95 protein-coding genes and 4 tRNA genes (1 of these 99 cut by a window edge) are annotated in these 115,343 nt (G+C 59.8%); 44 read left to right on the forward strand and 55 right to left on the reverse strand.

From position 1 onward, the window contains the following. The 7 genes from pstC to D1820_RS03895 all read right to left on the reverse strand — a co-directional run. On the reverse strand, positions 1–433 hold the 5' portion of the coding sequence (gene pstC, locus D1820_RS03865) for a phosphate ABC transporter permease subunit PstC (protein ID WP_102896977.1). Its footprint begins 1,046 nt before the window's first position; only the first 433 of its 1,479 coding nucleotides appear in the window; it begins with the start codon at positions 431–433; the stop codon falls past the left edge of the window. Positions 434–577: 144 nt separating this feature from the next. Beyond that, positions 578–1,633 (reverse strand): substrate-binding domain-containing protein, encoded by a 1,056-nt coding sequence (locus D1820_RS03870; RefSeq protein ID WP_118067936.1) that lies wholly within the window; start codon positions 1,631–1,633, stop codon positions 578–580. A gap of 242 nt (positions 1,634–1,875) precedes the next feature. Next, positions 1,876–2,916, reverse strand: coding sequence for a cell wall metabolism sensor histidine kinase WalK (locus tag D1820_RS03875; protein WP_118067937.1), 1,041 nt, complete (start codon positions 2,914–2,916; stop codon positions 1,876–1,878). Positions 2,917–2,965: 49 nt separating this feature from the next. Beyond that, positions 2,966–4,123, reverse strand: a complete 1,158-nt coding sequence (locus D1820_RS03880; RefSeq protein WP_118067938.1) for a PLP-dependent aspartate aminotransferase family protein — start codon at positions 4,121–4,123, stop codon at positions 2,966–2,968. 27 nt (positions 4,124–4,150) lie between these two features. After that, on the reverse strand, positions 4,151–4,672 hold the full coding sequence (locus D1820_RS03885; RefSeq protein ID WP_118067939.1) for a gamma carbonic anhydrase family protein: 522 nt from the start codon (positions 4,670–4,672) through the stop codon (positions 4,151–4,153). Beyond that, positions 4,669–5,310, reverse strand: a complete 642-nt coding sequence (gene gmk, locus D1820_RS03890; RefSeq protein ID WP_014880014.1) for a guanylate kinase — start codon at positions 5,308–5,310, stop codon at positions 4,669–4,671. The genes D1820_RS03885 and gmk overlap by 4 nt, the downstream gene beginning before the upstream one ends. A 41-nt stretch (positions 5,311–5,351) precedes the next feature. After that, positions 5,352–6,248: a YicC/YloC family endoribonuclease gene (locus D1820_RS03895; RefSeq protein ID WP_118067940.1), complete on the reverse strand. Its 897-nt coding sequence runs from the start codon at positions 6,246–6,248 to the stop codon at positions 5,352–5,354. 245 nt (positions 6,249–6,493) lie between these two features. On the opposite strand from D1820_RS03895, the gene D1820_RS03900 reads away from it, so the two are divergent. Then, positions 6,494–7,351 (forward strand): PAS domain-containing protein, encoded by an 858-nt coding sequence (locus D1820_RS03900; protein ID WP_096871313.1) that lies wholly within the window; start codon positions 6,494–6,496, stop codon positions 7,349–7,351. Between the two features lie 277 nt (positions 7,352–7,628). Here the strand turns inward: D1820_RS03900 and D1820_RS03905 are convergent, their stop codons facing one another. Then, the gene (locus D1820_RS03905; RefSeq protein ID WP_040169138.1) at positions 7,629–8,999 is read right to left on the reverse strand and encodes a class II 3-deoxy-7-phosphoheptulonate synthase; all 1,371 of its coding nucleotides are present in this window, start codon (positions 8,997–8,999) and stop codon (positions 7,629–7,631) included. A gap of 180 nt (positions 9,000–9,179) precedes the next feature. On the opposite strand from D1820_RS03905, the gene D1820_RS03910 reads away from it, so the two are divergent. Continuing rightward, positions 9,180–10,184: a GlxA family transcriptional regulator gene (locus tag D1820_RS03910; RefSeq protein WP_040169140.1), complete on the forward strand. Its 1,005-nt coding sequence runs from the start codon at positions 9,180–9,182 to the stop codon at positions 10,182–10,184. Positions 10,185–10,215: 31 nt separating this feature from the next. Here the strand turns inward: D1820_RS03910 and D1820_RS03915 are convergent, their stop codons facing one another. Then, positions 10,216–11,319, reverse strand: a complete 1,104-nt coding sequence (locus D1820_RS03915; RefSeq protein ID WP_118067941.1) for a PQQ-dependent sugar dehydrogenase — start codon at positions 11,317–11,319, stop codon at positions 10,216–10,218. 481 nt (positions 11,320–11,800) lie between these two features. On the opposite strand from D1820_RS03915, the gene D1820_RS03920 reads away from it, so the two are divergent. From D1820_RS03920 to D1820_RS03945, 6 genes are all read left to right on the forward strand, one after another. Next, positions 11,801–12,994, forward strand: a complete 1,194-nt coding sequence (locus tag D1820_RS03920; protein WP_014874697.1) for an ABC transporter substrate-binding protein — start codon at positions 11,801–11,803, stop codon at positions 12,992–12,994. A 99-nt stretch (positions 12,995–13,093) separates the two neighbouring features. Then, positions 13,094–13,882 (forward strand): ABC transporter ATP-binding protein, encoded by a 789-nt coding sequence (locus tag D1820_RS03925; protein WP_118067942.1) that lies wholly within the window; start codon positions 13,094–13,096, stop codon positions 13,880–13,882. Next, complete coding sequence (locus tag D1820_RS03930; RefSeq protein ID WP_096706622.1) at positions 13,879–14,709, forward strand: ABC transporter ATP-binding protein; 831 nt, start codon at positions 13,879–13,881, stop codon at positions 14,707–14,709. The genes D1820_RS03925 and D1820_RS03930 overlap by 4 nt, the downstream gene beginning before the upstream one ends. 6 nt (positions 14,710–14,715) lie before the next feature. Continuing rightward, the gene (locus tag D1820_RS19060; RefSeq protein ID WP_162894067.1) at positions 14,716–15,198 is read left to right on the forward strand and encodes a hypothetical protein; all 483 of its coding nucleotides are present in this window, start codon (positions 14,716–14,718) and stop codon (positions 15,196–15,198) included. Then, a complete protein-coding gene (locus tag D1820_RS03940) occupies positions 15,198–16,208 on the forward strand; it encodes a branched-chain amino acid ABC transporter permease (protein ID WP_096706621.1) in 1,011 nt (336 codons plus the stop codon). The genes D1820_RS19060 and D1820_RS03940 overlap by 1 nt, the downstream gene beginning before the upstream one ends. Continuing rightward, the gene (locus tag D1820_RS03945) at positions 16,205–17,527 is read left to right on the forward strand and encodes a branched-chain amino acid ABC transporter permease (protein WP_118067944.1); all 1,323 of its coding nucleotides are present in this window, start codon (positions 16,205–16,207) and stop codon (positions 17,525–17,527) included. Before D1820_RS03940 ends, D1820_RS03945 begins: the two co-directional genes overlap by 4 nt. A 97-nt stretch (positions 17,528–17,624) precedes the next feature. Here D1820_RS03945 and D1820_RS03950 read toward each other — a convergent pair whose 3' ends face one another. Next, entirely contained in the window at positions 17,625–19,169 is a 1,545-nt protein-coding gene (locus tag D1820_RS03950; RefSeq protein WP_118070012.1) for a helicase HerA-like domain-containing protein, read from the reverse strand. Positions 19,170–19,712: 543 nt separating this feature from the next. On the opposite strand from D1820_RS03950, the gene D1820_RS03955 reads away from it, so the two are divergent. Beyond that, a complete protein-coding gene (locus tag D1820_RS03955) occupies positions 19,713–20,354 on the forward strand; it encodes an invasion associated locus B family protein (protein ID WP_118067945.1) in 642 nt (213 codons plus the stop codon). A gap of 97 nt (positions 20,355–20,451) precedes the next feature. Here the strand turns inward: D1820_RS03955 and D1820_RS03960 are convergent, their stop codons facing one another. From D1820_RS03960 to D1820_RS03975, 4 genes are read right to left on the reverse strand one after another with little or no spacing between them, the layout of a single operon-like run. After that, positions 20,452–21,660 (reverse strand): beta-ketoacyl synthase, encoded by a 1,209-nt coding sequence (locus D1820_RS03960; RefSeq protein ID WP_118067946.1) that lies wholly within the window; start codon positions 21,658–21,660, stop codon positions 20,452–20,454. Between the two features lie 28 nt (positions 21,661–21,688). Next, complete coding sequence (locus D1820_RS03965; protein WP_024097235.1) at positions 21,689–21,943, reverse strand: acyl carrier protein; 255 nt, start codon at positions 21,941–21,943, stop codon at positions 21,689–21,691. 48 nt (positions 21,944–21,991) lie between these two features. Then, positions 21,992–23,065: a UDP-3-O-(3-hydroxymyristoyl)glucosamine N-acyltransferase gene (gene lpxD / locus D1820_RS03970; RefSeq protein WP_118067947.1), complete on the reverse strand. Its 1,074-nt coding sequence runs from the start codon at positions 23,063–23,065 to the stop codon at positions 21,992–21,994. Positions 23,066–23,103: 38 nt separating this feature from the next. Further along, positions 23,104–24,738 (reverse strand): murein L,D-transpeptidase, encoded by a 1,635-nt coding sequence (locus D1820_RS03975; RefSeq protein ID WP_118067948.1) that lies wholly within the window; start codon positions 24,736–24,738, stop codon positions 23,104–23,106. 374 nt (positions 24,739–25,112) lie between these two features. Here D1820_RS03975 and D1820_RS03980 point away from each other — a divergent pair, with 374 nt between their 5' ends. Further along, the gene (locus D1820_RS03980; protein WP_096871322.1) at positions 25,113–25,682 is read left to right on the forward strand and encodes a DUF882 domain-containing protein; all 570 of its coding nucleotides are present in this window, start codon (positions 25,113–25,115) and stop codon (positions 25,680–25,682) included. 240 nt (positions 25,683–25,922) lie between these two features. Then, positions 25,923–25,999: transfer RNA gene (locus D1820_RS03985), tRNA-Arg, on the forward strand. 337 nt (positions 26,000–26,336) lie between these two features. On the opposite strand, the gene D1820_RS03990 is transcribed toward D1820_RS03985, so the two are convergent. The 3 genes from D1820_RS03990 to D1820_RS04000 are packed head-to-tail and all read right to left on the reverse strand — an operon-like array spanning position 26,337 to position 28,657. Then, positions 26,337–27,398 carry a methyltetrahydrofolate cobalamin methyltransferase gene (locus D1820_RS03990; protein WP_118067949.1) on the reverse strand — a complete coding sequence of 354 codons (1,062 nt, stop codon included), beginning with the start codon at positions 27,396–27,398 and terminating at the stop codon, positions 26,337–26,339. A 3-nt stretch (positions 27,399–27,401) separates the two neighbouring features. Continuing rightward, positions 27,402–28,334, reverse strand: a complete 933-nt coding sequence (locus D1820_RS03995) for a methylenetetrahydrofolate reductase (RefSeq protein ID WP_118070014.1) — start codon at positions 28,332–28,334, stop codon at positions 27,402–27,404. A gap of 26 nt (positions 28,335–28,360) precedes the next feature. Next, the gene (locus tag D1820_RS04000; RefSeq protein WP_061049542.1) at positions 28,361–28,657 is read right to left on the reverse strand and encodes a virulence factor; all 297 of its coding nucleotides are present in this window, start codon (positions 28,655–28,657) and stop codon (positions 28,361–28,363) included. Positions 28,658–28,981: 324 nt separating this feature from the next. On the opposite strand from D1820_RS04000, the gene D1820_RS04005 reads away from it, so the two are divergent. Continuing rightward, positions 28,982–30,094 (forward strand): Ppx/GppA phosphatase family protein, encoded by a 1,113-nt coding sequence (locus D1820_RS04005; RefSeq protein ID WP_014874712.1) that lies wholly within the window; start codon positions 28,982–28,984, stop codon positions 30,092–30,094. 68 nt (positions 30,095–30,162) lie between these two features. Beyond that, positions 30,163–30,918: an RlmE family RNA methyltransferase gene (locus D1820_RS04010; RefSeq protein ID WP_096868797.1), complete on the forward strand. Its 756-nt coding sequence runs from the start codon at positions 30,163–30,165 to the stop codon at positions 30,916–30,918. Positions 30,919–31,328: 410 nt separating this feature from the next. On the opposite strand, the gene D1820_RS04020 is transcribed toward D1820_RS04010, so the two are convergent. Continuing rightward, positions 31,329–32,192: a YihY/virulence factor BrkB family protein gene (locus D1820_RS04020; RefSeq protein WP_102896967.1), complete on the reverse strand. Its 864-nt coding sequence runs from the start codon at positions 32,190–32,192 to the stop codon at positions 31,329–31,331. A 114-nt stretch (positions 32,193–32,306) separates the two neighbouring features. Here D1820_RS04020 and cls point away from each other — a divergent pair, with 114 nt between their 5' ends. Beyond that, positions 32,307–33,725: a cardiolipin synthase gene (gene cls / locus D1820_RS04025; protein WP_118067951.1), complete on the forward strand. Its 1,419-nt coding sequence runs from the start codon at positions 32,307–32,309 to the stop codon at positions 33,723–33,725. A gap of 17 nt (positions 33,726–33,742) precedes the next feature. Here cls and D1820_RS04030 read toward each other — a convergent pair whose 3' ends face one another. Next, positions 33,743–34,192: a potassium channel family protein gene (locus tag D1820_RS04030; protein ID WP_118067952.1), complete on the reverse strand. Its 450-nt coding sequence runs from the start codon at positions 34,190–34,192 to the stop codon at positions 33,743–33,745. 96 nt (positions 34,193–34,288) lie between these two features. Next, on the reverse strand, positions 34,289–34,669 hold the full coding sequence (locus D1820_RS04035; protein ID WP_118067953.1) for a hypothetical protein: 381 nt from the start codon (positions 34,667–34,669) through the stop codon (positions 34,289–34,291). Positions 34,670–34,856: 187 nt separating this feature from the next. Here D1820_RS04035 and D1820_RS04040 point away from each other — a divergent pair, with 187 nt between their 5' ends. From D1820_RS04040 to D1820_RS04050, 3 genes are read left to right on the forward strand one after another with little or no spacing between them, the layout of a single operon-like run. Beyond that, positions 34,857–35,567 (forward strand): ABC transporter ATP-binding protein, encoded by a 711-nt coding sequence (locus tag D1820_RS04040; protein ID WP_118067954.1) that lies wholly within the window; start codon positions 34,857–34,859, stop codon positions 35,565–35,567. Beyond that, complete coding sequence (locus D1820_RS04045; protein ID WP_118067955.1) at positions 35,564–38,023, forward strand: FtsX-like permease family protein; 2,460 nt, start codon at positions 35,564–35,566, stop codon at positions 38,021–38,023. The genes D1820_RS04040 and D1820_RS04045 overlap by 4 nt, the downstream gene beginning before the upstream one ends. Further along, positions 38,013–39,119, forward strand: coding sequence for a lipocalin-like domain-containing protein (locus tag D1820_RS04050; RefSeq protein WP_118067956.1), 1,107 nt, complete (start codon positions 38,013–38,015; stop codon positions 39,117–39,119). The genes D1820_RS04045 and D1820_RS04050 overlap by 11 nt, the downstream gene beginning before the upstream one ends. 94 nt (positions 39,120–39,213) lie before the next feature. Here D1820_RS04050 and D1820_RS04055 read toward each other — a convergent pair whose 3' ends face one another. From D1820_RS04055 to D1820_RS04070, 3 genes are all read right to left on the reverse strand, one after another. Beyond that, positions 39,214–39,645 carry a universal stress protein gene (locus D1820_RS04055; protein ID WP_118067957.1) on the reverse strand — a complete coding sequence of 144 codons (432 nt, stop codon included), beginning with the start codon at positions 39,643–39,645 and terminating at the stop codon, positions 39,214–39,216. Further along, positions 39,642–42,251, reverse strand: coding sequence for a TRAP transporter permease (locus tag D1820_RS04060; protein ID WP_118067958.1), 2,610 nt, complete (start codon positions 42,249–42,251; stop codon positions 39,642–39,644). The genes D1820_RS04055 and D1820_RS04060 overlap by 4 nt, the downstream gene beginning before the upstream one ends. Before the next feature lie 177 nt (positions 42,252–42,428). Next, a complete protein-coding gene (locus D1820_RS04070; RefSeq protein ID WP_118067960.1) occupies positions 42,429–43,394 on the reverse strand; it encodes a TAXI family TRAP transporter solute-binding subunit in 966 nt (321 codons plus the stop codon). Between the two features lie 686 nt (positions 43,395–44,080). Here D1820_RS04070 and D1820_RS04075 point away from each other — a divergent pair. The 13 genes from D1820_RS04075 (at position 44,081) to D1820_RS04135 (ending at position 58,041) form a co-directional block, all read left to right on the forward strand. Continuing rightward, positions 44,081–44,947 carry a xanthine dehydrogenase family protein subunit M gene (locus D1820_RS04075; RefSeq protein ID WP_118067961.1) on the forward strand — a complete coding sequence of 289 codons (867 nt, stop codon included), beginning with the start codon at positions 44,081–44,083 and terminating at the stop codon, positions 44,945–44,947. Continuing rightward, positions 44,944–45,426, forward strand: coding sequence for a (2Fe-2S)-binding protein (locus D1820_RS04080; RefSeq protein WP_040169184.1), 483 nt, complete (start codon positions 44,944–44,946; stop codon positions 45,424–45,426). Before D1820_RS04075 ends, D1820_RS04080 begins: the two co-directional genes overlap by 4 nt. Continuing rightward, positions 45,426–47,696 (forward strand): xanthine dehydrogenase family protein molybdopterin-binding subunit, encoded by a 2,271-nt coding sequence (locus D1820_RS04085; protein ID WP_118067962.1) that lies wholly within the window; start codon positions 45,426–45,428, stop codon positions 47,694–47,696. The genes D1820_RS04080 and D1820_RS04085 overlap by 1 nt, the downstream gene beginning before the upstream one ends. 9 nt (positions 47,697–47,705) lie before the next feature. Beyond that, the gene (locus D1820_RS04090) at positions 47,706–47,996 is read left to right on the forward strand and encodes a MoaD/ThiS family protein (protein ID WP_118067963.1); all 291 of its coding nucleotides are present in this window, start codon (positions 47,706–47,708) and stop codon (positions 47,994–47,996) included. 103 nt (positions 47,997–48,099) lie between these two features. Then, entirely contained in the window at positions 48,100–49,203 is a 1,104-nt protein-coding gene (mtnA, locus tag D1820_RS04095) for an S-methyl-5-thioribose-1-phosphate isomerase (RefSeq protein ID WP_118067964.1), read from the forward strand. Positions 49,204–49,209: 6 nt separating this feature from the next. Next, positions 49,210–49,881 carry a class II aldolase/adducin family protein gene (locus D1820_RS04100; protein ID WP_118067965.1) on the forward strand — a complete coding sequence of 224 codons (672 nt, stop codon included), beginning with the start codon at positions 49,210–49,212 and terminating at the stop codon, positions 49,879–49,881. Positions 49,882–50,085: 204 nt separating this feature from the next. Beyond that, on the forward strand, positions 50,086–51,138 hold the full coding sequence (locus tag D1820_RS04105) for a dipeptidase (protein ID WP_118067966.1): 1,053 nt from the start codon (positions 50,086–50,088) through the stop codon (positions 51,136–51,138). Positions 51,139–51,246: 108 nt separating this feature from the next. Then, a complete protein-coding gene (locus tag D1820_RS04110; RefSeq protein WP_118067967.1) occupies positions 51,247–52,842 on the forward strand; it encodes an ABC transporter substrate-binding protein in 1,596 nt (531 codons plus the stop codon). Between the two features lies 1 nt (position 52,843). Beyond that, positions 52,844–53,902, forward strand: a complete 1,059-nt coding sequence (locus D1820_RS04115) for an ABC transporter permease (RefSeq protein ID WP_118067968.1) — start codon at positions 52,844–52,846, stop codon at positions 53,900–53,902. Then, on the forward strand, positions 53,899–54,834 hold the full coding sequence (nikC, locus tag D1820_RS04120) for a nickel transporter permease (protein ID WP_118067969.1): 936 nt from the start codon (positions 53,899–53,901) through the stop codon (positions 54,832–54,834). The genes D1820_RS04115 and nikC overlap by 4 nt, the downstream gene beginning before the upstream one ends. Beyond that, positions 54,831–55,685: an ABC transporter ATP-binding protein gene (locus tag D1820_RS04125; protein ID WP_118067970.1), complete on the forward strand. Its 855-nt coding sequence runs from the start codon at positions 54,831–54,833 to the stop codon at positions 55,683–55,685. The genes nikC and D1820_RS04125 overlap by 4 nt, the downstream gene beginning before the upstream one ends. Next, positions 55,685–56,440, forward strand: a complete 756-nt coding sequence (locus D1820_RS04130; RefSeq protein ID WP_118067971.1) for an ABC transporter ATP-binding protein — start codon at positions 55,685–55,687, stop codon at positions 56,438–56,440. The genes D1820_RS04125 and D1820_RS04130 overlap by 1 nt, the downstream gene beginning before the upstream one ends. A 122-nt stretch (positions 56,441–56,562) precedes the next feature. Beyond that, positions 56,563–58,041 carry an HD-GYP domain-containing protein gene (locus D1820_RS04135; RefSeq protein WP_118070016.1) on the forward strand — a complete coding sequence of 493 codons (1,479 nt, stop codon included), beginning with the start codon at positions 56,563–56,565 and terminating at the stop codon, positions 58,039–58,041. Positions 58,042–58,222: 181 nt separating this feature from the next. Here D1820_RS04135 and D1820_RS04140 read toward each other — a convergent pair. Continuing rightward, a tRNA-Leu gene (locus D1820_RS04140) sits at positions 58,223–58,308 on the reverse strand. Between the two features lie 177 nt (positions 58,309–58,485). Here D1820_RS04140 and D1820_RS04145 point away from each other — a divergent pair. Next, positions 58,486–59,064, forward strand: a complete 579-nt coding sequence (locus D1820_RS04145; RefSeq protein ID WP_040169199.1) for a YqaA family protein — start codon at positions 58,486–58,488, stop codon at positions 59,062–59,064. A 2-nt stretch (positions 59,065–59,066) separates the two neighbouring features. Then, positions 59,067–59,537: a disulfide bond formation protein B gene (locus tag D1820_RS04150; RefSeq protein ID WP_118067972.1), complete on the forward strand. Its 471-nt coding sequence runs from the start codon at positions 59,067–59,069 to the stop codon at positions 59,535–59,537. A 34-nt stretch (positions 59,538–59,571) separates the two neighbouring features. On the opposite strand, the gene D1820_RS04155 is transcribed toward D1820_RS04150, so the two are convergent. Continuing rightward, entirely contained in the window at positions 59,572–59,997 is a 426-nt protein-coding gene (locus tag D1820_RS04155) for an Lrp/AsnC family transcriptional regulator (RefSeq protein WP_040169608.1), read from the reverse strand. Positions 59,998–60,109: 112 nt separating this feature from the next. Between D1820_RS04155 and rocF the strand changes: the two genes are divergently transcribed. Genes rocF through D1820_RS04170 form a run of 3 tightly spaced genes read left to right on the forward strand, consistent with a single transcriptional unit; the run spans position 60,110 to position 63,005 of the window. Beyond that, entirely contained in the window at positions 60,110–61,036 is a 927-nt protein-coding gene (rocF, locus tag D1820_RS04160; RefSeq protein WP_118070018.1) for an arginase, read from the forward strand. Beyond that, positions 61,033–61,962: a citrulline utilization hydrolase CtlX gene (ctlX, locus tag D1820_RS04165; RefSeq protein WP_118067973.1), complete on the forward strand. Its 930-nt coding sequence runs from the start codon at positions 61,033–61,035 to the stop codon at positions 61,960–61,962. Before rocF ends, ctlX begins: the two co-directional genes overlap by 4 nt. After that, positions 61,959–63,005: an ornithine cyclodeaminase gene (locus D1820_RS04170; RefSeq protein WP_096871346.1), complete on the forward strand. Its 1,047-nt coding sequence runs from the start codon at positions 61,959–61,961 to the stop codon at positions 63,003–63,005. The genes ctlX and D1820_RS04170 overlap by 4 nt, the downstream gene beginning before the upstream one ends. Before the next feature lie 78 nt (positions 63,006–63,083). On the opposite strand, the gene D1820_RS04175 is transcribed toward D1820_RS04170, so the two are convergent. After that, positions 63,084–63,650 (reverse strand): HNH endonuclease, encoded by a 567-nt coding sequence (locus D1820_RS04175; protein ID WP_040169205.1) that lies wholly within the window; start codon positions 63,648–63,650, stop codon positions 63,084–63,086. Between the two features lie 601 nt (positions 63,651–64,251). Between D1820_RS04175 and D1820_RS04180 the strand changes: the two genes are divergently transcribed. After that, entirely contained in the window at positions 64,252–64,950 is a 699-nt protein-coding gene (locus D1820_RS04180) for a pseudouridine synthase (protein ID WP_118067974.1), read from the forward strand. Between the two features lie 40 nt (positions 64,951–64,990). Here D1820_RS04180 and D1820_RS04185 read toward each other — a convergent pair whose 3' ends face one another. Next, positions 64,991–65,656: an alpha/beta hydrolase gene (locus D1820_RS04185; RefSeq protein ID WP_118067975.1), complete on the reverse strand. Its 666-nt coding sequence runs from the start codon at positions 65,654–65,656 to the stop codon at positions 64,991–64,993. After that, complete coding sequence (locus D1820_RS04190) at positions 65,653–66,321, reverse strand: DNA-3-methyladenine glycosylase (protein WP_118067976.1); 669 nt, start codon at positions 66,319–66,321, stop codon at positions 65,653–65,655. The genes D1820_RS04185 and D1820_RS04190 overlap by 4 nt, the downstream gene beginning before the upstream one ends. Positions 66,322–66,413: 92 nt before the next feature. Between D1820_RS04190 and D1820_RS04195 the strand changes: the two genes are divergently transcribed. Then, the gene (locus D1820_RS04195) at positions 66,414–67,640 is read left to right on the forward strand and encodes an MFS transporter (protein ID WP_118067977.1); all 1,227 of its coding nucleotides are present in this window, start codon (positions 66,414–66,416) and stop codon (positions 67,638–67,640) included. A gap of 91 nt (positions 67,641–67,731) precedes the next feature. On the opposite strand, the gene D1820_RS04200 is transcribed toward D1820_RS04195, so the two are convergent. The 5 genes from D1820_RS04200 to D1820_RS04220 all read right to left on the reverse strand — a co-directional run bounded on the left by D1820_RS04200 (position 67,732) and on the right by D1820_RS04220 (position 73,574). Continuing rightward, positions 67,732–68,511, reverse strand: a complete 780-nt coding sequence (locus D1820_RS04200; protein ID WP_118067978.1) for a squalene/phytoene synthase family protein — start codon at positions 68,509–68,511, stop codon at positions 67,732–67,734. Continuing rightward, entirely contained in the window at positions 68,511–70,142 is a 1,632-nt protein-coding gene (gene cimA, locus D1820_RS04205) for a citramalate synthase (protein ID WP_118067979.1), read from the reverse strand. Before cimA ends, D1820_RS04200 begins: the two co-directional genes overlap by 1 nt. 66 nt (positions 70,143–70,208) lie before the next feature. Beyond that, entirely contained in the window at positions 70,209–71,675 is a 1,467-nt protein-coding gene (cysS, locus tag D1820_RS04210) for a cysteine--tRNA ligase (protein ID WP_118067980.1), read from the reverse strand. A 305-nt stretch (positions 71,676–71,980) separates the two neighbouring features. Continuing rightward, positions 71,981–72,565, reverse strand: coding sequence for an outer membrane protein (locus D1820_RS04215; protein ID WP_014874751.1), 585 nt, complete (start codon positions 72,563–72,565; stop codon positions 71,981–71,983). Positions 72,566–72,977: 412 nt separating this feature from the next. After that, complete coding sequence (locus D1820_RS04220; protein WP_118067981.1) at positions 72,978–73,574, reverse strand: outer membrane protein; 597 nt, start codon at positions 73,572–73,574, stop codon at positions 72,978–72,980. A gap of 473 nt (positions 73,575–74,047) precedes the next feature. Here D1820_RS04220 and D1820_RS04225 point away from each other — a divergent pair, with 473 nt between their 5' ends. Beyond that, the gene (locus D1820_RS04225) at positions 74,048–75,598 is read left to right on the forward strand and encodes a trimethylamine methyltransferase family protein (protein WP_040178574.1); all 1,551 of its coding nucleotides are present in this window, start codon (positions 74,048–74,050) and stop codon (positions 75,596–75,598) included. A 61-nt stretch (positions 75,599–75,659) separates the two neighbouring features. On the opposite strand, the gene D1820_RS04230 is transcribed toward D1820_RS04225, so the two are convergent. The 7 genes from D1820_RS04230 to D1820_RS04260 form a co-directional block, all read right to left on the reverse strand. Then, complete coding sequence (locus D1820_RS04230; protein ID WP_118067982.1) at positions 75,660–76,403, reverse strand: glycosyltransferase family 2 protein; 744 nt, start codon at positions 76,401–76,403, stop codon at positions 75,660–75,662. A 73-nt stretch (positions 76,404–76,476) separates the two neighbouring features. After that, on the reverse strand, positions 76,477–77,166 hold the full coding sequence (locus tag D1820_RS04235; RefSeq protein WP_118067983.1) for an ABC transporter ATP-binding protein: 690 nt from the start codon (positions 77,164–77,166) through the stop codon (positions 76,477–76,479). Beyond that, positions 77,163–77,933 (reverse strand): ABC transporter ATP-binding protein, encoded by a 771-nt coding sequence (locus tag D1820_RS04240; RefSeq protein WP_118067984.1) that lies wholly within the window; start codon positions 77,931–77,933, stop codon positions 77,163–77,165. Before D1820_RS04240 ends, D1820_RS04235 begins: the two co-directional genes overlap by 4 nt. Then, the gene (locus D1820_RS04245) at positions 77,926–78,909 is read right to left on the reverse strand and encodes a branched-chain amino acid ABC transporter permease (RefSeq protein ID WP_040178582.1); all 984 of its coding nucleotides are present in this window, start codon (positions 78,907–78,909) and stop codon (positions 77,926–77,928) included. Before D1820_RS04245 ends, D1820_RS04240 begins: the two co-directional genes overlap by 8 nt. After that, positions 78,909–79,829, reverse strand: coding sequence for a branched-chain amino acid ABC transporter permease (locus D1820_RS04250; RefSeq protein WP_118067985.1), 921 nt, complete (start codon positions 79,827–79,829; stop codon positions 78,909–78,911). Before D1820_RS04250 ends, D1820_RS04245 begins: the two co-directional genes overlap by 1 nt. A gap of 99 nt (positions 79,830–79,928) precedes the next feature. Then, positions 79,929–81,065, reverse strand: a complete 1,137-nt coding sequence (locus D1820_RS04255) for an ABC transporter substrate-binding protein (RefSeq protein WP_118067986.1) — start codon at positions 81,063–81,065, stop codon at positions 79,929–79,931. Positions 81,066–81,614: 549 nt separating this feature from the next. Then, positions 81,615–82,277 (reverse strand): hypothetical protein, encoded by a 663-nt coding sequence (locus tag D1820_RS04260; protein ID WP_254683353.1) that lies wholly within the window; start codon positions 82,275–82,277, stop codon positions 81,615–81,617. 272 nt (positions 82,278–82,549) lie between these two features. Here D1820_RS04260 and D1820_RS04265 point away from each other — a divergent pair, with 272 nt between their 5' ends. Continuing rightward, positions 82,550–85,801, forward strand: coding sequence for a chemotaxis protein CheB (locus tag D1820_RS04265; RefSeq protein ID WP_118067988.1), 3,252 nt, complete (start codon positions 82,550–82,552; stop codon positions 85,799–85,801). Between the two features lie 99 nt (positions 85,802–85,900). Here D1820_RS04265 and D1820_RS04270 read toward each other — a convergent pair whose 3' ends face one another. Together D1820_RS04270 and D1820_RS04275 are read right to left on the reverse strand one after the other, a co-directional pair. After that, positions 85,901–88,312, reverse strand: a complete 2,412-nt coding sequence (locus D1820_RS04270; RefSeq protein ID WP_118067989.1) for a 1-deoxy-D-xylulose-5-phosphate synthase N-terminal domain-containing protein — start codon at positions 88,310–88,312, stop codon at positions 85,901–85,903. Between the two features lie 116 nt (positions 88,313–88,428). Then, positions 88,429–89,634 carry a methionine gamma-lyase gene (locus D1820_RS04275; RefSeq protein ID WP_118067990.1) on the reverse strand — a complete coding sequence of 402 codons (1,206 nt, stop codon included), beginning with the start codon at positions 89,632–89,634 and terminating at the stop codon, positions 88,429–88,431. A gap of 94 nt (positions 89,635–89,728) precedes the next feature. On the opposite strand from D1820_RS04275, the gene D1820_RS04280 reads away from it, so the two are divergent. From D1820_RS04280 to D1820_RS04290, 3 genes are all read left to right on the forward strand, one after another. Next, the gene (locus D1820_RS04280) at positions 89,729–90,217 is read left to right on the forward strand and encodes an Lrp/AsnC family transcriptional regulator (protein WP_096789202.1); all 489 of its coding nucleotides are present in this window, start codon (positions 89,729–89,731) and stop codon (positions 90,215–90,217) included. A 122-nt stretch (positions 90,218–90,339) separates the two neighbouring features. Next, a complete protein-coding gene (locus tag D1820_RS04285; protein WP_118067991.1) occupies positions 90,340–92,112 on the forward strand; it encodes a tetratricopeptide repeat protein in 1,773 nt (590 codons plus the stop codon). 132 nt (positions 92,113–92,244) lie between these two features. Further along, positions 92,245–93,690: a phosphatase PAP2 family protein gene (locus tag D1820_RS04290; RefSeq protein WP_118067992.1), complete on the forward strand. Its 1,446-nt coding sequence runs from the start codon at positions 92,245–92,247 to the stop codon at positions 93,688–93,690. A 16-nt stretch (positions 93,691–93,706) separates the two neighbouring features. Here the strand turns inward: D1820_RS04290 and D1820_RS04295 are convergent, their stop codons facing one another. Beyond that, positions 93,707–96,715: a hypothetical protein gene (locus tag D1820_RS04295; RefSeq protein ID WP_118070020.1), complete on the reverse strand. Its 3,009-nt coding sequence runs from the start codon at positions 96,713–96,715 to the stop codon at positions 93,707–93,709. Positions 96,716–97,168: 453 nt separating this feature from the next. Here D1820_RS04295 and D1820_RS04300 point away from each other — a divergent pair. Then, positions 97,169–97,243, forward strand: a tRNA-Asn gene (locus D1820_RS04300). An 80-nt stretch (positions 97,244–97,323) separates the two neighbouring features. On the opposite strand, the gene D1820_RS04305 is transcribed toward D1820_RS04300, so the two are convergent. The 8 genes from D1820_RS04305 to D1820_RS04340 all read right to left on the reverse strand — a co-directional run bounded on the left by D1820_RS04305 (position 97,324) and on the right by D1820_RS04340 (position 107,925). Then, positions 97,324–98,577, reverse strand: a complete 1,254-nt coding sequence (locus D1820_RS04305; RefSeq protein WP_118067993.1) for an AGE family epimerase/isomerase — start codon at positions 98,575–98,577, stop codon at positions 97,324–97,326. Positions 98,578–98,619: 42 nt separating this feature from the next. After that, positions 98,620–99,687: an ABC transporter ATP-binding protein gene (locus D1820_RS04310; RefSeq protein WP_118067994.1), complete on the reverse strand. Its 1,068-nt coding sequence runs from the start codon at positions 99,685–99,687 to the stop codon at positions 98,620–98,622. Positions 99,688–99,698: 11 nt separating this feature from the next. Next, on the reverse strand, positions 99,699–100,550 hold the full coding sequence (locus D1820_RS04315; RefSeq protein WP_040169251.1) for a carbohydrate ABC transporter permease: 852 nt from the start codon (positions 100,548–100,550) through the stop codon (positions 99,699–99,701). Between the two features lie 9 nt (positions 100,551–100,559). Next, complete coding sequence (locus tag D1820_RS04320; protein WP_040169252.1) at positions 100,560–101,510, reverse strand: carbohydrate ABC transporter permease; 951 nt, start codon at positions 101,508–101,510, stop codon at positions 100,560–100,562. Further along, positions 101,492–102,748: a sugar ABC transporter substrate-binding protein gene (locus D1820_RS04325; RefSeq protein ID WP_118067995.1), complete on the reverse strand. Its 1,257-nt coding sequence runs from the start codon at positions 102,746–102,748 to the stop codon at positions 101,492–101,494. Before D1820_RS04325 ends, D1820_RS04320 begins: the two co-directional genes overlap by 19 nt. A 41-nt stretch (positions 102,749–102,789) precedes the next feature. Next, positions 102,790–103,941 carry an aminotransferase class I/II-fold pyridoxal phosphate-dependent enzyme gene (locus tag D1820_RS04330; RefSeq protein WP_040169255.1) on the reverse strand — a complete coding sequence of 384 codons (1,152 nt, stop codon included), beginning with the start codon at positions 103,939–103,941 and terminating at the stop codon, positions 102,790–102,792. Continuing rightward, positions 103,934–104,680 (reverse strand): FadR/GntR family transcriptional regulator, encoded by a 747-nt coding sequence (locus D1820_RS04335; RefSeq protein WP_096868833.1) that lies wholly within the window; start codon positions 104,678–104,680, stop codon positions 103,934–103,936. Before D1820_RS04335 ends, D1820_RS04330 begins: the two co-directional genes overlap by 8 nt. A gap of 401 nt (positions 104,681–105,081) precedes the next feature. Further along, positions 105,082–107,925 (reverse strand): EAL domain-containing protein, encoded by a 2,844-nt coding sequence (locus D1820_RS04340; protein ID WP_118067996.1) that lies wholly within the window; start codon positions 107,923–107,925, stop codon positions 105,082–105,084. A 236-nt stretch (positions 107,926–108,161) separates the two neighbouring features. Here D1820_RS04340 and D1820_RS04345 point away from each other — a divergent pair, with 236 nt between their 5' ends. Then, positions 108,162–109,331: an MFS transporter gene (locus tag D1820_RS04345; RefSeq protein ID WP_118067997.1), complete on the forward strand. Its 1,170-nt coding sequence runs from the start codon at positions 108,162–108,164 to the stop codon at positions 109,329–109,331. A gap of 192 nt (positions 109,332–109,523) precedes the next feature. Here the strand turns inward: D1820_RS04345 and D1820_RS04350 are convergent, their stop codons facing one another. The 4 genes from D1820_RS04350 to D1820_RS04365 form a co-directional block, all read right to left on the reverse strand. Continuing rightward, positions 109,524–113,168, reverse strand: coding sequence for a vitamin B12-dependent ribonucleotide reductase (locus tag D1820_RS04350; protein ID WP_118067998.1), 3,645 nt, complete (start codon positions 113,166–113,168; stop codon positions 109,524–109,526). A gap of 854 nt (positions 113,169–114,022) precedes the next feature. Beyond that, positions 114,023–114,099 (reverse strand) — tRNA-Pro (locus D1820_RS04355). A 43-nt stretch (positions 114,100–114,142) separates the two neighbouring features. Further along, complete coding sequence (locus D1820_RS04360; protein ID WP_118067999.1) at positions 114,143–114,685, reverse strand: DUF192 domain-containing protein; 543 nt, start codon at positions 114,683–114,685, stop codon at positions 114,143–114,145. 4 nt (positions 114,686–114,689) lie between these two features. After that, positions 114,690–115,226 carry a cold-shock protein gene (locus tag D1820_RS04365; protein WP_024097101.1) on the reverse strand — a complete coding sequence of 179 codons (537 nt, stop codon included), beginning with the start codon at positions 115,224–115,226 and terminating at the stop codon, positions 114,690–114,692. Between the last annotated feature and the right edge of the window lie 117 nt (positions 115,227–115,343).

Below are 115,343 nucleotides of genomic sequence, written 5' to 3' on the forward strand. Positions count from 1 at the left end.
CCGGGCGCACCTCGGAGCCAAGTGCAACGCCAATCTCGCCCAGACGGGCACGGATATCGGTCTCACCACTGTCGAGGTTGCGGGCGTCGGTTGGGGATAGAACCCCCTGCTCTACCGCCAGATCCAGCCCCTCGGCGAGACGGCGCACGTCGCTCATCACAAGGCCAAGCGTGGAGTTCTCTGGCACCAGCTCTGCCGGGATCATAGCGGAAACCCGGTTTTCAATGACCATTGGCTGGGCCAGCGACCAGATGGCGAGCACCGCCAATGCCGGCACCAGCGCGCTGAAGGCCACGTTATGACCGTAGTAAGCGGGCAGCGAGTGCAACGCCTTTGCGTTCCCTCCTGCCGAGGCAAGCGCGCGGTTGCGCCCCAGCACAAAGCCCAACCCGGAAAGGGCAAGAAGGGCAATCACGAGCCAAACTGTCGGCATCAGCTACTCCGTTTGAGTGAGACGGAACATCCGGTTCTGCAAGAGCCGACCACGCGGATTGCAAAGGGGTGTCTTATGGTGGTCAGAGATTGGGCCGGGGCAATGTCAGATGCCCCGGCCCGCAGTGTCACTTAAGCCGGGCGATCAGGAATTGCCGCCGATGACCTCTTCTTCGGAGACCACAGCCTGGGTCTTGGTCAGCTCGGGGTCGGCAACCAGACCGTATTCTGCCAGCGGGCCATCGGGGCCGGCCACTTCGTCGGCGACGAAGAATTCAGCATATTCCTTCAGACCGGGGATCACGCCGATATGGGCTTTCTTCACGTAGAAGAACAGCGGGCGCGAGACCGGGTATTCACCTTCGGCGATGCTCTCGGTGGTGGGCACAACGCCGGACATGGTGGCAACCTGCAGCTTGTCGGTGTTGTTCTCATAGAACGCCAGACCAAAGACGCCGATGCCGTCCTTGTTGCTCTCGATGCGGGCGAGAGTTTCGGTGTAATCGCCGTCGATATCGACCGATTTTCCGTCGGTGCGCAGGGAGATGCAGGCTTTCTCTGCGGCTTTCTTCTTGGCTTTGTCGCTGTCGCCTTCCGCGTGTTCCAGCAGGTGCTCAAATGCGCCGGTGGCTTCGCAGCCTGCCAGGATCACCTTGTCTTCGAACACTTCGCGGGTGCCGTGCTTGGTGCCGGGGATGAAGGCCTGAACGTCCTGCGCCGGGAAAGCGCTGTTCACATCGGCCCAGGTCTTGTTGGGGTTGGCAACCATTTTGCCATCAACCAGGACTTCGTCGGACAGGGCCAGGAACCAGTCGGCGGGCGTGTATTCAAAGGCGTTGCCCTTGATGTCATTGGCAAACACGATGCCATCATAGCCGATCTGGACTTCGATGATGTCAGTCACGCCGTTTTCGGCGCAGGCCTTGATTTCTTTTTCCTTGATGCGGCGCGAGGCGTTGGCAACGTCGATGGTGTTTTCACCCACACCTTCGCAGAACCGCTTCAGACCGGCAGAGGACCCACCGGATTCAACGACCGGTGTCGGGAAGTCGAAATTCTCGCCAAAGGCTTCGGCCACGATGGAGGCATAGGGCAGAACGGTCGAAGAACCGGCCACCTGAACCTGATCGCGCGCTGCCGCAGCAGTGGCAGAAACAGCCGAAATGGCCAGGGCGGAAGCGGTGAGTTTCACAAAGGACATCTGTGTCTCCTTGGGTGTCAATTTTCAGGATCATCCCGTGATGATCTTGCGCCCTCACCTAAGGGCGGCGCATGTGCCTTTTGTGACGGCTATGTAACAGCTGTATGACAAACCCGGATGTTGCCCCGTTTTTTGTGACAACTGGCCGAGCGAAAGTGGATTTTCTTAACTTTTCGCGCCGACCTTCGCGGCGGACGCTCAGGTTGTTGTCACATAGAGCGCGCCAAAATCTCACCGGCGTGTCAGCGCGGCAGGATCACGGTGAACACCGTGCCCGTCGCAGCAGCGCTTTCCACCCGCATCCGGCCACGATGGCGGTTGATGATATGTTTGACGATCGCCAGCCCCAGCCCGGTGCCGCCTTGCTCACGCGATCTGTGTGTGTCGACGCGGTAGAACCGTTCCGTGAGCCGGGGCAGATGCACCGGGTCGATCCCGGTGCCATTGTCGATCACCTCAACCCGGACGGCGGCGGCACGGACAGCGGGGTCACGGTCGCGGGTTCTGAGCCGCAGCGTGACCTGATTGCCACCATATTTGATGGCATTCTCGACAAGATTGGTGAAGACTTGCTGCAGCTGATCCGGATCGCCGGTAACCAGCGTCGGCTCCTCTGGGATTTCCAGAATAAGCTGCACATCTGCAGCCTCCGCCACCGGTTCCAGCGACTTCAGCGTTGAGGCCAGATGTGCGCCCAGATCGAGCTGCGCGCGCGGGCGCACACGCTCTTCGCTCTCGACCCGGTTCAGCGACAAGAGATCGCCGACCAGCCGGTTCATCCGATTTGCCTCGCCCTGCATGATTGTCAGAAACCTGTCACGCGCCGCACCATCATCACGCGCGGGGCCACGCAGCGTTTCGATGAACCCCATGAGGGCTGTCAGCGGCGTGCGCAGCTCATGACTGACATTGGCGACAAAGTCGCGCCGCATCTGGCTGGCCTGCTCGCGTTCTGTGATATCCGTGAGGCTGATCAGCGCCGCACCACCATTGACCGCGCCAATGCCGGGAATATAGCGCAATGCGACCTCAAATGTAGTGTCCTGCGCGCCGTCGTTGGATAGGTGGCGCGCGGTTTTAGCGCTGCGTTCATAAAGACAGCGCTCAATCGCAGTCGCCACATTGGGCTGGCGCAGGATGGTGGCGAAATGACGCCCGACCAGATTGGCACCCAGCAGTGTGGTCGCCGCCGCATTTGCGGCGATGAACCTTTCGCTTTGATCGACCAGCACCGCTGGCAAGGGGATGGCTTCCATGAAACCGTCGATTAAATCCTGCGTCATCTGCCCCTCGCCTTGTTGCTGTGCCGGCCGTGTTACAAACCGAATGTAACTATGACGTGGCAGCCGCGACCGCTTCGCTGAAGACAGCGCAGAGTGTGTCCGGATCCTCAAGCCCGACCGAAACGCGGAAGAATCCTTCGCTCAGCCCCAGTTTGGCACGATCTTCTGCGCTGAGGGCGCGGTGCGAGGAGGAGGCAGGATGCGACAGCGTGGTGCCCACGTCCCCTAGCGTCGGGGCAAAGTTGAGCCCATCTGCCCCACGGGTAAAGGCATTGGCCGCCGCGCGCCCGCCTTCCAGCTCAAAGCTGACCATATTGCAGCCCTTCCCATCCAACAGCGCCATTGCGCGCTCGTGGTCGGGATGGTCCTTGCGGGTCGGGTAAATCACCCGCTTCACCCCCGGTAGCCCGGCCAGATGATCCGCCAGCGTCACCGCGGTGGCCTGCGCGCGCTCAAACCGCAGCTCAAACGACAGCATGCCGCGTTCTGCCAGCCAGCAGTCAAACGGGCTGGGGGTCATGCCGGTGGTGACCACATAGACGCTGAGACGGGTGTTGATCTCAGGATCCTTGGCCACGACATAGCCCAGCATCACATCGGAATGCCCGGCCAAAAGCTTGGTAATGGAATGGATTACGATATCCGCGCCATGATCAAAGGGGCGAAAGCCCCGTGGGGTGGTGAAGGTGTTGTCGACCACCAAAAGGATATCGCGATCCTTGCAGAGCTGTGCCAGCCCGTCGATATCAGCCACGGCCAGCGTCGGGTTTGAGATGGCCTCAACCAGGATCATTTTGGTTTCGGGGCGGATCGCGGCCTCAACCGCAGCCACATCGCCGGGATCGGCCAGCGTTGTTGCAATGCCCAGACGCGGCAGGTCCTCTGCCATGAGGCGCATGGAGCGGCCATACAGTTGATTGCCGCCAATCACGTGATCGCCGGTTTTCAGCAGGCCCAGCAGCACAGCCGAAACCGCCGCCATACCGGAACCGGTCACAACCCCACCGGGCATGCCTTCCATCGCATCGAGCCGTTTGGCGACCACATCGGCGTTGGGATGGCCTTCGCGGGAGTAGGTATAGCCGTGCACCCGACCCTCATATTGATCATCCAGCGCATCTGGCGTGTCGCTGGCATAGACCACGGACGGACTAAGTGGGGTCACCACCGGATGGCTCGCGCTGAAGGGCAAGGGATCTGGCCGCATCAGCGACCCTTTGGAATTTCTCACGTGTCAGACCTCTGTCAGTTCGTCGCGGAAACGACGCATGTTTTCTTGGTAGTGCTCGGCGCTTTGGCGCAGGGATTGAACCAGCGCTGCATCCACATCACGGACGATTTTGCCAGGTGCGCCCATGACCAGAGAATTATCAGGGATTTCCTTATTCTCTGTAATCAGGGCGCCCGCACCGATCAGGCAATTCTTACCGATCTTGGCTCCGTTCAGCACCGTGGCCCCCATCCCGATCAGGGTGTTGTCGCCGATGGTGCAGCCATGCAGCATCACCTTGTGGCCGATGGTGCAATTCTCGCCAATGGTCAGCGGGTAGCCTGCATCAATATGCATAACGCAGTTTTCCTGCACGTTGGAGCCGCGCCCGATGCGGATTTCCTCATGATCGGCGCGGATGGTGCTGCCGAACCAGACCGAGGCCCCCTCCTCCAACACCACAAGGCCGATCAGATTGGCATCCGGCGCAACCCATGTGTCGGCGTGGAGTTCGGGGGTTTTGTCTCCCAGAGCATAAATCGTCATGACAGATCCTCAAATTCGCTTTGTAGGCCGCGCACGTGATCCACCAAATGCGGCTGCTGGATGCGGCGCAGACGGGTCGCGGTGATAATGGTCTTCAGCTGCAATTCGGTGGCATCCAGATCATCATTGATCAGCACGTGATCATAGCTGCCCCAGTGGCTGATTTCGTCCCAGCTTTTCTCCATCCGGCGGGTGATTGTCGCGGCATCATCCTGGGCGCGGCTCTCCAGCCGGCGACGCAGCTCTCCGATCGAAGGTGGCAGCAGGAAAATCGACAGCGTGTGCTGACCCAGGTCTGAGTTGCGGATCTGCTGCGCGCCCTGCCAGTCGATATCAAACAGCACATCACGCCCACCATCAATCGCCGCCTTCACCGGCCCTTTGGGGGAGCCATAGAAATTGCCGAAGACATGGGCGTGCTCCAGCATATTGCCTTCGCTCACGGCGGTCTTGAAGGCGTCGGTGGTGATGAAATGGTAATCCTGCCCATCCGTCTCGCCGGGGCGCGGGTTGCGCGTGGTGGCAGAGACGGAAAATTCAATGCTGGGATCCCAGGACCGCAACCGTTTCGCCAATGTGGATTTCCCGGCCCCTGAGGGCGAAGAAAGGATAATCAACAGGCCGCGCCGATCTGCCATGGCATGCTCTCCTTATATTATATTTGTTGTTATTCTGGTTTCTATTCGATGTTCTGAACCTGCTCGCGCATCTGGTCGATCACTGCTTTCAGCTCAAGCCCGACCGCTGTCAGGTCGCTGTTTTGCGCCTTCGCGCAGAGCGTATTGGCCTCTCGGTTGAATTCCTGCATCAGGAAATCCAGCTTGCGCCCGACGGCGCCGCCTTTGGCCAGCAGTTCCCGCGCAGCCGCCACATGGGCCGTCAGCCGGTCCAGCTCCTCGGTGACATCCGCTTTGACCGCCAGCAGGGCCAGCTCTTGTGCCAGCCGGGTTTCGTCGACGCCGTCACTGTTCTCCAGCACCCGCGCCAGATTGCTGCGCAGGGTTGCGGCAACCTCCGGTTTGCGGGCCTCTGCGCGGCGCGCGGCTTCCTCGCGCAGGGTGCTGATTTGTTCGAGCCGATCCAGCAGCACGGCCTTCAATGCGGCCCCTTCGCTGGCGCGCATGTTAACGAAGTCGGACAGGATTGCGGCAAAATCGGTGCTGAGCACCGCCACGATGGGCGCGGGGTCGTCGCTGCCGCTGGCCTGCTCCAGCACGCCCCGTTGCGTCAGAAGATCCGTGGCAGAGGTCTGCGCCAAGGTGATCCCAGCCGCAGCGGCCTGCCGCTCCACCTCACCAACCGCTGTCAGCAGCGTTGCCAGGGCCGCCTGGTTGATCTGAAGGGCGACGGCAGCCTCCTCGCTGCGGTTGATCCGCAGGGTCATGGAGACATTGCCGCGCGACAGCGCTTTGCTCAATTGCCCGCGCAGGTTGGCTTCAAGCCCGTCCAGCCAGTCGGGGATGCGCAAGCGAAGGTCCAGCCCTTTGGCATTTACCGAGCGCAATTCGCACGACCAGCTATGCGCCCCGGTGCTGCCCTGCCCTGCGGCAAAGCCCGTCATTGAATGGATGGTCATTGTCTGCGGCCTCCCCGGGTGCACGAGGCGCTGTTTCGCCTCGCCACAGGTTTACAAACGGCCAGCGGACAAGTCCATAAGCGCGGAGACCTATCCTAAAGTGTTAACCATTGATTAAAGAAATAGTCCAAAATTGAATAAGATTGTGGCATGTTAACTTCAGGATAACCAATTCGGCATTAATCGTTAGGCAACCAACTTTAGCTTGGCGCATGACCCAGCCGGATCCAGCGAGGATGACAGCGATGTTTTTTGGCGGCCGCAAAGACAACAATCAGACCGAAGGTCAAACCAAGGTTGTGGCAATGGATCGCTTCCGCGCAGCGGGATCGCTGTCGCCCATGCGACAGGCGGAGGCCTATTGGACCGCTCTGCGCCGTGGCGACGATATTCCCAGCCGGTCGCAGATCGATCCGCGCGGGTTGGAAAACATCCTGCCTCAGACCTTCATTCTGGAGCGGATCGCCCCCGGCATCGCCCGTTTTCGTCTTGCTGGTCAGCGGGTGAACGAAATGGCTGGAATGGAAGTGCGCGGCATGCCCATCACCGCTTTCTTCACCCCGGCGGCCCGTAAACAGGTCAGCGCAGCGTTGGAGACGATGTTCGACACGCCTGCCATTATCGAGCTGACCCTACAGACCGAGAACAACCGCCTGCGCGGCGCCCGCGAGGCGCGCATGCTGCTGCTGCCGCTGCGCAGTGATTTGGGCGATGTCAGCCGGGCGCTGGGGGTTTTCATCTCTGAAGGCAACCCAACCGGAACCTCGCAGCGGTTCTCGGTGACCGAAACGCAGATCCGCCAGGTCAGCCCGACCGGTGATGCGCCCTTCAAGGCGAAGCCGCGCGCGGCAGATCCGGCCGCACCGGCAAAGCCCGCGACACCAGCACCTGCAGCGAAGGACGTCAACGCACCAAACCCCGGTTTTGCCGAAACTCAGGCGCGGTTTGAACGCGAGCCCACCGTCATGACCGAGGCGCGCGCCCTGATTGAGCGCAGCCGCCAGATGTCGACTGAGACACCGGCAGCGCCTGCGGCAGAGCAGGCAGAGGAGAAGACCAAGAAACGCGGCGGACACCTGCGTCTGGTTGTCAGCAAGGACTGAGGCCCGGCCTCAGCAACCCCGTATATTCCGAATTCCTTTCGCGCTACTGGACATAGCTAGAAAGCGATCGCCCCGCGACAGAAGGTCCGGGGCGTTTCCCGTTTTGTGGACGAAATAATGATCCTGCTGCGCCTTCTCTGCCTGCAAATAACACCGCACCATAACATGAAGAGTGCAGGATAAGTTGTTGAAAATAAAAGCCCTCACCCCGGTTTGGGGTGAGGGCTTGTCGTTTCATATCGGCGATCCCCGTTGTCGGGTATCACCAGAAACAAGATCAGCCAGCCTGACGCTCAGAGGTGCGGGCACGCAGCTGCGACACTTCTTCTGCTACCAGGAAGGCCAGTTCCAGGGACTGGCTGGCGTTCAGGCGTGGATCGCAGGCAGTATGGTAGCGATCACTCAGATCCTCATCGGTCACGGCGCGCACGCCACCGGTGCATTCGGTGACATCCTGACCGGTCATCTCAAAATGCACACCGCCCGGGATCGTGCCCTCTGCGGTGTGGATCGCAAAGAAGTCACGGACCTCACGCAGCACGCTTTCAAACGGGCGGGTCTTGTAGCCAGAGGAGGACTTGATGGTGTTGCCATGCATCGGGTCGCAGACCCAAGTTACCTTGGCGCCCTCTTCCTGAACCGCCTTGATCAAGCGCGGCAGATGTTCACCGGCCTTGCCTGCACCGAACCGTGCGATCAGGGTCAGACGCCCCTCTTCGTTTTCGGGGTTCAGCTTGGCCATCAGCACCTTCAGATCTTCGGCGGTGGTGGTCGGGCCACATTTCAGGCCGATCGGGTTCTGGACGCCGCTGCAGAATTCCACATGGGCGCCGTCAGGCTGACGGGTGCGGTCGCCAATCCACAGCATGTGGCCGGAACCGGCCAGCCATTTGCCAGATGTGGAATCCAGACGGGTCAGCGCCTCTTCATACTCCAGCAGCAGACCTTCGTGGCTGGTGTAGAATTCCACCGATTGCAAGGTGTGAGCGGTGTCATTATTGATGCCTGCGGCCTTCATGAAGTCGAGCGTATCGGTGATCCGATTCGCCATTTCACGGTAGCTTTCGGCCTTCTCGCCCTCGGTGAAACCCAAGGTCCAGGCATGGACCTGATTCACATCGGCATAGCCGCCGGTCGAAAACGCCCGGATCAGGTTCACGGTTGCTGCGGCCTGGGTGTAGGCCTGCAACATGCGCTGGGGATCGGGCACACGCGATGTTTCGGTGAAGGCCAGATCGTTGATGATATCGCCGCGGTAGCTGGGCAGTTCCACACCGTTCACGGTTTCCGTGGGGGCGCTGCGCGGCTTGGCGAACTGGCCCGCCATGCGGCCCACTTTGATCACGGGTACCTTGGCGCCATAGGTCAGCACCATCGCCATCTGCAGCATCACCTTGAAGGTATCGCGGATCGCGTCGGCGCTGAACTGATCAAAGCTCTCGGCGCAATCGCCGCCTTGCAGCAGGAACGCCTCACCCCGGCCCGCAGCGCCAAGGTGCTGTTTCAGGCGGCGTGCCTCACCCGCAAATACCAAGGGCGGATACTTGGACAGCTGAGCCTCAACAGCCGACAGCGCGTCGGCGTTGGTATATTCTGGCATTTGCACCCGCGGTTTTTGGCGCCAGGTCGATTTTTGCCACTCACTCATAGCTGTGTCTCCGCATAAGAGGTCTTAGGTTAACGAAGGACATCTATACGAAATCGCACCCGCGCTGACCAGTTTAGATTTGCAAAGTCTTGACGACACCGCGAAGCTGTGAACACGGTGCCCGAATTTCGCAAAATCCGGCTTTGCGAAAAACAGAGATTTTGAATAAGGACGCTGGCCATGCGGACGCAAAGCAAGCCCACAACAAGCCCGGCCACAGGCCCCCAAACCCGGCGCTATGCCTTTGTTTTGCTGGATAGTTTTTCCATGCTGTCGTTTGCCTCCGCGCTGGAATGCCTGCGGATCGCGAACCGGATGATGGGGCGTGAGGTCTACACTTGGACCTTGTTGGCTGAGGGCGGTCGCACGGTGAGTTGTTCGGCAGGAACATCCTTTCAGGTTGATGACGATCTGGTGGAGTTGCAGCGCGATGACACAATTCTGTTGTGTTCCGGCATTTCGGTGCAGGAGGCCACCACGAAAAAGCTGCTGTCCTGGCTGCGCCGCGAGGCCCGCAAGGGGCTGAAGATCGGGGGGCTGTGTACGGCTTCTTATTCTCTGGCGCGCGCGGGATTGCTGGATGGCAAGCGAGCGACGATTCACTGGGAAAATGCCGATAGTTTCAATGAGGAATTCGACGAGGTTGAGCTCACGAAGTCGGTGTTTGTCATTGATGGCAACCGGATGTCCACCGCAGGCGGGACCTCCTCCATCGATCTGATGCTGAAGCTGATTGCCAGCGATCATGGGGAGGATATCGCCAATTCCGTCGCGGACCAGCTGATCTATTCCTCGATTCGTACCGATCAGGACACCCAGCGCCTGTCGATTCCCACGCGGATCGGTGTGCGGCACCCGAAACTCTCCATGGTGATCCAGATGATGGAGGCCAACATCGAGGAACCGATCAGCCCATCAATCCTGGCGCAGAATGTTGGCATGTCGACCCGTCAGCTTGAACGGCTGTTCCGCCGCTATCTGAACCGCTCACCGAAGCGCTATTACATGGAGCTGCGGTTGCAAAAGGCACGCAACCTGCTGATGCAGACCGATATGAGTGTGATCAACGTGGCACTTGCCTGCGGGTTTGCCTCACCGTCGCATTTCTCAAAATGCTATCGCGCCCACTATGACACCACGCCATACCGCGAGCGCGGCAGCAAGTCGGCACCGCCTGCGATGTGATCCTCGCAGCTGTCTAGCGGGGCGCCGCCTATCAGCGCGACAGCCGGTAGATCGCGCCATCGGTTTCCGAGGCAAACCAGAGACTGCCGTCCGGGGCCTCGCGCAGGTCTCGGATGCGGCCGGTCTGATCGCCTTTGATCTGCTCGACCTCTTTCAGTTGGGCGCCTGACAGGCGCGCGATGTAGTCGAATTTGAGCGAACCAACGAAGATGTCGCCGTGCCACTCCGGCCACATCTTGCCGGAGTAGACCAGCAGATTGGAGGGCGCGATCGACGGATCCCAGTAATGCTCTGGCTGTTTCAGACCCGGTTTCTCGGTGCCTTCGCCGATTGTCAGTCCGGAATAATGACGCCCGTATGAAATGATCGGCCAGCCGTAGTTGGCTCCCTTTTCGATACGGTTGACCTCATCTCCGCCACGGGCGCCATGTTCGACCGACCAAAGACTGCCATCGGCGGCAAAGCTCAGCCCCTGCGGATTGCGGTGCCCATAGGACCAGATCTCGGGTTGGGCGCCTCGGCGTTTGATCAGGGGATTGCTGCGTGGCACGGAGCCTTCGGGTGTCAGCCGCAGAATACTGCCCTGATGTGATGCCAAAACCTGCGCCGATTGACGGTCACCGCGATCGCCGAGGGTAACATAGATATGGCCATCAGGCCCCTCCGCCAGTCGCGATCCAAAATGCCGGCCGCTGCTGACGGCTGGCGCGGCGACAAAGATATCCCGCAGCCCCTGCAATTGCGTGTTGCGCCGGGCCAGCTGGCCGGTGGCGACGGCAGTGGCGGCACCGCGTCCAACCCGTTTTGCATAGGTGAGGTAGATCCGCCGGGTTTTGGCGAAGGTCTTCGGGACCATGACATCAAGCAAACCACCCTGCCCCTGATCGGCCACCTTTGGTGTTCCCTTGATCCGTGTCAGGCGGCCCTCGCGCAGGAGGAGGAGGTTGCCGGTCCGCTCTGTGATCAGCACCGAACCATCGGGGAGAAAGTCGAAGCCCCAGGGAATATCCAGCCCCTGCGCCATTTTCTCGATGCGCAGCGCGCCCTGACTGCTGGTCAGCGCCTCCGCTGATGCCCCTGTCGCGAGCGTCAGTAGCAGTGCCGCGCCAGAGGTGAACTTGGCAAGCCAAGACATGACGCTGTCCTTGCGACCGGATAACCTGCACCCGGCAAGCGGGATGGGAGAACGCTTCAGCGCAGCCGCCGAAGATCGACCGGGATATATACACGAATGACAGATTTGGATTATTCGAATAGCGGGCCTTGTCATCTGCAGTCGCCTCTCGTTCAAACCATCGGCCATGCGCCCTTGTTGCTCTGGTAAAGGGCGCCTTAACAAAGACTAGCACGGTTTTGCATCTGACCCAATTTCAGCGGGCCTCAGCGCGGAAAACGACGCTGGCGTGGGCGCTTGCGACGTCAATGAAAGTTGGCTGGTTATCTCTCTGGTGGAGCTGCGCAACCGCTCTTCTGCGTATGTGGCTGTGAACATTCTATTGTCACCGAACACACCAAAAAACCTGTCGAGTGTTGGCGCTAGAGGCCTTTTCTTTTTTGGCGTGCTTGCCTAGGGTCCGATTTGAACAAATAAGTTCCAACAAATGGGAGTTTCAAAAATGAAAAAACTGATGATGGCCACAGCCGCCGCCGCCCTGACTGCTGGCACCGCATTTGCAGGTGGCCACGCCAAGGAAGTGAAACTGGGCGTGCTTCTCGGCTTTACCGGCCCGATTGAATCGCTGGCTCCTGCCATGGGTGCGGGCGCCGAACTGGCGATGGAAGAAGTGACCAAATCCGGCAAGCTGCTTGACGCAGCCACTGTGGTTTCTGTGCGCGCGGACACGGGTTGCATCGACAATGGTCTGTCCACGGCAAACGGCGAAAAACTGGTCGCTGACGGCGTGAACGGGATCGTCGGCGGTGACTGCTCCGGCGTGACCGGCGCAATTCTGCAGAACGTTGCGATTCCGAACGGCATGGTGATGATCTCTCCCTCCGCCACCTCGCCTGGTCTGTCCTCGATGGAAGACAATGACCTGTTCTTCCGTACATCGCCGTCTGATGCCCGCGAAGGTCAGGTTATGGCAGAAGTGCTGAAAGAGCGTGGCATCAACTCCATCGCACTGACCTATACCAACAACGACTACGGTAAGGGTCTGGCGGACGCGATCAAATCGTCCTTTGAGGAAGTTGGCGGCGAAGTCACCATCGTGACCGCGCATGAAGACGGCAAAGGCGACTACTCCGCAGAAGTTGCAGCGCTGGCGTCCGCCGGCGGCGATATTCTGGTTGTGGCCGGCTACCTGGATCAGGGCGGTCTGGGCATCATTCAGGCCTCGCTCGACTCCGGCGCGTATGACACCTTCGGTCTGCCCGGCGGCATGATCGGTGACTCCCTGCCCAAGAACATCGGTTCGGATCTCGACGGCTCCTTCGGCCAGATCGCAGGCTCCGACAGCGAAGGCGCTGCCATCTATGCTGAGCTGGCAAAAGCCGCCGGTTTTGACGGCACCTCCGCCTATTCGCCGGAGAGCTATGACGCGGCGGCGCTTTTCATGCTGGCCATGCAGGCCGCAAACTCCAAGGATCCGGCCGACTATGGCTCCAAGATCCTTGAAGTGGCGAACGCACCGGGTGAGAAAATCAACCCTGGTGAATTGGGCAAGGCGCTCGAGATCCTCGCGAACGGCGGCGACATCGACTATGAAGGTGCCACCGGCGTGGAGCTGATCGGCCCCGGTGAGAGCGCAGGCTCCTACCGTGAGATCGAAGTCAAGGACGGCGCCAACGCCACCGTAAAATTCCGCTGATCCCTTAACACCGGATCAAACCAAGATGATCAGCCCGGGTTCTGCCCGGGCTGTTCCAAATTCAAAAGCCGTCAAAAAGACGGTGGGGGATGAAATGACATGATCGTCGTCGAGGACTTGCACAAGCACTTCGGCGGGTTCCACGCGGTTGATGGCGCATCGCTAGAAATCGCTAAGGGCTCCATAACCGGTTTGATCGGGCCAAACGGCGCCGGAAAGACCACTCTTTTCAATGTAATTGCTGGCGTTCTGCCCCCCACCTCCGGGCGGGTGACCATGGATGGTGAGGATATCACCGGCCTGCCGCCGCATGAGCTGTTCCACAAGGGGCTGCTGCGGACGTTCCAGATTGCGCATGAATTTGCGTCGATGACTTGCCGCGAAAACCTGATGATGGTTCCGGGTGCCCAATCGGGCGAAAGCCTGTGGAACACCTGGTTTGGCCGCAAACGTATCGCCGACGAGGAACGCGCCCTGCGGGCCAAGGCGGATGAGGTGCTGGAGTTCCTGACCATCAGCCATATCGCCGATCTGAAGGCCGGACAGGTTTCTGGTGGCCAGAAGAAGCTGCTGGAGCTGGGCCGGACCATGATGGTCGATGCCAAGATCGTGTTTCTGGACGAGGTCGGCGCCGGCGTGAACCGCACGCTGCTGTATACGATTGCCGACGCGATCAAGCGCCTCAACGAGGAGCGCGGATATACATTCGTTGTGATCGAACACGACATGGAGTTCATCGGCCGCCTCTGCGATCCCGTGATCTGCATGGCTGAGGGCAAGAAGCTGGCACAAGGCACATTGGACGAGATCAAGGCCAATGAGCAGGTGATCGAAGCCTACCTCGGCACCGGTCTGAAAAACAAAGACAAACTGGAGGCGGGCGCATGAGCGATAACCCCTACCAGAACGATCATGGCAATCGCGACGCCTCGATCACCAACCCGCATGGCGCCGGGACAATGCAACCGGCGCATAGCAAAAGCGGGCCAACAACAAAGGTTGATGGCGGACCGTTCCTGATTGGCGACACCATGACCGGCGGCTACGGCAAGGGTCCAGATATTCTGCACGATTGCACGATTGCGGTCGATAAGGGCGAGATCGCGGTGATCGTCGGTCCCAACGGTGCCGGCAAATCCACCGCGATGAAAGCTGTCTTTGGCATGTTGGATGTCCGCTCTGGTGCTGTGCGCCTGGACGGTGAGGATATCACCCAGCTTACTCCGCAGGACCGGGTGGTGAAGGGCATGGGATTTGTACCCCAGACCAGCAATATCTTCACCTCAATGACGGTGGAGGAAAACCTTGAGATGGGCGCCTTCATCCGTACGGATGATTTCTCCGACACGATGGAGCAGGTCTATGAGCTGTTCCCGATCCTGCGTGAGAAACGCAACCAGCCCGCTGGTGAGCTGTCCGGCGGGCAGCGCCAACAGGTGGCCGTGGGCCGCGCGCTGATGACCAAGCCGAAGGTGCTGATGCTGGATGAGCCCACAGCGGGTGTCTCGCCCATCGTCATGGATGAACTGTTTGACCGCATCATTGAGGTCGCTCGTACCGGGCTGCCGATCCTGATGGTTGAACAAAACGCCAAACAAGCGCTTGAGATCGCGGACAAAGGCTACGTGCTGGTGCAGGGGCGCAATGCCTACACCGGCACCGGTCAAGAGCTGCTCGCCGATCCCGAAGTACGCAAATCCTTCTTGGGAGGGTGACAGAATATGCCTCTGTTAAAAAAATCGGCCGCAACGAACCGCAGTGTGGCTCTCGCCATTTGTATTGCGGTCAGCCCTGTTGCAGCTCTCTCTGACCAAGGTGAGACGACTCTCAGCTGTTACCTGGAACCTGAGTGTATTTCCGTTCAGGAATGCACCACCAACGATGCCGCTGATTGCAAAACAGTTCAAAGATGTCCGGCCGAGCCCATTGACATGAAAATCACCCTGGCAATGCTCTCACAAGAAGCGAGTGCCGGCATGGCTCGATTTACTTGGACACAAGGAGACTCGGAAGAGTTCATGTCGCTTGCTCCGTTTGTGGGGCTTGCTTCGTCCGTGATGTTTGCGAAAGTTCCGCCTGCGGACACATCTATCGACAGCTGGCTGCTGCTGATGACCGGCAACAATGTCTCACTGGATGAGCGAAGTGCCACGGGGTATCCCTCGCAAGTGAAATATACTGGCACCTGCCAAGAGGACAAATAATGGACTTCCTCAACGCCCTTGTGGCGCTTACCAATTTTGTCGGGGTTCCGGCAATCGCCTATGGCAGCCAGCTTGCGCTTGGTGCGCTTGGCGTGACACTGATCTATTCGGTGCTGCGGTTTTCGAACTTCGCCCATGGTGACACCATGGCCTTTGGCACCATGATCACCATTCTGGTGACCTGGTGGTTCCAGTCTATGGGCATCAGTTTTGGTCCCCTGCCGACCGCGCTGCTTGCTCTGCCTATTGGTATCGCGGGCTGTATGCTCTTGATGCTGATCACCGATCGCACCGTCTATCGGTTCTATCGCGCGCAAAAGGCCAAGCCGGTAATTTTTGTCATGGTCTCGCTCGGCGTGATGTTCATGATGAACGGCCTTGTGCGATTCATCATCGGACCGGGGGATCAGCGGTTTTCCGATGGCGAGCGGTTCATTATCTCTGCGCGTGACTTCAAGGCGCTGACTGGACTGCGCGAAGGTCTGGCAATCAAGACGACCCAAGGGATCACCGTGATCACTGCGGTTGTGGTTGTGGCGCTGTTGTTCTGGTTCCTGAACAAAACCCGCACCGGTAAATCCATGCGCGCCTATTCCGATAATGAGGATCTGGCGCTGCTCTCGGGTATCAACCCGGAGCGCGTGGTGATGTACACGTGGTTGATCGTAGCGACCCTCGCGACCATTGCCGGTGTACTGTATGGTTTGGACAAATCGTTCAAACCCTTCACCTACTTCCAGCTGTTGCTGCCGATTTTTGCGGCCGCGATTGTGGGCGGTCTGGGCAGCCCCGTTGGCGCCATTGCCGGCGGGTTCATCATCGCCTTTTCAGAGGTGACAATCACCTATGCGTGGAAAAAGGTGCTGACCTATGTCCTGCCTGAAACGATGAAACCCGATGGCCTCGTCCAGCTTCTGAGCACGGATTACAAATTTGCCGTGTCCTTTGCGATCCTTGTGGTCGTGCTTCTGTTCAAGCCCACGGGCCTTTTCAAAGGAAAAGTGGTATGAGCGAGACAGTCAAAACATCCCTGCTGTTTCTGTTTGTTGGTGTGCTGATCCTGCTTGAGGGCGGCACCAACTTCCTCTTCTTCTCCGGGTCTTGGAACTCGGCTCTGGTGATCCTCAATATGGGATTGGTGTCGGCCATCATGGCGATTGGCGTCAACCTTCAGTGGGGCTTTGCTGGCCTGTTCAACGTTGGCATCATGGGCTTTGTCGCGCTTGGCGGTCTGGCAGTTGTGCTGGTGTCCACCGCGCCAACACCGGGCGCCTGGAGCCAGGGCGGCGTTGGGATCATCATGGCGCTGGCTATGGGGGCGATGACACTGGTTGCGGCGGTTGCCACCATGCGGATGGTGCCTGCTGGCAAGCTGCGTATTGCGGTGCTGCTGGCGGTGCTGATCCTTGGCTTTGTGGTCTACCGCGCGATTTTCGATCCGGCGGTGGCGGGCGTTGAGGCGATCAATCCCGCGCTTGAGGGCAATCTTGGCGGGCTTGGCCTGCCGGTGCTGCTGGCCTGGCCCGCAGGTGGCCTGCTGGCCGCCGGTGTTGCCTGGCTGATCGGCAAAACGGCGCTGGGTCTGCGCTCGGATTATCTGGCGATCGCAACGCTGGGCATTGCAGAGATCATCATCTCAGTTCTGAAGAACGAGGACTGGCTGTCGCGCGGCGTGAAGAACGTTGTCGGCCTGCCCCGGCCCCTGCCCTATGAGGTCGATTTGCAGAACGATGCCGCGTTTGTCGCCAAGGCTGCGGACTATGGTCTGGATCCGGTTCTGGCCTCCACGCTCTATGTGAAGCTGGGCTATTCGCTGTTGTTCACGGTTGTGTTGCTGGCGCTGTTGTGGATGGCGCAGATGGCACTGAAGAGCCCCTGGGGCCGGATGATGCGCGCCATTCGCGACAATGAGGTGGCCGCCGAGGCGATGGGCAAGGATGTGACCCGCCGCCATCTGCAGATCTTCATTCTTGGCTCTGCGATTTGCGGTATTGCCGGGGCAATGATGACCACGCTGGACAGCCAGCTGACACCGGGCACCTATAATCCCTTGCGCTTCACCTTCCTGATCTGGGTGATGGTGATTGTCGGCGGGTCCGGCAACAACTTTGGCGCGGTGCTGGGTGGCCTGCTGATCTGGTTCCTCTGGATCAAGGTGGAGCCGATGGGCATCCTGCTGATTGAAACCGTGACGGCAGGCATGTCCGACACCAACGCGCTGAAGCTGCATCTGTTGGAAAGCGCGTCGCATATGCGTTTGCTGACCATGGGTCTGATCCTTTTGCTGGTCTTGCGGTTCAGCCCCCGTGGTCTGATCCCGGAACGGTAAAGTCGAAGGTGCGCAGCGGGTTCAATTGCGGCCCCCTGAAACAAAAAACGCCGCCCGTGGATATCTCGGGCGGCGTTTTCTTTTGTTCTGGTGGCGCTCAGCGTCCCTTGAACAACCCACCAAGGATGCCGCGCACAAGGCGCCGCCCAGTGGTGCCTTTCAACTCCTTGATTACTGCTTCCGACATGGCTGAGGCAAAGCTGTCGCGCGGTTTCATCCGCCGCGACGACGACCGGCTGACGCGACTTCCGGAGTAGCGCCGCCCGGCGTTATACTCACGCGCCATCGGCTCTGGTGCGGCTTCGGCCGCCACCTCTGCGGCCTCAGCCTCGGCTGCGGCCTTGGCGGCGCGTTCGGCGAGGATTTCATAGGCGGAGCGCCGGTCGCTGGTCTGGTCGTACTTCCCGGCCATATCCGAGGTCTGCAGGAACGCCGCCCGCTCCGCAGCAGTGATCGGCCCCAGCTGAGAACTGGGCGGACGGATCAGCGTCCGCTCGACCACACCGGGAATGCCCTTTTTCTGCAGCATGGAGGTGACCGCCTCGCCTACGCCAACCTCGCGAATGGCCTCCTCAGTCGAAAACCGCGGGTTCTCGCGATAGGTTTCCGCCGCCATCCGCAGGTTCCTGCGATCGCGCGCGGTGAAGGCACGCAAGGCGTGCTGGATGCGGTTGCCAAGCTGGCCAAGGATGTCTTCCGGCACATCAGCCGGGTTCTGGGTGATGAAATAGATCCCGACCCCTTTGGAGCGGATCAGACGGGCCACCTGCTCCACCTTGTCGATCAGCGCCTTGGGGGCGTCATCAAACAACAGATGCGCCTCGTCAAAGAAGAAGACCAACTTCGGTTTGTCAGGATCCCCAACCTCCGGCAGTTCTTCGAACAGTTCACTGAGGAGCCACAGCAGAAATGTTGCATATAGTCCCGGTGCGGCCATCAGCTTGTCTGCGGCGAGGATATTGACCATGCCGTGCCCCTCCGCCGTGCAGCGCATCAGATCAGCAAGGTCTAGCGCAGGTTCGCCAAAGAGCTGCGCACCGCCCTGGTTTTCCAGCACCAGCAATCGACGCTGGATTGCCCCGATGGAGGCGGTGGAGACATTGCCGTAGCGCAGCGAGAGATCAGCGCGGTTTTCCCCGACCCAGACCAGCAGCGCCTGCAGATCCTTCAGATCCAGCAGCGCAAGCCCTTCCTCATCGGCCAGACGGAAGGCAATGTTCAGAATGCCTTCCTGTGCCTCGCTCAACTCGAGTAATCGCGCCAGAAGCAGCGGCCCCATCTCGGCGACAGTGGTGCGCACCGGATGTCCCTGCTGGCCGTAGAGATCCCAGAAGATGACCGGACAGGCGTGGTAGCGGTAATCGCCGAAGCCGATTTTTTCCGCCCGGCTGGTAAAGGCGTCGTGCAGTTTGTGCGTAGCGCTGCCGGATTTCGCAAGGCCGGAGAGGTCCCCTTTTACATCCGACAGAATAACCGGAACTCCGGCATTGGAAAAACTCTCTGCGAGGATCTGCAGGGTTACGGTTTTGCCGGTGCCGGTGGCCCCTGCAATCAGCCCGTGACGATTGGCGTATTTGAGCGTCAGCGCCTGTGGATCCGCATAGTTTTCACCCCCACCCCCGATAAATAACTTGTCCTGCATGATCTGCCCCCGGCTGTTGTCATCCCGCACGCTGCGGTTTCTGTGAAATGAAAATACAAAATTAACCTTTGAATGCGAGAGTGATAATTGCCCGTCGGCCATCATGCGGTTGGTCCGGCGGACATTTCCTCCCTGTCAGACTGGGCCGTGCTTCGGGCACGGCCTTTTTTTGTGCCGCGTTTCCGGGCAGTCCGGGAGATTGCGCCTGCACGTCAGGCGTGTTTCGTGCCCATTGCGCGCGCGTCATGCGAAGGCGTCAATTAATCCCTCAACTGCGACATTTTTTTCTCTTTGCATGTTGACCGATGGCCGACCCTTTCGTAACGTCCTCCCAATAACTAAGTCGGCCAGTCCGACGGGGAGAAAAAATACGAAAAAGGGGGCATTTTTGCTCCCTTTTTTGTTTTAATCCAGCCGCTTCCATCTCTGACGTATAATCCGATCAATTCCCCGCCAGTGCTGGGGCGTCAGATGGTTATGGGACTGACACCGGGTTTCGGGCATGCTACATCGGGCCGATAACACAGGATAGATGAGGCAATCATGATCAAGTCCCTGACCCCGATGACCCTGGCAGCGCTGATGGCGTTGCCGCTGCCCCTGATGGCGCAGGACACCGCTGGGGCGGCCGAGACCGAAGAGAGCCAGCCCGCCGCAGAGGCCACGACGGAGGCCCCAAAGGCCGATGACGTCTTGGATCTTGGCCAGCCCGTACAGGACGGCCCGCAACTGGGCCAGCGCTATTCCAAAGAAACCCACGGTGATTGGGATCTGGCCTGCGTCAAGACCGAAGAAGACAACGACCCCTGCTCACTGCTGCAGATCATGACCGATGCGTCCGGGAACCCGATGGCGGAGTTTTCGATGTTCCGGATCAATCAGGAAGGCAGCCAGGCCGTCGCCGGCGCCACGGTCATCGTTCCGCTGGAAACGCTGCTGCCAGCGGCGCTGACCATCTCCATCGATGGCGCACCGGGCAAACGGTATAACTACTCGTTCTGCAACCCGATGGGCTGTGTGGCGCAGATTGGCCTTACCGAGACCGATATCGCAGCCTTCAAGAAAGGCAAGAAAGCCACATTGAGCCTGCGCCCGGCACCCGCCCCTGATCAGGTGATCAATATGGATCTGTCGCTAAGCGGCTTTACCGCCGGATATAACGTTGTGGATGTGGTGAAACAGTAAGCCGTCCGACACAGACGCCCGAAACAGAAAACCGCCGCATCCTGGCTAGGATCGCGGCGGTTTTTTATGTTTTGCTGATGGATATTACGCTGGCCACTCAGATCTTTCGCAGGGCCAGCACCGCGTTCAACCCGCCAAAGGCAAAGGCATTGCTGAGGGCGACAGTCACATCAGCCTGCCGTGCCTCATTCGGCACCACATCAAGCGCGCATTCGGGATCGGGTTCCTCATAGCCGATGGTGGGGGCCACAACACCGTCGCGCAGCGCCATGATGCAGGCCAGCAGTTCCACCGCGCCTGTGCCGCCAATCAGATGGCCGTGCATGGATTTGGTGGAGGAGATCATCAGATTGTCAGCATGCGGACCAAAGACATCGGCCACGGCCGCGCACTCTGTCTTGTCGTTGGCCGCAGTTCCGGTGCCATGGGCGTTGACATAACCGACATCCTCCGGGTTCAGCCTCGCATCCTGCAAGGCGCCTGCAATGGCCCGCGCTGCGCCCTGTTTGCTGGGCATCACGATATCGGCGGCATCTGATGACATGGCAAAGCCGATGACCTCACAGATGATATCAGCGCCGCGGGAACGGGCGTGTTCGTAGTCTTCGAAGACAAAGACACCAGCCCCTTCACCCTGCACCATCCCGTTGCGATTGGCGCTGAAGGGGCGGCAGGCATCGCGTGACATTACCCGTAAGCCCTCCCAGGCCTTTACCCCACCAAAGCACAGCATCGATTCAGATCCGCCTGTAATCATCACCGGCGCCATACCGGAGCGGACCATTTGAAACGCCTGTGCCATCGCATGATTGGAGGAGGCGCAGGCGGTGGAGACCGTGAAACTCGGCCCCTTCAGATTGTGTTCCATGGACACATGGCTGGCTGCGGCGTTGTTCATCAGCTTGGGCACGACGAAGGGATGGACCCGATTTTTCCCCGCCTCATAGACAGACCGATAGTTATCGTCCCAGGTCGAGACACCACCGCCTGCCGTGCCCAGTACCACGCCGGATTTCTGCGACAGCTCGCCATGAAATTCCAGACCCGATTGGTCTATCGCCTCTTTGGCGGCCGTCAATGTGAATTGGGTAAACCGATCGTAGAGGCTCATCTGTTGGCGATTAAAACGTCCCTCCGCCTCAAACCCCCGCACCTGACCCCCAATGCGGATGGATAGGCGATCAACATCCTGAAACTCAAGTTCGCCAATGCCGCAGCGCCCTTCGGCCATGGAGGCCATGGTCTCGGACACGGTGTGGCCAAGCGCGTTGATCGTGCCCATCCCGGTGATGACAACCCGGTTCATCCGTCGTCTCCAACCCGATCCCGCATGGTCATTTTTCTGAAATCAGCGTGTCGATACCCGCGATGATCGCCGCCACGTTGGAGATGTCGAAATCGCTTTTCTCCGGTTCATTGGCATTGAAGGGAATGGTGATATCAAACTCTTCCTCAATGGCGAAGATGCTCTCAACGAGGCCGAGGCTGTCGATCCCCAGATCCTCCAGTGTGCTGTCGAGTGTCACATCCGATGGCTCCAGCACGGCCTGTTCGGCAATGATGGCGATGACCTTGTCCTGCGTGCTCATAAGGGACCCCTGATCGATGGTATTTTGCGTCATGTAGTGGCTGCGCCGTTATTTGAAAACCGCCTTCTTCAGCGCTTCAATGTCGCGCATCAGACGGCCCAGGCGCCGCTGCCCCTTATACATTTCGGTATGTGTCTCCATTTTGACAGCCGGATATCCCATCACCACGCGGCCTGCCGGAACATTGGACAGGATCTTGGTGCCGCCGCCTGCGATCACGCCATCACCGATGAAGAGATTGTCCGCAACGCCGGTCTGCCCGCCCAGAACCACGTTGTTGCCGATATCAACCGAACCGGAAATCCCGGTCTGTCCGCAGAGCAGGCAATCGCGGCCCACACGGGTGTTGTGGCCGACATGTACAAGGTTATCCAGCTTACTGCCGCTGCCGATTACCGTATTACGGATGGTGCCGTTGTCGATGGTACAGTTGCTGCCAAGTTCGACATCATCGCCAATGTCCACGGCCCCGAGCGAATGGATGCGCAGCCAGCTTTGCGCTTTGCTCTCGCCCTGATCGCCCATTGTTTTGCGGGCGGTTTCCACGCCCGACACCTCCGGGGTGACATAAGAAAACCCATCGCCGCCAACCCGCGCGCCGGGTTGGGCACGAAATCGGTCGCCAATTGTGGCGCGCGCGCCAATGCTGACGGATTCGCGCAGCTGGGCGTTCTGGCCGAGGGTCACATCCGCTCCGATGTGGCATTGCGGGCCGATCACCGAGCCTGCGCCAATGCGCGCGCCTGCGGCGATCACCGCCAGCGGGCCAACACAGACGCCCTCGCCCAGTTCGGCGGTAGGGTCGACAACGGCACTGGGGTGGATGCCCGTGCCAAATCCCTGTCCGGGATCCAGCAGCCGGGTGATGCCGCCCATGGCCAAGCGGGGGCGTGGCGCAAAGATAGCCGCCTGTAGGCCCATGGCCTGCCAGTCGGCGCCTTCCCAGACCAGCGCCACGCGGGCGCTGCCCTCGTCCAGGCTCTCAGCGTATTTAGGGGCCATCGCCATCGCCAGATCATTCGGCCCGGCGTCCTGAGGTTCAGCTGCCCGCAGCACCGTCAGATCCAAATCTCCCTCAGCCTCTACCTGAAGCGAGGCGGCGATTTCGCGGACTGTAAACATGTCGGGCCTTTCCGGTCTGTTGCCTTTGGGCCCGAGGATTACCCTTGTACGCCCGGCAACACCACCCCTGCCCGTTCCAGTGCGGCCCATACCTTGGCGTCACGGCCATAGATATCGCGTCGGTACTCTGGCTGCCCCTTCGGCGTTACAAAGGCGGTGCGATAGATGATGTGCACCGGCACCTTCTGATCCAGAACGACCTTGGTCTCTTTCCCGCTGTTCAGAATGCGGTGAAAGAAGTCCTTGGGGTTTTCAGTCTGGCGCGCCAGCAAAGCATACGCAAATTCAAAGGGTTGCGCGAGGCGGATACAGCCATGCGAGAAGGCGCGGACCTCCCGTTGAAAGAGGCTCTTCTGCGGCGTGTCATGCAGGTAGATATTGTATTTGTTCGGGAACATGAACTTGACCAGGCCAAGCGCGTTCTTGCGGCTGGGCGGCTGACGCATCGCAAAAGGGAACGTTCGCGCGGTATATTTGGAAAAATCAGCGGTGGCGCGATTCACCTTGCGGCCGCGGCTGTCGGTGATTTCGATGTGGCCGACCGCATTTGGGTTGTTGCGCAGCTTGGGCAGATATTCCTTGGTCACGATGGAGCGTGGAACATACCAGCTGGGGTTGATGACCATATGCTCCATCTCGTCGGAGAACTCCGGCGAGCGTCGGTCTGCATTGTCTTTGCCAATGACGGAGCGCGTCACAAAGGTCACTTCGCCGTTGTCGATAATCTTGGCAGTAAAGTCGGTTTGGTTCACCAGAACATGGCGGGTTCCGCGCTCGGGCGTCAGCCAGCGCTCACGCTCCATTGCGACAAGAACCGACTTCAGCCGCGCCGAGACCGGTTTGTTGATTTCCGCGAGGGTGCCGCCACCGGCAACACCATCAGCGTTAAGGCCATGGTCCGATTGGAACGCCTGAACCGCGCGTTCCAGCGCACCGTCATAGCTGCGCGCGGCACTACGCGGAAGGTAGCCCATGGCGATAAGGCGATTGCGCAGCGCGATGACTGCGGGGCCGCTGTCTCCGCTCTCCAGTTTCTTGGCCGCGACCTGCGGCCCCCAACCACCTGCCTGCTGCAGCGCCTCCAGGCGCATCTTCTCACGCAGCAAGGCCTGATATTGGGCGCTTTGCGGGGCGAGGCTGCGCAGATAGGCAACCGGCGCCTGATCACGCATGCCAGCCAGGTAGGCGGCAAAATCAGGCTGATGTTTCTTGCGGACGATGCCATCATCGATTTGGCGCGGCTGCAGGAGCCCGGTTTGCAAGTCGCTGGCATAGCCGACCAAGGCGCGGCTCATTGCTACCTCGGCCCGACCCAGATCACGCGTGGTCTGGACCGACTTCAATACGTCCATCAATGCGTTGATTTCCGATGTCCGATCCGGAAGCCCGTGCATCGGCGCCTCTCCCAAGGCGCGGAACAATGCGGCGCGACGGGCACGGGCGGCATCATCACTTCCGGTCCAGATCGCGGTGTATCCTGTCTCGCGGTAGAACTGCGCCACCGGATCGCTGGCCGAGGCTGCCTCGGCAACCGCTTGCTTGAACGCGGTCACCTGTGCGGTCGCACCATCCGGTGCACCGAGTGCAAAGCCGCCAAGCGCAAGCGCAAACAGCCCCGCCTTCAGCGTCGGGCCAACAGTCGAAATGGCACGGGTCACAATGACAGGCGACATATGGGTACGGTCCTCAAATGAATTGCTTTTCACAGTCTGTGGTTGCCTACATGAAATCCTGGTAAACGCCAGCCCTCGCTGTCCATTCACATTTTGATCAGCGCAAACAGGCAACAGGCACCTGCGTCTTATGGGTCGCAATAAGACGCATACGGCCCGTGGCGGCCACGACACATTGAGGGGAAATTAACCATTTATTTCCCTTTTGCGCAAAAAATTGCCGAAATTCACAGTTCATGTCGAGCTGCAACATTCAAAACTTGGCGCGCGATTCTGTATGTGCAATACAGTTCTCGCGTGGAAACAGGACCACACCATGTCCGTAACATCGGGCACAGGCAGAGACATCAGGCGTACGGGACAGCGCAGTGACAATGGCTACTACTGAAAAATCGGGTTTCTCCCGTCGTGCCCTACTGGGTGCGTTCGCGGCAACAACTTTGGTCGCCGCTCCGACCTTCTCCAATGCAGCGGGCTTCTTGCGCGGCGCGGGTGACATTCGGCGGATCCGAATGTTCTCAGGCCGCACCGGTGAGCGGATCGACATGGTGTATTGGATCGACGGCAAATACATCAAGGATGCGGTCAAGGAAGTGAACCACTTCATGCGCGACTGGCGCAACGATCAGGTTAAAGATATTGACCTGCGCACCATTGATATCATGGCTGCATCGCATAACCTCCTTGATGTGAACGAACCCTATATGATGCTGTCGGGCTATCGCAGTCCGAAAACCAACGCCATGTTGCGCAGCCGGTCGCGTGGGGTTGCGAAAAATTCCCTCCACATGCGTGGTCAGGCGGCAGATCTGCGCCTGTCCTCTCGCTCGGTGACGCAAATGGCCAACGCAGCAAAAGCATGCCGTGCGGGTGGCGTCGGTAAATACCGCGGGTCAAACTTTGTACACATGGACTGTGGTGTCGTTCGCAGCTGGAACGGCTGATACCGCGACCATTTCTGACCGCCTGTCCCGAGGCTCTGCAAACCCATGTTGTGACGCAACATGGGTTTTTTGCTGCGCGAGAACGCGGTGCCCGAAAGGCGATTTTTCTGCGAAATTCACGGCGTGTCATGCGGGGTCCAAAGCAACTGCATACAGATGACAAACGCCTGAATTGAATTATGGTTCCGGTGTTTTTTGCCATTGCAGACCCACCCTGTGACGGCTATACGACGCATATAGGCACCTGTAGCTCAGCTGGATAGAGCGCTGCCCTCCGAAGGCAGAGGCCAGAGGTTCGAATCCTCTCAGGTGCGCCATATCTCCCAAGTCAGAACTGATTGCTGAACATGCGCGATGTTCGCGTGCAGCTGGACGGCAAGGGCTTGCCGGTCAAACCGGCAGAAGTGGACGCTGCTCCGCCCACGCACTATTATTGGTTAATCCCGACAAATCCGGGGCGGGAGAGAGCGGCCTGCGTCCATGATGGAATGGTTTTACCCGTGGGTCGCTCGTTTTGCCCCTGACCGATCTGGTCGTTTTGACTGCGCGGTTTGCGTCTGTGCCTGCTGTTGGCCACGCGAACCGCGATGCGGGCGTTCACAAAAAAGGTCAGACCGAAGCCTGACCTTTCTTATTCTTGTCGCTGATCCCGGATCAGGCGCGGCGGCGGCGACCACCGGCGCGGCCTCCCCGACCTCGGCCCTCTTCGCCTTCTTTTGCAGGCTCTTTGTTGGCCCTGATCCACTCCCCACCGTGGGGGTCGTTGTTGGTCAGCAGGTTGGCGGCGCGGATGGCCTCCATCTCCTTGCCGGCGCGTGGCTTGGTGGAGCCCAGACCGAACATCTGAACAAAAGCTTCATCTTCCATGCCTTCGGGGAGGATGATGCCCGCGGCCTCAACTTCAGCTTTCTTCTCTGCGATCTTTTTCTGAGTGATCGGCAGAGCTACCGGGTTCATGATTGCGGACGTCATACCCGCGCCCATGGCCATCGGCAGGAAGGCATTGTTGATGCCGTGACGGTTTGGCAGACCGAAGGAGACGTTGGAGGCACCACAGGTGGTGTTGACGCCCAGCTCTTCGCGCAGGCGGCGGACCAGAGCGAAAACCTGCTGGCCGGCAGTCGCCATCGCGCCAATTGGCATCACCAGCGGATCGACCACGATATCATGCGCCGGAATGCCGAAATCTGCGGCACGCTCAACGATCTTCTTTGCGACAGCAAAACGCACATCGGGATCTTCGGAAATGCCGGTGTCGTCGTTGGAAATCGCCACCACAGGCACGTTGTATTTCTTAACCAGCGGCAGAACATGCTCGAGACGCTCTTCCTCGCCGGTGACGGAGTTCAGCAGCGGGCGGCCTTCGGCGGCTTGCAGGCCGGCCTCAAGCGCGCCGGGCACCGAGGAGTCGATGCAGAGCGGCGTATCGGTGAGGCCCTGCACCAGCTCCACGATCTTGGTCATCAGCGGTGGTTCGGTTTCATTCGGGTTCGGGTTTGAGTTGTAGACAACGCCCGCATTGATATCGAGGATATTAGCTCCCGCCATCACCTGCGCGAGCGCGTCTTTCTCAACCGTGGAGAAATCACCCGCTTCCAGCTCGGCCGCCAGTTTCTTGCGGCCGGTGGGGTTGATCCGCTCACCGATCACGCAGAACGGCTCATCAAATCCCAGGATTGCGGTTTTTGTCTTAGATTCTACGACAGTACGGGTCATTGTTTATCCTTGGGAATTGACCGGCTGCGCTGCTGCGCCGCCGTTGTTGATGGCCCAGGTGGCGTTGGTCTTGATGCCACCCAGCGGGAAGAAATGCACATTGGTGATGTTGAAATCGGGGTTGGCAGCCTTGTGGGCGGCCAGCTCGGCGATCACATCGGTCGGCTCATAGGGCAGCAGCAGTTTGGAGACATCCATCGCGCGCTTCTGCAGAACCTTCAACGAGGGGCCAACACCACAAGCGATGGCGAATTTGATCAGCGTCTGCAGCTTGGCCGGACCAGCGATACCGATGTGGATCGGCAGGTCAACGCCAGCAGCCTTGATGCTGTCTGCCCATTCGATAATTGGCTTTGCCTCAAAAGCGAACTGCGTGGCCAGCGCCATTTTTGCGTCCGTCCGCTCAGAGAATTTCTGTTTCCACAGAAGCGCATCAGAGACGTTCTTCATGCTGCCGTCGGGATCGATATCCTTGTTGCCCTCGGGGTGGCCCGCCACGTGCAGATTGCTGAAACCGGCCTTGTCAAATAGTCCGGTTTCCAAAAGCTGCATGGAGCTGTCGAAGTCCCCATGCGGCTTGGCCACGCCGCCGGCCAGCAGCAGCGCCTGTTTGACGTCAGCCTCGCCCTGATAGCGTGCGATCCAATCGGCCAGTGTCGCCTCATCCTGGATGATGCGGGCGGGGAAATGCGGCATCACCGGGAAACCCTCGGCGTTGATGCGCTTGGCGGTCTCCACCATCTCCTCAATCGGGGTGCCTTCGATATGGGCGATGTAGACGCGGGTGCCTGCGGGCAGCAGATCGCGGAAATTCTCGACCTTGGCGGCGGTGCGCGGCATCACCTCAATCGAGTAGTTTTCCAGAAAGGCCTCGACCTCGGGGCTGCTGGGCTGGACTGCGCCTGCATCGCGTTTCTTGAAGTTCAACAAAGCCATCGTGGCCTCCCATAAAGATGTCAGGCTCATGCCCATCCGTCGTTGGCGATCAGTGTCTTCAGACGGTCCTGATCATAATCCGCTTCCAGACGCTTGGCCTCGGCCTCTGCGATGTCTGCAGGCTCACCGTCAACCGCATAGGGCGCCGCCTTGCGCCACTCTGCGAGATAGGCATCGGCGTCCTTTGCATTCACCTTCATGGCGGCGCGGTCGATGGCTTGTTCAAACCGCTCTTCCAATTGGCGTTTTGCCCCGCGACGGCCTTTGCCGACGATGATCTGAGCGGGGATGTCGCGCCAGTATACGATGGTGACGTCGGGCATTGCCTTGGCTTCCTTTGCGTCTGTGTAAATGCGTTTCTAGTGTGGCATCGCCGGGCGCGTTCGTCGGATTTCGACCTGACATTGGTTCTGAGCGACCTTTTTCCGGGTCGCTTCTGGATAACAACGCGGCCCGGCGCTGGCTACTGCGTGGCTCCCTCATAATATTCAACAGCTTTATGAATTTGACCGGCAAAGCGTTCAAAACCGTTCAAAAAACGTCAATTCGCGCGACAGCAAATCGTCATTGGGGCGCTCGGCCCATCTTGCACGCAGCGATGTGCCCACATATGCTTGGATCAACACGATTATCGGAGGGCGTGAATCATGGCGCCCAGGCGTTCCAAAGGTGCGGGCGCATTTCCCCGAGCGGTAGAGAGCCCTGCACCGGCCCGCCCAGATCCTGATGCGCTCTATGCGGCGCTCGATCTGGGAACAAATAGCTGCCGGATGCTGATTGCCCAACCCAAGGGCAGCGGCTTTCATGTGGTGGACAGCTTCTCAAAGTCGGTGCAACTGGGTGCCGGTTTGGAGCGGACCGGGCGTCTATCGCGCGCGTCCATGGCGCGCACCATTCAGGCGCTTCGGATCTGTCAGCAGAAACTGAAGCGCAACCGCGTCAAACGGATGCGGCTGGTCGCGACCGAGGCCTGTCGCCGTGCCAAGAATGCGCGTGAGTTCATTCGCCAGGTGCGCCGCGAGACCGGCCTGACGCTGGAGATTATCCAACCAGAGGAAGAAGCGCGTCTGGCGGTGATTTCCTGTGCACCATTGGTGTCGACCAAAACGGATCAGTTGCTGGTGGTCGATATCGGTGGTGGCTCTACCGAATTGGTCTGGATCGACATTTCTTCGATCCCGCGACGTGATCGTCCTTCGGCGATCATGCGGCTTCATGCGGGGTTTCACCCGGCAGAGAGCCCCTTTCCCGCCGCCAAGGTGGTGGACTGGATCTCCGTCCCTCTGGGGGTGGCGACGCTGCGCGATCAATTTCACGATGTCGAAGACGATGCCGCGCGATTTGCGCTGATGAGCTGGTTTTTTGAGGAAAACCTTGCGGATTTTGCCCCCTATAAGGATGAGCAGACCCGGCAGGGGTTTCAGATCGTCGGAACCTCCGGCACGGTGACGACCGTTGCCGCCTCCCATTTGGGGCTGAAGCGGTACGACCGGACCAAAGTGGACGGGCTGCGGATGACAAGCGATCAGATTGACAAGGTGATCCGCTCTTATCTAGAACTCGGCCCTCAAGGGCGCCGCAGTGACCCGCGAATTGGCGAGGACCGTCAGGCGCTGATCATGTCCGGTGCGGCAATTCTGCAGGCCTTGTTGCGGTGCTGGCCGACAGATCGCCTGTCGGTGGCGGACCGGGGCCTGCGCGAAGGTCTGCTTTATGCACAGATGAGCGCCGATGGCGTGTTGGAAGACGGGCCGTTCTAAGGGCCGATAGAAATGATGCGTTCGACAACAGGTCCACTTGGGACCTCGGGCGACAAGGAACAGCGGATATGGCAAAGACACCCACGGGAAAAACACCCACTGGCAAAAACACCTCCGGGCGCGGGCAGCGTGATCTGAAGGTCAAGGTGAAAACCGCCCGTGGGCGCAAGCTCAGCTCAACCCGCTGGTTGCAGCGGCAGTTAAACGATCCTTATGTGAAACGTGCGCAGGCCGAAGGTTACCGTGGGCGCGCGGCCTATAAGATTATGGAAGTTGACGATAAATTTCGGTTTCTCATCAACGGCGCGCGGGTGGTTGACCTCGGTTGTGCGCCGGGTGGCTGGGCACAGGTCGCGGTCAAGCGGATCAATGCCTTGGGTGAAAAACCAGGCAAGGCGGTTGGCCGTATCATCGGTGTCGATCTACAAGAGGTGGAGCCGCTGCCCGGTGCCGAATTCCATCAACTGGATTTCATGGATGACGGTGCCGACGACAAGGTCAAGGAATGGCTCGGCGGTAAGGCAGATGTGGTGATGTCAGATATGGCCGCGGCCAGCTCCGGTCACAAACAGACCGACCACCTGCGGATCATCTCCCTCTGCGAGACGGCAGCTTACTTTGCCTTCGATGTACTTGAGGATGGCGGGACGTTTGTTGCGAAGGTGCTTGCCGGTGGCGCGGAGGGCGAGTTGCAGAAACTGCTGAAGCAGAAATTCACCAAAGTCTACCACGTCAAACCGCCATCCTCGCGGTCCGATAGCTCCGAAAAATTCGTGGTCGCCACCGGTTTTCGCGGCGATGCATCAGACGCTGCGGAAGACTAACGCCAGTTAGACATGTTCGGGTGGGTTGATAACCCCTGCCCGATGGTGTTCAGATCAGCGCGGCGCCGCACTGCCAAAGGAGCGGAGCGCCATCGTCTGCAGGGCAAGCGTTTCCAGCGAAGTGCCTTCAGCACGCAGGGTCACACGAGGCATGTCCACACGCCTGGGCGGCTTGCCCTCTGTGCGACGCGCAAACAAGCGCTGGACCAATGGGCGGGTCGGAAGTTTGTTTTGCAAAAGACGCATCTGATCCTCATACCATATGAGCTGTCGTGGCTGGTATGATCTGAGGATAGATCTATCACTGGGCCGTGATCGTGACCCAATTGTGGCAAGACTGCCTTATTGTTGCAATTTCCGAAACAATTTCGTGCGAACCCGTAGATTTCGCCCCTCAAGCCCTGATGTCTTCAGGCCTTGGTTTTTGAGGTGGGGTGCAGCAGCACGCCGTTCAGCTCCGCCCCGAGGATTAGGATGGCAGAGTTGAGGTAGAGAAAAATAAGCGCTGCCATCGCCCCCGCCAGCCCAGCGTAAGTCGCAGAATACGATGCGAAACTGCTGATATAGATGGCGAAGGCCAGCCCTGCCGCCCACCACAGGACCACCGTCAGGATCACGCCCGGCAGCACTTGCGTGAAGCGGTGGCGTTTGGCCGGTAGCAGCATGTGAAAGGCGCAAACAGCAATCAATGGGATTACGGCGACCAATATGCCATTCAGACCGCTTTCCCAATTGCGGGCAAGGGGCACCTGCGGGAAGAAGCTGGCCAGATGGCGCGCATAGAGCGGCAGGATCAGCTCAAACACGGCTGCTGCCATGATACCGGCACCGCCAAGGATCACCAGGCCGATGCACAGGCCACGGGTTTTCCAGAATGGCCTGTGGTCCCGCTCATGATAGGCCTGAACCATCGCCAACCGCACCGCATCCACCCCGTTTGAGGCAAAGTAGATCGCAATCACACCCCCCAATGTCACCACCCCTGTCGAGGAGGTTGCAAGGACGGAATACACCTCGCGCACAATCGGATCAGAGACGCTGTCGGGCCAGGAGCCAAAGACCAGTTCGACCAGATTTTTCAGATCAATCCCGTCAGAAAACGCCCCCGCTACCGCACCGGTCAGCGCAACGGTAAACAGGATGAACGGAAACAGGGCCAGCATCAGCGACATGGCAATGTGGCTGCTCAGCACCCAGCCATTCTTGTCGTTGAACCGCTTGGCGGCCAGATACAACGCATAGGCGCCGGGCTTGACATAGGGACGGATGCTCATGGGAAAACGGTCTCATAGCTTGGATCGAAAAACCAGCCCTTTCAGGGAGATATGGCCAAAGGCGCCTACCGAATGTAGGGTCGGGCTCAAGATGAGCCACGGAGGGGCGCTGTGATGGTCGAGGTGGTGATAAGCACATCTGCGCTGCTGGTGATGTGGGGGCTTGCAGGGCTTGCCTCTCTCAAGGCGGCGCGCACCGCGCGCACACCTCAGGGCGCTATCGGCTGGGTGGTGTTTTTGCTCTCAGCGCCGTTGCTCGCACTGCCGCTGTATCTCTTCTTCGGACAGCGTAAATTCTCCCGCTATCGCGCAACACGGCGTGAGGCGGAACGGGTGCTGAACGCGCTGCGCGTCTATTCCACCCGTTATACCCAGGACCGGGATCAGCTTGCGGTGAATCAGGCGCCTTTTGAACAGCTCGCCGGATATCCGGTCTGCCGGGGCAACAGCTTTGAGTTGCTGATCAATGGCAACGACATCAGCGATGCGATTATCGAAGCCATTGATGCAGCCGAGGATTATGTGCTGGTTCATTTCTACATCGTGCGGGACGATCAGATTGGCCAGCGGCTCAAATCTGCGCTCATCAATGCGCGGGGGCGCGGGGTGGCCGTTTGGTTTATGACCGATGCCGTTGGCAGTCACGGGCTTTCGCATCAATACCGTGCGGATCTGGACGCGGCGGGGGTCAATCAGGTCGATCCAAGCACCCGGCCCGGCCCCAAACATCGCTTTCACCTCAACTTTCGAAACCACCGCAAGACGATGATTGTTGATGGTCGGGTTGGTTTTACCGGTGGGATGAACATTGGTGATGAGTATATGGGCCGCGATCCCAAATTTGGCGACTGGCGCGATACGCAGGTGCGGCTCAGGGGTCCTGTGGTCCAGCAGCTGCAGCTTGGCTATGCCGAAGATTGGTTCTGGTTGACGGAGGATCCGATCCTTGACCTGCTGACCTGGGAATGCGCGCCAGTGGCAAAGGGGGGGAAACCTGCTTTGGTGATTGAAACAGGCCCCGGCGACAGCACCGTCAACGGCTCGATGCTGTATTTCTCTGCAATTGCTGCCGCCCAGTCGCGGGTCTGGTTGTCATCGCCATATTTTGTGCCAGATCAGGATGTTGTGGCTGCGTTGAAAAACGCCGCTCTGCGCGGCGTCGATGTGCGCATCTTGCTGCCGGATACTGCGGATCACTATGCACCGTGGCTGGCTGCCTATGCCTATTTCGACGACCTGCGCGATGTCGGTGTCGCGATCTACCGGTATCAGGCCGGGTTTCTTCACCAGAAGGCGTTCGTGGTGGATGATAGCATTGCGGCGGTGGGTACGATGAACCTCGACAATCGGTCATTCCGGTTGAATTTCGAGAGTATGGCGCTGTGTTTTGATAGCGAGACCGCAGATCAGGTGGCCGACATGCTGGAGCAGGACATGGCGTCTGCGCGCCTTTTGACAACCGATCTGGAGGCGCAACCGCTGACAATCAGATTTGGTGCGCCGGTTGCCCGTCTGCTGGCCCCTGTGCTCTAAATTCTGACCACGAAATCTCAGCGCCCGCTGACCGGCGCCGTGTCTTCCAAGAGGAAGACTTCACGCAGGGCAGCGACCAGAAATGCCGTACTGATGCCAAAGGCAAAAAGCCCCGTTACCGCACCAAAGGCCGCGAATATCCGCATTCCCTCGCCCAGAACGATATCGCCGTAACCCAGCGTTGTGTAAGTGGCCAGCGAGAAATAAATCGCTGTATTCCAATCACCTATGGCGCCGGAAAAGATCAACGCCGTGGCCCAGATCCAGACTTGCAGGGTATGGGCAAAGACTATCAGACCGATCGCCACCGCAAGTACGACGCTGATTTGCAAGAACCGCCGCCTGCGCTGTAGAATTCCCAGCCGTTCGCGCAATATATGAATGCAGAAGACCAGCAATCCGGCTTCGACCACCAGACAGATACCAAGGTACAAGCTGCCCATCAGCAGCTGTTGGATGAGTGTCATGACCCCTGCCCCTTATGTGCCGAGTTTCTTACGGTCGGCACCTGCATCTCCTGCAACCGAACCGGCCTAGATCGCGGCTTTGTGCAGTCTATTCACTCAGCGTTGGGACATGCAATCGCGATAATGCTGCTTGACCAGTCGTTTGCGGCGCGCCTCTGGTGTATTGAAATAATCGTCACGATCCTCGGCCTCCGATCCACGACGGGATCCGGCGCTGCGGACCTTGCCATCCTGCACGCTGATACCAATACGGGCGGTGCCGGAGAACGTGATCCCGACGCGATCATTGCCCAGCCGCAAGTGATCGGTGGCATCGCTACGGGGTGCCCCTGCATAGGCCTCGGCCCGGCTGCGGCACTGCGCCTCGCGACTGGTGTTTCCAGTTTCCGCCAGAGCGGGCTGGCCCAGACAGAATGCCAGCATCCCCAGTGCGACAATTTCACGGCGGTGACGGGATGGCAGTGGGAGCAGCGACATGGCAAAACCTGATTTAAGCGGCCCGGTAAAATGACATGGGCATTGCTCAAATGGGGGCTAGATCCCACCGGGTCAATGCTGTGCAGTGTGCGGGCGCATTGTATGTCGGCAGCAGGCTGCTGCGGCGCGGTGCTGAATAAAGCATTAAACAGATAAAACTGTTGTATTGTCAAAAGGTTGCGAAGTGATGCTCATCATTGAGGACGTCAACAAGTCCTATCAAGGTCCCTCCGGTGATATTCCGGTTCTGAATGGGGTATCACTGCATCTGGCAGCCGGGCGCAGCCTGGCCCTGACCGGGGACAGCGGGTCAGGCAAAAGCACACTTCTCCATTTGGCGGCCGCTTTGGATCAAGCCGACAGCGGGCGGATTATGGTGGATGGCATCTCCCTTGAAGGGTTGGATGATGCAGGACGTGCCGCCCTCAGGCGTCAGCAGGTCTCATTGGTGTTTCAGCAGTTCAATCTGGTTCCGGCTCTGACCGTGGCGCAGAATATCAGCCTTCATGCCCGGCTGGCCGGGCGCGTTGATCCGGGTTGGATAGAGGCACTGACGGAGCGACTTGGGTTGGCGAAGTTTCAGGAGCGCTATCCCGAGCAGCTTTCCGGCGGACAACAACAGCGTGTTGCCATTGCGCGTGCCCTGGCCATGCGGCCAAAGCTGCTTCTCGCGGATGAGCCAACGGGAAATCTGGATGAAGGTTCAAGTGCTTCGGTGATGGCACTCATGCTGGATCTGGTGCGCGAAACTGGCGCCGCGCTGCTGCTGGTGACGCATTCGCAGGCCATTGCCTCACAGCTTGATCAGCAGCGTCATCTTAGCACGGGGCGCCTTGATACTGACAGCCGCTATGAAATGAACTCGTCCGGTGGGACCCTGCGCGAGGGCAAGGCGTGATCAGGGCCACATTCACGGCGATCCTGTCGCATTGGCGCCTGCATCCGCTGCAGCTGGCGATGCTGGTGACCGGCCTCGCGCTCGCTACGGCGCTCTGGTCTGCGGTGCAGGCCATCAACGCAGAGGCCCGCGCCAGCTATGCTGAGGCTGCGGCGCGCATCTCCCCGTCAGGGCAGACCTATCTGACGCCTCAGGATGGATATATCGAACTGGATCAATATGTTGCCCTTCGACGTGAAGGTTGGCAACTGTCACCGGTGTTAATCGGAACACTTACAGAGGATACCGCCGAAGCGGGCGCGACGGATCTGGAAGTGGTTGGGATAGATATCCTGTCGCATCCGATGATGGCCCGGCTGGCTGCGACGGACAGCTCCTCTGACGAAAGCGCGCAGGCGACGTTGACCCCTGCGGACCTACTGCTGGCCCCCGGTCATCTGTTTGCGCATCCTGACAGTAATCTTGATCTGCTATTACGCATCCTGCCACCTGTGACACGCACCACAGCGGTGCCGCGTGGGGTGGTGGTCGGCGATATCTCAACAGTCGCGCGCCTTCTGGGAAAACCGTTTTTGATCAGCCGGTTGATGGTCCTTGATGAGCAACCCATCGGCCTGCGCCCACTGGCAGAACTGGCCCCACAGCTGCGCCTGCAAACGGCCTCCACCGGCGCGGATACCGCGCAGCTGACGCGGAGTTTTCACCTTAACCTCACCGCTTTTGGGCTGTTGTCCTTTGCGGTGGGGTTGTTCATCGTGCAGGGCACCATCGCGCTGGGGATTGAGCAGAGACGAGGTCTGTTCCGCACGCTGCGCAGTTTAGGTGTGCCGCTTAATACGCTGGTTGCGCTTATTTTTGCAGAACTTCTGGTGATAACACTGCTGGCGGCGCTGCTGGGTCTGATCCTCGGCTACCTGATTGCCGCGGCCTTGCTCCCCGGCGTTGGGGCGACATTGTCCGGGCTTTATGGCGCGTCGCTGGACGGCAGCCTGCAGCTGCGCCCCGGCTGGGTGTTTTCCGGTCTGGCAATGGCACTGGCGGGGATGGCGCTTGCCGGGGCGCAGAGCTGGGTCGGCCTGTCGCGCCTGCCCATTCTGGCGGCTCCCGCTGCGGCGGCGCGGGGTCAGCAGGCCCTGCGCGGGCATCGCCTCTCCGCACTGTCCGGCGCGCTCCTTGTGTTGGGCGCGGTCGCGATCCCTGCGCTGTTCGACGGGCTGCTTGCGGGGTTTGCCTTCCTTGCGGGGCTGATGCTGGGGGCCGCGCTTCTGCTGCCCTTGGCGCTGTCCCGGTTGGCATCGGTTGGCGTGCAGCTGGCACGCAAGCCGGTAACGCTATGGCTCTGGGCGGATATGCGGGCGCAATTGCCCGGACTTTCGCTGGCACTGATGGCGTTACTGCTGGCGCTGGCGACGAATATTGGTGTTGGAACAATGGTATCCAGCTTCCGCCTCACGTTCTTGGGCTGGCTGGATCAGCGATTGGCGTCTGAGTTGTATATGACGCTGCCGCAGGAGGAGATGGCCAAAGACGTGCTGCCGTGGCTTGCCGACAGGGGAATCCGCACCCTGCCGATCCGCCACAGTGACGAGCGTTATGTGGGACCAGACGGTATCGGCGCACCGATGGAGGTCTACGGGGTGGTGGATGATGCCACCTATCGCGACAACTGGCCGCTATTGCAGGCAGAGCCGACGGTCTGGTCGCAACTGGCCGCGGGGCGTGGCGCGCTGATCAATGAACAGCTGGCGCGGCGCGCGGATCTGGGTTCCGGAGACACGCTGGTGATCGCGCCGGACTGGCGGATGCGGATTGCCGGGGTTTATTCCGATTACGGAAATCCCAACCCGCAGGCAATCGTAGGGCTTGAAACGCTGCTGCGGCATCGTCCACTGATTGAAAACCGCCGGTTTGGTCTGCGGTTGCCCCCTGCTGAGGTCGCAGAGATCCGCGCAGCGCTGCAACGTGAGTTTGGTCTGCCGCGCAGCGCCTTTATCGACCAAAGCGCGCTCAAGGCGCAGTCGTTGGCGATTTTCGATCGGACCTTTGTGGTGACAGGGGCGCTGAACCTTCTGACCTTTGGCGTGGCTGGATTTGCCATGCTTACCAGCCTGTTGACACTCTGGAGCCAGCGCCTGCCGCAATTGGCGCCGATCTGGGCCATGGGGCTGACGCGCCAACAGTTGGCCCGGTATGAAATCCTGCGCAGCGTGATCCTTGCGGGGCTGACCGCACTGTTGGCGCTGCCTTTGGGGTTGCTGCTGGGCTGGGCGCTTCTGGCCGTCGTCAACGTTGAGGCCTTTGGTTGGCGTTTGCCGATGTCGCTGTTTCCGTTGGACTGGCTGCAATTGCTGCTGATGGCGCTTGTTGCGGCAGCGCTGGCCGCCGCCCTGCCCGCCCGTCGGCTGTCGAAGCTGAAACCCGCCGATCTGTTGAGGGTCTTTGCCAATGAACGTTAAACGCGCCCTTGCGGCAGTTGTCAGCAAATTCACCCTGGCGGCGACATTGCTGGCGCTGCCCGCACCGCACGCTGCCGCGCAGGGCTATGCCGGATTGGGAACCGAGGCGGAGGGCTTTGCCGTGCCGGTCCCCAGTCGCCCGCTGGTATTTCCACGCGATCACGCCCCCCATCCCAACTACCGAATTGAATGGTGGTATCTGACGGCCAACCTGACCGGGGACGACGGGCGTGATTACGGCGTGCAATGGACGCTGTTTCGCTCAGCGCTGCGACCCGGGGACGACAGGCAGGACGACGTAGGATCGGTCTGGACCAACCCACAGATCTGGATGGGCCACGCAGGGTTGACGACGCGTGACGCCCATCACTCCGCCGAGCGGCTGGCCCGCGGCGGCATCGGTCAGGCCGGTGTTTCCACTGCGCCGTTTGAGGCCTATATCGACGATTGGCATATGCGCAGCCGCGACCAAGACCTGCGAGATCTGACCTTGCGCGCAACGGGCGAGAGTTTCCGCTATAACCTGTCGCTTAGCGCAGAGGGGCCGCTGGTGATGCAGGGTGACGCCGGCTATTCGGTGAAATCAGCGGATGGGCAGGCAAGTTACTATTATTCTCAGCCGCATTACCAGGTAACCGGGACGCTGGACCTGCCTGACGGACCTGTGGCGGTGACGGGGGAAGGCTGGCTTGATCGTGAATGGTCCAGCCAGCCGCTGTCAGAAGATCAGAGTGGTTGGGACTGGTTTTCACTGCGGTTTAACAGCGGTGAAAAACTGATGGGCTTCCAGTTGCGCGGTGCCAGCCTGTTCACCTCCGGGACATGGATCGCTGCTGACGGCACCCCAACTCCGCTAGAGCCGGGCAGCCTGCAGGCAACGCCTGTCACGTTCACTGAGGTATCCGGGCGCAAGGTGCCGACGGAATGGCAGCTGCGCCTGCCTGCGCGCGGGTTGGACGTTCGTGTCTCAGCGATGAACCCGCAGTCTTGGATGGAGATGTCCTTTCCCTATTGGGAAGGTCCGGTACGCCTCAGCGGCAGTCACCTTGGCAAGGGGTATCTTGAGATGACCGGCTACTGCGCCCCAGCGGACTAGTGGGCGGCAAGAGCATCTCACACAGAAGTAAAAAAGGGGCGCCATCAACGGGCGCCCCTTTCACATGGGTTAGCAGTGGTTTCGGATCGGCTGGTCAGCGCACCACATAGACCGAACAGGTCGAATGCCGGATCACCCGTGCCGCATTGGGGCCCAGCAGGTAATCCGACAGCTCCGGCTTATGCGCGCCGATCACGATCAGATCGGCACCGGCCTTGTCGGCGACCTTCAGGATTTCCTGATAGGCTTTGCCGGTGGCAACCACATGGCGCACCTTGGCGTTGCGCTCAGTCCCCAGGAGTTCCTCACAGAGCTTGCCCAGATGGTCGGCGGTTTCCTTCACGGCGCGGTCATGGTGATGGTCCTCAAAAAACCCCGAGACCCAGCTTTCGCCGAAATCGGGCAGGACATTGACCACATCCAGCTGTGCCTGATCCAGATCCGCCAGCCGCGCCGCTTCGCGCAGCACCTTGGCATCAATGGTCTTGTCGCTCAGTTCCAATGCGCAGAGAACGGATTTGCTCATGCCGGGACTCCTTCCTTGCTGGCCCGTGCGCGCTGCAAGAAGGCGATCATCGCCAGTAGCAGCAGCGCCGGGATGAAGATCAACTCCTTGGGCAGTTGGTCTGCCGGGGCCTGCACACTCAGCAGGCGGACAGGTTCATCACCGTAGAAATCGAAGCTGTCCATGCCGGATTGCGCAGGCGTGCCGAACATCGGCTCATCCAGCTTCACAACCCCGTCCTCGGGCAGCAGCATCAGGCCAAAGGCATCAACCTGTGCCTGACCGTCGCCACCATCAGCGACCGGCAGGATCAGCGTGGTGGTCTTCTGCTCTCCGGTGTCGAAGTCGGGCCCCTCCACGGTGATCCGCAACTCACTGCCCGCAGGGGCCGCGGCAACGGTCTCCACCAAAGCCGCCGGATCCGTGTTGGCAAACGGAGGCATCAGCCGGTTCATGAAGAAGTCCGGGCGGAACAGGGCAAAGGCGACCAGAACCAGCAGGACACTTTCATAGATGCGGTTGCGGGTGATGAAATAGTTCATCGTGCCAGCGGTGAAGGCAAGAATGGCGATGGTCGCAGAAATGGCCACCAGAATGCCCTGCACCCAGCCCACATCAATCAACAGAAGATCGGTGTTGAAGATGAAGACAAAGGGCAGCGCCACCGTGCGCAGACTGTAGAAGAACGCAACAAAGCCGGTTCGAATGGCATCGCCCCCCGACACCGCAGCAGCGGCAAAGCTGGCCAGACCCACAGGCGGTGTCACATCCGCCATGATCCCGAAGTAGAACACAAAGAGATGTACCGCGATCAGCGGCACCACCAGCCCGGATTGTGCACCAAGTTCAACCACAACGCCCGCCATCAGAGAGGACACCACGATGTAGTTCGCCGTGGTCGGCAGCCCCATGCCCAGAACCAGCGAGAGAAGGCCGACCATGATCAGCATCAGGATCAGGTTGCCGCCGGACATCAGTTCCACCAGTTCCGACATCACCTGACCAACGCCGGTCAGCGTTACAGTGCCGACGATGACGCCTGCGGTGGCTGTGGCCAGGGCAATGCCGATCATATTGCGCGCGCCGTCAATCAGCCCATTCCACAGATCATGCACCCCATCCAGGAAGCTGTGCGCCAAGGTGCTTTGCCCCCGGAACAGCGCTTTCAGCGGTTTTTGGGTCAACAGGATCACAAACAGCAGTGCCGTCGCCCAAAAGGCCGATAAACCCGGCGACTTCTGCTCAATCATCAGGAAGTAGACCAAGACGATGATCGGCAGCAGATAGTGCAGACCCGCCTTGTAGATCTCGCCGACAACCGGCAGTTCGACCTCCGCCGCATTGGGATCATCCGGCACCAGATCGTCAGTTCCAGCCGCCAGCCACAATAGCCCCAGATAGGCTGCAACCACCAAGAGCGACAGGACAAGGCCGGAGGCGCCGGGGATGGCTGCGGTGATTGCTTTGATCGGGTATTGGATGCCGTAGCAAAGTGCAGCAAACCCTGCGAAAAACGCAGCCATGCCGCCGATCGTCCGTCCCATAGACACAACGCGGTTGCCCAGCGTGGGCATGTTGCGCTTCACCGCCTCAAGATGGACGATATAGACCAGTGCGATGTAGGAAATCGCCGCCGGCAGGAAGGCATGGGTGATCACCTCGACGTAGGAAATGCCGACGTATTCCACCATCAGGAAGGCCGCAGCGCCCATCACCGGCGGCATGATTTGGCCATTCACAGAGGAGGCAACCTCGACCGAACCGGCCTGCTCCGAACTGAACCCCACCCGCTTCATCAGCGGAATGGTGAAGGTGCCGGTTGTCACCACATTGGCGATGGAAGAGCCGGAAATCAGACCGGTAGCGGCAGAACCGACCACCGCAGCCTTGGCCGGACCACCCCGCAGGTGACCAAGGGCACCAAAGGCCATTTTGATGAAATAGTTGCCAGCCCCGGCCTTATCCAAAAGCGCCCCGAACAGCACGAAGAGGAACACGAATTTGGTGGAAACACCCAAGGCGATGCCAAACACACCTTCCGAGGTGATCCACATCTGCTCCATGGCGCGGTCCAGCGATGCGCCTTTCCAGCGGATCACATCGGGGACCAGCTCCGACGAGCCGAAGAAAACATAGAGCATGAAAACAGAGGCCACGATGGCCATCGCCGGTCCGAGCGCGCGGCGCGCGCCTTCAAACAACAGCACAAGGCCGATCGCAGCGAAGATCGTGTCGATGCCATCACCCTTGCCACCGGAATTCACGATTTTCTCGTAGAAGATATAGCCATAAAGTGCGGTAAATGTACCGATCAGGGCAAGGATCCAGTCCTGAATCGGGATCCGGTCCGTCGGGCTGGATCTCAAGGCCGGATAGGCCGCGTAGGCGAGAAAAATCGCAAAAGCCAAATGAATCTGGCGTGAGTTATTCACCACGCTGCCGGGCAGCAACAGGTTAGAAACTGGCGAGGCCAGCACCACCTGAAAGAGCGACCATATTACCGCTACAATCGCCAGAAATAGCCCAACCGACCCAACCGGGTTGCGCGCGCCGGCATCTGAGGATGCGACGAGGTCCTGTAGCTCTTCTTCGGTAAGCGGTCGATTTCCTTGAACATCGGATGTCATGGAGTATCCCCCTGAGGCCGTCAGTATCCGCGGCCGGTTATTCTTGGGTGTTGCCCTTGGCCCCGACGCGCCCTGCTCCCTGGTGGAGTTTCAGCGCTTCATGGCAAAGGGCAAAGCCTTCACGGCAAGGGCAAAACGGGGCGCCATTGGCGCCCCGCTGCAATCATCAGAGATGGGTTACTCTACCCAGCCCTGCTCTTTGTAGTATTTCGCAGCACCGGGATGCAGCGGCGCGGACAGGCCTGCGGTTGCCATTTCCTCGGGCTTGAGGTTGGCAAATGCGGGGTGCAGCTTTTTGAAGTCATCGAAGTTTTCGAAGACCGCTTTCACCACGGTATAGACCGCCTCGTCGGAGACCTGATCGGAGGTGACGAACGTTGCGCCCACACCAAATGTGCTGACATCGGCGTCGGAGCCACGGTACATGCCACCGGGGATGGTTGCGGTCCGGTAGAAGGAGTTGTCGGCGATCAGCTTTTCAACGGCTTCCCCATCAACGGTCACCAGAACGGAGTCACAGGCAGTGGTGGCTTCCTGAATGGAGCCGGACGGGTGACCAACGGTGTAGACCATCGCGTCGATCTGGTTGTCGCAGAGCGCAGCCGACTGTTCTGCCGCCTTCAGCTCGGTTGCCAGCGCAAAGCTGTCCATGCCCCAGCCTTTGGCGTCCAGCAGCACTTCCATGGTGCCGCGCTGACCAGAACCGGGGTTGCCGATGTTGACGCGCTTGCCCTGCAGGTCGTCAAAGCTGGTCACGCCGGCATCGGCGCGAGCCACAACGGTGAAGGGTTCGGGATGCACAGAAAATACCGCGCGCAGACCTTCAAAGGCGCCCTGGTCTTCGAATTTGGAGGTGCCGTTATAGGCGTGATACTGCCAGTCAGACTGCGCCACACCAAACTCCAGCTCGCCTTCGCGGATGGTGTTGATGTTGTAGACGGAGCCGCCAGTGGATTCCACGGAGCAACGAATACCGTGCTCTTTGCGGGTTTTGTTGACCAGACGGCAAATCGCGCCACCGGTCGGGTAGTACACGCCGGTTACACCGCCGGTACCGATTGTGATGAATTCCTCTGCCATGGCAGCAGGTGCCATGAAAGCGGATGCGACAAGGGCGCTAACGGCCAGCTTGGTGTTGGTCATATGTGTTGTTCTCCCACGTTTTTTTGTCGTCGAAACCGTAGAGCCGCCAAAATCGCGGCTGGGGTTGTTGAACCCTTGGGGACATGTAGACGCCAGGTGTGATTTGTCGCGCGTTCTGGCAACAATTTCCGGCAGGTCCAGAGGTTTAAGCGTTTCAGGCGCATCCGGCCAAGTCAAGGCTTGCGGCCCGCTCCCCCGCCACAGGGTGCGGAGTTTCTGCGTATCTGACACTGATCCCGGAAATTTCCCCCGTACCCACATCCGTTGGATTCGGCGCAGTGTGGCAGATTGTCACACCAAAGTGCAAGCCACCTCTGCCATTCAAGCCCCTTAGATGGCAATATTTTTTGCGAAAAACTTGGAAACGCCGACGCCATAAAAGAGTGGATCCGGCACCGCAAGGGGCAAAAACGTAAAAGCCTCCCCATTCCTGTTGTGAACGGTGCTTGATTGGAGAGACCGGCACTGTCGCGCGCCTTGTGAACACAGCCGCCCGACACGTGATTTTCTCGCCTATCACCCGGCGAAGCACTGATGGCGGCTTGCTCAACGGGATGTCTGGTCGCAAGATGGTCTTGCGGGCATATACGATACAGGATCCCTGTCCCGCATTCCTTTGTTCCGCGCCTGGACCCCCGGGCCGAACAACAGTCGCCAGCAGCAAGGCCAGCAGAAGGACAGCTCCAATGGAATATCACCGACCCAGCAGTTTTGCCGAGGCGGCAGAGCTGGCGGCCTCAGCCAAGGGTGTGACCCGTGTGCTGGCCGGCGGCACCGATGTGCTGGTGCAGATGCGGGCCGATATCGTCACGCCAGATACGCTGATTGATATCAAGTCAATTGAGGGGGCGCGGGACATCCGGCAGGACGACGATGGCAGCTGGACGATCGGCGCCGCCGTGGCTGGCGCTGAGATGAGCGAGCACCCTGCCCTATGTGCCGCCTGGCCCGGTGTCGTGGAGGCGATGGATCTGATCGGCTCAACCCAAGTGCAGGGCCGCGCCACGTTGGCTGGCAATCTGTGCAATGCCTCGCCAGCGGCGGATAGCGTGCCGGCCATGGTCGCCGCGCAGGCGACCGTCAGCATCACCGGCCCAAAGGGAGATCGCCGCGCAGCTGCCGTGGATATCCCCTCAGCCCCAGGCAAAACCACGCTTGCCCCCGGCGAGCTGATCACCGCCGTGCATCTGCCCACCACTCAACCGCGTCAGGGCGATGCCTATCTGCGGTTCATTCCGCGCACCGAAATGGACATCGCAGTTGTTGGTTGCGGCGTCTGGCTGCGATTGGAAGGCGACACCATTGCGGAGGCGCGTGTTGCACTGGGCGCTGTTGCCCCGACGGTGCTGCTGGTTGAGGCCTGTTCCGATGCGCTGGTTGGCTCCACGCTGGACGACGCCGCACTTGAGAGACTGGCCACCGCCGCCTCCGGTGCCTGCACTCCGATCACCGACAAACGCGGCACCGTTGCCTTTCGCACGCAAGTGGCGGGCGTGATGGCGCGCCGCGCTGCCGAGATCGCCTATACCCGTGCCAAGGGAGACACAGCATGAGTTCTAAAATCCACGTCTCGGCCACCATCAACGGCGATGCGGTCGACTATCTCTGCGACCCGCGCGAAACCCTGCTGGATGTGCTGCGTGACCGGTTGAATCTCACGGGCGCCAAGGAAGGCTGCGGCACAGGTGACTGCGGGGCCTGTTCGGTCACGCTGAATGGGCGGCTGGTCTGTTCCTGCCTCGTCCTCGGGGTTGAGGCTGAGGGCCAAGAGATTGCCACGGTCGAAGGCATCGCGCCCGGCGAAACACTGCATCCACTGCAACAGAAGTTCATCGACCACGCCGCGCTGCAATGCGGGATCTGCACGCCGGGTATTCTGGTGGCGGCCAAATCTCTGCTGGAGAAAAACCCGGATCCGACCGAAACCGAAGTGCGCTATTGGCTGGCGGGCAACCTCTGCCGCTGCACCGGCTATGACAAGATCATTCGCGCCGTGATGGACGCGGCAGCAGAGATGCGGGAGGCGTCATAATGGCTCTGGATCAACGAAAAACCGACTTCACCCAAGTGGGCACCCGTCCCAATCGCCCCGATGGTCTGGACAAGGTCACTGGCAAGGCGCGCTTTGGCGCTGATGTGACGGCGCCGGGGATGTTGTTTGGCGCCATTCTGCGCAGCCCCCATGCCCATGCCCGGATCAAACATATCGACACCAGCAAGGCTGAGGCGCTGAATGACGTAAAGGCGATTGTCACCCGCGCCGATTTCTCCGACGCGATCCAGCCCGCTCCCGGACTGGAAGGTGAACAGTGGAATGTGCTTGAAAACGTGATGGCAGGCGATACCGCGCTTTATGATGGTCATGCCATTGCCGCAGTTGCCGCCACCTCTGCCCTCGCCGCGCGCGATGCGCTGAAGCTGATCGAGGTCGAATATGAGGTGCTGCCCCATGTGACCGATGTCGACAAAGCCATGGCCAAGGATGCGCCGGTGATCCGTGACGGGGCAGCCGATTATTCCGTGCCAGAGGGGATGCACCCCAATGTGGTGCGCTATCACGAAAGCGGCCATGGCGATGTTGAGGCGGGTTTTGCCAAGGCTGACCTTGTGGTGGAAGAGCATTTCGTCACCGAGGCGACGCATCAGGGCTATATCGAACCACATGCCTGTCTGGCCCAGCTGGGGCAAGACGGCAAAGGTGAACTGTGGTGCTGTACCCAAGGCCACTGGTATGTGCAGAAGAACTGCGCGGCGTTGTTGGGCATTGAGACATCACAGCTGCGCGTCACCGCCTCAGAAATTGGCGGCGGATTTGGCGGCAAGACCACCGTGTTCATCGAACCCGTGGCCCTGGCCCTGTCGCGCAAGGCCAATCGCCCGGTCAAACTGGTGATGAGCCGCCCGGAGGTGTTTCGCGCCACAGGTCCCACGGCGTCAACCTCCATGGATATCAAGATCGGCATGACGACGGATGGCATCATCACCGCAGCGCAGGGCACCTTCCGCCTGCAGGGCGGGGCCTTCCCCGGTGCCCCTGCGGATATGACCGCCATGTGTGCCTTCGCGCCCTATGATCTGAAGAATGTTCAGCAGATCGGCTATGACGTCATCAGCAACCGTCCCAAACAGGCCGCCTATCGCGCACCGGGATCGCCCATGGCGGCCTATGCGGTGGAATCCGTGATTGACGAGCTGTGCCGGAAGCTGGATCTGGACCCAATCGAAGTTCGGCTGAAAAACGCGGCGCGCGAGGGCACCAAAGCCTCCTATGGACCAAAGTTCGAACGCATCGGTCTGGTCGAAACGCTGGAAGCCGCCAAAGCCCACCCACATTACAGCGCCCCGCTCAAACCCGGTCAGGGGCGCGGGGTCTCCTGCGGGTTCTGGTTCAACCATGGGGGCGAGACCTCGGTGTCGTTGTCACTGTCTGAGGACGGCACCTGTCAGATCTCGGTCGGGACACCGGATATCGGCGGGTCTCGTGCCTCCATGGCGCTGATGGCGGCAGAGGTTCTGGGCATTCCTTATGAAAGTATCCGTGTCACCATCGCAGATACCGCAACACTGGGATACAATGACGTCTCCCACGGCAGCCGGGTGACCTATGCGAGCGGTCTGGCCACGATCAAGGCAGCGGAGGACGCTGTGGTCAAACTCAGCAAACGGGCCGCCGCCAAATGGGGCATCCCGGAGGATGCGGTCAAATGGGAAGACGGCCACGCCGTACCCTCTGGCCCCAATGCGGGCAATTTTGACCCAATCCCGCTAGCTGAGATCACCCGCGACATGGGCCAGACCGGCGGTCCCATCTCGGGTCATTTCGAGGCCACGCCCGAAGGCGCCGGTGTCTCCTTTGCCACCCATATCGTCGATGCCGAAGTTGACCCGGAAACCGGCAAAACCGCCGTGACGCGCTACACCGTCATTCAGGACGCGGGAAAGGCGATCCACCCCACCTATGTGGAGGGGCAGTTTCAGGGTGGAGCCGCACAGGGTATCGGCTGGGCGCTCAATGAGGAATACATCTACGGCGAGGATGGCCGGTTGCAGAATGCGGTGTTCCTCGACTACCGGATCCCGGTGGCCTCTGATCTGCCGATGATCGACACCGTGATTGTCGAAGTGCCCAACCCCGGTCATCCTTTTGGTGTGCGCGGCGTGGGGGAGACATCCATCTGCCCACCTCTTGCGGCGATTGCCAATGCCGTCTCTGCGGCGGCAGGCGTGCGGCTGCATGCGCTGCCGATGTCACCGCCGCGCATTCTGGCTGCATTGGAGCAGCAGCGCGGCACGGCAGATTGATGCAGCGCGATGACGGGTGAGACGCAAGATCTGGGTCAGGACGCGGGGGTGCCGCGCCTGACCGTGCATCTTTGGTCCGGATTGCGCCGCTTTGCCGAGGGGCAAGACGCGGTGGAAGTTTCCGCCAGCACCACCGGCACCATGATCGCCGCGCTAAAAGCCGCCTACCCCGCACTGACCCCGGCGCTGGACGCGGGCGTTTCGGTGGCGGTAGACGGGCGCATCATTGCGGCCAGTCTGGATGAACCCCTCGCCCCTGAGAATGAAATCTACCTGATGCAGCGGCTGCGCGGTGGCTAAGACCGCAAGGTGATTGCACTTTGCCGTCGATCGGTTAGGACGGTCGGCAAGGTTTCAGCTGCCAACACACCAGTGGCTGCCATCATCAACGGAGGATCCCGCAGTGAAAATCAACGGCACGCATTATCGTTCGCTTTGGTGGGATGAGGATCAATCGGTCCTAATGATCATTGATCAGCGCTGGTTGCCGCATGAGTTTCGCATCCAGCCCATTGCCACGCTTGAGGAGTTCGCTACGGCCATTGTGGAAATGCGGGTGCGTGGCGCACCGCTGATCGGAGCGACCGCGGCCTATGGTATGGCGCTGGCAGCGGAGCTGGATCCGTCCGACAGCGCGCTGCAGGCCGCCTGGGAACAGCTCAACGCCACCCGTCCCACCGCGATCAACCTGCGCTGGGCGCTGAACCGCTGCCTGGAGACGCTGATCCCTCTGCCGGAGGAAGACCGTGCAAAAGCGGCGCTGAAGCTTGCCCATGCCATTGCCGATGAGGACGTCGAGATCAACCGCCGCATCGGTGCCTATGGTCTGACATTGATCCGCGATATCGCCGCCAAGAAACCGGCAGGGGAACCCGTACGCCTGCTCACCCATTGCAACGCCGGCTGGATCGCCACCGTTGACTGGGGCACGGCGACCAGCCCGATGTACCAGGCCCATGATGCCGGAATTCCGATCCATGTCTGGGTCGATGAAACCCGCCCCCGCAATCAGGGCGCGCTGACCGCCTGGGAACTGGGCAGCCACGGCATCAGCCACAGCTACATTACGGACAATGCAGGCGGTCATCTGATGCAGCACGGACAGGTTGATCTGGTCATCACCGGCACTGATCGCACCACCCGTCAGGGCGATGTCTGCAACAAGATCGGCACCTATCTGAAGGCGCTGGCGGCCCGTGACAACGGGGTACCGTTCTATGTCGCCCTGCCCTCGCCCACCATTGACTGGACGGTCACGGACGGTGTCGCAGAGATCCCGATCGAGGACCGCGACAGCCGCGAGGTGAGCCATGTTCAGGGCGTGCTGGATGGTGGGGATATCGGTCTGGCGCAGGTCACGCCAGAGGGCACCGCCTGCGGCAATCCCGCCTTTGACGTGACGCCAAACCGGCTGGTGACTGGGCTTATCACCGAACGCGGTATCTGCGATGCCTCTGCCGAGGGGCTGGCGGCTCTGTTTCCCGACCTGATCCGCAAGGCGGGGTAACCTGCCATGCCAAGCTCCGCCCCTGAGGATAGCCCGGCGCTGCGCCAGTCGATCATTGACGCCTGTCTGGAGATGAACAGGAGCGGCATCAATCAGGGCACATCCGGCAATATCTCGCTGCGGATCGCCGACGGGGACATGCTGATCACCCCATCCGGTGTCCCCTATAAGGCAATGACCCCGGAGATGATTGTGCGGATGCCGCTGGATCGCGGACCGGATGCGGGGGACGGCCAGCCTGCGCCCTCCTCGGAGTGGCAGTTCCATCAGGCGCTGCTCGCAGCCAAGCCGGAGGCGATGGCCGTGGTTCATGCCCATCCTGTCAATTGCTGTGCGCTTGCCGTGAACCACATGGCGATCCCGGCCTGTCATTATATGGTGGCGGCGTTTGGCGGACATGATGTTCCGCTCGCTGATTATGCGCTTTTTGGCAGTTCGGAGCTGTCGGCCCATGTGATCGCGGCCATGGCGGACCGCGAGGGGTGCCTGATGGCGAACCATGGCGCCATCTGCACCGGTGACACCCTGGCGCGCGCCATGTGGCGGATGGCTGAGCTGGAACATTTGGCAGCAACCTACATTCGCGCCCGCAGCATCGGCACGCCCGAGCTGCTCAGCCCGGCGCAGATCGACGACGCGCTGGCGGCATTTGCAGGCTATGGGTTGAAGCAGGACTAAAATCCTGAGTCGCATTTGCGCGATAATCGAACATGTTCTCGGCTTGGTCGAGCTATTGGCAGACAGGGTGACCTGTCGCGTCCTGCATGTCGCTGGATAGACGCTACTTTTTGGGCGTTGCTCTGACTTATCGCGAAAACCAGCGTAAATTCCCTTGCGTTAGCGCAAAAGATACGACCTCATATCAGGGAATTAGGAAGCAAAATGACTGATCCTCTGATTTTCGACGGCCACAACGATCTATTGCTGCGATTGCATAATCGCGACATTCCACCGGGTGCGGATGGGTTTCAGGGCAGCGGCGGACGCCAGATTGACCTGGTGAAGGCGCGCAAAGGTGGCTTTGGCGGTGGCTTTTTTGCCATCTACGTACCCGACGCGGTCGATATCGACAGCCATGATGAGATGATGGCCACGGCCTACGATTTGCCTTTGCCCGATGAGGTCAGCTGGCCGGATGCGGCCCCCGTCGCGCTCTCTCAGGCGGCGATCCTGCTCCAACTGGAACGCGACGGTGCGCTGAAGATCTGCCGCAGCACCAATGATATCCGGAGTTGTTTCGCCACGGGGTTGATGGCAGCCGTGATGCATATGGAAGGGGCCGAGGCAATTGATCCGGAGTTCCATATGCTCGAGGTTCTTTATCAGGCGGGCTTGCGCTCTCTCGGCCCGGTCTGGAGCCGCCCGACCCGGTTTGGTCACGGTGTACCATTCCGTTTTCCCGGCTCGCCCGACACCGGGCTGGGTCTGACCGCGGATGGCAAACGGCTGGTGCAGCGCTGCAATCAGCTGGGCGTGATGATCGATCTTTCACATCTAAATGAGGCCGGGTTCTGGGATGTTGCAGAGCTGAGTGACGCGCCGCTGGTGGCCACACATTCAAATGCCCACGCCCTGACCCCCCACAGCCGCAACCTGACTGATCGCCAGCTGCACGCGATCCGTGACAGCGATGGCATGGTTGGTCTCAACTTTGCCGTGGCCTTCCTGCGCGAAGATGGCCGCATGGACGCCGATACCCCGATTGATCGCATGCTCTACCATATCGACCACTTGGTTACCCAATTGGGTGAGGATCGGGTCGGTTTCGGCTCGGATTTTGATGGCGCCACGGTGCCAAAGGACATCGAAACCGTGGCGGGTCTTCCGGCGCTGCGTGCCGCCCTGCGCCAGCATGGGATCAATGATGCCTTGATGACAAAGCTGTGCCACGACAATTGGCTCCGGGTTCTGGATGCGACCTGGGACAACCCCTGACATTCGACAAGCTGCCGCCCTTGCTCAACACGGGCCACGGTTAGACAACAAAAAGACGCTGACAACAGCGCGGTATTCAAAGATTAAAAACACGATAGGGAGTTAAAGATGAAAACCATTCAAACCCTTCTTGGCACCGCCGCGCTGGGGCTGGCAATTGGCCTCACCCCGATGGCCACGATGGCCGAAACCCCGGCGAATATGCTGGTCATTGCCAACCGCATTGACGACATCACCACGCTGGACCCGGCACAGAGCTTTGAATTTGCAGGCGCAGACGTGATCCGCAACATCTACGGCAAACTGGTGAATTTCGACCCTGCGGATCTGGACGCCGGCTACCAGCCGGATCTGGCCGAAAGCTGGACTGTTTCTGAGGATGGCCGCACCATCACCTTCACCATGCGCGAAGGTGTCAAATTTCAGTCCGGCAACCCGGTCCGCGCCGAGGATGCGGCGTTCTCGCTGAAACGCGCGGTTCTGCTGAACAAGACGCCGTCCTTCATCATCACCCAATTTGGGTTCACGCCTGCGAACGTCGATGAAACGATCAAGGTTGACGGCAACACGCTATCGATCACCACTGACAAGCGCTACGCGACGTCCTTTGTCCTGAACTGTCTGACGGCCACCATTGGCGCGATTGTCGACAGAGAACTGGTCATGGCCAATGAAGTCGATGGCGATATGGGCAACACTTGGCTGACCACCAATTCCGCAGGGTCCGGCCCCTATAGTCTTGCCAGCTGGAAGCCGAAGGAAAGCGTCACCCTGAGCGCCAACCCGGCCTACTACGGTGGCGAGCCGGAAATGAAGCGCGTGATCGTGCGCCATGTTCAGGAAAGCGCGACCCAGCGCCTGATGCTGGAACGTGGTGACATTGATGTGGCCCGCGATCTGACACCGTCGGATGTCGATGGTCTCGCAGGTGTTGACGGCGTTGAGGTGCTGCGCGAAATGCGCGGTCGCCTGATGTATGTCTCCTTCAACCAGAAGCATCCGGAACTGTCCAAACCGCAAGTCCGTCAGGCGCTGAAGTATCTGATCGACTATGACGGGATGGAAAACAGCTTCCTCAAGAACTGGTATGTCGGCCATCAGAACTTCCTGCCCAAAACCTATCTTGGCGCGGTGGACGAGAATCCCTTCTCGCTCGACGTGGAAAAGGCCAAGGCGTTGCTGGCTGAGGCAGGCGTCGAAAATCTGGAGCTGACCGTCGGCGTGCGTGAGGCGCAGGAGCGTCTTGAAATTGCCCAGTCGCTGCAGAACACATTCGCCCAGGCCGGGATCACGCTGAACCTTGAGGTTGGCACCGGCAAGCAGGTGCTGGGTAAGTACCGAGCGCGTGAGCTGGATATCTACCTCGGCGCATGGGGGCCGGACTATCCTGATCCCCATACCAATGCGGGCACCTTTGCCTATAACCCCGACAACTCGGACGCCGCGAATGCCACCGGTCTTCTGGCCTGGCGCAACGGCTGGGACACAGGTGGTCTGACCGAGAAGGTGTCTGCGGCTGTCGTCGAAGGCGACACAGAGAAACGCGCGGAGATGTATCATGAGATCCAGGCGCAATTCCGTGACACCGCCCCCTTCGCTGTCATGTTCCAGCTGATCGAACAGGCCGGCATGGCCGATAACGTCGAAGGGCTGAGCCTTGGCGGCGCCATCACCGCAGTCGCATACTGGGATGTGACAAAGTAAGATGGCGAATTTCGCAACAGAAACGGAGCGGCGGCCCTGGCTGCCCCTCCCCCCTTGGGCGCGCGGCACGCTGGTGACGCTGTCGTCCATCGCGGTCACGATGCTGGGCCTCTTGTTTGTGACCTTCCTGATCGGTCGGGTGATGCCCATCGATCCGGTGCTGGCCATCGTCGGCGAACGCGCCACTGAGGAGCAGTATAATGCCGTCTACCGTGAGCTGGGTCTCGATCGCTCGCTTGCGGTGCAGTTTTTCTACTATGTCACCGATGTCCTGCGGGGCGATTTCGGAACCTCGCTGCTGACGGCGCGGGATGTTTCCACCGATATCGCGCGCGTGTTTCCGGCGACGTTTGAACTGGCCACTATCGGCATCCTCTTTGGCTGCATACTTGGCGTACCACTGGGGGTCATCGCTGCGGTGCGTCGCGGCAGCTGGATTGACCAGATTGCCCGCGTCATCGCGCTGGTTGGCTATTCCATGCCCATCTTCTGGCTGGGCCTGATGGGGTTGTTGCTGTTCTACGGAATTCTGGGTTGGGTTGGCGGACCGGGTCGGCAGGGGATCTTCTACGAGGACATGATCCCCTCTGTCACGGGGATGATCCTGATCGACTCGCTGATCGCCGGGGATTGGGGGGCCCTTCGCGATGCGTTTTCACATATCGTGCTGCCCGCCTCTCTGCTTGGATACTACAGCCTTGCCTATATCAGCCGCATGACACGGTCGTTCATGCTGGAACAACTCTCCGCAGAATATGTCACCACGGCCCGCGTGAAAGGCATGAGCGAATGGGCGGTGATCTGGACCCATGCGTTTCGCAACATCCGCGTGCAGCTGATCACCGTGATCGCGCTGAGCTATGCCAACCTGCTTGAGGGGTCGGTCCTGACCGAGATTATCTTTTCCTGGCCGGGAATTGGCAGCTATATCACGACCGCGCTTTTGTCGGCGGATATGAATGCGGTGCTGGGCGGCACAGTTGTTGTTGGTCTGGTGTTCATCTGCCTCAACATCTTTTCCGACCTTCTCTACAAAGTTTTTGATCCGAGGTCGAAATGAGCATGTCGTCGCACACCCCGGCCTCAAAGCAGGGCCTGCGGGCCTGGCTGTTGACCGATACCCCCACATCGCGGCGTCAGGCGCGGCTGGCCGCCCTTTATCAGGGCTGGCTGTCGCTGCGTCAGAACCATATGGCGATGGTGGGGCTTGCTATCTTGATCCTGCTGATCTCCATTGCACTGCTGGCACCGCTGTTGGCCCCCCATGACCCGTTTGTGCAGAACCTTGCCAACCGCCTGCAGCCCCTAGGCAGTGAAGGGCATATTCTGGGCACCGACTCCCTTGGCCGCGACATCCTCAGCCGCCTTATCTATGGCGCCCGCATCACGCTTTATATCGTTGCCCTGGTGGCGCTGATTGCGCCTGTTGCGGGGCTGCTGGTAGGCACGGTTTCTGGCTATGTGGGAGGCTGGGCTGATATCGTCCTGATGCGCATCACCGATATCTTCCTCGCCTTTCCAAGGCTGGTTCTGGCGCTGGCCTTTGTTGCCGCCCTTGGCGCCGGGATAGAAAACGCGGTGCTGGCGATCTCGCTCACCGCATGGCCACCTTATGCGCGGATGGCGCGGGCAGAGACGCTGACCATCCGGTCCTCTGACTATATCAGCGCCATTCGACTGCAAGGCGCAGGTCCGCTGCGGATCATTATCAAGCATATCTGGCCGCTCTGTGTGTCCTCGCTGATCGTGCGCGTGACACTGGATATGGCAGGCATCATTCTCGCCGCTGCGGGCCTCGGTTTCCTTGGCCTTGGCGCGCAGCCGCCCAGCCCGGAATGGGGCGCGATGATCTCAGAGGGGCGTCGGTTTATTCTGGATCACTGGTGGGTTGCCACCATGCCCGGACTTGCCATCTTTGCCGTTTCGCTGGCCTTCAACCTGCTGGGTGATGGTTTGCGCGATGTTCTGGACCCAAAGGATAGCGCCTCATGAGTATGCTTCTGGATGTTGAAAACCTCTGGGTGCGGTTCCCCACGCGCAATGGGATCTTTGATGCGGTGCGCGGTGTGTCCTTCTCGCTCGGACGGGAACGGCTTGGGATTGTTGGCGAAAGCGGCTCGGGTAAATCCATGACTGGCCGCGCCATCCTGCAACTGATCCGAAAACCGGGCATGGTGGAGGCCGATCACATCTCCCTTCATGGGGAGAACCTTCTGGCCAAGTCTGAACGCGAGATGCGCAAAGTGCGCGGCGAGCAGATCTCCATGGTGATGCAGGACCCGAAATTCTCGCTCAACCCCGTGATAACAATCGGTGATCAGCTGATCGAGGCACATCGCCTGCACGCCAAGGCCAGCAAGGCCGAGTCCCGCCAGAAAGCGCTTGAGATGCTGGAGGCGGTCTCGATCCGGGATCCCGAACGGGTGATGGGCGCCTATCCGCACGAGATGTCGGGCGGCATGGGGCAACGCATCATGATTGCCATGATGCTGATCCCGAACCCGGAAATCCTGATTGCGGATGAACCCACTTCTGCGCTGGATGTCTCGGTGCAGGGTCAGGTGCTGTCGATCATGGACCGGTTGGTGAAGGAACGCGGCATGGGGCTGATCTTCATCAGCCATGATCTCAATCTTGTGTCCCAGTTCTGCGACCGGGTGCTGATCATGTACGCGGGCCGCATCGTTGAGGTCTGCGACGCCAATCGCCTGCATGAGGCGCAACACCCCTATACCAAGGGGCTATTGGGCAGCCTGCCCCGGTTTGACGCGCCGCGCCCCCGGCTGGAGGTGCTGCAACGTGATCCCGCCTGGCGTGACGCCCCCAGTGTGGAGGGACGGTGATGACAACCGCCTTGGACATCAACAATCTCAACGTCTATTTCGGCGAACGCCACGCGCTGGTTCACGCCGTCAAAGCAGCCTCTCTCAGCGTTGAAACCGGCGCCAGTTTTGGGCTTGTCGGGGAGAGTGGATCAGGAAAATCCACTATCTTGAAAGCCATCACCGGATTGGCGCCGCAATGGAACGGCGAGATTTTCGTCGAGGGCACGCGGCTTGGTCCCACCCGCGACCGGGAGTTCTACAAGACTGTGCAGATGGTGTTTCAGGATCCCTATGCCTCGCTCCATCCGCGCCAGTCGGTGGATCAGGTGCTGTCAGAAACGCTACACCTGCACGGGTTTCGAGATATCGACGATCGGGTCGATCAACTGTTGAAAGACGTCGGCCTCGGCCCCGCCTTCCGCTTTCGTTATCCGCATCAGCTGTCGGGTGGCCAACGCCAGCGCGTTGCCATTGCCCGCGCCCTGGCGCCACAGCCGGATATCCTACTGCTGGATGAGCCGACCTCGGCGCTGGATGTGTCAGTTCAGGCGGAAATCCTGAACCTTCTCAGTGATTTGCGCTCCGAGCATGGGCTGACCTTTGTGATGGTTTCTCATGATCTCGCGGTGGTGGCGCATATGTGCGATCAGGCGGCCGTGATGCAGCATGGCGAGATCGTCGAGGTGCTCAGCATCGACGCGATGCGCAGCGGTGAAACACAGCATCCCTATACCAAGACGCTGCTTGAAGCCTCGGCAAACCGTGTCGCCTGACCCGGAGCCTGGGGCTTGGCCAATACCAGTGCCGATGTCCGCTGGACGGCCGGGCGCCGCAGTAACCTGAGATTAAGGCCACGATAGTAAGCTGGGCGCGCGTTTGAAGAAGGATGCGCGCCATGGTGGCCACTCCGACCCCCTATTCGCTGCCCGGACCGGATCCGGGCCCCGGTTTTGCGGCCGCCTCCACGGGCGTGCTGCATGATGTGACCTATTCACGGGTTGGTGGTCAGACCATCCAGCTGGGCGAGCTGCTGGGCGCACTCAGCCATGCGCTGGATCTCACCGAAGGGCAGCCAGAGGGGCATTGCGTCCGCTGCTGCTGGATTGGCATGCAGGTGGCAGATTATCTGCATCTGTCGCAGCAGGATCGCGCCGATCTATATTTCACACTTCTGCTCAAGGATCTGGGATGCAGCTCCAACGCGGCCCGGATCTGCGCGCTCTACCGCACCGATGACCTCACTTTTAAGCGCAACTTCAAATTTGTCGACGGCACAACGCGGCAAAAGCTGGATTTCGTACTGCGCCACACCGGTCAGGGGGACAGCCGTCTGAAGCGGCTGAAAACCGTCACCGGCGTGATTGGTCGCAGCGGCAGCCTCGCGACCGAACTGATCCAGACCCGTTGTGACAGGGGCGCAGAAATCGCCCGGCTCATGCGCTTCTCGGAACAGGTAGCCGATGGAATTGCGGCGTTGGACGAACATTGGGATGGCGGCGGACATCCAGCCGGGATCAGCCGGGAGGAAATTCCGCTGTTCTCCCGTATCGCGCTGATGGCGCAGGTCACCGATGTATTCACGCTGCAACTCGGTTCCGGCGCCGCGGCAGATGAACTGGAAACCCGTGCAGGCAGCTGGTTCGATCCAGAGTTGGTGCCGGTCTTTACCCGCGTGATCCGCGCGCCGGGATTCTATGACACACTGACCAGCAACAGGCTGGAGGCCAGCGTGTTCGCAGATCGCGCAGCACAGGTGAGCATGCCGGTTGACGATGACTATCTGGATGAGATTTCGTACGCATTTTCAAAGGTGATCGACGCCAAAAGCCCTTACACATATGGCCACTCCGAACGGGTCGCGCATTACACGGATATGATTTGCGAGGCGCTCGGCTTTGACCTGCCGCATCGGCGCTGGATGGTCCGTGCCGGGCTTCTGCATGATCTGGGCAAGCTGGGCGTCTCCAACGCGATCCTGGACAAACCCGGCCGTCTGAGTGATCAGGACATGGAGCGGGTAAAACTGCACCCGGTTCTGGGCCACGACATATTGCGCCGGATATCAGTTTTCGAAGATGTCGCGGACGTGGTGGCGGCGCATCACGAACGGCTGGACGGAACCGGCTATCCTCACGGCCTCGGGGCGGCGGATCTGACCGTCGAAATGCGCATCCTCACTGTCGCCGACATTTTTGACGCGATGACGGCGGATCGCCCCTATCGCTCGGCCTTGCCGCTGGAGAAGGCATTTGCGGCCATGGACGACATGCAAGGCACGACCATCGACCCGAAAATCTACCAAGCCCTGAAAGACGCCATCGCAGCCAGCCCATGGCCCGCCCGCGAGGCGCGCCCTTTCTCGCCCAGCTACTGACCCATACGCGACGGCGCGATTGCAGGAAAAGCGCTCCCCGGCGCCGCCGCCGACACTCATGCTGTCGCAAGCTGCCGAAGTTGATTGGCGGCGGGGGCCGTTGCGCAGCTAGGGTGCTCGCACGCGGCTGTCAAAATAATAAGGGGCCGCGCGATATCGTCGCACAGCCCCTTGAAACCCTTGGTACCCAAGGCCGGACTCGAACCGGCACGCCCGCAAAGGCGGGGGATTTTGAATCCCCTGCGTCTACCATTCCGCCACTTGGGCCTCTGGCTTGTTCCTACCCAAGGCGGTCGCGGAGGTCCATAGGCAAATCGCCTTCAAAGGGGTGAAAAATGCACCCGTGGTCTGAGCGGGGTTTGGGCCCCCCGGGGGCCATGGCGGTTGACCCGCCCGCTCCCACGTGGCACCGCTCTCATCGGATTGCCAAGGAGAGCCCCGAGGATGTTGCGCGCGCTATATGACCGAACCATGGCTCTGGCCGATCACCCCAAGGCCCTGTGGTGGCTGGCTGGCGTCGCCTTTGTCGAAAGCTCGGTTTTTCCGATCCCGCCCGATGTTCTGATGATCCCGATGATCCTCGCACGCCCATCGCGGGCTTGGCTGATTGCGTTGGTCGCGCTGGTCGCTTCAGTCGCCGGTGGCCTGCTAGGCTACGCCATTGGCGCGTTTTTCTACGACAGTATCGGCCAGCCGGTGCTCGCAGCCATGGGCAAAGCCGACGCGATGGCGGACTTCAACACGCGGTTCAACGACTTTGGGTTCTGGGCGGTGCTGATCGCAGGCATCACCCCCTTCCCCTACAAGGTCATCACGATAATGTCAGGCTGGACCGGCATGCCGCTTGCAACCTTCGTTGCGACCTCCATTCTGGCCCGTGCGCTGCGGTTTTTCGTGGTTGCGGGGCTTTTGTGGCAATTCGGCGCGCCCATCCGCAACTTTATCGAGCGGCGTCTGGGGCTTGTCTTTACGGTGTTTGTCGTGTTGTTGTTTGGCGGATTTTTCGCACTGAAGGTCTTGTAAACATGAGCCGATTTCTCATCCTTATTGCCACCGCCGGCTCAGCTGCGCTGCTGCTTGGGGCCTTCGGATTTCAGTATCTTGGTGAGATGGCACCGTGTAAGCTGTGCATCTGGCAACGGTATCCGCATGGCGCAGCTGTGGCGATCGGCATGTTGGCGCTGATGGTCCCAATGGTGATGCTGCCCTATCTCGGTGCGCTTGCTGCGCTGACCACGGCGGGGATCGGCGCTTATCACACCGGGGTTGAGCGTGGCTGGTGGGAAGGCCCGAATTCCTGCACCTCCGGCCCGATTGGCAACCTCAGCTCCGAAGATCTGATGCAGCAGATCATGTCTGCACCGCTGGTGCGCTGCGACGACGTTCCCTGGGAGTGGTTCAGCCTCTCAATGGCCAGCTGGAATGCGATTGCATCGCTGTTTCTGGCCGTGCTCTGGATTGCTGCGGCCAATCACATGCGCAAGAACCGGATCTGACGCCTCCATCGGGCCGGGCGTGTCACCGCTCGGCTCAGCTGTCCTTTTTCGTGGCAAGAAGGAGGTTGGTTTCGCTGCTCACCACCCCTTCGAATGTGCGGATTTTGGCAAGAGCGGCATCCAGCGTCTCCAGCGTTTCGGTGCCCAGTTCCACAATCAGATCCCAGCGCCCGTTCGTGGTGTGGATCGCCCGCACTTCCGGCAGGCCCTGAAGCTGCCGCGTGATGCGGCTGGTACCGCGTCCCTCGATGCCGATCATCATCAGGCCACGGACCGGATCGCGCAGCACATCTTCCTTCAGAACAACTGAAAACCCAAGGATATCCCCCTTGCTCTGCAAGCGTTCAATCCGGGCCCGGACGGTGGTCCGCGACAGGTTCAGCTGCAACGCCAGATCCGACAGGGAGGCGCGTGCATTATGACGTAGCGCAGCAATCAGGCGCTCATCCGTTTTGTCCAATTTGACCTCCGTCTTGATGATTTGCCCTACTATATGGGCGATTTGATCGCTGGAATCCACCTCAAATCGGAGGTTTCTAAGGGTAACCACAGTTCGCAGAGGAGATATGCGCGTGACATCCAAGACCTGTATTCTGATCGGCGCCCCCGTGGACAGCGGCAAGCGGCGCGCCGGATGCCTGATGGGGCCGGATGCCTATCGCACCGCCGGTCTGGGGCGCGCAATCGAAAGTCTGGGTCACAAGGTGGTCGATCAGGGCAATCTGCGGCCTGCGACCCATGAACGCGATACCAACGACGGTCTGGTCTTTGCCCGCAATGAAACCATCGGCTGGACCAATCGCCTGATCCGCGCCGCCGAAGAAGCGATGACAGAGGGGCTGCCGATCTTTCTTGGTGGCGACCATTCACTGTCCCTGGGCTCGGTTGTTGGCGTGGCCAACCACGCCGCCAAAGAAGGCCGCCCGCAATTTGTGCTGTGGCTCGATGCGCATACCGATTTTCACACCCCGGCAACCTCCGACAGCGGTAACCTGCACGGCACACCAGTGGGCTATTTCACCGGGCGTCCGGATTTTGCAGGCTTTCCTGAGGTGGCCAACCCGGTCCCGCAGGAGAATGTCTGCATGATCGGCCTGCGCTCGGTTGATACCCCGGAACGCCTCGCGCTTGAGGCCAGCGATATTCACCGTCACGACATGCGTGATATCGACGAAAATGGCATTGCCGGTCCGCTTTCTGCCTTCCTTCAGCGGGTCAAGGACGCCAACGGAATGCTGCATGTTTCGCTGGATGTTGATTTTCTGGACCCGTCTGTGGCCCCTGCGGTCGGCACCACCGTGCCCGGCGGCGCCACAGTGCGCGAAGGGCATCTGGTGTGCGAAATGCTGCATGATTCCGGGCTGATGACCTCTTTGGATCTGGTAGAGCTGAACCCGTTTCTGGATGAGCGCGGCCGCACGGCCCATCTGATGGTGGATCTCTGCGCCTCGGCCCTTGGGCGTCGTGTCTTTGACCGCCCGACACGGAGCTATCAATGAGCCAGCTTCAAGCCCCCGGTGCGGTGGTGATGATCCGTCCGCACCACTTTTGCTCCAACCCGGAGACGCGCGACGACAATGCGTTTCAAACCCTTGCGGATGACACGGCGGATGTGACCTCTGCGCAGGCGCTGGCCGAATTCGACGGAGCGGTTACAGCGCTGCGCGGTGCGGGTGTGAGCGTCCATGTGTTTGACGACACTGGCACGGAAACCCCAGACAGCGTGTTTCCGAACAACTGGTTCTCGACCCATGCCGGCGGCCATGTTGCGGTCTACCCCATGTATGCGGCCAACCGGCGCAAGGAACGCCGCTGGGATGTGATTGAACTGCTAAAGCGGGATTACCGCGTTCAGGATGTGATCGACTATTCCGGGTTGGAACAGGACGGGCTGGCGCTGGAAGGTACCGGTGCCATGGTGCTCGATCATATCGGGCGCATTGCCTACACCGTGAAATCCAACCGTGCCGATCCGGTGCTGCTGGAACGTTTCTGCACCCATTTCAACTTTGAACCTATGGTATTTGAAGCACGGGATGCGCAGGGACGCGATGTCTATCACACCAACGTGCTGATGGGAATTGGCACGGACTATGCGCTGATCTGTCTTGATATGATCACCGATCCAACGCGCCGGGCCGAAGTTGCCGCGCGGCTGGAGGAAACCGGACGCCGGGTGATTGATCTTACGCCCGAGCAGATTGCCGGATTTGCCGGCAACGCGCTGGAGCTGACCGGGCACAACCGCTTGCTGGCGCTGTCGTCGCGTGCCGTCGATGTGCTGCGCGCCGACCAAATCGCTGTAATTGAGCGCAGCGCGACCCTGCTGCCGCTCTCCATTCCCACTATCGAAACCGCTGGCGGGTCGGTGCGCTGCATGCTGGCAGCCATCCACCTCAGCCCCCGTGAAAGGACCCAGTCATGACCCAACCCTCGGACAAGGCGCTTGTGCCTTTTGTTAGCGTCGACAATATGATGCGCCTCATTCATCATGTCGGGATCGACACGGTGATGAAGGATCTCGCCGCCTATATCGAAGAGGATTTCAAACGCTGGGAGCTGTTTGACAAGACACCGCGCGTGGCCAGCCATTCCGACGTCGGTGTGATCGAACTGATGCCCACCTCCGATGGCGAGGCTTATGGCTTCAAATACGTGAACGGCCATCCGAAGAACACCTCTGAGGGGCTGCAAACTGTCACCGCTTTTGGCCTGCTTGCGGATGTTTATACTGGCTATCCCGTACTGCTGACAGAGATGACCATTCTGACCGCGCTGCGCACGGCAGCGACCTCCGCCATGGTGGCAAAACACCTTGCGCCCAAGGGCGCGACGACCATGGCCATGATCGGTAACGGCGCCCAGTCGGAGTTCCAGTCGCTCGCAATGCAGGCGATCTGCGGGCTGAAATCCGTGCGTCTTTATGATGTTGATCCGGCCGCTACCGCGAAATGCGCGGCAAACCTGAAAAACAGTGGGCTGGAGGTTGTGGCCTGCAAAACGCCGGAAGAGGCGATTGAGGGCGCGCAGATCCTGACCACCTGCACCGCAGACAAGCAATATGCCACGATCCTGACCGACAACATGGTCGGCAGCGGTGTTCACATCAACGCCATCGGCGGTGACTGCCCAGGCAAGACGGAGCTTGCGCCGGGCATCCTGTCCCGCTCTGACGTATTTGTGGAATTCCCGCCCCAGACTCGGGTTGAGGGGGAAATCCAGCAGATGCCTGAGGATTTTGAGGTTACCGAGCTGTGGCAGGTGATCCTGGGGCAGAAACCCGGTCGCCGCGATGACAAGCAGATCACCCTATTCGACAGCGTCGGTTTCGCGATCGAGGATTTCTCGGCCCTGCGTTACATCCGCGACCGGATCAAGGACACCGATTTCTTCCTCGAACTGGATATGTTGGCCGACCCTGACGATCCGCGCGATCTCTTTGGCATGGTGCAACGCGCCAAGGGCTGATCCCCCCGAAGGTAGATACCAAAAGGCCCCGACAGCGCTGCTGATCGGGGCCTTTTTCATAGCTCTTTCAGGGTGCGATCAGCTGTCCAATTCACTGTCCCAATAAAGGAAATCCATCCAAGTCTGGTGCAGTTCCGGTTTGGGGCGTGGCAGGCGCCGGGCAATCGCGTCCAGTTCATGTGGGCTTGGGGCGAAGGGTTGACGACGGAGTTTCAACCCCACCTGCTGTGGTTTCAGATTGCCCTTACGCAGATTATCAGCACTGCAACAGGCGACGATATTGGTCCAGGAGGATGCACCACCTTTGCTGCGGGGGATCACATGGTCAAATGTCAGATCCTTGGCGGCAAACCGCTTGCCGCAATACTGGCAGCAGAACTCATCACGCAAAAACACATTGTACCGGGTGAAGGCCACCTTCTTGCGCTTGCGATAGCGTTTGAGCGCAACAACAGCAGGCACTTCGAAGGTGTCCGAGGCCGAATGCACCGCGACATCATCATAGGTCTTGACCTGTATGACCCGTTCCTGATGGACGGCAACAAACGCATCCTGCCAATTGCAGACAGACAGCGGCGCCCAGCTGAGCGGCTGCATATCTGCGTTCAGAATCAAAGTTCTGAGATTACCAACGGCGACGGTCATACTGCACCTCCTCGTTTCAATGGCCCGGACCTGCGCCAAGGTCCCGGCCACTGACCACCGCCCTGCCCCCGCGTACGGGCCGACACAGCAGTGGTTTCAGACAAAACAAAAGCGCGTGGAGTGCACGCGCTTGTCTTTGGATCAGTCATATGAATATCAGCAGTCTGCGGGCGAACCGACAGAGGGCTTCGATGCGGCCAGACAGGTATTCGCAGACCAATCAGCGGGCGCATTCCCTTGCTGCCGCTGATCGCAGGCTGACCATGGGCAACGGCTGCACGGCGATACCCACTATCTGCTGAAATCTGTTGCTGTTGGATCTGCATGTTCTGCAACGGCTCTACCGCCCTGTCTGCCTGCGTTTCGACACCAGAGCGGGGAACCCGCCCCTGCTTTGAATTAACTATATATCGTGTCCTGCAACTGGCAAGCCCCCATTATCAATGATTATGACAAGGTCAGGGACCAGCTCTCAGATCAACCACTAGGATGTTTCCGTGACAGCCACATGACGACCAGACGCTGATGCGTGTCGGGACAAACCTAGCCGGAGGCGCGCGCGCCCCTTGCCACTCAGCGGAGTGCTGCCTATTGCAGGCTGATGACCAGATTGATCCGCTTCAACAAACCCTATGACGTCTTGCCGCAGTTCACCGACCGTGGCAGCGAAAGCAGTCCGCGCGCAACGCTGAGCGACTGGATTGATCTGCCGGGAGTTTACCCTGCGGGGCGGCTGGATCGTGACAGCGAGGGGCTGATGCTGCTGACCGATCACGGGCGCTTGCAGGCGTGGATCTCGGACCCTCAGCATAAAATGCCAAAAACCTATTGGGTGCAGGTTGAGGGCACGCCGGATGCTGCGGCTATTCAGGCGCTGGCCGACGGCGTGGAGCTCAAGGACGGGCTGACCCGCCCGGCGAAAGCAGCATTGATGGAGGAACCCGACGGGATCTGGGCACGCAACCCGCCTATCCGTGTGCGCAAGTCCGTCCCTGATAGCTGGATCGCGCTGACCATCCGCGAGGGCCGTAACCGTCAGGTGCGGCGGATGACGGCTGCTGTGGGTCACCCGACATTGCGCCTGATCCGGGCTGCGATTGGGATCTGGACGCTTGATGGCTTGTCCCCCGGCAGTTGGGAGGATCTGGAGGTGCCGTCTATTCCCGGACCGCCGAAACCAAAACCCGCGCCAAATCGACAGGCCATCGCCCGGCGCAAGGCTGCCGCGTCAACGCCCGGTCGCCCGGAACCGAACGCGAGAGCAAAGCCGCGAAAACCAAGAAAGCCGCGCAAGGGCTGATCCTTACGCGGCTTTGCGCTTCAACTACGGCTTTCAGCGCTCAGAGGCTCAGCTTGTCCCGCATGAAGGCCAGCGCCACGCTCAACCCATCGGGGGCAATGCCGTGGCCTGTGCCCTTCATGATATGGGCAAAGACATCCTGGAACCCGGCCTCTCCCAGCGCCTCGGCAGCTTCGGGCAGCGATTGTGGCGGCACCACATCGTCAGCGTCGCCATGCACCAGCAGCACCGGCATTTTTGAGATAACTTCATCCTTCAGCGTTTCCGGCGACAGCAGGCGACCAGAGAAAGCGACGATCCCCGCCACCGCATCCTCGCGGCGGGGGGCCACATGCAGGCTCATCATTGTGCCTTGCGAGAATCCAAAGAGCACCACCTGCTCGGGCAGCACGTCCTCATCCACCATCAGCGCATCCAGAAAGGCGTTCAGATCCTCGATGGAGGCCATCATCCCGCGCATGGATTCCTCTTCCGAGGAGCCGTCGATCCAGGGGATCGGAAACCACTGGAAGCCAAAAGGCGCGCCTGCACAGCTTTCCGGGGCATCCGGTGCCACAAACAAGGTGTCGGGCAGATGTTCGGCCAAGGGGTCAGCCAGCCCCAGCAGATCGGCCCCATTGGCCCCATAGCCATGCAGGAACACCACCACGGATCGGGTCTGCCCCGACAAGGGCGCCTTGCGCTCGGCTTTCAAAACTCGTGTCATCGGATCCCTTCCCTGTCCTTTGCCACCCGGTAATAGGCCCAGAGCACGCGCGCCGCAACCGACCGCCACGGCGACCAGTCCTCAGCGATGCGGCGCATCGCGGCGGGTTTCGGCCGCTCCGGCAGATCCAGCAGGATCCGTGCCCCTTCTTGCAGCGCCAGATCGCCATGGGCAAAGACATCCGCCCGCCCAAGCGAGAACATCGCGTAGATTTCCGCCGTCCAGGTGCCAATGCCCGACACTTGCGTCAGGGTCGCAATCACCTCCGCATCCGGGAGCTGGCGCAGGGCGTCAAAATCAATGGCGGCCGCGGCCAGCGCATGGGCATAACGAATTTTCTGACGGCTGAGACCGACGGCCCGCAGATCCTCCTCGCTGGCCGCTGCTACCTGCGGTGCTGTATCCAGCCCGGCCTCAACCATCCGCCCCCAGATCGCATTGGCCGAAGCCACGCTGACCTGCTGGCTGACAATCGCGCTCAGCAGTTCGCCAAATCCCTCGGGTTTGCGGCGCAAGGGCAACGGTCCGCAGAGGTCGATTGCGGCGGCAAACCGTGGATCCTGATCGGCCAGCCACGCGGCGCCTTCGCGCACGCAGGCGTCACTGGTGATGATCCGCCCGACGTTGGCCACCCCCACCGCATCCGGATTTTTCGATCCTGTCATATGTGGCCTCTCCTTGCGTCTTTTTCGCGCGCATAGCGCACTGATGCAGCATCAATCTTGCCCTGTCGGATATTCAGGGATACGCATCTGTCATGACTGACAGCCTCCCCCTCCCCGACGACCGCATCGCCAAACGCAATGTTGTCATTCTCGTGCTTGCGCAGGCCTTTCTGGGTGCGCAGATGCCGATGATTTTCACCATTGGTGGTCTCGCAGGTCAATCGCTTGCCAGCAATGCCTGTTTCGCGACGCTGCCGATTTCGCTGATCGTCGCAGGTTCCATGCTGGCGGCCACGCCGATCTCCGCGATCATGCAGCGGTACGGGCGCAAGGCGGGCTTCTTTGTGGGCGCCGCTGGCGGCACATTTGGCGGTGTCATTGGAGCATATGGGCTTTACCTTGGCTCTTTTCCCATCTTCCTGCTGGGCAGCTTCCTCACCGGTATCTATATGAGCGCGCAGGGCTTCTACCGCTTTGCCGCAACGGACACGGCGTCCGATGCGTTTCGGCCCAAGGCGATTTCTTATGTGATGGCGGGCGGGTTGCTCTCGGCCATCATTGGCCCGCAAATCGTCAAGGCGACCAGCCAGGCCTTTGTGATCCCCTTCCTCGGCACTTATATGGCCGTGGTTGCAGTGAACGTCCTGGGCGCAATCCTGTTCTTGTTCCTCAAAATCCCCAAACCTCCTGTCCCCAGCGAAGACGCCCCCAAGGGACGCAGCCGTCTGGAGCTGCTGCGCACGCCCACCATCGCCGTGGCGGTGATCTGCGCCATGGTGTCCTACGCGCTGATGAACCTGGTGATGACCTCAACCCCGCTGGCGGTTGTTGGCTGTGGCTTTAGCGAAGGCAGCGCCGCCGATGTGGTGACCGCCCACGTGCTGGCAATGTATGTGCCGTCCTTCTTTACCGGTCATCTGATCGCGCGGTTTGGCGTGGAAAAGATTGTCGGCGCTGGCCTTGTGATCCTTGCTGCAGCCGGGGCTGTCGCGCTGCAAGGCGTTGATCTGGAGAATTTCTTTGTCGCGCTGGTTCTGCTGGGCATTGGCTGGAACTTTGGCTTCATCGGTGCAACCACCATGTTGGCGGGCGCGCATGAGAGCTATGAGCGCGGCCGGATGCAGGGGTTGAACGACCTTTTGGTGTTTGGCGGCGTGACCTTTGCCTCGCTCGCCTCTGGTGGTCTGATGAACTGTTCCGGCGGCAGTGCGGTCGAAGGCTGGACCGCTGTGAACATGGCCATGGCACCTTTCCTGGTGCTGGCAGGCGGAGCTTTGCTGTGGCTGATGCTGAAGCCGCGGGCTCTGCGCAAGGCCTGAGCGCACACTCTGGCGCGCGATGATAAACCGACAAAAAAAGACGCCTGACGGAAAACCGCAGGCGTCTTTTTCATCTGGAGGCCTGAGCCCATTACCAGCGTCCGGTTGACACCCGGTAGATCAGGCTGGCGCGGCGGCGAAACTCGCTGGTGCCCAATGTGCCCTCGGCCACGCGCTGCGGTTCTGCCACGGCCTGCCGCAGGATCGCAGCGGCCTGCCAGCCGGGAAGCAGCGCCGGCAGCGCGGATTTGGTGAGTTTGGCGCGTTGCCCGCGCGCCTCCTTAAGCGCCTCCAGCCCGGTTTTTGCCAGCGCACTTATGCCTGACGGCGTGCCGTCCAGCAGGGGAATACGCTTCTCTGCAACCAATTTGGGAATCGCACGCAGCCAATTGGCAACCCCGACCCCATAAGCGAACCGGCGCACCAGCGCCTCGTCCGATGCGCCCAGTGTTGCGGCGGCCATCCACATGAGCGACCCGGTCGTCTTATCGATGTGATCGGCCAGCGCCGCCTCATCTTCAAACGGGTCACGGTAGATATCCCAGCGGCGCGCCTCTGCCATGGCATCAATATGCCCCGCCAGCTCTGGCGTCAGGACCTTGGCCAGCGGTGTTGTCACAAAATGCCGACGCACCGAGCCGCCTGCGGCGATTTCCTCCCCGACATCACGCCACCACTGGACACGCATCTCCGCAATCATCGCCTCGGTCGAGGCCCAAGGCGCGCGTGCCAATTCCAGATTAAACGCATAGATCGCAAACAGCGGCGCACGTGCCTCGACCGGCACCGCCATCACCGTGGCAAAACGGTCAGGATCGCCTTTCTGCACCAGATCGGCGCAGGCGGTCAGATCATCATCAAACGGGATCATCAGACCGCACCACCCGCCGCATCGGTATCGCGCAACAGTTTCCAGCGGATCGCATCCAGCAGCGCCTCAAACGACGCATCGATTATGTTGGCGCTGACGCCAACGGTGGACCAGCGTCGGCCCTTGCCATCTTCGCTGTCGATAATGACGCGGGTCACAGCCTCGGTCCCGCCTTGGGTGATGCGCACCTTGAAATCGACCAACCGCATATCATCCAGCGCCTTGGAGTACTGGCCCAGATCCTTCGTCAGCGCCTTAGCCAGCGCGTTCACCGGCCCCCGGTCGCTACCGGTCTCGTCCAGCGATTCACTCACCGACAGCAGCTTTTGGCCATCCACCTTGACGACCACAACCGCCTCAGAGAGGGAGACCATCCGGTCATACTTGTTCTTGCGCCGCTCCACCGTGACCTTGTAGCGCTTCACCTCAAAGAAGCTTGGAAGCTGCCCCAGCTCCTCACGGGCCAGGATCTCGAACGAGGCCTGCGCGGTGTCATAGGAATAGCCCTCGGCCTCACGGGTCTTGATCCGTTCCAGAATACGCGCCAGTGCCGGATCGCCCTTCTCCACGCGCAGACCGGCCTCCGACAGGCGGCGGCGCAGATTGGACTGCCCGGCCTGATTGGACATCGGAATGATACGCGCATTGCCCACCAATGCCGGGTCAATATGCTCGTAGGTGCTCGGATCCTTCAGGATCGCGCTGGCATGCAGCCCGGCCTTATGGGCAAAGGCGGAGGCTCCAACATAAGCGGCCTGTTTCGTCGGTACCCGGTTCAGGATCTCATCCAGCATCCGGCTGAGTGCTGTCAGCGTGCTCAACCCCTCTCGACTGATACCGATGTCAAACTGGTCCGCATAGGGCTGTTTCAACAGCAACGTCGGGATCAGCGTGGTCAGATTGGCATTGCCGCAGCGCTCCCCCAGCCCGTTCAGCGTTCCCTGGATCTGCCGCGCACCTGCATCCACCGCGGCCAGCGAACAGGCCACCGCGTTTTCGGTGTCGTTATGGGTGTGAATGCCCAAATGATCCCCCGGCAGCCCCGCCGCAATCACCTCCGCCACGATCCGCCCGACGTCACCCGGCAAGGTGCCACCATTGGTATCGCACAGCACCACCCAGCGCGCGCCCGCCTCAAGCGCGGCACCGCATGCCGCCAGCGCGTAGTCCGGGTTATCCTTGTAACCGTCAAAGAAATGTTCGGCGTCAAACAGCGCCTCGCGCCCCTGCGCCACAAGATGCGCGATGGAGGCGCGGATATTATCGAGGTTCTCCTCAAGCGTGATCCCCAGCGCATGGGTCACGTGATAGTCATGGCTTTTGCCCACCAGACAGACCGCCCCGGTGTTTGCATTCATGACCGCCGCGAGAACATCGTCGTTTTCCGCCGACCGTCCGGCCCGTTTGGTCATGCCAAAAGCGGTCATGGTTGCGCGCGTCTGCGGGGCCGCATCAAAGAACCCGCTGTCAGTCGGATTGGCGCCGGGCCAGCCCCCTTCGATATAGTCTACCCCCAGCCCGTCCAGCGCCGTGGCAATCTGCACCTTCTCGGTGGTCGAGAACTGCACACCCTGGGTCTGCTGCCCATCGCGCAGCGTGGTGTCATAGAGATAAAGACGTTCTTTGGTCATGGCTGGCCTTATGGCTTGGCAAATGAGGGTGGCCCTCCCCTCAGAGGGCCGCGATGTGTTGTGGTGCTAGATCGCGTCCAATTTGCTGGCATCAAACGACGGGCCCGGCACCAGCTCAACGCCAGCTTTTGACATGCGAACTTCGATGCCGGCATCGATAAGAAGGGCCTTAATGCGATCTACTTCAGAAAAATCTTTCTTTTCCATCGCAGACTTACGAGCATCTTCTAAGATCGACACATATTGTCCTAGGTTGCCCGTCCAAGCCGAATAGGAAGAACCTTCTGGTCTTGAAAGGTGGTCAATGTCGGTCTCTTCATTCAACAGGCCAAGGAATACCATCGAACCAATTAGAAGCTGGTAACGCTCTTCTTTGTATAGCTTATGCAGTCTTGAAATTGCCTTGGACGTATTGAGATCGTCTGCGATTGCCTCAACTATCTTTTCATCAGGCTGATAGACATCCGTATTGAGATATACACCACGAGATCCCGGTTTCGCGTACTCACCCGGCACCATCAATACAGAATAGAACTTCGCTAGTGTTTGCCTTGCTTCCTCCGCCTTTTTGTCGGTCCAATCCATCGGTTTGCGGTAATGCGTTTGCAGGAACACAAAGCGAATGACCTCCCCCGGATAGCCCTGATCCAAGAGGTCGCGCACGGTGAAAAAGTTGCCCAGAGACTTGGACATCTTCTTGCCTTCGACTTGCAGCATCTCATTGTGCAGCCAGATTTTTGCAAAATCGCCTTCCGGATGGGCACAGCAGCTTTGCGCAATTTCATTCTCGTGATGCGGGAACATCAGGTCATTGCCGCCGCCGTGAATGTCGAAGCTATCACCAAACAGCTCATGGCTCATGGCGGAGCATTCGATATGCCACCCCGGACGACCCCGGCCCCAGGGGCTGTCCCAGCCCGGCAACTCATCGGTGGAGGGCTTCCACAGCACGAAATCCATTGGATCGCGTTTGTTATCCGCCACTTCGACCCGCGCCCCGGCAATCATGTCATCCACCGACCGGCCGGATAGCGCGCCGTAGTCCTTGTAGCTCTTGACCGAGAACAGCACATGCCCCGCGCCGTCAGCATAGGCATGGCCCTTGGCAATCAAGTCTTCGATCATCGCGATCATCTGCGGAATATAGGCGGTTGCGCGCGGCATGTGAACCGGTTCCAGCGCGCCCAGCTCAGCCATATCAGCCAGATACCAGCTGATGGTTTCTTCGGTCCGCTCCTGTACCAGCTCTTCCAACGTGCCCGGCGCGCCCGCTTCCTTCCGGGCCAGCGCGGTTGCGTTGATCTTGTCATCCACATCAGTGAAATTACGCGCATAGGTGACGTGATTGGTGCCGTAGACCTGGCGCAAGAGGCGATAGAGCACATCAAACACCACCACAGGACGCGCATTGCCAAGATGGGCGCGGTCATAAACCGTCGGCCCGCAGAGATAGAGACGCACATCGTCGGGATTGAGCGGGTTCAGCACCTCTTTGCCTCGGGTGCGGGTGTTGTGCAGCTTGATCGTCGTCATCACAAATCCTTCGTCTGACCGCAGCGCATGCGCCTCTGGCCACTCTCCCAACGGGTGCCGCAGATACGCGGCGCGCAGCGCGGGCTTAGCAACTTGTTCAAAAGAAGGGAACGACAGAAACCAGCCCGCTGATTATTTCAGCAGGTAATGCAGCAAGTAATAATGTTGCAAATCCGGTTCATGGAGTTTTCATAACACGCGCGCATCGCGTCGCCAAGCCTGCAATTCAGACCGAAGCCTCACGCCAACGCAAAATGGCGCGCCCACCGAAATGGACGCGCCGCCTTTAACCCCGGTGGGTCAAATCAGAACTGGTAGGACGCCCGCAGCGACACGGTGGTCGCATCAGCGCTGATGCCGGAGCTGCCCAGATTGTCGAAGTCATGCTCCAGCACTTCGCCACCGACAGTCCATTGATCCGTCACGCGGTAGGCCACGCCGATACCGTAGAATTCACCGGTTTCATCACCAACAGAGGTATCAACCTGCGCCACACCGCCGGTCACATAGGCCAGCACGGGGCCAAAGTCATACCCGGCCTTCACCTTGCCGCGCATCACCGAGTCCACAGTGGCGGCACCACCGCCGAGATCAACATCGGTGGCGTCGTAGTCAATCTCACCACCCAGCACGAAGCGGCCAAAATCATAGTTGTAGCCAGCGTGCACACCGTAAGAGACATCATCCCCTGACAGGCCATTGCTGGTATCTGCGTCCAGCTGCCCGATTTGGCCACCGATATAGGCACCGGTCCAGTCACCGCCGTCATTGGCCACCACAACTGGCGGAGCGGCAGGAGCCGGGGCTACGACCGGCTCTTCCAGGTTGCCGGCAAAGGCTGGGGTGCTCAGGGCGGCGGCGATAGCGGCCATGGATACGATACGAGTCATCTCGACTTCTCCTTGTCTGTCTTTCGACATGTGTCTTCTGCGTCGACGCGCTACTCTCGCGTCTGCCCCTCCTAAAGAAGATCGACAGCCGTTTTGTTCCAGACCCCAGCATATTTTTCCGAATTTCTGCGCATTATTTGGCCCAAAATGAGCGTCTGAGGCAGGTTCCTGCCGATTGAGTTCAGGCAGCTCATCGCCGATTGGCAGGTTCGCGCCAGCATCTAGCCCGACCGGCCAACCGCCGCTTATCTGGATTCCGGATCCGGGCCCCGTATCCTGCTCGGAATCGGCATATTGCGCGGATCGCCCGGCCGAGGTTGAGGCGCTGCGCAAGGATGCACGGATTTGCACATAGCCCCAGAAGGCCAATCCCGGCAGCCAATTCTATTGGTGGATGGTGAGAAGGCTGCTGTCAGAACTGAAAGGAGGCGCGGATCGACAGGATATCCCGGGACGGCGCCTGAACGGCCGCGCCATCGCTTGTGTTCTGGTGCAGGTATTCCCCGCTGACCCGCAGAGCACGGTTGAGCGAGTAGCTGAGCCCCAGGCCATAGACCGCGCCATTGTCGCTATCTGTGGCGGTTTCATTGCGCGCGGAGCCGATGGTGACATATCCCAGCGTCTCCCCCATGTCATATCCGGCGCGTAGTTTGATCCGCCGGGTCTGCTCCTCAGTCAGGTCAGAGCGGAGACGCCCGCTGCGATCGACCTCAACCTCCCCGCCCAGCACCACGCGACCAAAGTCATGATCATAGCCAAGATGAAGCCCCGACGCGCTCACCGAGCCGCGCTCTGATGGTGCTGCCTGCGCCCGCGCCATGGAGGCGCCGAGGAAGAAGCCGCTCCAATCACCCGCAAAACCCGGCGCGGCTGCAAAGACCGCCGCAGCAAACCCCGCAATGGCCGCCCGCCGGGCTGATCCGCACCCGTTTGCCCAAATCCCCCGGCGCCGCTGCCTGCGATGCATCAAGAGATCACGGTCTGTGCTGCGAATGAAGGCCGGTGTCATCGGCACTGCCCTTTTCTGACGGCGCGCCATTCAGGCGCGCGTGATTGCCCATCTCCGACCAGTATCTCTGCAAATGTTTAATATCGGGTTCAGCATTACGGTGTGCTCAGGGTGCCTCAGCAAAGGGTGCAAATAAAGACGAATTTCTCTCGGTAAGAGTTTAAAATATATATATTTTTACTGATCATCATCGAACGTTTACGCCGCAACCTGCGCGTCTTGGTAGTGAAATATTGGTCGCAAATTTCACAAAAGTCGCAAATGAGATAGAATCGGTCGCCCTGTGTGCAACGATGTCCAGAGCACAACGGAGCAGCGACATGGCAGCCAGCCAGCCAGGGAAACAGTCAGGGGAACGGTGGGTCATCAACCTGATCGGCCGCACCATCGGCGCGTCCCGTGGCCGGGCGGCGCGGGGACGACCGCGGCGGGTCTGAAGCATTCAGATTTCATTTCAGACCCTGAGAGAGCTTATGACAGATCAATCGAACTCCCCTCGTGCGGCCCGCAGCGGTGGCCGCGCTGCCCGCCGTGCTGCCCGTGCAGCCCCCCTCGCCGACCATCTGCGCCCCATCCGGGCCGGGTTGGAGGGCGGGCTCTATCGCCCGCTCAGCGACGCCGGTGTCGCACGCATTCACCAAGCCGCGCTGGATGCTCTGGAGCAGATCGGCCTTGCCGACGCGCCCCCGAGCGGGGTCGCCTATCTGAAAGCTGCGGGCTGTATCGAAGGGGACGACGGACGCATCCGCTTCCCCCGCGCCCTGGTCGAGGACACGATTGCCAAGGCGAACAGATCAGTCACCCTGTTCAGCCGGGATGGCAAAAACGATCTCGAACTCTCCGGTAGCCGGGTACATTATGGCACCGCCGGCGCTGCGGTCCATGTGGTTGATGTTCATGGTCGGACATACCGCGATTCAACTGTGCAGGATCTGCACGACGCGGCCCGGATCACCGACCAGCTGGACAATGTCCATTTCCTGCAACGGCCCATGGTGTGCCGCGATATCCTCGACAATATGGAAATGGACCTGAATACGGTCTACGCAAGCTGCTCTGGCACGCTGAAACATATCGGAACATCCTTTACCGAGCCGAGCCATGTACCGCCGGCTCTGGAGATGCTGCATATGATTGCGGGCGGTGAGGACAAATGGCGCGAGCGCCCGTTTATGTCCAATTCCAACTGCTTCGTTGTGCCCCCGATGAAGTTCGCCACCGAAAGCTGCGAGGTGATGGAGCTGTGCATCAAGGGCGGCATGCCGGTTCTCCTGTTGTCCGCTGGCATGGCTGGCGCAACCGCCCCGTCAACAATTGCCGGCGCGATTGTGCAGGCGGTGGCCGAATGCCTAGCCGGTCTGGTTTACGTCAACGCCGTCAAACCCGGCGCGCCCGCGATTTTTGGCACCTGGCCGTTTGGGCTTGATCTGCGAACCGGGGCGATGTCGATCGGATCTGGCGAACAGGCCCTGCTCACGGCGGGCTGCGCGCAGATGCATCATTATTATGACCTGCCGGGCGGGGCCGCCGCTGGCGCCTCTGACAGCAAACTGCCCGACATGCAGGCCGGATGGGAGCAGATGTGCTCCAACGTGATGGCGGGGCTGTCGGGGTGCAACATGGTGTATGAAGCAGCCGGAATGCATGCCTCACTGCTTGGGTTCTGCCTTGAGTCCCTGATCCTGAGCGACGATATGCTTGGTCAGGCCATGCGCTGCGTGCGCGGGATTGAGGTGAGCGAGGATACCGTCGCCATTGATCAGATCGCTGAAGTCTGCCTTAGCGGGACTGGCCATTATCTGGGTACGGACGCGACGCTCAGCCGGATGCAGCAGGATTTTGTCTACCCGACATTCGGGGATCGCACTTCGCCCAAGGAATGGGCAGAGCTGGACAAACCCGACCTCATAGAAAAGGCGGTGGCCCGCAAGGAACAAATCCTGAGCCAGGCCTCGCAGGCACAATTCGACCCGGTTCTGGATCAGGCGCTGCGGGAGCGGTTCAACATTCACTTGCCAAGATAAGTCATTGAAATACCTATGGGCATCGTCACGGACTGCCCATGGGTGACCTTTGTCGCCGATGTTAGATCGCCTTCAGCCGTTGCCGCAAATATTCCAGCCAGCCACGAAAGCTTGTGGTCCTGGCGAATTTCTTGCTCATGTATCGTAGCTCTTTCTGCCGCAATGCCTTGCTGACAGAGGCGCTGACCTGGCCTTCGTGCATGCGGTTGGCGATCACTGTGTCTGGCACCACCACGGGATCTCCGTAGGCATCCCACAGACGTTTATAGAGGTCCACATCCATCAGCCAGATCAAGGCTTCGTCGAACTCCATGGCCGAAGTCCGGCGCATGGCGAGAACCGAGGGGCTGGACACCGTGTTCTTGCCAAAATGCAACCGATCCGTCAGGCGGGGACGCATCGGACGGGTCACACTGCTGCCGTCCCGCGTGACACCAGAGCCGCAGAGGCACCAGTCCGCCCCCTGCCCCATTGCATCATGTATATGCGCCAACCCGTTGGCATCTATGATCAAATCATCCTGAAACAGAACCTTGATAATCTCGCCAGTTGCATGGGCCATTGCGTTATTCACATTGGCCGATGCCTGTCGTAACCCCTCGCGGTTCCACAGATGGGTGATGGTCAGCCGATCGGCATAGTCCCGGCAGACCTCAGCAACCGCCATGTCATCGGATTGATCTGATACAACGATATCGAAATCGCTAAAACTCTGGTGGCAGAGATGGTCAAAGGAATCCGCCAGGTAACGCGCACCATCCCCGCCCATGGCATAGGCAGGAATGCAGAGGGTGATTGCAGGCATGGCGGGTTCCTTGGCCGGGGCTGTTTTGCCCTGCCTAACAAAGTCACAGCGCAAGTCCAAGCCGCGGACCTGCCTAAACGCCCAGATAGCGATCCTTCAGCTCGGGCGTCAGCGCGCCCATCGCACCTGTCCAAACCGTTGTGCCCTTGTTCACAATCACCGCGCGATCCGCCACGGCAGCCAGTTCCCGCAGCGTTTTGTCCACCACCAGGATCGACAGGCCACTGTCGCGTTTCAGCCGTGCAATCGCCGCCCAGATCTCCTGCCGCACCACTGGCGCCAACCCTTCTGTGGCCTCATCCAGGATCAGCAGCCGCGGGTTGATCATCAGCGCGCGGCCAATGGCGAGCATCTGTTGCTCGCCTCCGGACAGAGACGACGCCGTTTGATCGCGCCGCTCCGCCAAGCGGGGAAAGAGATCTGCCACCATGGCAAAATCCCAGGGGCCGGGCCGTGCAGCAGCTCTCAGATTTTCTTCGACCGTGAGTGGGGCAAAACACCGGCGGCCCTCAGGAACCAGCCCGATGCCCAGGCGCGCGATTTTATGTGAGGGCAGCTTGCGCAGGTCATTTCCGGCGAAATGCAGCGTGCCTTCACTTGCTGGCAGCATGCCGCAGATGGTCTTGATCGTGGTGGATTTACCCATCCCGTTGCGCCCCATCAGCGCCACCACTTCACCTTCGCCGATGTCGAGATCCACACCAAACAAGGCCTGAGATGGTCCATATGACGCAGCAACATTTTTAAGAGATAGCAACATCATACAGCCTCCTCTTCACCCAAGTAGGCGCGTCGCACCTCAGCGTTGTTGCGGATATCATCGGTGGTGCCGGTGGCTATGACCTCGCCATAAACCAGCACGCTGATCCGATCCGCCAGGGCAAAGACCGCGTCCATATCATGCTCCACCAGAAGGATCGGCGCCTCGTGGCGCAGTGTGTTCAAAAATCCGGTCAACGCCTGCGATCCGCCCGCGCCAAGACCTGCCATCGGCTCATCCATCAAGAACAGTTTCGGCTGCAGCGTCAGCGCCACCGCCACCTCCAGCTGGCGCCGTTGACCATGTGACAGATCAGCGGTCCGCCGCTTTGCATCGCTCAGCAGGCCCACGCGCTCCAACGCCTGTTCCGCCTGCGCCACCAGTGCCTTGTCTCGCATCACATTGCCAAGGAACCGAAACACGCCACCCCGCGCACCAAGCGCGCCAAGCACCGCGTTTTGCAACACGGTGAAATCCATCGCGAGCGCGGAGATCTGAAAGGTGCGCCCCAGCCCCATCCGGGCTCGTGCAACGCGGCTCAGCTCATCAACCGGGCGACCAAGCAGCGAGACGGATCCGCTATCAGGACGAAGTTCTCCGGATACCTGTTTGATAAGTGTTGATTTTCCTGCACCGTTTGGACCGATCAAAGCATGGATTTCACCGGCGCGCAGATCCAGAGAGATATTCTTGCTAGCCTGCAATGCGCCGAAGGATTTGCTCAGATCCCTGATCTCAAGAACCTGCTTTGCGCCCATTGGGTCAGTCATGGGCCACCTCCCGTCCGCTGATCGCACCGATCACGCCACCACGGGCGTAGAGCACGATGATCAGCAGCAGCCCGCCCAGGTAGATCTGCCAGTAATCGCTGATCCCACCCAGAAGATGCTCCAGCAGGATGAACAGCGCAGCGCCGATGACCGGACCAAACAGCCGACCCACGCCACCGATGATGACAAAGATCATGATCTCACCACTGGTATGCCAGCTGAGCATGGTGGGGCTGACAAAACGGTTCAGATCGGCAAACAGCGCCCCGGCAAGACCGGTGATCGCGCCTGAAATGACAAAGGCCGTCAGACGCAGCTGGTAAGGGGTGATGCCAACCGTCTCCACCCGCGCCTCGCATTGACGCGCAGCAGAAAGCGCCAGACCAAAGGGCGCGCGCGCCAACCTGGCGGCAAACCAAAGCGCCGCACAAAGGATGGCATAACAGATCAGGAAAAACTGCAAAGGAACCAATGTGTTCAGACCCGGAAACTCATTGCGCACCCAGATCGATAGCCCGTCCTCACCGCCATAGGCTGACCAACTGATGGCAAAGTAGTAGAGCATCTGACCAAAGGCCAAGGTGATCATGATGAAATAGACACCAGAGGTGCGCAGCGACAGCGCACCGATCACCAGTGCCGCAAGCGCGCTGGCAACAACCGCCACCAGCCAGATCACCGGCATCTGGTTGGTGCCTTCGATCAGCATCGGCCATTCGGCCAGCGGTTCGTAATTCTGCGCGTGGGCGGCCAGGATTCCCATCGCATAACCGCCGATCCCGAAAAATGCAGCATGGCCAAGGCTCACAAGCCCACCAATCCCCAGCGCAATATTGAGACCAACCCCAGCCAGCGCAAGGATTGCGACCTTTGTGGCGAGGGTGATCAGAAACGGCTCTTCTGCCATATGCGCCCACAGCGGGATCGCGAGCAGCAGCAGGATCACCGCAGCGTTCAACAGGTTTTCACGGCTCATCAGTGCTGCCCCCCATAGAGACCGGACGGGCGCACCAGCAGGATCAGCGCCATCAGGATGTAAATCAGCATCGACGCCAGCGATGCCCCGACGGATGTTGCGCTGGCAGGCTCCATGAACAGCGCAAACACCTGCGGCAGGAACACCCCGCCCAATGTATCCGTCAGCCCCACCAACAATGCCCCGACCATCGCCCCCTTGATCGAGCCGATGCCACCGATGACAATCACCACGAAGGCCAGGATCAGCACCGGCTCACCCATGCCGACCTGCACCGATTGAATAGCTCCGACCAAGGCACCGGCCAGCCCGGCCAGCGCTGCGCCAAGGGCGAAGACCAGCGTGTAAAGCTTTGAAATATCGACACCAAGTGCCGCAATCATCTCCCGGTCACTTTCGCCGGCGCGGATCTGAATCCCGATACGGGTGCGCGCGATCAGCCAGAACAACCCGGCTGCGACCACGAGACCAATGGCAATGATGGTTAGACGATAGAGCGGGTATTCAATGCTCCCCGGCAGCCTGATCGGACCCGACAGATAACTCGGCACATCCAGAAACAGAGGGAAGGATCCAAAGACCCAGCGCGTGCCTTCCGAAAAGATCAGGATCAGCGCAAACGTCGCCAGCACCTGATCCAGATGATCCCGGTCATAGAGTTTCCGGATCACCAGAAGTTCGACCAGCGCGCCAGCCGCAGCGGCGGCGGCCAGGCTGGCGATCAGGGCCAGAACAAATGAGCCGGTCCAAGCCGCAACAACCGCGGCGGCAAAGGCACCGACCATATATAGCGCACCATGCGCCAGATTGATCAGCCCCATTACACCAAAGACCAAGGTCAGGCCGGCCGCCATGAGAAAGAGCATCACCCCGAACTGCAATCCGTTCAGGATCTGCTCCAGTATAAGTATGAGGGACATGAATTCGTTCCACCAAGGCAGAGGCATCACGCCTCCGCAGCCATTGGAATGGGAGGATGCGAGCCGGATCTCTCACCGACCCGCACGCCTCAGATTGTCTTACATCTTGCACTCTGCCGCGTAGGCGTCAGCGTGATTTTCCAAACCGGTTGCGATGATCTTGTTGGTGAAAACATCCCCTTCCTGAATGACTTCGCGGACGTAGATGTTCTGGATCGGGTGGTGGTTGTCGCCGAATTTGAATTCGCCCCGAACGGAGTCGAACTCCGCAGCCTTCAGCGCCGCGCGAAAGGCCTCCTTGTCATCAACACTTGCCTTGTCCAATGCGCTGAGGATCAGGTTCGCGGTGTCGTAGCCCTGGCTTGCATAGAGCGAAGGGAGGCGTTCATATTTCTGCTCAAAGGCGGTGACAAAGGCTGTGTTGGCCGGATTGTCGAGGTCTTTGTTCCACTGCGAGGTGTTCTTGATCCCCAGTGCAGCACCACCGACCGCCTGAAGAATGCCCTGATCAAAGCTGAAGGCCGGGCCAACCACGGGCAGATCAACACCGCTGTCTGCATATTGCTTGAGGAAGGAAATGCCCATGCCGCCCGGCAGGAAGAAATAGACGCTGTCGGCACCGGAGGCGCGGATCTGCGCAATTTCGGCCGCGTAATCGGTCTGACCCAATTTGGTGTATGTCTCACCGGCCAGATCGCCCTGATACATCCGTTTGTAGCCGGTCAATGCGTCCTTCCCAGCCGGGTAATTCGGGGCGAGGATATAGCTGTTCTTCAGGCCCGCATCATTGGCATAGGCGCCCGCCGCCTCATGCAGATTGTCGTTCTGCCAGGCCACGTTGAAGTAGTTTTCATGGCAGCGCTTTCCGGCCAGCGCTGACGGACCGGCATTGGGCGACAGGTAGAATACACCTTGCGCCGTGGCCGCCGGAACCACCGCCATAGCGAGGTTCGACCAGATGATGCCGGTCATGATATCAACCTTCTCTGATTGGATCATCTGGTCGGCGATCTGTACGGCACTTTCGGGTTTACGCTGATCGTCTTCGATCACCACTTCGATATCGTCGCGGCCCGCCTGCTCCATCGCCAGCATGAAACCGTCGCGCACATCGACGCCCAGGCCCGCACCGCCACCGGAGAGTGTTGTGATCATACCGATCTTGGTCTCGGCGCCCGCGGCCAGAGCCAGTGTTGATACGGCTGTTGCCAGCGCCATGGTCTTCAGTGTCGTCATTGATCCATCTCCCTGATCTGTCTGAGCAATGGGGGCCGCTTCTGTGGCAACTCCCCGCCGCTTACTCTTTCTGATTGGACTGCACGGCGCCAGCATTTTGCGGCGTTCTCCAGATTTGTCAGTCCACGCGAACGTGCCCATGCCGGAGGCCGAGCACATACGCAGGAGACAGGTCGCGCAATGTCCAAGGACCGTTTCATCAGCCCTTCAAGGAAGCCTAGGCTGAAGTTGGGATTTATTTCAAGATTAAAACATCTAACCTTAAAACTTATCATCCCAACACAGACACGGCCGATCTAGGGATTTTCTGATTGAGAGCGCCCGCTTCACCAGCCGGTTAGGGCCGTGAGAGCAAGCCCAATAGTGGCCCTGCCGCATATCGCAAGGGAATGAGGCAGCCCTCGCGCAGCCCTTGGACCGCTATTACTACGATATGCGAAAACATCAGTGCGGACCAGAATGCGCCCACGAAAGAGCACGACAAGGCAACACGCCCATCGACATCCCCCGCTACAAATACAACCCTGCGTTGATGATTGCCGATATCTTCTAGCAGGACCTAAGCCGACGTGGCTGATCTTTCGCGGGATCCGCGCCCTGCGTGCTGTTGCGCTGACGCTCAAGCCCATCAGTATAGCGTTTCACAAGTTCGATCTGAAAGCGGATTTCATGAACCCGGTCGGCGAGTTGCTGGCTCAGAGAGCCGATGGCACTTTCGGCATCGACCAGGCCGGCTTCGGTCGCGGACAGCACATTGAGCAGCGGCAATGCCAGATCTGTCAGCACCTGCGCGCTCACCTCGCGGGTCAGATCCTCAAGCCCGGCCCCGAAACCCACATCAGGGCGGAACGCGTAGCCAATGCCGCCAAGGCTGATCCGGAAGCGGATGATGATTGACTGGCTGCCATCTTCGTTAACGGTAGTAAGGACATGTGCCCCTGCCAGTACCAGTCCCGGCACCTCAAGGATGAGGGACGGCAGCGAGATGACCTGTGTTTCGCCGGACAGCATGTTGACGCAGTCTTGCAATCCTTCCGCAATGGAATCGCAAAACACCTCATCAAGGGGCATCGTATTCACAAAGGATGTTCTGTTGCGGAACGCGGGGCTGACCACTTCGCAGGACCGCACATAAGGGGTTTCGCCCTTCTCGGCCATCAGGTTCACAATGAACCGCCGCTGGTCTTCTCCAGTTTCAGTACTGTCAGTCATGGCCACCACGTTCATTACACCCAACCTATATACTGGAGTATGTTTTAATTTCTAGTTAGGAGTAGTTTACAAATCATTGATACAGCGTAGGTTGAAGTAACAATCTCAGTCAAGCTTTATGCAACCCTGGATTGTAATTTCGCATCTTAACCCCACCCCGGACACGTCACGTCAGTTCGCTCCCCAACTCGACCTTTTGCACAATTGGTCATGGACCTTGTAGCGCTGAAGGCGTTAATAGATAAAAAATACGGTAGACGATAGGCACGCTTATGACAACGCAAACAACTCAGGACCTGACGATTATCGGTATCGGGTCGTCCGCTGGCGGACTTGAAGCCATTCGTGAGCTGGTTGCGACGCTCCCGGTGGATGTGCCTGCGGCCTATGTTGTTGTCCAGCACATGTCGCCACACCACAAAAGTCTGATGACGGAGCTTGTCGCGAGGCAGACCCAGCTGAAGGTCGGCACGATCGAAAACGGCACCGTTCCTGAGGCCAATGTCGTCTATATCACGCCACCGAAAAGCGATGTCATCTTCTCTGACGGGCGCCTGCACCTGTTGCAGGATCCAAATGCCGAACCCGGCACACCGCGCCCCTCTGTCGATCGCTTCCTGGTCAGCCTTGCGGAGCAGAACGGCGACAACTCCATGGCGATTATCCTCTCGGGGACCGGCAGCGATGGAGCTTATGGTGTGCAGGCCATTCGTGAGGCCGGCGGTATTACCATCGCGCAGGACGCCGAAAGCGCGAAATACGACGGCATGCCCGTGGCTGCGGTGCAGACCGGTTGCGTCGATCTGGTGCTGCGGCCGCAGGATATCGGTGCCAACCTGCAGAAAATCCTGTCCTCGCCGCGGGATTTCACCTCCTTCCGGCATGAGAACAGCCTGCGGGACTCACCGGTGTCGGATCTGCTGCAAATCCTGCTGGCGCGGACCCGCGTGGATTTCCGCGACTATAAACAGACCACGATCAGCCGCCGGATTGAGCGACGCATGATCGCCCTGGGGATCGAAACCCAGGAGGAATACACCCAATTCTGCCGCAACAACCCGCATGCAGTTGATGCGCTGTTCAAGGATCTGCTGATCTCGGTCACGCGGTTCTTCCGCGACCGCGAAGAATTCGAACTGCTGAAAGCGCTGTTGCCCCAGCTGATCAAGGAGCGCGGCCCCGGCCCGCTTCGGATCTGGGTCGCTGGCTGCGCCACCGGTGAGGAGGCCTATTCGATCGCCATGGTGGTCTCTGAGGCGCTTGGCAATCCGACCAACCAACTCAAATCGCGGGTGCAGATCTTTGCGACTGATATCGACAAGGATGCGTTGAAAACCGCGCGCAAGGGGGTCTACAGCCTTGCAGCGCTCAATGATATTCCCTCTGAACTTGCCGACAAATATCTTATCCGTCAGACCGATGGTGTGCGGGTGGTCGACAATCTGCGCAATGCGGTTCTGTTCTCTGACCACAACGTTTGCCAGGATCCGCCATTTCAGAAGGTCGATCTGATCTGCTGCCGCAACCTGCTGATTTATTTCGGCAACCCACTGCAGCAGAAGGTTATGTCGCGGTTCCACTATGCGATGTCACCACATGGTTTGCTGTTCCTCGGCACCGCCGAGAGTGTCGCCGGATCGGATGAGTTGTTCGTCCAGGACCGCTCTGCATCCCATGTCTACCGCAAGCGATCCCTGCGCGCCCATCAGGCCCAGCAGCCCTATAATATGCCATCGGTGCCGATGATGGCGCAGCGGCCAACCATCAAACCGCCGGCACAGCCTGGGCCCTCCACCGACCGTCAGCTGTTTGAGGCATTGGCACAGTCCCTGGGCAAAAACTCGCTTCTGGTCACCGAGGATTTCTCCATCGCGCGGGTCTATGGCTCGGTCAGTCAGTTTATTGAGGTCAATGAGACCAGTTCACTGCGGATGCATCTTGATCTGCTGCGCAGCCCCCTGCGTGAAGAGGCGCGCAGCCTGATCACCATCGCGCTGAAAAACGGCGCCCACAAGGGCGGCGTGCGCCATCTTCTGGCAGAGAATGACGACGAGGAGATCCGCCTCGACGTCTACCCGATCATCGCCAAGGACATCAGCGAGCGCGCGGCGCTTGTGGTCTTCACGCCGGTCACGGTTGACCGCTCCCGGATGAGTGAGACACCGATTGTTGGTGAGGAAGGTGACGCCACCTTTGAACGGATCCGCAATCTGGAGAATGAGGTCGCGACAACCCGCGAAGCTCTGCAGCAGACAATTGAAGAGCTGGAGACCTCGAACGAGGAACTGCAGTCACTCAATGAGGAGCTGCAATCCACCAATGAGGAACTGCAAGCCACCAATGAGGAGCTGGAGACCTCAAACGAGGAACTGCAATCCACCAACGAAGAGCTGATCACCGTCAACGAGGAACTTCAGGTCACCGCCTCCGAGCTGAGCGGCCGTACTGGCGAGCTGATTTCCGTTCTGGAAAGCACGCCACTGGCGATTGTGGTGGCCGACAGCGCCCTGCAGATCACTCAGGCAACTCTGGCAGCGACCCGGATGTTCAATATCCGCCGTCCGATTTCCAGCCCGCACATCAGCCAATGCGCCCTGCCCGAAGGGTTTCCAATTCTGGCGCCGATTTGCAGCGAGGCCCTGCGTCTTGGCCAGACTGTGACCGAGGAATTCACCTCCAAGGGCACCCGCATCCGCCTGACCTGCTCGCCCTATTTTGATGTCAACGGGCAGATCCTTGGCGTGACCATGGTGGTGTCGGAATTTCCCGGCATGGCCCATGAGATGGAGATGATCCTCGACAATTCCAAGCTGCTTCTGCTGAACCGAACCCGCGGCGGTGAAATCCTGCGCATCAGTGAGGCCTATGCCGAGCTGCTGGGCCTCAGCCGTGACAAAGCGTTGTCGAAGAACGTGTTCTCACTCATGAAAGACAATGACGCTTGCAAGGAGATGTTCGGGGAGGATGATTCGGTCTTGGAGAAGCCCGATGGCTTTGACAGCGAATTGCGTCAAGTGACACTGGCCGATGGTGGCGAAGAGCGCTGGATCAATATGGATCATCATCGCTTCCCGCATCACATCACCGGAGAGTCGACGTTTTTCACCATCGGAACCGATGTTACCGAAACCGTCGAGGCTCGTGAGCGCGCCGAGGGACTGCTGAGGCAGGCTGAAATGGTGCAGGACATGGTCGGGATTGGTTTCTGGTCTATCGATTCCGACGGTCAGACACCTTACTGGTCGCCCAAGGTCTATGAGATCCATGGGGTAAAGCCTGAGGAGTACAATCCGGAAATTGACAGCGCGATTGCCTTCTTCCACCCAGATGACCGTGAGGATGTGCAACGCATCGTCTCTGAGGCCATCGAGACGGGCAGCGGGTTCACATTCATCAAACGTTTGATTCGCCCTGATGGCGTCGAGATCCGCGTGGAGAGCCAGGGCATGGCAATCCGCGACGATAACGGCGAGGTGACGCGACTGGTAGGTATCTTCCGCGAAGCGCAGGAGGCTGACAGCTGATCGCCCTCACACCAGAAGATAAGCAAAAAGGCGCAGGTGACTGCGCCTTTTTCATGTTCTACATCTGTAGTCTTTGCCCCCCCAACGAAGGGGCCGATGTCAGACCACTTTCAGCCGTCGCCCTGCCGTCAACCCATCTGCGGCTGCGGTGATGGCTTGCGCGTCGATGCCGAAGTGACGGTAGAGATCGCCGATGGTGCCGGTTTGACCAAAATGCTCGACGCCAAGCGGAATAGACTGATGCCCCTGAACGCTCCCCAACCAGCTCAGGGTTGCGGGATGCCCGTCAATCACCGTGATCAGCTTGCAATGGTTGGGCAGCTGGGCCAACAAGGTCTCGATATGGCTTTGCGCCTGCGGCAAGCCGCGTGCCCGCGCCCGCTGCGCTGCGGTCCAGCCCGCATTCAACCGGTCAGCTGAGGTGACGGCCAGCACGCCCACGTCACGACGACCTTCGCCAATGGCGGCAGCGGCTTTGATGGCTTCCGGCGCGACGGCCCCCTGATAGGCGATCACCACATCACAGTTCGGCCCCGGCTTTTTCAGCCAGTAGGCGCCATCAATGGCCCCCTGCCGGAAATCATCGTCAACACGTTTGCCGGGCTGTTCAATCGGGTTGGTGGTCAGCCGCAGATAGACCGAGCCGCCGGTCTCATCACGCAGCCATGTGCGCTCATCCGGGTCGCCCTCGCCGTCACGCTGAAGATAATCAAACGCCCATTCCATAATCACCGCCAGTTCATCCACAAAGGCAGGTTCAAACGCGGCCAACCCGTCCTGGCTCATCCCGATCAGTGGCGAGCCGATGGATTGATGCGCGCCCCCTTCCGGGGCCAATGTCACCCCAGATGGCGTGCCTACGATCATGAAACGGGCATCCTGGTAGCAGGCATAGTTCAGCGCATCGAGGCCACGCGCGACGAAGGGGTCATAGACAGTGCCGATCGGGATCAGCCGCTTGCCAAACAGCGATTGAGACAGGCCCGCAGCCCCCAGCAGCAGGAACAGGTTCATCTCCGCAATGCCCAACTCGATATGCTGGCCGTCCGGTGTAAACTCCCATTTGGCGGTCGACGGGATCTTATGCTCAATGAACGCATCCGCCTGAGCCGTGCGGGCAAACAGCTTGCGCCGATTCACCCAAGGACCAAGGTTGGTGGTGCCGGTCACGTCCGGAGACATGGTCACAATCCGCGTTGCCAGATCACTGTCGCCTTTGGAGAGGTCATCAAGGATCTTGCCAAATCCCATCTGTGTCGACATTTCGCGGTCGGTCTTCACCTCCACCGTCGGCACAGGTAAGCGCGCGTCGTGATAACGCCGCGCGCCCTTGGCAAAAAACGGGGCCTGATCCAGAAACTCTTGCAGCGCAGCGGCATCTTTGACCGTTGCAAACGGCTCCCATTCCTCGCCCTCGGCGACGCCCATATAGCGCTGCCATTCCGCCATCTGGGTCTTGTTCATCAGGCCGCCGTGGTTGTCCTTGTGGCCCGCGATGGGCGTGCCCCACCCCTTCACCGTATAGGCCAGGAAACAAACCGGGCGGTCATGGTCGATGGCGGCAAAGGTCTCGGCCATGGTGGCGACGCAATTGCCGCCGAGGTTTTCCATCAGCGCCGCCAGCTCCGCATCCGAACGCCGGTCGATCAGCGCGGTCACATCCCCCTGATCGCCCAGATCCTCCATCAGATGCTGGCGCCAGACCGCTCCGCCCATGAAGGTCAGCGCCGAATAGGTCTGGTTGGGGCAATCATCAATCCACTGACGCAGCTTGTCGCCGCCCGGCTCCTCAAACGCGGCGCGTTGCAGGGCGCCATATTTTACCTTCACCACATCCCAGCCAAAGGCGTCAAAGATCTTCTCGATCCGCTGGAACAATCCTTCGCGCACAATCCCGTCAAGGGACTGGCGGTTGTAATCAATGATCCACCAGGTGTTGCGCAGATCGTTTTTCCAGCCTTCCTGAAGGCATTCATAGACATTGCCCTCATCCAGTTCTGCGTCGCCGACCAGCGCCACCATGCGCCCCTGCGGCGCGTCCGCCCCCCAGGATTTCGCGGTGATATAGTCCTGAACCATGGACGTAAAGGAGGTGATCGCCACGCCAAGACCCACAGATCCGGTGGAGAAATCCACGTCATCAATATCCTTGGTCCGGCTCGGATAGCTTTGCACGCCACCAAAGCCGCGGAAATTCTCCATCTTCTCGCGGGTCTGGTTGCCCATCAGATACTGGATCGCATGAAAGATCGGCGAGGCATGGGGTTTTACCGCCACCCGATCCTCAGGCCGCAGCGCGCTGAAATAGAGCGCGGTCATGATCGACACCATGGAGGCAGAGCTGGCCTGATGACCCCCGATCTTGATGCCATCTTCCTTGGCGCGCAGGTGGTTGGCGTTGTGGATCATCCAATGTGACAGCCATAGCAGCCGCTGCTCAATCGTCTTGAGCATTTCAGGAGAGGATGTCGGCGCGGCGGATGTCGGGGTCATGATCAAACTCGTTGGCATAAATCGAAGCTACCCCTCCCGCCGGAGTGCGGAGGGGGCCTTTTACAGGGGCGACCTGAAGAGCGCAGCAGTTACATCAGGCGGCTAAAGGGAGCGCGCCCGTGCAGAGCCGAAAATCAGGCAGCGGCGTAGGCGTTATGCGAGGACAGCGCCTGCATCAGATCGTCGATGATATCGTCGACACCTTCAAGCCCTACCGACATCCGTACCAGACCTTCAGCGATCCCATGTTCGGCGCGTTCCTCAGGGGTATAGGTCGAATGGGTCATGCTGGCCGGGTGTTGGATCAGGGTTTCGGCATCGCCTAGCGAGACCGCGCGCTGGATCATCTCAAGCCGGTTCATCATGGCGATACCGCCCGCCTTGCCGCCGACCACCTCAAACGGGATCATGCCACCAAAGCCCGACATTTGCCGTCGCGCCAGATCACCTTGGGCGAAATCATCAAGGCCGGGATAATAGACCCGCTCCACCGCAGGGTGCGATTGCAGCGCCTCGGCGACCTTCAATGCGGATTTGCAATGGCGCTCCATGCGCAGTTCCAGCGTCTTCAGACCACGCATCAGCAGCATTGCGCTGAAGGGTGACATGACCGCACCGGTCATATCCTTCAGCCCGACCAAACGGATCTGGGTGATATCCTCCTTCGAGCCCACCACCAGACCCGCGATGACATCGCCGTGGCCGCTGATGAATTTGGTCGCCGAATGCACGACGATATCTGCACCCAGTTCGATCGGTCGCGTGATGACCGGCGTGGCAAAGGTGTTGTCGACCACCACTTTGGCACCGGCTTTATGCGCAATCTCGGAAATTGCGGCGATGTCGATCAGGCGGTTATTGGGATTCGCCGGCGTCTCAAAATAGACCAGCTTGGTCTTCGGGCTGATCGCCTCTGCCAGATTGGTCGGATCTGTCATATCCACCAGGCGCACCTTCACGCCAAAACGCGGCAGGCCGTGGGTCATAAACGAGAAGGTGCAGCCATAAAGCGTCTTGTCGAGGATGATTTCGTCACCCGCAGCAAGGAACGACCACAGCGTCGAGGTGATCGCACCCATGCCAGACGCTGTGGCAAGCCCTGCTTCGCCCCCTTCCAGATTGGCAATCCGCTGCTCCAGATGATCCAGCGTCGGGTTGGAGATCCGGCTGTAGAAATGCCCTTCACGTTCGCCGGTGAACATCTCACCGCCGGCCTCGGCGGAGTCGAAGGTGAACGTCGACGTCAGATAGAGCGGAGGGTTCAGCGATCCCTGCTGCGACTGCGTGTCATAGCCATGGTGGATTGCGCGTGTGGAAAAGCTGGAGCCGGTTTTTGTCATGGAAATCACCCTGTTGCGTTTCCAGCATCTTAGGATGGCCACGCGGGAGATTAGTTGCTAATTTACCCTCAAACAGAATAAGGATTGGCATATTATGCCAGAAATACCCAAACTAGACGTGACTGACCGGCGAATTATCCGGGCGCTGCAGCGCAATGGGCGGATGACGAATCTCGACCTCGCGGCAGAGGTCAATCTCTCCCCCTCGCCCTGCCTGCGCCGATTGCGTATTTTGGAAAATACCAATGTCATTCAGGGCTACAGCATCGACGTCGATGCCAAGGTCTATGGGCTGCCGGTCACGGTCTTTGTCCGGGTCAGCCTTGAGAACCATACGGAAAGCGTGGTGGCCAATTTCGAACGCCAGATCCGCGACACACCGGAAGTGCTGGAGTGTTTTGTCATGACCGGCCTGGCCGACTATCTGCTGCGGGTGGTGGTGGCGGATCTGGAAGATTACGAGCGCTTCGTGCGCGCCCGGTTGCATCCCATCGGGGGCATCAGCTCTATCGACACCAGCTTTGTCTACGGCGTCGTGAAAAAGACCGCAGTCTACCCTGAGGTTGAGGGCAACGGAGGCTGATCATCCATCAGGTTCGCTGATTTGCAGATGGTCGGCAAAGATACGACCTCCCCCGCGCTACATTCTTTATAATTCTATACTATTCGATATACTGCCCCCCTATTGGCGGCAGGACATCATCCATGCAGGGGCCCATCCCGACAATCCTACCCAAGATCTCGACGCGGCTGACGGCGTTTGCCTTTGCCGATGTGGCCGATTACACGCGGCATATCGAAATCAGCACAACGGAGACGGTACGCCGTTGGTGTCACCTGCGCGATACCGTGCTGCTGGATGAGCTGGAACGTTACGACGGCGTGCGACGCTCCGATGCGGGAGATGCGCTGCTGGTGGAATTCTCCAGCGCTACAGATGCGGTGCAATGGGCCATGGCGGTTCAAGACCGGCTGGGCCAGCAGGATAACGATGCCAACCCGATGAAGATCCGCATCGGCGTGAATATTGACGACGTGATCGACGATCAGGGCACTGTACAATCTGATGGTGTTGTCATCGCCTCACGCATTCACCAACTCGCTGATCCGGGCACCGTAGTGGTGACCAAGATGGTCCGTGATATCGTCCGCGGAAAACTGTCGCTGCGGTTTCATGACCTTGGATCACCGCTGCTGAAGAACATTGATCGCCCGGTTCAGGTCTATCAGGTCTGCGACGGCAGCGGTGACACCGTCCCCCTCCACCCCCATGCCGATTGGAAAAACCGCCCGACACTGGCGGTGCTGCCCTTTCAGGATCGCGGCGCGCAGGCAGAGGAGCAGTATTTCGGCGACGGCATCACCGAGGAGATCATCTCAGGCGTGTCCCGCAGCCGCACAATGTTTGTCATGGCGCGCACCTCGACGCTTAAATTCCGGGGCAGCAACGAGAACCCGGCCGAGATTGGTCGCGGGCTTGGGGTCTCCTATCTCTTGACCGGTTCGGTTGACCGGCACGGGGATCAGCTGCGCATTTTTGTCGAGTTGATGGATGTGCTGCGCAACCGCGCCATCTGGGCCCAGACCTACCGCGGAGATTTGCAGGAGCTGTTTGCCTTTCAGGATGAGATCGCCTCCGGTGTGCTGGCGATGCTGGAACCCAAGGTGCTGTCAACGGAGGCTGAGCATATCAGCGCCCGTAGCACCGACAGTCTGGATGCGTATAAATGTGTGTTGCGCGCCCTCGCCCGGCTCTATCAGCTGGACGACTACAGCTATGAAGAGGCGATTGCCCTGCTGCAACGGGCGGTGTCACTGGATCCGAAATATCCGCAGGCGCATGCTTATCTTGCCTGGTGTATGAACTTCTTCTTGGCGGAAGGGCATTCTCACAACCCGCGTGACGACATACTGACCATGATCAACCATTCGCGCCGCGCGGTGGAACTGGACCCGGACGACGCGCTGACGCTGTCGGTGCGCGCGCATGTGCTGAGCCTGCATGAAAACAGCCCGGAAGACGCGTTGGAACTCTTTGAGGATGCGCTGGCGCACAATATGAACCTGCCACTGGCCTGGGGGCTGAGTGCGACGACATATGCCTATCTCGGCGACGGTGCAGAGGCCCGCGACAGGCTTCTCAATGTCTGGCGGCTGGCACCCTACGATCCGTTGAGCTTCTTTTTCCTGACCGCGGCCGGCCTTGCTGAGTTTGTTGACGGAAACATGCCGGAAGCAATCCGTTTCCTGAAGAACGCCCGCCGCAACAAGCCCCGTTTCATGGCCAGTCTGCGCCTGCTTGCGGCATCCTTTGCACTCAGCGGTCAGGCGGACAACGCGCGCAAGGTTGCGCAGGAAATTCTGGATCTGGATCCCGGCTTCTCGGTCTCGAAATTTGCGACCTGGTACCCGCTGAAATCAAAGGAGGCCCTGGATCGTCTGATCGACGGATTGATACGCGCAGGACTTCCGGAATAGACGGCAGCCACAGCGCATAATCGGGATACCCGACAAGAACAAAACAAACAGAGAGGCAGACCGGCAAAGGTCAGATATCAGCAGCCACGTAGGACGTTTTTTAACTCGCATTCAACGATTTAAGGGGGATTTATGATGGCGGAACATGGCAGTTCACAAGGCGCGTCGAACGGTCTTGGCCTCGGGTTGGGGCTGGGCCTCGGCAATGGTCTGGGTCTTGGAAATGGTCTGGGATTGGGCAATGGCCTCGGTCTTGGCAACGGGCTGGGTGCCGGTCAGGGCTTGGGGCTGGGTCTCGGGTTGGGGTCCGGCCTTGGTCTGGGGCTAGGATCCGGTCTTGGACTTGGGAATGGTTTGGGGCTCGGCTCAGGGCTGGGGCTCGGGCTGGAGGACAACGGCTATCTTCTCGGCAATGGCGCTGATGCGGGTATCGGCACATTGCGCAGCTACTACGCAACGCCAAAGGAGCTGGGGCTGCTGCCGTGGACGCTGGATTTCAGCCCAGACAACAATGGCGGCGCCCCGTTTCCTCTGTCAATGATCATCAGCCCCTATCAGTTGCCGACCGACACCGCCGCCTATCCCGTGGCGCTGGAATGGATCACCGAGGACTGGGATCCCGCTCTGCGGTTCTGGGCGCTGCCATTTGATCCCAATCTTGGGGAATGGCTGCGCGCTGCAGACAGATCGGAGCCCGGCACCATGGCGGCGCTGGAATTTGCCTCACAATTCACCAATTGGCATCCGGCTCATGTCGGCAATCGCTGGGTACCTGAGAACGACCGGCTTTGGCACTACGTCAGAACCGGCACTGCTGCGCAATCGCGCGCTGCGGCGGAGGCGGCCTTTGATATCATCGTCGCTGAGCTGGAAGTGCTCAAAATGTATATGGAGGATGATCGCCAACAGTATATGGTTGAATGCGATATCCAGGCGGATGGCCTGCCCGCCTATCTAATCCATTTTCTGGGGGCCAACAGCTTTGACCATCCGTTTACGCTCAAGCTGATTGACCTCGGGCTGGCGGTCGGCAATGTCGCCTATATGAGCTATAAAGCCCACTTTAAAAGGGTGCGCCCCTCGATACTGCGGCCCGGCCTGACGGTGCCCTTTGGACCACCCGCCCATCCAGCCTTTCCCAGCGGCCATGCATTTCTGGCGCATTTCCTGTCCCTGCTGTTGCTGGAAATTCCCGGCGTGGCACAGCGATTTGGGGTGGTGAAAGGGTATAAATCTGATGGCTCAGGCACGGATGTGCAAATCCCGGCGGGCACCTTGCTGCGCAAGCCGACCTACAATGATCTGCTTGGCAGTGATGTGATCGCCTCGCCGTTGCTGACCATGGCGAACCGGATTGCGGTGAACCGTGAACGGATCGGGGTGCACTACCCCTCCGACTCGACCGCTGGACGGCACATCGCGGCAGGCATCTGGTATTGCCTGATGGACAGCGCCCCGGTGAACCCAGAGGCAGGCGGCGACCCATGGGCGCATATCTCGGTCCCCACACTGCATCGTATCCTGGAGAAGGCGAAGACCGAATGGCCGACACCCTGGGTCTCCGCTGACATCACGTGAGGATCGCAGAGACCTCCTAAGGCGCCATATGCAGGCCCAGATTGTTGTCACCCGCGACCAGATCAACAAGGGCCTGCACCTTCTTCGGCGGTGACGCCGTTGCGCCAATCTTGACCGTGAAGTCGGCGGCAGGGTCGGTGTTGGCACGGTCATTGATCTGGCTCAGCTCATAAAAGACCACCAGCTGGGTGCCTGCAGGGGCGGCAGCGCGTGCGGCCGTGGTCAGCTGCGTGATCTGTTGCTGATCAGTCTGTGCCAGCGCCATGTCGGCCGCGCCGGGCGCAATATCGAACGGTCCGATATCAACCTGCCCGTGCCAGACAACACTGCGCTCCATAATTTGCGCCAGCGGTTTGTCATTGAGCACCCAACCAACCCACGCCCGCAGCCGCGCGCCACCAGCGGCCACCGCCCCTCTGTTGCCAAAACTCGGCAGCCAGCCGGGCATCACCCAATCGGCATCTGCCGCCCAATGAAGCGAGACGGGCACATAGCTGCCCGGTCCGACCTTCACCGGCCCGTCCCCGGTCGGGAACACATCGGGACGGCGATCGCGAATATAGATATCTACGAGCGGCGGTGCTCCCGCCTTGCTGATAATCTCACTCGGGTCGGAGGGGAACATGCCCATGGTTTCATAGGCCCATCGCGTCACCTTGTGAGAGGTGGCGGGCTGCCAGTCTGCTCCGCCTCTTGGCAAGGGTACGGAGGCCGGGGCGCTCCAACCGGCCTCCTCCATGCCAACCTCCAGCATTTCCGCCCGCGACGGCGATTGTGCCAGCCCGGCCATCCCCTGCATCAGCAGATATAGCGTCATATCAGAGGCGCGGGTGCGCTGAGCCCAGTCAGCCTCTGTACCGGCAAGCGTATCGCCGCCCAAAGATCGATAGAGCAGGAAGCAGGTGGACGATAGGACCTGCTCGGTCAGATAGGCTTTATGCTCGGTCCCGGAATCCGGTGGATCCTCAATCACAGAGCGATTCAGCAACCCATACCAGCCCCAGCCCATTGCGGGCGTCCGGTCGTGCCGCCGTGGCGCAAAGACGAAGGGAAACGTCCACCCTCGCATCCTCGGGTCGCCGGGATAGGTCGGGCTGGACAGATCCGACAGCGGATCGAAGAACACCGCCGCCAGCGAGTCCCCTGCACTATGGGCAAAATCGAACTCAAGCTGCCCAATCCGGGCCGCCAAAAGGTAATGCCCGAATTCATGCATCATCCAGCGCCCGCAGCTGGCCATACCCAGAGGCTCCAATTGACTGCCCGGCGTTCCGGCCTTCACCCGCGCCCAACGGTTGAGATTGGCCAGCGCCAGATGCATATCGATGCTGGGTTTGCTCTGAAGGGTGGCATCCGGCGCCACTTCATAGCGCACCTGGGCATTGATCGTCCGCCCATCCCGGCCCGGCCCCGGCACGATGCCGGACCGGTAGTGCACGGCCAGCGGTCCCTCCGCCGTCGCCATGTAACTCTCTGGTGCAAGGCCCAGCCCGCGCATCGTGTCAAAGAAGGTCTTACTGTGCCAATAGGCGCTGATCGCACTGGATATATTGCGGCGCGGCGGCAGGTCAGACAGCCCTGTTCCCGGCAGGGTCTTTGGCAGTTTTCCAACCCCGTCGCCCGGCACAAATCGCGGACAATTGCGCACCTCATAGGCCGGCTGTTGCATCTTGAGGCCACGACCCAACCCAATCGCCCGGTTTTCCCGGAACAGGTCTAATATTATGTCCGGCCGCGTTGGTCGGCGCCATGCAAGCGGTGGTGCGGGGTGTGGTGGTACCCGCCCCGACGGGGCGCGCCAATCGGGCGGCGGCACCGGAAATACCCGCACAAAAGGAAGCGGCGGCGGTAGCGGACCGCCCGTCCCCGCCACCGCATGACTGACCAGCGGCACCCGCGTCACGGAGAGCAACTCGACCTCATTTGCGCCCGGCTCCGCCAGACGTACCCGAACGGTCAAACGATAGCTCACAGGTTCGCCGCGCGGCGTATCCTGCCCGCGCGCCAGCAGGGTCAGGGTGATATCCCAGGCCCCGTCGGTGACGTTCTCAGGCTGCGCCGAAAACCGGATATCCTGCAACAGCAGGGACTTCGGCACCACGTCGGCCTGTTTGGCAATATCATCCTCCAGCATCGTGATCATCCGATAGACCGAGGACCGCGCCGCGGGCTGCGCATCCGTTTGAGGTGTCGGCGGGACAGAGGATGTATCAGAGGGCGGCGGCGATGTCGCGCTGCTGGCGTCGTCTGACACCGCAGCCTCAACAGGCGCATCACCCGTGTCCGTCTCAGAGGATGCAACCAGTGTTGCCGGAGCCACACCGGCCTGAAACCCCAAGGGAACACCAGAGAGGCTGCGCGACAAGCCGCTTAGAACCTTCTGTTTTTCCGCATCACTGCGCCCGGCCAACAGCGATGACAGCGCTTGGTGGGATCCGCCGGGAAACTCTGCCGTCAGGCCACGGATAATAAGATCAAAGCCATGATCAGTGGCGCGCACCTCAATCGGGACGCGGAATCCGGCGGACGGGAACCGCATCAGAAAAGACCCGTGCATCGGGTCAGGAATACCTTCTGTCGCCACGAGAATAACGGTGCCAGGCATCGCGCTCTTGGGATGGCGCGACATGTTCCAGCTGGCGATCTGCCCCTCAAGACGGCTCGGCTCAGCGTTGATTTTGGGCCAGATATCGCACCAATGCAGCAGGCTGCCGCTGGCGGCAACATCGGCCAACAGATCCAGCATCGGGTCCGCCCGACCCAGCGGCGGCGGCGTTGCGTTCACATAGTGCTTCAGCTGTTTGAGGTAATGTTCTGCCGCCGTGCTTAGCGCCGCCAGATCAATCTCACCATCAGCACCGCCCACACGCGCAGCCGTCACATAAGGCACGGTCGGATGTGATATCAGGCGCGACGGGCGGCGTGACCCCGGATATTGCCACTCATATCGCAACCAAGCCCGCGGTGTTGTGCCTTCAGCAACGTCAGTGGGAGGCCATTTGCCAGGATGTGTCAGTTTCGCCATATCATCCCCCTTGGTGCATGCGCCGAAGGGCATGCTATATCTGTGTCATAATGCTCACCCGACATCCTCAGGAACGGCCCTCCGCAGAAACACAACGACATAATATGCCGCCGTTCAGCAAAGAGTGACGCGGTTTTTCAATCCCGTCATTTCATTGGAGGTGCACTGCTGGACTTGCGGCGTCGGCCACGTCGAGCATCTGATGCGCTGCAAACGCAGACCCCACCTCAGGATGAGCCTACCATAGTTTCAGCGCCAACAGTAGGCTGACAGCACACTGCACCAGTGATCGGCGAAAGCTGCCAAACCATCACGGATGGCCCGGCGACCTGCTGGCTACTTTGGTTCTCTCACGGTTTGAGAAATGATCTGTCCTTTGGAGGCAAAAAATTTGAAACCAGCGCATTTTTTCTCTGGACGCGCCAGAACGGAAACCATATATCAGCCCCACATTCCGGCGTAGCTCAGCGGTAGAGCAGTTGACTGTTAATCAATTGGTCGTAGGTTCGATCCCTACCGCCGGAGCCAAAGTTTCCAAGGGCTTAGCGTATATACGCTAGGCCCTTTTGGCTTCTGCACTTGTGGTATTGATGCATCTGCCGCCCTGCTCAGGACAAGAGCGGAGCGGGCAGTTTCTTTAGCCCGGCCACATGGCCCAACGGCAGTGCCCCTAATGGCAGCAGGCAGGCCTGTAGCGCATGGTAGATGTCCGGCTTTCCAGTGAAGATCGACCGTGTCACTTGCCCGTTCCCATCAATTTCAGGGTACCAGCCGCCGCGGGTCTCATCGATGAAATGGGCCTGCGCAAATCCCCAGAGGCGGCGATACCAATGCTCATCCACGTCTCTGGCGTCCAGTTTCACAAGCGTGGCAACGGCACCGATTGCCTCCGTCACCGGCCACCAGAACCGATTGCCCATCGCGACCTTGCCGTCGAAATCAAGCGTATAGGCAAAGCCACCATCAGGTAACCAGGCGTCGGCCAGCGCGCGTTCAATCAGGGTGCGCGCGCGTGTCGGGGCGCCCATGTCCCGCTGCCCTGCCAGATCCCAGTGCTGCAACATCAACCGCCCCAGCTCAAATGAATGGCCAGGGGTGGTTCCTGCGGGCCGGAACATCGGATCCCCGGCATAGCTGCGGTCGATTTGCCACCTCTCAGTGTAATGTTCAGGCAGACGCCAGCCTTCTGCAGGTGCAACTTCGCCCACGAAAAAATCGAGGATATGGCCTGCGCGGTCCAGAAATACCGTCTCACCCGTGGCCTCATATGCCGTCAGCAGCGCTTCCACCCCGTGCATATTGGCGTTCATTCCGCGATAGGTCGAAAACGGTGTCCAATCGCGGTTCCATTCGTCGGCAAACCGTTTTGGCTCCGCCTCCCAGAAGCGCTGGTCCAAAACCTCCGCCACATCGCTCAGCAAGGCATCGGCAGCGGGGTGCCCGGCCAGTTTCGCCGACGCCGCAGCCAGCAGGACAAAGACATGGCCATAGGCCAGTTTGCGATCATCCGCGACCGTATCCCCGGACAGCGCCCAAAGGTATCCGCCATGGATCTGATCGCGGTGGTGACTGTTGAGATAGGCGATGCCGTGATCAATCATCCGGTCGGCACCCGTATAGCCGCAGATATGCGCCAGCGCGTAAGAATGGACCAACCGTGTGGTGGTGTGCAGCTCCTGCTTGTCATCCGGCAAGGGTCGCCCTTCAGCATCCAGAGTGTGAAACCCCGGCCCTGCCCGCAGACTACCTGCGAAGAAATCCAGCTGTCGCCTGGCATCTGCAACCAGATAGGCCTGATGACCCGCATCCTCCAACCAAGCACCGGGCGCGGAAAGCTCTCCGACTGCGGACTGCGTGCTCATCGGCTGCTCTCCTTTTGCTGCCAAGGTCGTGATCGCAACGGCTCAGGCTGCCGGCCTGAGGGCAATGCCGCGATCATCAAAGATATGCGCGTTTTGGGCCTGCAGGCGCAAGCCCAGACGCTCTCCACTTCGCACCGGCACATTGCCGTGCTTGCGGACCATCAGAGGCCCAATCCCGTCAACTTTGGCATAGATATTGGTGTCCGAGCCCAGACGCTCCACCACATCGGCAACGGCGGTCAGATGCCCCTCACCCGGCTCTACCACATCCAGATGTTCTGGCCGGATGCCCAGTTCAACCGCTGCAGCGGTGTCCTGCAGATGATCCAGCGTCAGCATCATCCCATTGCTCGCCATCACGCCAGAGGCCGCACCGGACACCGGCAGAATGTTCATTGTGGGGGAGCCGATGAACTGCGCGACAAATTTGTTGGCCGGGCGTTCATAAAGCTCAAGCGGCGAGCCGACCTGCTGTATATCGCCGCCGTTCAACACCACGATACGATCGGCAAGGGTCAGCGCCTCCACCTGGTCATGGGTCACATAGATCATCGTGGCGCCCAGTTGTTTGTGCAGCCGGGCAATCTCCAGCCGCATCTCAACACGCAGTGCAGCGTCCAGATTGGACAGCGGCTCATCAAAAAGAAACGCGCGGGGATCCCGGATGATCGCGCGCCCCATCGCAACACGCTGTCGCTGACCGCCCGAGAGGGCCTTGGGCAGGCGATCAACCAAGGAGGACAGCCCCAGTGTCTCCGCTGCCTTGGCAACGCGGGAGCGGCGCGCCTCGGCGGGATCTTTGCGGATCTCCATGGAGAACCCCATATTCCGTGCCACATCCATATGCGGGTAGAGCGCATAGGACTGAAACACCATCGCAATATCGCGGTCACGCGGACGGACATCATTCATCCGCTGGCCGTCAATCTCGAAATCACCCGATGTGATCGGCTCCAGCCCCGCAATCATCCGCAGCAGCGTAGATTTCCCGCAGCCCGATGGCCCCACAAGAACGATGAACTCACCGTCCTGAATATCAAGATTGATATCGCGCAGCACCTCCACGGCGCCATAGCGTTTCGCCACATCTCTGAGTTCGATCCGTGCCATGATCCGGCCCCCTATCCCTTGACCGCGCCGGACGTGAGGCCCTGCACGAGGTAGCGTTGTATGAAAATGAAAAACAGGCAGCTTGGCACCAGCGCCAGCACTCCGGCCGCCATCATCTGCCCCCAGTCGACCGAGAATTTCGACACAAAGGTCAACAGCCCGACCGGGAAGGTCATCGCGTCATTCTTCGAGATCAGCATCAGCGCAAACAGCAGCTCCGACCACGCGGCGGTAAAAACAAATCCAAGTGTTGCACCCAGCCCCGGTAGGGTCAGTGGAAACACCACCGTGCGCAACGCCTGAAACCGCGAGCACCCATCCATCATCGCAGCCTCTTCCAGATCCTTCGGGATCCCGTCAAAGAAGGATTGCATGAGGAAGGTCGCAAAGGGGATATTGAACGCGGTGTAGACCACGATTAGCGAGGTGAGCGAGTTCAGCAGTCCGAGGTCGGCCACGATTTTGTAGATCGGTGCAATGATCATCAACAGCGGAAACATCTGGGTGATCAGCATCACTGCGATGATGATCCGCTTGCCCGCAAAGACAAACCGCGAAAAAGCATAGCCCGCTCCGGCAGCAATCAGCGTGGTAAAGAACGCAGTCCCCAGCGATACTGTCAGTGAATTGCGGAAATAGGCAAGGAACTCTGTCTCGAACAGAACCGTGGCGAAATTCTCAAACGTCACCGCCGAGGGCAGCATCCGCGTGCCCTCTGAGAAGATCAGCGCATCCGGTGTGATTGCGATTTTCATCAGCCAGTAGAGCGGAAACAGCGCAAAGCCGAGATAAAAAGCGATGGCCGCGTATTTCCCGAATGCCAGCGCCGGATGGCGGCTGTTTGAGCGTGCAACAGAACCCATGGGAGAACCTCAGATCTTGACCAACCGCTTGCGCATCCAAAGCAGGATGACAGCATAGGCCAGCAGAATGATCAGCAGCGCCACCGCAATGGTCGAGGCATAGCCAAAGTCCAATTTGCGGAACGCCGTGGTGAAAATATAGGTGGACAGGATCTGTGTCGAATTGGCCGGGCCACCGCCTGTCATCACGAAGATCAGATCCGCGAAATTCGCAATCCAGATGGTGCGCAGCATCACCGTGATGGCAATCATCGGCGCCAGAAACGGCAGCGTTATCTTGGTGAAACTCTGCCAAGGCGTTGCGCCATCGATCTCTGCCGCTTCGTACAGCTCGCCGGGAATGGATTGCAGCGCCGCCAGTAGCGTGATCGCAAAAAACGGCACCCCAAACCAGATATTGGCGGTGATCGGTCCCCAGATCGCCAGATCAGGATCACCCAGAATATTATAGGGCTCAGACAGCACGCCAAGGGCGGCCAACCAATGCGGGATCGGTCCGATCACCGGATTAAACAGCCAAGCCCAGGTCAAAGCCGACAGAAATGTGGGCACCGCCCAAGGCAGGAATACCAGCGCTTGGAACAGTTTTTTACCGAAGAACTGCGTATTCAGCAGCATCGCCAGACCAAGCCCAAGGAAGAACTGAAAGAAGATCGACCAAAAGGTCCAGAAGACGGTGTTCTCCAGCGCGATCCAGAACTTTCGATCACTCCACAGTTTTTCATAGTTCTCAAAGCCAACCCAACCGGTAGCAAAAGGATTGAGCAGCTCAATCGACTGAAAGGAATAGGAAATTCCGACAATCAACGGCATCAACATGACGCTGCCGATCAACAGGATCATCGGCGACAGATATAGAAACGGCTCCACCATATACTGCCAGTAGAGCGAGCGTCGTGCCCCGGTTCCCCCGGACACGACGGTTGTTTTGGCGCGCGCAATCACTGCTTTGCCTGCCATTTGGCGTGTTCGTCGGTCAGGAATTCTGCCCATTCATCCGCCAGATCCTGAGCGCTGCGCTGCCCCAGCAGTGCTTCCTGGCTGGTTTCCAGGACCACCGTGCTGGCAAAATAGCCCCATTTCTCCAGATAGGTCGGCATGGTTGTGGGCTCATACTGATCGCCATTCAGCTCCTTGAACCAGCCTTCGAATTGTTCGGTCTGGAAATAAGGATCCTGATCCGCGCCTTTGTGAACCGGGATCACACCAACACGTTTCGCCCAGGTGCCATTGGCCTCGGGCGCGGACAGGGCCGCGACCAGATCAAAGGCTTTGTCCTCATGTGCTGTTGCCTTGAAGATCGACCACCCCGCAAAACCGATGGTCGGGAACGCCTTCCCTGAAGGGCCGACAGGCATCGGGATCACCGCAAAATCCTCGGCGGGCATCCGTTCCGAAATCGCGATCAGCGCATCCGGGTCCTGATCAAGGAACGCGCAGGTGCCGGAATAAAAGCCGGCCACGATCTCATTGAACCCCCAGCTGACCGCATCTTTCGGCGCGTAACCGTTCTGGTAGAGATCAAGCATGAACTGGATCCCCTCAACCGAGCCGGGTTCATTCATCCGGCTTTTGCCATCCTCGGTGAAGAAGTCATTGGTGCCGTTCATGGCGGCCGCCATCATCACCCAGCCGTTGGTTCCACCGGGACCGCCGCGTAGGCAGTAGCCTGATTTGCCCTCCAGTTCGGACACAGCAGCCGATGCGGCCATGAAGTCTGCCATGGTTTCCGGCGGCGCAACCCCGGCTTCGGCAAGCAGATTCTTGTTGTAGAACATCGCCCGAAGATAGAACCCGTAAGGGATCATATAGAGATCCCCGGCCTGACTGCCCATGGCGACGGTCTTCTCTGTGAGGGTGGCACCATGCTCCCAGTCGGCGACGTGATCACTCAGACTGGCCAGCTGGCCGGAGCCTGCATAAAGCGCCTGCCAGGTGTCCGGCATTTCAACAACATCCGGGATATCACCACCGGCGACCATTGTGGCCAGCTTCTCAAACGCCTGTCCCCAAGGCAGGCTGATGATCTCAACCGTCACATCCGGGTTCGCGGCCTCATAGCCGTCAACGATGCTCTGCAAAACCTTGGTGCGTTCCGGGCTGGTGATCACTTCGACCAGCTTCAGCGTTGTCTCCGCATAGGCGGCGCTTCCCATCAGCATCGCTGCCGTGGTGATCCCTGTCAGAAATTTTTTCATCTTGTCCTTCCCCTTGTCGTGTGACGGTGCACACGGCCCTGTCAGACCGTGCTGGTCGCGAGGGCAGATGTGACATCCGCCCACAGGTCCTCGGCCTCCTCCAGCCCGAGGTTCAGCCGAACGAGGTTCGGCGAAACGCCAAAACGCTGCATCGAATTTTCTTCGCCAATCTGTGCAAGCCCGACACGGGCTGGCAGGATCAGGCTCTCGAATCCGCCCCAGCTGACGCCCAGCCGAAAATGGCGAAGCGCATTGGAAAACGCAGGAATATCCACGCTGTCGTCAAATTCGACCGCCATCAGCCCAGAACGTCCGGTCAGCCCCGGCACCGCGTTCGGCCCCGGAGAATGCACCCGGCGCACCTGTGGCAGCGCGGCCAGCCGGTCAACAAACAGCGTCGCTGTGGCTTGATGCTGACGCATCCGGGCAGCGAGGGTCCGCAGGCCCCGTGTCAGCAGAAACGCCTCAAACGGCGCCAGTTTGGCGCCCAGGAGCGGCAGTGTCAGATCACGGATCCGGTCAATATGCTGCTGCGCCGCAACCACCACGCCGGCCACTGTATCGGAATGGCCGGAGATGTATTTGGACGCGGAATGCAGAACAATATCGACACCCTGCGTCAGCGGTTTCTGAAACACCGGGCTGGCCCAGGAGTTGTCGATCATCGTCAATACGCCGTGCCGTTTGGCATGGGCTGTCACCTTCTTAAGGTTCAGCGGCTGAAACACGACCGAGCTGGGGCTTTCGAGATAAGCGAGGCGCACCCCGTTCAACAGCTCCGGCTCTTCTTCCAGTTGATGCGGCGCGTAATAGTCGATCTCCACCCCAAATGGTCGCAGCATCCGTTCCATGAACCGATAACTGTCGGGGTAGACATGCTCGACGCAGGCGATCCGGTCCCCCGGTTTGACAAAGGCCAGCAGCGTCGACGAAATCGCCGCCATACCGGAGGCAAAGCCAACTGCCGCCTCCCCCTGTTCCGCCTTGGCCATCAGCGCCTCAAACGCGGCGACCGTCGGGTTCTGAACGCGCGTGTAGATCGCAGCGTCACTGCGTCCCGCCATCCGGTCCTCAAATGCCTCATAGCTGTCAAAGCTGAACAGCGATGTCTGCACAATCGGCGGCGTGATCGCACCGCTCCCGTCGTCCATGACCGCCGCCATCAATGTTGCCAGATCCGCCCCCTCAGTCATTGCGCCCCTCCACCATGGACTGCATCGACTCGCGGATCTCCGCTTCGACCATATCCAGAATGCGTTCCATGACCTGAGCCGCAGCGCTCTCGTCACCGGCGACCACCGCCTCGGCGAGCGGCAGGTGCAGCGGGATCGACGCCTCGCCCAGATGCGGTTTGCCAAACGGCGCCTCATATACCTCGTTGAAGCCATGCTGGATCTGCTGGATCAGCTGACCAAACAGCGGGTTGCCGCAGGCCTCCTGCAACGCTTCGTGAAAGCGATAGTCCGCCGCGCGCCAGTCCTGCCCGGCGCCATGGATCGCAATCAACTCACCCACGCGCCCCATGATGATCCGGCCGCTTTGCGGCGTGATATTGCGCGTCGCCAGGCGTACGGTTTCGATCTCAAGCGGGCGACGCACGGCGTGGGTCCGCAGCAGGCTCTCTGCCTCCAGCTTGAGCGTCACGGGCAGGTGAATGGCGTTGGAGACCACCTCGGTGGCGAGCCGCGTACCGGCTTTTTTATTGCGGGTCACAATGCCCATGTTCTGCCAGGCGGTCAGCGCCTCACGTACTTTTGCGCGACCAATCCCAAGCTGGCGGGCAATGTCGACCTCCGGTGGCAGCCGATCACCGATGCCAAGTCCCTCCACCTCAATCATATGCGTCAAAGCTTCCAGAACATCGCGGCTGCTGCTGCGCGCCGGAAGTGGCGCCATGCTGTGGCTGAATTGTTTTGGATCACGCGCTGCCATGCTCTGCCTCTCTTTGGGTCGGCGTTGTGCCGAACCCCGTCTCAGAAAAGCATGTCAGTATTGTCCGACATTATCAATATTATTGTAGGACATATAATATACAACAGTATCAGAGCCTTAAACCTATGACACCCGATGGCGCATCGCGACCCTTGCGGCGTCACCCGCCGCCGCAAGGCCACCGATCATGAGACGGACAGAGCGATTCGACATAGGTTAGTCACCGCCATCACCAACCACTGTCCTGCCCAGAGGGCGGTAGAAACCCGTCAATACATGCGTTGATCCGTGTGCGGCGATCACCCGGCCGGGGCCCATATTAGGGCGCGGCTGTCTACAGCGACCGGTAACACCGACCGACGACCTCACACGGCACATTAACATAAGGTACCAGGACCCGCTTATCCTGTGCTGCGCAGGGAACGATCCTTATCCCGGTCCGACGTCTTGTCGGGCGCCCCATCGGGCGCGGCGACCGCATCCGCCTGTCCCTCACGAGCGCTATGCCAGTGCAGCAAATCCTCGAACGCCATCGGGCGGCCAATCACATAGCCCTGCAGCACATCTGCGCCCAGGGCGGTGAGCACACTGGCCTCCTCCCATGTCTCAACGCCCTCAACGACGGTCTCTGCACCAACACTGGCCGCCATGTCTATCAGCCCGCGCATCAGGTCCTGACGCGCCGGTTTGCGATCAATTTCACTGGCAAAAACCCTGTCGATCTTGAGCCGGTCAGGCTGCAAGGCGAGCACACCGGCAATGCTGGCATGACCGGTCCCAAAATCATCAATCTCTATGCTGATGCCCAGATCCTTGAGCATGGCGATCTTCTGCGCGTAATCATCGCTGATCGTGTCCAGAAACACGGTCTCCAGCAGTTCAAAGGACAGCCCACCGCCTGGAATGTCATCGCGGCTTTGCAATTCCGCGATCAATTGCGGATCAGCCAGACGGGCCGCAGAAACATTGACCGAAATAACTGGTAAATCAATACCCTGACGGTGCAGTTCCCAATACCCCTGCAGGGCCAGATCGAGGATCGCCATATCGAGATCTGCGCTGCAATTCATCTCCTCGGCGATGGGCAGGAACACGTCCGGCGTCAACAGACCACGGTGGGGGTGTTGCCAGCGCGCCAGAACCTCGCAGCCGATAAGGCGACCGGTTTTTGCGTCAATCTGCGGCTGGAACAGCGCGGTGATCTCATTGCGCTCCAAAGCCTCTCGGAAATCGCGGATCAGGTTCGTCTTGTCGCTATGGGCCTGCCCGATCGCATCGTTATAGGCCACCACACGGTCTGATCCTGAGGACTTTGCCTCATATAACGCAAGATCGGCACGCCGCAGCGTCGATTTCAACGGCTCCCCCGGTTCCATAACGGCAAACCCGACCGACACACCGAACCGCAGATGCACCTCCTGATAATATAACGGCTCCAATAGGCTAAACGCCAGATCCTGGCACATCTCCTCCGCCCCAGCACCCCTGTCCGAGACCTGTACAAAGGCTGTGAATTCATCTCCCCCGATGCGAAAGGCAAAATCCCGACCATCCCGCATTTGTCCCGACAACCGACGGGCCACAACCTGAAGCACGGCATCCCCTGCCGCGTGGCCGTAGGTGTCATTGATCTCCTTGAACCGATCCAGGTCCAGCGCCATCACCAGCGTCACCTCCCCCGGCACCCGAACCGGCGCGGCGAGGAAATCTTCAAGGTATTTCCGGTTGCCGATCCCGGTCAGTTTGTCATGACGCGCTGCCCAGGCGCTTTCCTTCTGGGCCTCACACATGGCGTCAAACGCGTCTTCGGCAATAGCCCGCATGTCACGTTCGCGCCGCAGGGCGTCAATCCGCTCGGCGATTTCGGTCTCCACGCGATCCAGCACGCGGTTATAGCGATACGCCAGAGCACCAAGCCGGGTCGATGGCTCTACCCGCACGCGCTGGCTGAATCGGCCTGATCTTTGATGCCGTTTCATATCCTCCAGCAGTTCCAAAAGCGCGTTGCGCTGGTTGTTTTCCGCAAGGTTCAGCCCGCGCACCTCGTCCCGTGGCTTGGCGCGCAACAAACCGCGGTCGTTCAACATCCAAACAAGCGGCGCGATTGTGGCCAATACCCAGGCCCCGACCGCACCAACACCAAGGAGTTGAATGCCAAGCTGACCAAGACGACTGCCCGCCGGAAGCGCCTCATAGGGGACCGCAACCGCTACTGCCAGCGTCCCGACAATTCCCGCTGCCAGGTGAACCGGAACAGCACCAACGACATCGTCGATTTTAAGCGCGTCCAATACGTCACGGACGAACATCACCGTCAGCGCCCCGGCAACGCCGATCACGAATGCCGCTGGCCCGGTCACCAGATGGATCGCGGCGGTCCCGGCCACAAGCCCTCCCAAAATGCCGTTGATCAACAGCTCTGCGCGGATGTGGCCGTTCAACAACAGCCCTACCGCGATGGAGGTCACCCCGGCCCCGGCTGCGGACAGCATGGTCCGCGCCACAATCGGCGCCACATCTGCGTTGGACACCATCGCAGTGCCACCATTAAACGCGCCCCAGCCAATCCACAGCAGCATGCCCCCCAACGCCATCAGCGAGATCGAATTTTCCTCAAAGAACCGGTTCTTATGCCCATAGCGGCCCAGCCGGGGACCCAGAAACAGCACTGCAATCAAAGCGGTCCATCCGCCGACGCTATGCACCACCGTCGCTCCGGCAAAATCAATGAAGCCGATCTGACGCAACCACCCATCGGGGTTCCAGACCCAGTGCCCGGCCAGCGGGTAGACCAATCCGGCCAGCGTCAGGGAGGTGGCGATATATCCCAGAAACCGCTCCCGTTCAGCCACAGCCCCGGAGACGATGGTCGCCGCCGTCGCCGCAAAAGCCGTTTGAAACAGGAACATTGCGGAGACATGCGCCTCCAGCCCGCCGATGTGGTCAGTATCGGCGACATGCACATGATCCGGCACATGCCCCGCAGTTCCCGTTAGCACATTGGACAGGCTCGGAAAAAATCCATCCACACCCACCAACCCACTCAGGCTACTGCCAAACATCAGACCAAACCCGGCGATCCAGAACACGGTCCCAACGAGGCAAATATCGGCGAGGTTTTTCAACGCAACATTGGCGGCGTTCTTCTCCCGCACGGTGCCGGACTCCAGACACAGGAACCCACATTGCAGGATCAGCACCAATAACGCCATAATGACCGTCCAGGCGGTGTCGAATTCAGCCATATAAGCCCCTCCGGATATCGCCAACACCAGAATGGTTGCGGCAAAATTCTCCTAAAGGTAGCAATTCGATCCCAAGAAACTGTTGCCCCACCACAAAGCTCGCGTGAAATATCCCTCGAGTTTTGAGCTAATTTTCCCGCAATGACCAACCGTGGCACTGTCACTTGCGTCTGCTCCGATTTCCGATCAACCTGCCGTGAAATCTCCGATAACGATTCACTCCCGAAGGATCCCGCGTGTTCGAAACCCATTCAGATCATTCCCGCCGACCGCGTCAGCTGCGCAGCCCTTGGCGTGCGGTGTCGGCGATGTTCGTGCTAAACGGCACGCTCTTCGGCATCTGGGCTTCGCGCATCCCTGCCATATCTGAGATCCACGGATTGTCTCCCGGCGGGCTTGGACTGCTTTTGCTGCTGATGGCGGCCGGTGCGATCCTGTCGTTTCCGCTGGCGGGACGTGCGGCCGACCGGATCGGCGCGGCCCATGTCACGCGCCGGGTGGCGCTGGCCTATGTTCTGGGGCTGGTGTTGCTGGCGTTGGCGCCCAACCTGCCACTGCTGGCGGCAGCGCTGTTTGTCTTTGGTGCCGCCCATGGCAGCATGGATGTGGCCATGAATGCTTGGGCCAGCGAAGTGGAGACCCGCGCGGCGCGGCCAATGATGTCGTCTTTTCATGCGATGTTCAGCCTCGGCGCCGGTCTCGGTGCCCTATCGGGTTACATTGCAGCATCCATCGACGCGCAGATTCCAATGCATTTCCTGGTAGCTGGCTGTGTTTCAACGCTGCTCACGCTTTATATGGCCCAGATCCCCTGGGTCGCGAGTTCCACCCCAGAGAGTGACGCTGCGAAATCTGCCCTGCTGCCACGCGGCGCGTTGCTGGCGGTCGGGTTCGTCGCCTTCTGTGGCGCAGTTGGCGAGGGCGCCATGGCCGACTGGAGCGCTATTTTCCTGGTACTGACCACCGGCGCAAGCGAGGCTGATGCCGCACTTGGCTTTGCGGTTTTCTCCATTGCGATGGTGGCGGTGCGGCTGGTTGGCGACCTTGTCGTCGCGCGCATTGGCCCCGTGGCAGCAGGCCGTCTTGCCGGAGCAAGTGCCAGCCTTGGCGCGCTGATTGCGGTCAGCTGGGGCAGCTACGGTGCGGCGATGGTCGGCTTTGCCTTGATGGGGATTGGCTATGCGTTGGTCATGCCGCTGGCCTTCAGCCGCGCGGCCAGCGATCCGGATATCCCCGCCGGCGCCGCCATTGCCAGCGTTGCGACATTTGGCTACGGCGGTATCCTGATCGGCCCGCCGATGATTGGTGTCACCGCTGAGCTGATGTCGCTGCCTGCGGCCTTCCTGATCCTTGCCGTACTTGCAGTATTTATCGTTATTTTCTCGCACGTTTTAAGGCGTAGCTAACCTAACATAGGCAAGAAAAAGGGAGGCACAGCGGCCTCCCCCTCCAGGTGCACGGATCAGGTGGTTCTTGTTACCGCCCGAGGTCGTTGCCTGTGTCCTGATCCGTGTCGGGATGAGCGCACCCATCCCGGGTTCCGAACCGCCGCGACATCCCTTGTGCCGCGACGATCATCATTCCGTTGCCTGCCCGTTTCAGCTACAGCCAGAGGTGCCGCCGCAGGTGTTGCATTTCATGCAGGTGCCATTGCGCACCAGCGTGTAGTTGCCGCAATCGCCGCAGGCCTCACCTTCATAGCCCTGCATCTTTGCCTTGGTACGGGCATCCATGCCGCCGGAGACTGCCGGCGCTGCCGCATTTGATGTCTCAGGCACCAGCGATTGCAAGGCGGAGACAGGATCAGTGCCATCCGCCAGCATCTCGGTCTGGCCGCCCTGAAGAACAACCAGCTCCTGCGGCAAGCGCTTACGCAGATAGCCGGTGGAGGAGATCTGCTTCAGGACTTCCAGCGACCGGGTCGCGGCGGTCTCACTCAGTTCGGAAACGTTGGAGACACCCTCTTCCTCACCCCGTCCCAGATCGTCAAAGCTGGCGCCTTCCGGTTTGACATGCGCCAGATCGGTGCGGTCCAGATAGCTCACCGCCAATTCGCGGAAAACATAGTCGAGGATCGAGGTCGCGTTTTTGATCGAGTCGTTGCCCTGCACCATGCCCGCAGGCTCAAATTTGGTGAAGGTGAAGGCGTCCACGAACTCCTCCAGCGGCACGCCGTATTGCAGACCAACCGAGACCGCGATGGCGAAGTTGTTCATCATCGCCCGGAAGCCGGCCCCTTCCTTGTGCATGTCGATGAAGATCTCGCCCAGGTTGCCATCTTCATACTCGCCGGTGCGCAGATAGACCTTATGCCCCCCGACGACCGCCTTCTGGGTATAGCCCTTGCGGCGTTGTGGCATCTTGGTGCGATGGGATTTCACCACCTCTTTGATGACCACTTTCTCGACAATTTTCTCGGCCAGGGTGATGGCTTTTTCCTGCTGCGAGCCGCTTTCCAGCACCTCTGCCGCCTCGTCATCATCCTCAACCAGCGCCGCCGCCAGCGGCTGGCTCAACTTGGAACCGTCACGGTAGAGCGCATTGGCCTTCACCCCCAGCGACCAGCTGAGTTCATAGGCTTTCTGACAATCCTCAATGGTCGCGTCATTGGGCATATTGATGGTCTTGGAGATCGCGCCGGAGATAAAGCTCTGCGCCGCCGCCATCATCAGGATATGGCTCTCAACCCCAAGGTACCGCTTACCTTTCTTGCCGCAGGGATTGGCACAATCAAAGATGTGATAATGCTCTTCCTTCAGATGCGGCGCACCTTCCAGCGTCATCGACCCGCAGACATGGTCATTTGCGGCCTCGATATCGGCCTTGCCAAAGCCAAGGTGACGCAAAAGGTCAAAGGTCGGGTCGTTCAGCTTGGTTGCCGGGATGCCCAGAACGCCGGTGCAGAAATCCTCACCCAGCGTCCACTGGTTGAAGACAAACCGGATGTCAAAGGCACTTTCCAGTGCGGCATCGACCTTCGCCAGCTCCGCCGGGCCAAACCCATGGCCGGCCAGTGAGGTATGGTTGATGCCCGGCGCGTTGCCGATGGTGCCGTGACCCACCGCATAGGAGACGATCTCTTCAATCTGCGCCGGGGAATAGCCCAGCCCCTCCAGCGCTGCAGGCACCGACCGGTTGATGATCTTGAAGTAGCCGCCACCGGCAAGCTTCTTGAACTTCACCAGGGCAAAATCCGGCTCAATCCCGGTGGTGTCGCAATCCATCACCAGACCAATGGTGCCGGTGGGTGCGACAACGGTCGCCTGCGCATTGCGGAACCCGTGACGCTCGCCCAGCTCCAGCGCCTCATCCCAGCTGCTCATTGCCAGTTCTGCCAGACGCGGATCGGGGCAATTTGCACTGTCAAGCGGCACCGGCTTCACGGCCAGGCCTTCATAACCGTCAATCGACCCATGCGCAGCCGCCCGGTGGTTGCGGATCACCCGCAGCATATCGCTGGCGTTCTGCTCATAGCGGGCAAATGGCCCCAGTTCCGACGCCATTTCTGCCGAGGTCGCATAAGACACGCCGGTCATGATCGCCGTCAGCGCACCGCAGAGGGCGCGCCCCTCCGCACTGTCATAGCCAAAGCCCATGTTCATCAGCAGACCGCCAATATTGGCATAGCCCAGGCCGAGCGTGCGGAAATCATAAGAGCGCTGCGCGATTTCCTTCGACGGGAATTGCGCCATCATGACGGAGATTTCCAGCGTCACGGTCCACAGGCGGCAGGCGTGCATATAATCTTCGGCCTGGAACTCCCCATCCTTGAGGAAGGTCAGCAGGTTCAGCGACGCGAGGTTACAGGCGGTGTCGTCCAGGAACATATATTCCGAACAAGGGTTTGAACCGCGAATTTCGCCATCGGACGGGCATGTGTGCCATTCGTTGACCGTATCGTGGAACTGGATCCCCGGATCAGCGCAGGCCCAGGCCGCATGCCCCACCTTTTCCCACAGATCGCGGGCCTTCACCGTTTTGGCCACCTTGCCATCGACGCGGTTGATCAGCTGCCAGTCGGCATCTTTCTTCACCGCATGCAGGAAGGCATTGGTGACCCGGATCGAGTTGTTGGAGTTCTGCCCTGAGACCGAGCTATAAGCGTCGCTGTCCCAGTCGGTGTCATAGGTCGGAAATTCGATCGAGGTGTGGCCCTGCTTGGCATAATCCAGCACGCGTTTGACATATGTCTCCGGGATCGCGACCTTTTTTGCCTCGCGAATGGCCAGCTTCAGCCCGTCGTTCACAGCCGGATCATAGGCGTCGGCTTCGGCCCCATCCCAGCTGCGAATGGCCTCGAACAGGCCGTTCAGCATCTTCTCATGCATCTTGGAGCCCGCGACGATGGACGCCACTTTCTGCTCTTCGATCACCTTCCAGTCGATGAACTGTTCAATATCGGGGTGATCCGCATCGACGATCACCATCTTGGCCGCACGCCGCGTGGTGCCGCCGGATTTGATGGCGCCAGCCGCACGGTCACCGATTTTAAGGAAGCCCATCAGGCCAGAGGATTTGCCGCCCCCGGACAGCGGCTCGCCCTCACCGCGCAGATGGCTGAAGTTGGTGCCGGTGCCGGAGCCATATTTGAACAGGCGCGCTTCGCGCACCCAAAGATCCATGATGCCGCCGTCCTGCACCAGATCGTCGGAAACCGACTGAATAAAGCAGGCATGAGGCTGTGGATGCTCATAGGCGCTGTCGGATTTGGTCAGCCTGCCGGTTTTATAGTCGACATAGTGGTGCCCCTGCGCCGGACCGTCGATGCCATAAGCCCAGTGCAGACCCGTGTTGAACCACTGCGGGCTGTTGGGCGCGGCGCGCTGGGTCGCCAGCATGAAGCGCATCTCGTCGAAATAGGCGCGAGCATCCTCCTCAGTGGAGAAATAGCCCCCTTTCCAGCCCCAGTAGCACCAGGCACCGGCGAGGCGGTCAAACACCTGCTTGGAAGAGGTCTCACCACCAAATTCCACATCATCGCCCGCCGGAACGGAGCGCCAGAGGAATTCAGGAACGCCTTTTTCACGGAGCTTTTTCAGTTTGCTGGGCACGCCCGCCTTACGGAAATATTTCTGCGCGATGACGTCGCTGGCAACCTGGCTCCAGCCTGCCGGAACCTCAACGCCCTCAAGACGGAACACAATGGTGCCGTCCGGATTGCGGATCTCCGACGTTGCAGGAACGAACTCCAGATCGGCATATGCGTCCTGCCCAGATTTAGTGAATTTCCGTTCAATCTTCATGCCATCTGCCTCTTTTCTGCAGTCCCACTGTCACAAATCACGCCTTCTTCCGGCGTATTGCGCGTCGTTATTCACGACAAAACATCCTGTGGCGCACCTCATAGAAGATGCGAGTCAGGGCCGAAACCCCAATTTCCGCTAGCGCTTGATGCTTTGCTTCGTCTGGTGCAGCGCGGGGTGAAAACCACCATATTTTGTGCTGCATCATCCGACGTACACAATTTGACGTATTCGGGCATAGCTGGTCAACGCCATTTTTAGGGTTTCGTAACCAACTTTTTGATTGACGATGACTTAACTGTCTGGGGTCGATCACGAAGCTGCGATTCAAAGTTGATCACACCCCTTCTGCCGGTCCGCGCGCAGCCAGAGCCATGAGGCGAGAAATCCCCTTGAAGAGAGGGGGTTGCCGCGCATCCTGCATCAGGGTTTCCGCAACGAACATCGGTCTGCATTCGCCGCGCACAACCTGACCGAGGGTTGAGGAAGTGAAATACCCGCAGAAAAAGCAGAGCGTGTGCAACAGTGTTTTTTTTCCATGCACACACGAAGCGCAAAACCAATTCGACGCCAAAGCGCAACAGATGGTTAATCACTCCTTAACGAAGCCGCCTTTAAGGCGATTTTGGTGACAATTTGGAAACCACTTCGAATCTCCACACGGCACAGACCTCGGGGGATCAAACCGCCCTCCTAGCATCGAACCCGCGCAGGATCGGCGCTGCGAACCTCCGACGCCATTGCGATCACCTTCCGGAGTGTTCGGTGCCAAACATCTGGGGGATTCAGAACGCGAAACGCCGACCGCCTGAACCAGGCAAGTCGGCGTCTACGTTGCATCCCGAAGGATGACATGGTCGGGGCGGCGAGATTCGAACTCACGACCCCCTGTACCCAAAACAGGTGCGCTACCAGACTGCGCCACGCCCCGGACCGTGCGCCTTCCTAGCGTTGCCAATCTGATTTGAAAAGCCCTAACAGGGCCAAATTGCGCCTGTCTTTGAAAAAACTTCATGGCGCAGCTCGGTGCCGACAGAAATCCCGTAGCGTGCGGCCAAACCACCGTTGATTTCCAGCACCGCAAAGACGTTGTCGCCACCGGGAATCGGCGTCAAATCACCCGGTATCGCCCGGTGGTGGATATGCCGGACCGTTCCGGTCAGATCGACAAACAGCATATCCAGCGGGATCAGCGTGTTCTTCATCCAGAAAGTGGCCCGCTGCGGCGCCTCGTAGACAAACAGCATACCAGCGCTACGCGCCATATGCGGCCGATGCATCAGCCCCTCGGCACGTTCCTCAATAGAATCAGCGATTTCCACGGTAAACTGTGTCTGCCCCCAGGGACCACGCAGGGCGACCTGATCGGGCTGGCAGGCGTCCGGCCCGCTTTGGGCCGCCGCGTGCTCTGCTGCCGCAACGGCGGCAACAGACAGGATACAAACTGCGCTGGCTCTGGCTCCTGCTGTCAATCGGCGCATGACCGGGCGTGACATTCGGATCCAGAGGGGCTGCATCTTCTCAGTCCTGCTTTTCCAGCAGGGCGGCTTCCCAGGCGAGCACCTCAACCGCCATGCGGCCCCGCTTGCCGTCGATGACCCGCATTCCCAGGGCCTCCCCCGGTTGCAGCTCCGACAGGCCGGACTGGCGCAAAACCTCGACATGCAGGAACACATCTTCATCGCGCCCGAACACATTGGCAAAGCCAAAGCCCTTGCCCTTGTCAAACCACTTCACCCGCGCAGGGACCAATGGCTCAGAATAAAGAACATCCGAATCCATTTCGGCAAAATCACTCAGCACAGGGCTGTCGTCGCGCGTCGGAGGCGTGATCGACAGGACTTCCACCGCCTGAACACCGCGTTCTGTGCGATGCGTCACCAACTCGACCTCGGCCCCATCCGCGATGGAACTCTGGCCGAAGTTACGCAGCACGTTCACATGCAGCAGGATATCCGGTCCGCCCTCGTCAGAGACGACAAATCCGAACCCTTTGGTCGGATCGAACCATTTCACCAGCCCGCGTATTTGCTGCAAACTGCTCAAGTCTTCTGCCACTGCCGTAGTCCACCGTATTCTTCAGTATTTAACCCGTAGGTGATGCTCTATTCTCGGAACGAAGTTCAAGCTAAAAACACCCACCAATATCACAAATCTGCTATTTTCCGCAGATAA

Source organism: Phaeobacter sp. LSS9 (genome assembly GCF_003443595.1).
Classification (GTDB): domain Bacteria; phylum Pseudomonadota; class Alphaproteobacteria; order Rhodobacterales; family Rhodobacteraceae; genus Phaeobacter; species Phaeobacter piscinae.

Excerpts from the sequence above, each read along its gene's own strand:
- D1820_RS04290 (WP_118067992.1), top strand. The coding sequence starts at position 92,245 with ATGATGGCGGAACATGGCAGTTCACAAGGCGCGTCGAACGGTCTTGGC.
- D1820_RS04220 (WP_118067981.1), bottom strand. The coding sequence starts at position 73,574 with ATGACACCGGCCTTCATTCGCAGCACAGACCGTGATCTCTTGATGCAT.
- D1820_RS04010 (WP_096868797.1), top strand. The coding sequence starts at position 30,163 with ATGGCAAAGACACCCACGGGAAAAACACCCACTGGCAAAAACACCTCC.
- D1820_RS03925 (WP_118067942.1), top strand. The coding sequence starts at position 13,094 with ATGATCGTCGTCGAGGACTTGCACAAGCACTTCGGCGGGTTCCACGCG.
- D1820_RS04050 (WP_118067956.1), top strand. The coding sequence starts at position 38,013 with ATGAACGTTAAACGCGCCCTTGCGGCAGTTGTCAGCAAATTCACCCTG.
- D1820_RS19060 (WP_162894067.1), top strand. The coding sequence starts at position 14,716 with ATGCCTCTGTTAAAAAAATCGGCCGCAACGAACCGCAGTGTGGCTCTC.
- D1820_RS04275 (WP_118067990.1), bottom strand. The coding sequence starts at position 89,634 with ATGACAAAAACCGGCTCCAGCTTTTCCACACGCGCAATCCACCATGGC.
- D1820_RS03880 (WP_118067938.1), bottom strand. The coding sequence starts at position 4,123 with ATGCGGCCAGATCCCTTGCCCTTCAGCGCGAGCCATCCGGTGGTGACC.
- D1820_RS03940 (WP_096706621.1), top strand. The coding sequence starts at position 15,198 with ATGGACTTCCTCAACGCCCTTGTGGCGCTTACCAATTTTGTCGGGGTT.
- D1820_RS04170 (WP_096871346.1), top strand. The coding sequence starts at position 61,959 with ATGACCCAACCCTCGGACAAGGCGCTTGTGCCTTTTGTTAGCGTCGAC.
- D1820_RS04185 (WP_118067975.1), bottom strand. The coding sequence starts at position 65,656 with ATGACACGAGTTTTGAAAGCCGAGCGCAAGGCGCCCTTGTCGGGGCAG.
- D1820_RS04270 (WP_118067989.1), bottom strand. The coding sequence starts at position 88,312 with ATGCCAACGAGTTTGATCATGACCCCGACATCCGCCGCGCCGACATCC.
- D1820_RS04280 (WP_096789202.1), top strand. The coding sequence starts at position 89,729 with ATGCCAGAAATACCCAAACTAGACGTGACTGACCGGCGAATTATCCGG.
- D1820_RS03910 (WP_040169140.1), top strand. The coding sequence starts at position 9,180 with ATGCGGACGCAAAGCAAGCCCACAACAAGCCCGGCCACAGGCCCCCAA.
- D1820_RS03875 (WP_118067937.1), bottom strand. The coding sequence starts at position 2,916 with ATGACGCAGGATTTAATCGACGGTTTCATGGAAGCCATCCCCTTGCCA.
- D1820_RS04240 (WP_118067984.1), bottom strand. The coding sequence starts at position 77,933 with ATGACTGACCCAATGGGCGCAAAGCAGGTTCTTGAGATCAGGGATCTG.
- D1820_RS04180 (WP_118067974.1), top strand. The coding sequence starts at position 64,252 with ATGACCAGATTGATCCGCTTCAACAAACCCTATGACGTCTTGCCGCAG.
- D1820_RS03960 (WP_118067946.1), bottom strand. The coding sequence starts at position 21,660 with ATGAACCGGGTTGTCATCACCGGGATGGGCACGATCAACGCGCTTGGC.
- D1820_RS04110 (WP_118067967.1), top strand. The coding sequence starts at position 51,247 with ATGAAAACCATTCAAACCCTTCTTGGCACCGCCGCGCTGGGGCTGGCA.
- lpxD (WP_118067947.1), bottom strand. The coding sequence starts at position 23,065 with ATGTTTACAGTCCGCGAAATCGCCGCCTCGCTTCAGGTAGAGGCTGAG.
- D1820_RS04040 (WP_118067954.1), top strand. The coding sequence starts at position 34,857 with ATGCTCATCATTGAGGACGTCAACAAGTCCTATCAAGGTCCCTCCGGT.
- D1820_RS04175 (WP_040169205.1), bottom strand. The coding sequence starts at position 63,650 with ATGACCGTCGCCGTTGGTAATCTCAGAACTTTGATTCTGAACGCAGAT.
- D1820_RS03995 (WP_118070014.1), bottom strand. The coding sequence starts at position 28,334 with ATGGCTTTGTTGAACTTCAAGAAACGCGATGCAGGCGCAGTCCAGCCC.
- D1820_RS04225 (WP_040178574.1), top strand. The coding sequence starts at position 74,048 with ATGACAGATCAATCGAACTCCCCTCGTGCGGCCCGCAGCGGTGGCCGC.
- D1820_RS03900 (WP_096871313.1), top strand. The coding sequence starts at position 6,494 with ATGTTTTTTGGCGGCCGCAAAGACAACAATCAGACCGAAGGTCAAACC.
- D1820_RS03930 (WP_096706622.1), top strand. The coding sequence starts at position 13,879 with ATGAGCGATAACCCCTACCAGAACGATCATGGCAATCGCGACGCCTCG.
- D1820_RS03915 (WP_118067941.1), bottom strand. The coding sequence starts at position 11,319 with ATGTCTTGGCTTGCCAAGTTCACCTCTGGCGCGGCACTGCTACTGACG.
- D1820_RS04350 (WP_118067998.1), bottom strand. The coding sequence starts at position 113,168 with ATGAAGATTGAACGGAAATTCACTAAATCTGGGCAGGACGCATATGCC.
- D1820_RS04075 (WP_118067961.1), top strand. The coding sequence starts at position 44,081 with ATGGAATATCACCGACCCAGCAGTTTTGCCGAGGCGGCAGAGCTGGCG.
- D1820_RS04130 (WP_118067971.1), top strand. The coding sequence starts at position 55,685 with ATGACAACCGCCTTGGACATCAACAATCTCAACGTCTATTTCGGCGAA.
- D1820_RS04135 (WP_118070016.1), top strand. The coding sequence starts at position 56,563 with ATGGTGGCCACTCCGACCCCCTATTCGCTGCCCGGACCGGATCCGGGC.
- D1820_RS04115 (WP_118067968.1), top strand. The coding sequence starts at position 52,844 with ATGGCGAATTTCGCAACAGAAACGGAGCGGCGGCCCTGGCTGCCCCTC.
- D1820_RS03980 (WP_096871322.1), top strand. The coding sequence starts at position 25,113 with ATGGCTACTACTGAAAAATCGGGTTTCTCCCGTCGTGCCCTACTGGGT.
- D1820_RS04285 (WP_118067991.1), top strand. The coding sequence starts at position 90,340 with ATGCAGGGGCCCATCCCGACAATCCTACCCAAGATCTCGACGCGGCTG.
- D1820_RS04315 (WP_040169251.1), bottom strand. The coding sequence starts at position 100,550 with ATGGGTTCTGTTGCACGCTCAAACAGCCGCCATCCGGCGCTGGCATTC.
- D1820_RS03965 (WP_024097235.1), bottom strand. The coding sequence starts at position 21,943 with ATGAGCACGCAGGACAAGGTCATCGCCATCATTGCCGAACAGGCCGTG.
- D1820_RS04005 (WP_014874712.1), top strand. The coding sequence starts at position 28,982 with ATGGCGCCCAGGCGTTCCAAAGGTGCGGGCGCATTTCCCCGAGCGGTA.
- D1820_RS04105 (WP_118067966.1), top strand. The coding sequence starts at position 50,086 with ATGACTGATCCTCTGATTTTCGACGGCCACAACGATCTATTGCTGCGA.
- D1820_RS04250 (WP_118067985.1), bottom strand. The coding sequence starts at position 79,829 with ATGTCCCTCATACTTATACTGGAGCAGATCCTGAACGGATTGCAGTTC.
- D1820_RS04330 (WP_040169255.1), bottom strand. The coding sequence starts at position 103,941 with ATGACTGAGGGGGCGGATCTGGCAACATTGATGGCGGCGGTCATGGAC.
- D1820_RS04000 (WP_061049542.1), bottom strand. The coding sequence starts at position 28,657 with ATGCCCGACGTCACCATCGTATACTGGCGCGACATCCCCGCTCAGATC.
- ctlX (WP_118067973.1), top strand. The coding sequence starts at position 61,033 with ATGAGCCAGCTTCAAGCCCCCGGTGCGGTGGTGATGATCCGTCCGCAC.
- D1820_RS03870 (WP_118067936.1), bottom strand. The coding sequence starts at position 1,633 with ATGTCCTTTGTGAAACTCACCGCTTCCGCCCTGGCCATTTCGGCTGTT.
- D1820_RS04190 (WP_118067976.1), bottom strand. The coding sequence starts at position 66,321 with ATGACAGGATCGAAAAATCCGGATGCGGTGGGGGTGGCCAACGTCGGG.
- D1820_RS04100 (WP_118067965.1), top strand. The coding sequence starts at position 49,210 with ATGCCAAGCTCCGCCCCTGAGGATAGCCCGGCGCTGCGCCAGTCGATC.
- D1820_RS03905 (WP_040169138.1), bottom strand. The coding sequence starts at position 8,999 with ATGAGTGAGTGGCAAAAATCGACCTGGCGCCAAAAACCGCGGGTGCAA.
- D1820_RS04085 (WP_118067962.1), top strand. The coding sequence starts at position 45,426 with ATGGCTCTGGATCAACGAAAAACCGACTTCACCCAAGTGGGCACCCGT.
- D1820_RS04235 (WP_118067983.1), bottom strand. The coding sequence starts at position 77,166 with ATGATGTTGCTATCTCTTAAAAATGTTGCTGCGTCATATGGACCATCT.
- D1820_RS03895 (WP_118067940.1), bottom strand. The coding sequence starts at position 6,248 with ATGACCATCCATTCAATGACGGGCTTTGCCGCAGGGCAGGGCAGCACC.
- D1820_RS03885 (WP_118067939.1), bottom strand. The coding sequence starts at position 4,672 with ATGACGATTTATGCTCTGGGAGACAAAACCCCCGAACTCCACGCCGAC.
- D1820_RS04035 (WP_118067953.1), bottom strand. The coding sequence starts at position 34,669 with ATGTCGCTGCTCCCACTGCCATCCCGTCACCGCCGTGAAATTGTCGCA.
- cimA (WP_118067979.1), bottom strand. The coding sequence starts at position 70,142 with ATGACCAAAGAACGTCTTTATCTCTATGACACCACGCTGCGCGATGGG.
- D1820_RS04230 (WP_118067982.1), bottom strand. The coding sequence starts at position 76,403 with ATGCCTGCAATCACCCTCTGCATTCCTGCCTATGCCATGGGCGGGGAT.
- gmk (WP_014880014.1), bottom strand. The coding sequence starts at position 5,310 with ATGGCAGATCGGCGCGGCCTGTTGATTATCCTTTCTTCGCCCTCAGGG.
- D1820_RS04260 (WP_254683353.1), bottom strand. The coding sequence starts at position 82,277 with ATGACTGACAGTACTGAAACTGGAGAAGACCAGCGGCGGTTCATTGTG.
- D1820_RS03975 (WP_118067948.1), bottom strand. The coding sequence starts at position 24,738 with ATGTCGCCTGTCATTGTGACCCGTGCCATTTCGACTGTTGGCCCGACG.
- D1820_RS04145 (WP_040169199.1), top strand. The coding sequence starts at position 58,486 with ATGTTGCGCGCGCTATATGACCGAACCATGGCTCTGGCCGATCACCCC.
- D1820_RS04255 (WP_118067986.1), bottom strand. The coding sequence starts at position 81,065 with ATGACGACACTGAAGACCATGGCGCTGGCAACAGCCGTATCAACACTG.
- D1820_RS04320 (WP_040169252.1), bottom strand. The coding sequence starts at position 101,510 with ATGGCAGGCAAAGCAGTGATTGCGCGCGCCAAAACAACCGTCGTGTCC.
- D1820_RS04200 (WP_118067978.1), bottom strand. The coding sequence starts at position 68,511 with ATGATCCCGTTTGATGATGATCTGACCGCCTGCGCCGATCTGGTGCAG.
- D1820_RS04090 (WP_118067963.1), top strand. The coding sequence starts at position 47,706 with ATGACGGGTGAGACGCAAGATCTGGGTCAGGACGCGGGGGTGCCGCGC.
- D1820_RS04070 (WP_118067960.1), bottom strand. The coding sequence starts at position 43,394 with ATGACCAACACCAAGCTGGCCGTTAGCGCCCTTGTCGCATCCGCTTTC.
- D1820_RS04265 (WP_118067988.1), top strand. The coding sequence starts at position 82,550 with ATGACAACGCAAACAACTCAGGACCTGACGATTATCGGTATCGGGTCG.
- D1820_RS04310 (WP_118067994.1), bottom strand. The coding sequence starts at position 99,687 with ATGGCACGGATCGAACTCAGAGATGTGGCGAAACGCTATGGCGCCGTG.
- D1820_RS04195 (WP_118067977.1), top strand. The coding sequence starts at position 66,414 with ATGACTGACAGCCTCCCCCTCCCCGACGACCGCATCGCCAAACGCAAT.
- D1820_RS03955 (WP_118067945.1), top strand. The coding sequence starts at position 19,713 with ATGATCAAGTCCCTGACCCCGATGACCCTGGCAGCGCTGATGGCGTTG.
- D1820_RS03950 (WP_118070012.1), bottom strand. The coding sequence starts at position 19,169 with ATGCAGGACAAGTTATTTATCGGGGGTGGGGGTGAAAACTATGCGGAT.
- D1820_RS04125 (WP_118067970.1), top strand. The coding sequence starts at position 54,831 with ATGAGTATGCTTCTGGATGTTGAAAACCTCTGGGTGCGGTTCCCCACG.
- D1820_RS04020 (WP_102896967.1), bottom strand. The coding sequence starts at position 32,192 with ATGAGCATCCGTCCCTATGTCAAGCCCGGCGCCTATGCGTTGTATCTG.
- D1820_RS04245 (WP_040178582.1), bottom strand. The coding sequence starts at position 78,909 with ATGAGCCGTGAAAACCTGTTGAACGCTGCGGTGATCCTGCTGCTGCTC.
- cls (WP_118067951.1), top strand. The coding sequence starts at position 32,307 with ATGGTCGAGGTGGTGATAAGCACATCTGCGCTGCTGGTGATGTGGGGG.
- D1820_RS04325 (WP_118067995.1), bottom strand. The coding sequence starts at position 102,748 with ATGAAAAAATTTCTGACAGGGATCACCACGGCAGCGATGCTGATGGGA.
- D1820_RS04305 (WP_118067993.1), bottom strand. The coding sequence starts at position 98,577 with ATGAGCACGCAGTCCGCAGTCGGAGAGCTTTCCGCGCCCGGTGCTTGG.
- nikC (WP_118067969.1), top strand. The coding sequence starts at position 53,899 with ATGAGCATGTCGTCGCACACCCCGGCCTCAAAGCAGGGCCTGCGGGCC.
- D1820_RS04360 (WP_118067999.1), bottom strand. The coding sequence starts at position 114,685 with ATGCAGCCCCTCTGGATCCGAATGTCACGCCCGGTCATGCGCCGATTG.
- D1820_RS04080 (WP_040169184.1), top strand. The coding sequence starts at position 44,944 with ATGAGTTCTAAAATCCACGTCTCGGCCACCATCAACGGCGATGCGGTC.
- D1820_RS03990 (WP_118067949.1), bottom strand. The coding sequence starts at position 27,398 with ATGACCCGTACTGTCGTAGAATCTAAGACAAAAACCGCAATCCTGGGA.
- D1820_RS04055 (WP_118067957.1), bottom strand. The coding sequence starts at position 39,645 with ATGAGCAAATCCGTTCTCTGCGCATTGGAACTGAGCGACAAGACCATT.
- D1820_RS03920 (WP_014874697.1), top strand. The coding sequence starts at position 11,801 with ATGAAAAAACTGATGATGGCCACAGCCGCCGCCGCCCTGACTGCTGGC.
- D1820_RS04150 (WP_118067972.1), top strand. The coding sequence starts at position 59,067 with ATGAGCCGATTTCTCATCCTTATTGCCACCGCCGGCTCAGCTGCGCTG.
- D1820_RS03945 (WP_118067944.1), top strand. The coding sequence starts at position 16,205 with ATGAGCGAGACAGTCAAAACATCCCTGCTGTTTCTGTTTGTTGGTGTG.
- D1820_RS04060 (WP_118067958.1), bottom strand. The coding sequence starts at position 42,251 with ATGACATCCGATGTTCAAGGAAATCGACCGCTTACCGAAGAAGAGCTA.
- D1820_RS04340 (WP_118067996.1), bottom strand. The coding sequence starts at position 107,925 with ATGGCTGAATTCGACACCGCCTGGACGGTCATTATGGCGTTATTGGTG.
- D1820_RS04215 (WP_014874751.1), bottom strand. The coding sequence starts at position 72,565 with ATGACTCGTATCGTATCCATGGCCGCTATCGCCGCCGCCCTGAGCACC.
- D1820_RS04295 (WP_118070020.1), bottom strand. The coding sequence starts at position 96,715 with ATGGCGAAACTGACACATCCTGGCAAATGGCCTCCCACTGACGTTGCT.
- cysS (WP_118067980.1), bottom strand. The coding sequence starts at position 71,675 with ATGACGACGATCAAGCTGCACAACACCCGCACCCGAGGCAAAGAGGTG.
- D1820_RS04335 (WP_096868833.1), bottom strand. The coding sequence starts at position 104,680 with ATGGCAGCGCGTGATCCAAAACAATTCAGCCACAGCATGGCGCCACTT.
- D1820_RS04030 (WP_118067952.1), bottom strand. The coding sequence starts at position 34,192 with ATGACACTCATCCAACAGCTGCTGATGGGCAGCTTGTACCTTGGTATC.